This is a genomic window from Paenibacillus sp. J31R30 (assembly GCF_059692115.1).
The window spans coordinates 57,672-173,014 of the sequence record NZ_JCAUAV010000002.1 but is presented as its reverse complement, the minus strand read 5'-3'; the positions used below and the strand labels follow the sequence as shown (position 1 = coordinate 173,014).

The following is a 115,343-nucleotide window of genomic DNA, read 5'->3' as shown; positions in this document are numbered from 1 at the left end:
TATAGCTGTTCGGGAATATTAGCAAGACAATTAACTGAATTTTATTGAAAAATCCGAACATTAACAATAAAAACATGAAGAATGTCGGTATTTTTAGCTGTAAGTTATATTGACATAATTTTCTGAAAAATTTACAATATAAGAAAAACTTTATTTTTCCATTTTCATATGTCATTTAACCTAACAGTCAAAGAACTTAGATCAGAAAGGAGGCCTGGTTTCTGCTTCGGGCCATAGCTTACGTAGCTTCCGAAAGCATAATGATGAAACCAGGGAGCTGCGATGTCTAAACCTGAGAATCTGGTCACTACCCCTTATGATCCTCGCCCTTTTTTTGATGAGATGTTTATGAACGCATACTCGGTTCGCCCGCATTATCAAAGTACTTTTCTTCAATTTATGTCGATGAAAACAGGGAATTTAAACAAACGCCAAACCGCTACCATGAAACGGATGATGGAAGAAGGGATTACCTTCACCCTCTATAGTCCAGATCAGACGGAGGCTCTAGAGCGTACACTTCCCTTCGATCCTATTCCTAGGATTATCCCACAGGACGAATGGATCAAGCTCGAACGAGGGCTCAAGCAGCGTGTAAAAGCACTGAATCTGTTTCTCAAAGATATTTATCATGAGCAGTTCATCCTGAAGGATGGGATTATTCCAAGGAAGATGGTGCTGTCTAATTGTTACTTCCGACCTGAGATGATGCGCCTGTCCATTCCCAATGATGTCTACATCACAGCCTCTGGGATTGATTTAATTCGTGATGAGCAGGGTGAATATTTCGTTCTCGAGGATAATCTCCGTTCCCCTTCTGGCTTTTCTTACTTATATAAAAGCAGATCCATTATGACGCACTTATTCCCTGAACTCGTGTTCAGTCATTCGATTCAAGATATCGAGCATAGCTTAAATGTATTTCTAACCGCGCTCCGCAAGTTGAGTCCTTCTGGTAAACCAGATCCTGTTATCGGACTCTTGACTCCAGGCTGCTATAACTCCGCTTATTTCGAGCACACGTTCCTTGCTCAACAAATGGGGCTTGAGCTCGTTGAAGGGCACGATCTCGTCGTCATTGATCATAAAGTATATATTCGCGGAATCAAGGGACTTCGCCAAATCGATGTTCTGTACCGCCGAATTGATGATGATTTCTTGGATCCGCTCGCTTTCGATCCGAGCTCGATGCTTGGTGTCGCTGGCATTATGAACGCCTATCGCGCGGGTAATATCAACATTGTGAACGCACCAGGTACAGGTGTAGCCGATGACAAAGCCATCTATGCCTACGTGCCAGATATGATTCGTTACTACTTAAACGAGGAGCCTATTTTGAACAACGTACCCACGTACATTCTTTCGCGGCCTGATGAGCGAGAGTATGTCCTGCAGCATTTGCCTGAAATGGTTGTAAAAGAAACTTCACTATCAGGTGGCTATGGCATGTTGATTGGACCAACGGCTTCAGAGAGCGAAATCGCTGATTTCCGCCTCAAAATCGCAGCCAACCCTGATCGCTACATTGCACAACCTACCATTCAACTATCCAGAGCACCAGTCATGTTAGATGGCCAAATGGCAGCTAGACACATCGATTTGCGCGCTTTTGTGATTGCAGGCGAAGACATCCAAGTGATCCCAGGAGGACTCACGCGTGTAGCTTTGAAGGAAGGCTCGCTCGTCGTGAATTCTTCACAAGGCGGGGGATGTAAGGATACGTGGGTCATTCGTTAATTCCGACCTACAAATTGATTGGAGGCTAATTCATATGGTAATGATGGGACGAACTGCGGAAGCTTTATTCTGGATCGGTCGATATTCGGAAAGAACAGAGAATCACGCGAGGCTGATCGATGTGTACTATCATATCCGAGAGGATAAGGAAGGGAGCAGCAGCCAATCTTGGAGCCGACTTATCGATACGATTGGAGATCGCGCTGCTTTCATGGAGCAGTACGGCAGCTTCACCGAGCAGCACGTGCTTCAATACATTACATTGGACAAAAATAATGCTAATTCCCTACTCGCCTGCACGAATCATGCACGTGCTAATCTACGAAATATTCGGGAGAAAATGCCCTCCGAGCTGTGGGATATTTTGAATGGACTATATTTATGGCTAAAAGAAAAAGAAGTCCGCGATATCACGAATGATTCGCCTCATCTGTTCTATCGCTTTATCCGGGATACGCTGTCTATGTTTCAAGGCGCCGCTACGTCTGTTATGCCGCGACAGAACGAATGGCATTTCGTCGAAGCTGGACGCTATCTAGAACGTGCTGAGAATTTGCTGCGTTTGGTTCAATCCCTCTGTTCAGAGTATGCCAAGGAGGACTTTTCTTCCTATCCGCTCATGCTTGCGGTTTTGAAATCGGTAAGTGGATACGAATCGTATCGAAAAGAGTATGCGGATACGGTTAATTTGAACAGCATCATCAAATTTCTACTGTTAAATGAGACATTCCCTAGATCGGTCGCCTTCTCCGTTCAGTCTTTGGAGCGCTCGTTCAAGGGCATTCAATTGGATGATCCGGAACTCACCAACGCTGTGCATAAGCTAGCCAAACTAGCTGGGAAAGTGAAAGCGAATTTAGCCTGTATGGATGAGGAGGATTTGAGATCCGGGAAATTAGAAACCACATTACAAACACTTCTCGACTCCTGTAATGGGATGGGCGCTAGGATGTCGAAAGTCTTTTTTCCCTCTCGGGAGGAGGTTATCGCATGAAGAAGCTGGAGATCACACACATTACGCGCTATTCCTACACCGATTCCGCACAGGACAGTGTCAATGAGATTCGGCTCACCCCGTTAACGGACAATCGCCAGTCCTGTTATCACCATGCGATCACAACTGAACCGGTATCCGCCTTCTTCACGTATTCGGATTATTTTCATAATCGCGTACACGCGTTTACCGTCAATAAGCTCCATCGTGAGCTCACGATCAAAATGGTCTCAACCGTCGTCACGCATGAAAATGACAACAATCCTGTATCCGTCCCCTCACCCTACGAGGATAAAGCTTCGAGATTCGGAGATGATTTCCAGAATGAGTACGCTGAATATTTATTACCCACCATCTATACCGGGCTAACACCGGAGTTGAAAGCCTACTCTGACGCCATTATCGATGATGGGGTACCGTTATACGATCTCCTCCAAAACATCTACACCACGATCAATCGTGATTTCACCTATGACATTTCAGCAACCTCCGTACAGACGACTGTTGGCGAGATGTTGAAGCTGCGGCGTGGTGTTTGTCAGGACTACTCTCATTTCATGATCACCATTTGCCGGGAGAAAGGCATTCCAGCCAGATACGTGAGCGGTTACCACTTCGTCGGTGATTTGCAAGGAGGCAGTGCAGATTTCACGCAAGCCTCCCACGCATGGGTAGAATGTCTCATCCCTGGCTCAGGCTGGTTCGGGTATGATCCAACGAACAATTGTGAAGTCAATTGGCGCTATATCAAGCTAGGACATGGCCGAGATTACAACGATATCGTACCTGTCAAAGGCGTCTATCGCGGCTCGGGTACGCAGGATTTAGAAGTGATTGTGGATGTAAAGCTTGTGGAGTAACGGTTCGGTTACGGGAAGTGGGCTGTCTCAAAAGCCCACCATATGAAAGGGAACCAGGGCTCACTATTTGCCGATAAATAGGTGATATCGTCGTAGAAGGGGAACGACAGTTCCTTATTTTGCCGAATAGTGCTATAAGTCTCGGGATTAGCCAAAATAGATCACCCAAGTTCCCCTTCATCGAGGTCTCTGCAGACAAAGGAGCTAAACGCGTACAAGCCGCTTAGCTCCTTTTCATTTAAACAGTCAACTAGGTTGAATCTATCCTCATTTGGATATTAGTTACTTTTAGGAAAGCCTCTTATTCATGACTAAAAGAAATCCGTCAGATAAGTTGTTCGCTCAGGAATCAAACGTTCTAATCTCGCGATTTCAGCGGCGTCACCTTGCAAGCGGCCAATGCGGTGCAGGAATGAGGCTTGCTTGTAGCCCATCAGCAGTGCCGCTAACGTTTGGATATCGCACGAAATAACGTCCCTGTCCTCGATGTGCGACAGTTGCTCCTCGTCCAGCTTTTTGACGTCGTTCCCCTCACCATTTCCTAGTTGAACTCGGAAGGTCCCGTTATTCCATTCAGCCTGCCCATCGCGCAGCTGAAGATACAAAGCTGTCTCAGAGCCAGCCGCAACAGGATGGAATGGATACAACTGCAGGAAGGCTTCAGCATCGACAATCCGAGCCATAAAATAAGGAATAATCTCCTGCTTGATTCGCGGATCCGCCAGCATAAAAGGCAATGAGTCGCCTGCAGGAGCCTGGCATACGACTTTATCAATCATCGAGTCATGATTGGAGATTAAACGCCATATCGCCCGATTGGCATCCTCGCTTAGTGTAATCAGTTCATGGACGGTGAGCACCCTTTCCTTCACCTGATAAATGATATAACCCTCCGGCTCACCGGCAGGATTCAGATACAGGGTTACGATCCCTTTTTTTCTATCGAAAACTCTCCTACCCCACCATGCCTCGTTCCGAACAAGCATACCGTTAAACTGTTTCGCGTACGCCTCATAGATTGGATTCAGGATTGCCGCATCCGCTTCGATCCGTCGGAGTGTGCTGCCCTCTACAACCTCAGGCTTCGGCAGCTGGTGAGAAGCAATTTCATAACGAACGTATTCGCTATAAGACTCCCAGCCATATTTGCGATAAAAGGCAAAGGAAAACGGCGCAAGGAAGGATACGGTCTGCCCGGCTTCTTTCATCGATTTCAGCGATTGAGATAACAGCTGGCCAACCATTCCCTGGCGGCGATATTCAGGCCAAGTTGCAACACTTGCAATGCCTCCCATTTTAAATGCTTTCCCGTTAATCCAGATATTTAGGTTCAGTACCATTAATTTGGCTGCTAATTGATTCTCAACAAAAAATCCCCATATCGGCTCTGACTTCATAACAGCGAGACGTTGTTCCCGCTCCTCTGGCGACATCGTAAATTGAAAAGCAAACTCCGATAAGGCAAGATTGTCCTTCAATTCATCCTCTTTTAACAATCTAATCTGATCCATAGTGCCTCCCTTAAATCCTATTTGCTTCTATTTTAACATGTAAAATCCAACTCAACCCCGAATATTATCAATATTCTTAAAAAGTGATAACTCTGCTAACAGCCGTATGCGTAAGTATGGCTATTTTCCTTGCTTACGCCGCACCTAAAGTTAATACGTTGACTGACCTACGGGGATTACACCTTGCGAATTCCGCAGACTGATTAATAAAAGCTAACGAAGAATGAGGGAGCAATTACGCCTGGATGGCGCAGCTGCTCCCTCATTGCTTTCTACATTATAGATCTTTCGCGTACCTAGCATAGCTCTTCCAACTCTTATACCCTAGCTTTCCGTAGAAATCTACGAAAGGCGTCGTGTCGATGACCACGTTGCGTACGTCACGCTGCAACAGGTAATGAATCGCTGCTTGTACAATCGAGATCCCATACTTGTGTCCTCGAAAGCTCTCATCGATGCCTAGAGGGCCAATACCGCCAAGTTCCCCATCAAAGAGCGGCGACCAGTAAATGTTCTGAGCTAACAAAGGGGAATGGGTATCGTTCATCCTGCAAAACCCAATAATCGAGCCCTCTTTCTCTAACAGGACGAACTCTCTGCCCGTACCCCCGCGTTCCCAGTAGTCGCGATGCTGATAATCCCATGCGCCAGGAAAACAGCGGCTCATGAACGCTGTTAAGTCTTCTCGATCATGCCGATTTGCGACTCGGAATGTCGCCTCATGGGCAGCTGGCAAAGATAGGGTCTGATCGTCTTCGTACGTGTTCAGTAGATCGAAAGATTTCTCCAGGAAGGCGTAGTCCCTCTTCTCAAACCACGCTTTCGTTTCCTCAAGCTGATCCGGAATCCCCGGAAACAGTCGGCCGTGCAGATCATTACCCAGCATGATCCGCCGTGCTCCGGCATTCTGCAAAGCATCTTCGGCTTTGTACAGCAAATAACCCCCGATCCCCTTGTTCCTATGCTGCCTGTCAACCATCAGTGCCTGGATCCAGCCCATATCCCTGCGTATACCAAAAACCGCTGTAGCTTCACTCGCCATCTTGGCAATGACGACCCCCACAACACGCCCGGACTCTTGCTCTAGCGCTACCCAGGATCCTTCCCGCAACCAGAGGCGATCCTCTAGGATATTCTGCTGCAGCAATCTAAGTCTCATAGGAAATGAGTCCGATAACTCATTATTCCAAAGCGCTAAAAGTTCACTCAAGTGCGACGCTTCCAATTGTTCGTAAATTAAGCTCATCGTGCTCCTCCTTTTAGTATGATCCCTATATAATAAGAATCGCGATAAATGAAACCGTTATTTCAACATTGCAGTTACCGGTACTATTAGGATCTAGTACTATCCATCAATAAGGCCATCTCGGTATAATCAAATTAATAAATCACTGGAGGTTTTCTACTTGAACTGGTTATTTTATATGGCATTACTCTTTGTATTCATAGCTCTATATTTCGCTCTGCAAGGAGGGGAAGGGTTTGAGCCCATGTTAAATTTAATTTTTCTTGCTCTTCCTATCTTCATTCTTGCTATTTTCTTTTTCATTTTGTGGCAAAAATCAAATAAATCTCGTAAATAACATGAAACTCATGCAAAGAGTAGGCTATTTATTGCGATTAATTAACTTAATCATCTTTTTATTAAACTTAATAATCTTATTTCTACTATTTTACGGATTACCTGCTTTAGGAGCAGGTGTTGCACAAGGGACTGTATTTAGTAATCTTAAAGGAATGTTATTAGCGGAATATCCATATTACTTACTATTTCTCTTTTGTTTTACTAGCAATTCTGTAGCTATATTCTCGAATAAAAATAGAATGGCATTTAGCATAATTGGTGTAATTCCTATCCTTATTTTAATCGTATATATTACATTATTCACGATCTCTTCTCTTCAGTAAATCGGGCTTTTGCTTGCTCTCGCTTAAGGTGCATCCAAGTCGTTAGATAAACACCTTCGGGTATTTCAAAGGGGACTCTGCCAGTTACACCTTGTGATGTATAACTCGCCATAATCTTCGGATCAGCATTATCATGCATAACCATTCTTATATCTCAAAAAGCCCCCCCCCCGCTTCCATTGCGAGATCGGGGCTTGGCTATTCCTTGCTCATTCCGCATAATATGTGGATTCTGGCGGCGGCATTCCTCCATGACCCATAGCTGTCTGCGCACCTGTTGAGGCGTTATTTCCAGCTCCTTGCCTTCTGTCAAGGTATCATACAGCATGAGATACAGCTTCTCTGTCATATGCTCAAAAGCTGTCTTCCCGTCTGGAATGGAAACTTCCCAGCTTTCAGTTTGCCACGGCAGCGTCTCGCTGCAATAGGCAGGCTTTCCGTCTGCGTTGAATAACGGGTCTATGATCAGATCCAGGTCCTCATTAACTACCATATCCTCCCATGACGCATAGGCTTGGCAGCCATATTCTTTCGTCGCAAGCTCCTGACGTTCGGGTATGGAATCGGCAACCGCCGTAATCCGATAATGCTCTGTGAGCTGATCGAGCAAATTACCGTGGATATCGCGCCCACTGCGGCCCTGTCCAATAATACCTACCTTCACAATTTTCTTGGTCATCGCAACCACCTCTATCTTTCGTGGATTTAAGGTGTATGTCCAAATGTTTTCTTATATTCAGTAGGCGTGATGCCTGTTCGTTTTTTGAAGGTTCGGATGAAATGGCTGAGATGATGAAACCCAACCTGGAAGCCAATCTGGGTAATCGTATGCGAATTGCGCTGAATGAGCTCCATCGCTCTTTCAATTCGCACCTCGTTCACGTAATCTACGAAGTTCTGGCCCGTTTCTTTTTTGAAAATAGTACTGAAATAGGCAGGCGCCATATTCGCTAGGAACGCCCCTTGCTCCAGTGGGATATCCTGACTGAAATTGTCTTGTATGTAACGCTTCACTTCCTCAATCGGATGTTGGCTAGTCGCCGTTGAAGGCACACTTCGCGATCGCCTCGCTCTCCGATATTCACGGTCCATTAGGATAAGCAGCTTGACTAGGCTCGTGCAAATGGCATATTCATACCCTGCTTCGCGATGCTCGAATTCATCCTGTATATCTTGAAGCAACTGCTCCACCAGAAGCTGTTTCTGCTTAGAGATATGCAGCCACGGCTGCGGCAAGGAACTGTTTCCTAGCTCCGGCAACTCCTCCGAGTTAAGAAGAAAGGGATGCAACGTATCCGAGAAGGGCTTCAACTGATCTCTTACCAGATATGGCAGGAAATCAATTAACACCACCTCGAACGTATGTTCTTCAATCGCACTCAAACTGTGTTCCACTCCCGGTGATATGATGAACATATCCCCTCTGCTTACATTCAGCGACTTGCCTCGCAGCTGGTGGTTGCACATTCCCTTGAGCACATAGGCGATCTGCGTATAATCGTGGATATGCAAGGGCTGCTTCAGCGTGTGACTGGAGTAGCGGAATATTTTAAAAGGAAACTCCTTTTTCAGCGTTAATTTACTTTGAAAATAGGACATCCCCTTCTCCATGTTCATACGATTACCACCTGTCCGAAGCCATATTTCCTTCAAGCATATGCCAATTGGCGGAATAGAACAACCCTTGTATGCTAGGTCGCTTGACTTGCATCAAAGACGAGCTCGCCAGCTTTATAGGTCTGCCTTAACCGACTATGCGTGTCCTCCCTGTCGAGGAGGACGAAGTCCGCTGGTGCCCCTGCCGCCAGGCCCTTTGCGCCCGGCAAGCCCATCAGGCTCGCCGGCCGGGTCGAAGCCATTTCCCACGCTGTGGGGAAATCGGCTATGCCCCGTCTTTGCAGATGTGCGATGCCCCACAGCAGCATTTGGGCTGAGCCTGCAAGCAGCCGAGGATCAGCGGCGAGATGCAGCTTGCCTTCTGCCGTAAGTACAACGTCCCCGCCAATATGCGTCTTATAGACACCTGGCTCAAGGCCGCTGACTGCCACGGCATCGCTAACCAGCAGTGCCCGCTCCCCTTTCACTTTCAGCACGACATTCAACACCTGGTCCGGCAAATGAAAACCGTCCGCAATGACACAGCTCCATAACTCCTCCTGTGCCAACTGCTCCCAAATATAATTCGGATGCCGAGGCAGCATCAGATGCGCCCCGTTCCCTAGATGCGTCGACATCCGAGCTCCGGCAGCGACAGCCTCACGAATCTGCGCTGAATCCGCAGCGGTGTGGCCAATGGATACGGTCACGCCACTATTGGCGCAGCGCTCGATGAACGAGACACTGTCCGGCCATTCTGGCGACAGTGTTACGATCTTGATGCGGCCGCCAGCCGCTTCCTGCCAGCGGCAGAAGAGGTCCCAATCCGGCGGCCTTACAGCATCAAGACGATGGGCACCTCGCGCGCCGTCATCCGGTGAAATGAACGGGCCTTCCAAATGGATGCCCGCGATCCCTTCTTCCGTCGCCTGATCCGTCTCACAGGCGAGTGCAATACTGCCGAGCGCTTGCTGGATCGACTCGGGACTGTTTGTAATGACAGTGGGGTAACTGGAAGTGACCCCTTCTCTCCATAACATGCGGATTATCTGGCTAACCGTCTCCGCTTGTAACGGAAGCTGGTTAAAGTCGCAGCCTGCATAGCCATTGATCTGAAGATCCACCAATCCTGGGGCGGCAATCGGCAGGTTCGCTGCATCAAACGCTGTAAGCTCTTTTATTTCAGCAATCCGACCACCGCTGACAGTTATCTCAACAGGCTTTCCCGTTGCATAATGCCTTGCGTGAAAGACGTTCGTTTTATAGACCATAAGAATCCCGGTCCAAATAAAGTGTACAATCCGGGTGCCTGCGGAGAATCGTCGAAGGGCACTTAGTCGAAAGCGACTCGTTCAAGGTGCGCTCCACTGCCTGGTGCTTCGTTACACCCGGAACCGAGCAATAAAGATGCGCCCCCGACATCAACGCCGGAATTGTCAGCGTTAAGGCATGGGTGGGTACATCCTCGAAGGTGCCAAAACATCCATCATTCACCTGCTGCTGCCGGCAAACATCATCCAACTCCACACGCTTGACCAGCTCGGTATCTGCGAAATCCGCAACAGGCGGGTCATTGAAGGCGATGTGACCGTTCTCGCCAATGCCGAGACAGACGATATCAATCGGCGCTTCTTCAAGAAGAGCGCCATACCGTCTGCACTCGTCCTCAGCTTGGTTCAGACTATTAATGAGATGTACCGTGCCCGGCTTCACTTTATCAAACAACCGGTCACACAAAAAGCGTCCGAATTTCTGCGGAGCCTCCTCACCGAGACCGATATATTCATCCATGTGAAACACGGTGATTCGCGACCAATCGATGGCTTTATCCTGAGCCAGCGTTTCGAGCATTTCATTCTGCGAAGGCGCTGCCGCGAAAATGATACGGATACCCGCTTTCTCGGCAAGCAGCTCCTTGATTTTGTTCGCCGCATCTGCTCCAGCGGCTTGACCTAGTGCTTTCCGATCCTGATACACGTTAACCTTCAGCGAATCGATTAGTGCACTCCGGACTGGCTGTGCATGTAATTGTTGTTCACTCATTGGAACGTTCCTCCCTTTTTTTATGAAGTCAGCTGCCGTCCTTCGGCCGCACTCTTATAAATCAGTTCCACCAGCTGCACTGCCCGCAGCCCGGATTCCCCAGTAACCAGCGGTTCATCGCCCGCCTCAATCGAAGCTATGACATCCAGCAGCTGGCTTTGATGGAAGTCCGAGACGATACTGCGCGGATCGGTTATGCCGCCATAGGCACCCTCCTGCGCCCAAGTCGGCTCACTTCGACCTGGTACGGTCCAATGGACGATCGTCGAGCCTTCCAGCTTGATCGTGCCCTTCTCTCCGTACAAATGGATGGTTGCTGCGAAGCCCGGGCGAATGCTGGTCGAGGCCATGATCGTACCGAATGCACCATTCTTAAATTGCAGAATCGCCAGCCCTAAATCCTCGGCTTCCATCTCGTGTGTTTGGGTAGCGATTTTGCCGAAAACGGTATGAACGTCACCAGCAAACCACAGCAGCAGATCCAAACAATGGATCCCTTGATTCATCAAGGCTCCGCCATCCTCAGCTATCGTACCGCGCCATTCGGCGCTGTTGTAATACGACTGTGTTCGATGGAACGGCAGAGATACCTCAACCAACAGAAGCTTGCCTAGTGCACCTTCGTCCAAAACCCGCTTAATCGCTTGATTCTGAGCCTCGAAACGCCGCTGTGACATGACAGAAAGTGTGACATTCTTCGCTTTGGCCGCTTGCACTAGCCGCTCTGCGTCTTTCACATTCATAGCAATTGGCTTCTCGATAATCAGATGCTTACCTGCATTCACAACCTCTAATCCGATCGTCGCGTGGCTGCCGCTAGAAGTTGTGACACATACGATATCCACATCAGGTCTGGCAAGGAGTTCGCGATAATCTGACGTCCAAGCACAGCCTTCACGTTCGGCAACGGCTTGCGCTTTTGCCTCCGTACGGCTGGATACCACTAACAGGCTTGCTTCTTCAATCTGACGAATAGCTTCAATATGAAAATCAGCCACCGATCCGCAGCCTATGATGCCGAACCTCCAATTAGTCAACAACTAAACCTCCTCTAACAACGCGCGAAGCGCATCCAGTGTCATACGCGTACCGGTTCGCTGACTTCCACCCTCTGGAACAAAATGCGTTTCAATGGTATACAAACCCTTATAACCATCTGCTTCAAGCGCTTTAATCTGCGCTAATACGGGTACATTGCCAGAGCCGAGAGGCACGCATTTCGCTGTTCCATCTTCGCGAATGTAAGCATCTTTGAGATGAACGTGAGCCAAGGCGGTTTTCATTGCTTCGTAGCCTTTCGGGAATGCTTCCTTAGCGCCATACGCTTCATTGCCCGGATCCCACAGCCCTCTAACAGCTGGCGAATCGACTGCCGAAACAAGCGCTGCTACTTCCGCCGCAAAGCCCCCATTACAGGCTGGCTCATTCTCAAGGAGCAGGGTTACGCCCTCCTTCGCCGCGATGTCTCCAGCTCTTTTCAAATGATGAACAATCTCATCCTTGTGCTGCTGCGGCTCCACCTCTCTCCAAAATGAAAAAATCCGAATACGTGACGTCCTGAGCAACTTCGCAATCGCAATGACGCGATGCAGTTTAGTAAAATGTTCTTCCACACTCTGTTCCTTCTGTCTGAAGGTGTCCCCTGATTGAACCATCCGTGCTGGGTCGAGTGCACATTTAAACAATGGCGAAGCAATGGCAGATACATATAATCCGTGAGCTTCCACCACATTGCGGATGTTAACTGTCTGAGTATCCGTTAGCTCCGACACATTGACACCGTTCACAATTCTGACTTCGACATGCTTTAACCCCTGGTTAGCAGCCCATTTCACCGCCTCCTCGACATCGGGGGATACCTCATCCGACAATACGCCTAATCGATTCCAAATCAATGAACTTCCTCCGCCTTCACCTTGATGTGTGATGCTGTTTCTCCTATTACTTACTATAACAAGATCCTCTATTGCAAAGTTGACGTTTCTATTGAACTTAGTTTACATTTTTTTCGCTTTCAGCCGGGTGCAAGACATGTGTTCCTTCTTCGAAAAGAGATTCAGTAAATAAAAGGGATTTGAGTACAAATGTGGAATAGAAATATATAACAGATATGAGGCTCAGTGACTTGGTGATGAAGGTAATTGGTTAAATGAAGAAGGGGGCTAACGTATGAAATCAACGGGAATTGTAAGAAAAGTAGACGAGCTGGGGCGGATTGTTCTGCCAATTGAGCTACGACGGACACTCCATATTGAGATCGGTGACGCTATCGAGGTTTATGTGGATCCTGAACGGATTACGCTTAAAAAGTATATGCCTGCTTGTGTGTTCTGCGGTAATTTTGAGGACATGACCTATTTCAAAGGGAAGCTCGTTTGCAGCAATTGTATTGATGAGATTACTTAACTGTAAGCGTGTGCATGAACATTGGCTAGATGGCAATAAAGCTCACAGGGGATGTGGATATGACCCTGATGGGCTTTTTTGCGTGTAATCCGATTGTGCCTGCTTATTAGCAATCGTTGGTGGAGTTTCTTGCCCTCCCACTTTCACCGGCATGCCATCCCCCAACGCTCAAAAAAAACCCCCGAATGAGAATAGCTTCTCACTCAGGGGTCCATCTTTGCTACTTCACATCAACCTGAACCTGCTCAGGTCGATACACCGCCAACAACTCGCCGGCAGTATTCGCGGCGAACATCACCGTACGCTCGGCTTCCAGCTCGAATGCGTAGCTCCGGCCCGTTGCCGGATCAGTCACTTCGATCTGCGTGTCCACGCCGAACTCCGAGACGAAGATGAACAACGCGCCGGCATCGAAGCTCAGCTTCCGCCCATAAACGCCAGGCAGCTGCCCACCCTTCACCCAAGTTAACTCCGCCTCAACACCAGCTTGCTTCATCGCATAAGTGTACAGCTTCTCTAGTACATCGCTGCGCTCACCTAGTTCAACGGGTAGTGGACACCAGATCAGCTGGCCTTTGCCTAGCTCGTAGCTGCGAACAACACCATGCTGCGAGTTCCAGCCTCCATCATCGGAGAGCGTGACCTCTTTGTTCAGCTGAGCAATCCGTACTCCACCGAAGGACACAGGAACCATCTCCCCCTCCAACACCATCGCTTCTTCACGCACGATGTTGCTGAGCACCGTTTCACCTACGATATCCGTCAAACGTGCTACTGGTGCCCAGTACTCATTCAAACCAAGCGGCCCCGTAAACAACAGTGTTCCGCCGTTTTCACATACATGCGTCGTCAACTTCGAAAGCGCGGCATCACTGAAGTTATGTGCGCTCGGCACGATAATCAGCTTCGGCTGATCCGATTCCAGTGCCTCGAGATGATACTCACTCACACCGCGGAAAGGCACATTCATCCTATAAGCTAACGTACGAGTCAGTTTAGCTGTTGCGTCTCCGGCTACTTTTCGCGTAGAAAAATCATTCGAATACGGGAACACAGCCACGATATCCTCTAATTTGCGACCCACGAAGAGATCACGAATCTCACCCATGAATGCTCCAAAATCATAAGAAACATCCGCTTCTGGCTTCTCTGTACCGTCTGCACGAAGCGCTCCAATATGCGACTCATTGATGTTGTTCATATAGAAGTTAATATTCCAAATCCACTGAACGGCACCGGCTCCGCCTGTCGAGAAGGCATAGGCATATTTGCGCTCCAGAATATTACGCAGCTCATACTCCGAACGCTTCGCGCGCCCATCTGCCGTCTCTACATACATAATGCCTGTTTCTTGAATTAAACTCGGCTTCGTTGGCGCCTTAGAGAAAATTCCATCCCACACCAACTGATCCATCAACCACCACGTATGCACCGTCGTATAATCAACAGCTTCTGCGTAAAAGAATGGCGATGGCCGCTGCGCCCCTAATCCCTCATCTTGACCAACTGTAGCCAGTTGGGCTGGATTAATACTGCGAATCGTCGCGATCAATTCCTTCGCCCACCGATTATGCATGTCCATGGTGAACAGGGTGTAGTCCAGCCATGGGGAACCCTTTTTCTCCACCGTCTCCGTTGTACTCATGTTCACCTCGGAAGGATCCAGCAAACGAACACTAGCGAAACTCGGCAGCTCCGCTGGAGACATATTCCAACGTTCTTGCAGCTTGCGAATATCCCCATGACGCTCCACCAGCCAAGCAATATACGCCTCGCGCTCGAAAGCATCATGCGCAGACTGCGGCCCACGGAAAGGCTTACTCGGATTGAACATCGACGGCTCATTGATTAGATCCCAATGCACATTCGTCGTTTCCTTATGTCTGGACACCACCGAAGAAATAAACCGTTTCTGCGCCTCCACGCTGCGAGGATCCAAATACGGATTCACACCCTCCCACAGCTCTGGTGTAAAGGAGAAGAAATTGAACGTGACTTCAATCCCATGTCTTTTACATGTCAAAATGAAAGCATCAATGCTGCGCAGTACTTCCTCATAAGGATGCCCGTCCACGAACATGATTTGACGCCACGCCGACCATACGCCAGTACGCAGCAGGTTGATGCCCGCTTTAACCATTTGCGCAATATCCCGATCCCATACGGAAACGTTCGGCAAGAACAAAAATTTCCTCGCCACATCGCTCGTCATATACGTCATCCCAACGATCGGAAGCGGACGTCCGTCCTTCCAGAAGTAGTCGCGATCACAGGACATCGGTGTCCCCTCACGAAGCAATTCTGCGTCATATCCCCAGAAGCCTTGGTTAAATGTGCGCGTTTCCCCCGTATTAGCAACCGCTTTACATACCGCTGTATAATAACCCGCTTCAATATCGACAGGCATGTTTACCTTTTTAAAAGAGAGCTCTCGAGACGCGTTCATCGCGAATTCCGTCGTCCAGATCGGCGCTGCATGCCCGTCTTTCGTTACTTGGACTTGGAATGTCCATGACACATTCTCGGAATTAGCCCCCGTACGATCCGCCAGCGTCTGCAATTGAACCGTCAAAGCAGCACGGTCGCCCGGATCATAACAGGCATAGTTCGGCTTGAACCAAATTTCCGTAACGCCTCGCTTCGTATAAGCAGCCAACTCACCTACTAGCTCGGCTCCCCCGTTACCCCAGAAGGCTTCATCTGTGATCACATTGGCGAAAATCCAACGGCTACCCGCATAGGCTCCCTTCGTGTTCTCAAGTAGCACGATCGGTGCCGCGACCTCTCGTCCCTCTTTGGAAATCCCTTTCAACAAAGGGGTGAAATGAGCATCCATCGGACCGCTGGAACCGATCTGACCTGGGTGATCATCGGTCCGTGTAACATGGAGTGCGAATCCAACCGTCGGTTGAATGGCGAACAGCTCTTCTTTACCTGCCAGCAATGGTAACTCAGCATTTGCGGCATAGCGAGCAATCGGTGCGTCATCCACGGAAAGGATTTCATGAATTTGAAGCTGCTGATGATACGCAGTCTGCTCAATCTCCAGTTCCCAGCCCTCTGATCCTTGGTAAGCCGGAACTCGGAAGGGTGCGCTGCCTAGATGTACGAATCCTTTGCCCTTACGCGCATGAGCTAGGATGGCATGCCATGCTGACTTTGGAAAGTAACGTCCATGTAGATGGATGAAATTATCCGCCCCCTGCTGAAGCGCCTCTCCAAGCCCCTCGGCTCCAACCACCCTTCCTATTTCTCCAAGCTGTGCAACCGCTTTGTCGTCAGGCCGAATCCCTTCATATGGAAACGTTGGATCGTAAAATATGATCGTTGTAAGCATGCTCTCATCCTCCAAGTGGGTGTGTTTTCTAACATACATCTCAAGAATAATTTGTTATTTTTGTTAGGCTAACAACGTTTGATTATTAACATAATTTAATCATTATCTTGGATGAGGTCAATCTTTTTTTGAATAAACTCATGATATAAGCGAGCATTGACAATATCCATCTAATCAATAACAATAGATTTGTTAGGTTAGATGCGAAATTACGAAGTATTTTCAACATAAAAGGATGTTTATCATGAGTAAAAAAGTGTCCATGCAGCAAATTGCCGACCGACTTGGCATGTCCAAGTACACCGTCTCCCAAGCTTTATCAGGTAAATCAGGCGTTAGCGAAGAGAACCGGCTTCGGATTCAGGAGACAGCGAAAGCCATGGGCTATACGATCCAGCAGGCGCAGCGCTCACAGAAGAGCCTTCAAGCAGCCAACCAGCATGCCAAAGAAGGTCCGCACCATACAGACGAAACGACTCCCTATATCTTGGTGTGGATTCAGTCTACCTATTTGCAGGACAACCCTTTCTGGGGAAAGGTGCTCTCCGGCATTGCCACAGCCAGTAAAGAGTTAGGCTATGAGCATCTCATCGTTCCCATCTCACCACAGCACCAATCTGGACTTCAGATGCCTTCCTATCTCGATCCATCGCATTGCATTGGGCAATTGTTGGCTGGAACGTTTCCGGCGCAGTCCGTCATTTCTTTGAAGCAGAGTGGGATCCCGCTCGTCCTCATTGACCATCATGAACCGCTCGTCGAAGTGGACAGTGTGCTCAATAACAATTTGGATGCTGGCAAAATGGCCTGTCAACGCTTGCTCTCCGCTGGCGCGAAACGCGTGATATTCATTGGCGATGATCATTTCGCCGTTAGCTTCAAAGAGCGATGGTGGGGCTGCCGCATGGCGCTCGAGGATATATCCGGACCCGCTGAGCACTACCATTTGAAGAAATGGCAGATCGCTTACTCAGGGCCACACATGCTACACCAAATGGAACGCAAAGTGGCTGCATTATCCGAGGAGACGATGCCTGATGGTTTTGTTTGTGCCAATGATCACCTTGCATTAGCCCTACTGCCTATCTTAAGTCGTCACGGCCTCGACGTACCTAGTCAAGTTAAGGTCATTGGGCTGGACAATATCGAAGCGGCCGCCTACGCAACGCCCGCGCTTAGTACCATTGAGCTCGGCAAGGAAGCGCTCGGCATTCGAGCTGTAGAAACGCTGCTTTACCGGTTGCAACACCCTGGCAGGCAAGTGGAGAAGGTTGTGTTATCCGCCCGCTTCATCGCACGGGATTCCGGCTAACCGCCAACCAAAAAAAGCGTACAGCCCTCATCATGAACATGAGTAGCTATACGCTTTCTTTCATTTAACTATTTGATAAATAACTAAGCCCAATGGATACCAGCATCCCCGCAAGTGCAATCCAAAATAAGTAAGAGCGCCCGATTCGTTTCAAACTTTTATCTTGGCGATCCATGACATTTTTCTTCCGATTGCTGCTCGTTTTCGTCTCTTCCTCGAGCTCATCATTTACTTGTGATTTCCAATTCACGAATTGAAAGCCAACCCCGCTTATGACCACGGCTACCATCATTAAAATCAAAGAACCCATAAATACCTTGTCCGCAATGGACGCCATGCTGCAACCGACCTCACTATCTGACTGTAATTTAACCATTATACTTCAAATAGCGATCAGAATACAGGAAAGCCCCAACCGACATCATGTCGATTGGGGCTACATTATCTTAAAGTGTGCGATCGCCTGGTTTCCAGTTCGCTGGGCACAGTCCGCCTGCTTGCAGCGCTTGAAGCACGCGCAGCGTCTCGTCAACCGAGCGTCCTACATTCATGTCCGTGACCACTTGATAGCGCAGCACGCCTTCAGGGTCAATGATGAACAAGCCGCGGTGCGCAGCACCCGTTTCATCATCTAGGACGCCGTAGGCACGTGCTGTTTCTTTGGAGAAGTCACTGACCAAAGGAAACTTCACAGGGCCGATGCCGCTTTGATCGCGCGGCGTTTGTGTCCAAGCACGGTGCGTGTAGACACTATCTACAGACGCGCCTACAATGTCACAGTCGAGATCAAGGAACTGCTCGTAATGGTCGCTGAACGCCGTGATTTCCGTCGGACAGACGAAGGTGAAGTCGAACGGCCAGAAGAAGAACACGAGCCATCTGCCGCGGTAGTCCTCGAGCGAGATTTTTTCCTCGAGCGTCTCCATATTTTTCGTGGAAAGCAGCGAGAAGCTTGGTGCTGGCAGCCCAATTTTAGCAAAAGTAGGATGGGATTGAACGTTAAGTTGTTGTGTTGTCATGATGTAATCTCCTTTGTGGTTATGAATTAGCTAGCGATTTCGGCTAGTGCTTTTTTGAGTTTAGTGACGTTGAGACCTAGAATTTTGTGATCACCGATTACGGTGACTGGCAGGGACATTAAGCCCATATCGTGCAGCTCTTGTCCGAATTGATCATTCAAATCGATGTTTCTTTCTTCGAAACCGACTTGCTGTTCCGTTAAATATTTTTTCAGTTGGACACAATATGGGCAGTTGGAACTGGAATATACGATTACGTTAGACATGGTTGGTCATCTCCTAGTGGGTTTGGATTATTTGTATTGGGGGATCAATTGAGCCCGTTTATTAATAAATTTATCGACAGCCATGGCGGCAATCGCACCATCAGCAGCGGCAACAACAGCTTGTTTGACTGGGGTGCGTCTAACTTCACCTGCTCCAAAAACACCCGCAACAGGCGACTGCATCGAGCTGTCCAAGATCATGAAGCCCTCCTCATCGAGAGGAACTTGATCCTGCAAGAAATCCGTACCTGGCTTACTGCCAGATAGGAAAACGAAGACACCATCCACGTCCAGCACTTCCTCGCTGCCAGTGCTTGTACGAATTCTGAGACCTTGCACCTGCTTGTCTCCCATGACTTCAAGCGGCTTCGTTTTGTAGAGAATATTCGTGCCTTTTAATTCCGGAACGTGATGAACGCCTTGCAGCTCAGGACGCGGTACGACGAAATGGATGGATTTAGTGAACTTGCTCAACGCTTGTGCTTCTTCCAGCGCCTCTTCGGAATCACCGATCACAGCGACCGTCTTCCCCAAAAAAAAAGCTCCATCGCAAGTCGCACACGTGCTTACCCCGCGTCCCATCAGATTTTCCTCACCTGGCAGCATCCGATTGCGTCCCTTCGAGCCTGTTGCAATAATGATAGACTTGCCTTCATACATCCCATCAGCGGTAAATACATATTTCGTTTCGCCTTCCACATCCACATCCGTGATCGTCGTCTGGATGAACTCGGCTCCGAAGCCTTTTGCTTGCTCGCGCATTGTATCCAGCAGGTCCTTCCCCGACAATTCACCCATAACACCGGGATAATTCGCAATTTTGTGCGTAATGGCCAAAGCTCCTGTATTCGGTGCTTTATCGATAACTAATGTTTTCAAATTCCCTCTAGCTGTATAAATCGCCGCAGAAGCTCCAGCGGGACCAGCTCCAACAATAATGACATCATACATCGCGATGCACTCCTTCCGTACGACGTTTCAATTTAAATAATAATATATATCAGATAATAATTATTATAATTAAAAGAAAAAGAAAGTCAAGCTTATTTATAATAATTCTAAATAATAAAATAAAACAAAGAAGAGCTGCCTTGCAAGTAGGGATTTCCTACTCGAAGGCAGCTCTGATTTTAATGCAATGGCGATTACAAATCATCCTCTTCCCTTATCACAGGGTACGTCGGATATGGATATTGCTGATAGTATGGCGGGTATGGATAAGGATACGGATACGGGTAATAAGGCGGGTAGTACGGTTGTGTCGCCGCACCATATAGCAATGGAGCTACTACCCAAGGCAGTACATTGTTAAAGCCGCCGCCATGGTGTGGGAAGTGGCCTGGCCCCCCGGGAAAGTGACCAGGACCTCCTGGGAAACCGGGTCCACCAGGGAAGTGACCTGGGCCGCCAGGGCCTCCTGGGAAGTGTCCCGGACCTCCAGGGCCGCCAGGACCATGACCTATACCTCCGGGTCCATGTCCTATACCGCCTCCTATACCGCCGCCATGCCCTCCGAGCGGTGGACGAAATTCTTGATCTTCACGCTTTGTCATATCGGAATCACTCACATTCTCTGTATAGTTTGATTTTCTCCTATACTGTATGTGTGCGATTGCCTACTCGGTGAACGAAAGCCCAAAAATGGGCGGATTACCTGGAAAGGAGGGCTTCTTGTTCTGCTTTCTTTTGTTCATACTTTTCTCGATAGGTCGTGACAATCGCCGTATCATAACCATTCGTTGATAGCTTCGTTTCCGTGTCACTCATAATTTGACTAAATCGATTATCATATTCTGCAATCTTCGCTTTACCTTGCGCTTTTAAGCTTTCACTTGGTGCGGCCAAGTATTGAAGAAACAACGCTGTTAGCGTGGATTGAGCCTCCGACATTAAAGATGAAATTTTCCCATCTGCATCTGCCTTAATCGACTCAAATGATGGTTTCGTGATTCCGCCACCACCTCCACCACCAATTGGAGGCGTTGTAACAGGCTTTGTCGTCTCCGGTAGTTTCACTTCTGGATCCTTCTTCACTTCAGAAGTAACCGCGGACACCGTGTATGTTTCCGGATCCCAATTAATCGTCTTACCAACCGACTCAGATAAAAAACGAATCGGAACAAACAAACTTCCATCTACAATATACCCAGGCAATTGATCAGATGGGCTCTTTGCAACACCATCGAATAGGTAAGAAACTTTTTCCTTATAAACCTTCAATTTGCTTGGCGCTAACTTGGACTTATCGAACTTCTCAGTGCTTTTCGAATACACCTGCATATTTATTTTATATTCATTAATGTTAATTTTTTCTGCCGCTTTAGGCTCCGCAATCGATACCGTGTATGTATTCGGGTCCCAACTTACCGCTTTATCCAACGAATACGAAATGAAACGAATCGGGACATAAGTCGTGCCTTCGTAGATAAAACCTTGCTGACCTTCTGGCGGCGCATATTCCTTCCCATCAAAAGTGAAATGCATCGGAATCTGATACACATCCACATCCGTTGATGTTTGTGCTGCAGTTGCTTGCGCAGAAAACCCCATCATAACTGCTAGAGATAGACCCATTACTGCTTTAATACGTTTACTAGCTTTCACTTCCTGAACACCTCTTCTATTAATATTGGGATAAATCTCAAAATAACCCTATTGAATAAAACCTATTATAACTTTTTTTAGGCTAAAAGTCGCATTTTATCGAAAATCAAAACAAAAAAAGCACCATCCCGGTGCTTCATACTTAAAAATTAATTCAAACTTACTAATTCATCGACAAATTCCGACACACTTTTTAAAAGCAAACAGTTATATTCGAGTAAGCTATATCATACAAAGGAGGCGTAGCAAATGCCTAATTATTATTTTACAGAAGTATGGACACCTTTGAAATTAGCAGGCATTAAGCTATTCAAAGACGATGAAGATGCAATTTGGATAAAGGTTTGGGGATTTAAACGTAAAAAGCTTTCAAAAACTTGAAATTCAGTCTAGCTTGCGTCTCTGATCAGACGTCCGCTATTGTTACTATTCACCAACACTTAGTTAGTATAAACCAAGATATGACAAATGAAGAGGGACTAAAGACAGGGTCGATAGTCCTATTTATTAAAATAAAATGATTATGCCTTATGACAATAGGTGAAACAATCCATAAGCGAATGCATCGTTTCCTGCTGTGCACGAAGTAATTTGGACAGTTCCCATTGACCATTTTGTAGATCATGTTCGATTAAACCTAGCATCCAAAGCGAATGTACGATTGCATAGCGGTGATAATCTCTTATAAATGCTACCGCATCAACTTCCCAACCAAGTGCAACTCGATGATTCAGATACGCGTGCAATGCAGCTTGACGAGTGCTGGAGCTAATCATTTTAGGAAAATCGGGATGACTCATGTCTAATAAACCATACAAATCCCAGTACACGGAATTATGATGAACGAACTCCCAATCTAGAATGATAAACTCTGCGCCTTTCCGGCACACATTCCCCTGATGATAATCACCATGTGAAATAACAATTTCAGATTCAAAATTTCCGTCCAGCCGTGTGAGGAATTGCTTAATTGCTGTAATCTGAGCATCCTCTAATCCAAACTTAGTCAACCAAATTTTCACATCATCATACCTATCCATAACCTCTTGCATCAAATCAGACAGATCTCGTTTATCCCCTTTGAAATGCGAAGGGACTCGTTGGAGTGGAAGCCTATGCCACAAAGGGATACTCGCGGCTGCAATAACATAATCGTCTTCCTCCAAATGATGGGTCAGCTCACCCATATCTTCGTAGATCGTCCAATAACATTCTGGATCTTCATGCTCAGCAACGGCATAAAGCTTAGGAATTCTTACGGGTACTGAGGCAAGTAAATGTTCGTACATCCATCTCTCACGACCACACGTCGTTCCATTTGTTAATGGTTTGAAAATAAATGACTCCCTCTGTCCATTGATATCCACCCAGAATCGTTCAATCACCTTGCCATTTCTACCTGTATACAAATGCTGTCTGTCTATAAGCTTAGCTGTATTCAACATTCCATTGCTTGTAACTATACTTGAAAGTACATGCTCACGCTGTTCGTTCACCGCTGCATCACCTCCAGCTTTATCCCAGCTCTCCTATACCTATTCACTATCCACTTTCTGTATCCTCTTAAAATAAAATAAAAAAGCACCTGACATAGGTGCCTTCGTTAGATAAGATTTTCTACAAATCTAGCATTATGAAGCCATTACTTTCGGTTCGATACCGTCCATATTAAATACTGCCGCGGCCATCTCATCAGCACGTTTCGCTGCCGCGAACACGCTTAAATAAAATAAACAACCACTCAGCCATACTAGAAACAACGCGATCAGCCAAAACATTACAGATCTACCTCCTACGTATCGTTTCACATAAGAATAATCGGAGGTCCGTAATCGGCAGCTGGCTAACATATTAGATGACTCTAATTTAGTCCCTTTAGCTTTGCGTCATTGATTTTCATCAATTTTGCCATTATCCTACGAGTTATGTGATTAACAGTTATAGGTATATTTTAACAAAATCTATGATTCTTTCATCAACCTTTAGAATCATTGTTTCACCTTTCATCTAGTTCCTAAGACCTCTATTACACTTATTTAAGAAATGCTTGAGACAATTGATTAATTGCACTGCTCTGTGCAGATTGTTTCATAGAACTGTATGCCTGTTTCCAAGCATCCATATCCTTTAAGCTTATACCTGCTTTTTCTGCATCTGAGAGAATCCCATTAAAACTCGCATCACAGCGAGACTCAGCACTAGTGAATTTGCCCATAAACATGCTTTGAAGTGCGCTTAAATTCAAATTCTTGTCAGCCTTTTTAGCATTTACTACGCTTGTTATTAGATTGTTAATATCCCCCCGGCAGCTAGCTTCTAGAGAGTCCAACTTCGATTTATAACTTGCGACTACTGTAGAATCTGATGTTTTGGTTGGAGTGCTCTCAGTTGGAGACTTTTCTACAGTCGCTTGTTGATTCTTTGTTGGTTCAGGTTGCTTGTTTCCTAACTGTGATTGTTTTTTGGCCTGTAATTCTTTTTCAACGCGCTTTCTTTCTTCTGGATCATCGATGCCAATTAACTCTATTGGATAATTAGGATCAAGGATGAGTAGGCCTTTGCCATACTGCTTAGTAATCAAACGTAAAGCAGATATTTCATCTGAACTCAATTTCGAAAGTAAAAGATCACGAATTTTCTGCTTGTCCTCCGTTGACAGATCGCTTTTCGCTTCCCCAGTAAGGTAATATACCTCTTTCAAGGTTAAACCAGATTTTAATAGTAGCGCTGCTACATCAAGTGCATCCTGCGTCTTAATTGGCTTACTTGCAAACTCCTCAGCTTTTTCTACAGGGGAGCTAAGTATACTTGGGAGCTTGGTCTCATTTGAATCATTCTTGGCAACCACTGATGCGGCCTCTGTCCCTAGACGTTCTTCAATTGGTTGCTGGTGTCTTTGAACTATATCATCTACGTTAATCGAACGAATTTTATAATATAGGATACCGCCTCCAACTAACATTGCAAAAACAATAAAACTCAAACTACCTAGCAGCCATTTCTTCCATGATTTTTTAGGTTTCCTACTTCTCATTAAATAATCACCACCTTTACTTTACTAGAATCCAAAGGATCCCCCTAAAGATCGTCTTTGCGACAACCTTTAGGGGGAATGTACTCAATTTGAAAATTGTAAAATCTCTTCCCAGCTCATATAAAGCCGGATAATGTCTTCTTCAATAAGTTCACTGCCTGTTTGTACTTCGATAAACTCTAAATCCGTAATCCCTCTAATCGCGTGTCGAGAACGCATTGGAATTTGGATCACATCCCCAGCCTTGACTGGTATGAGTTTCTCATTCAATACCAGCTCACCCTCGCCAGCAATAAATGTCCAGGTCTCGCTGCGCTTATGGTGTAATTGATAACTTGAATTCTTGCCTGCACCAATACAAATTCGTTTGGTTAGGACGTGTTGATTTTCAGCAAGCTTACTATAATCTAATACTTTATACCAACCCCAGCGTCTTTCCTCATACATAGGCCTCAACTCGACATCTCGCATAATATCCTTGATCTTAGGGCTGGAAGCCTTATCTGAAACTAGAATACCATCTGGACTGGTCGCGACAACAATATTGGAAAGACCAATCACCGTGACAGGAACATCTAACTCATTAACGATATGCGTGTTCACAGAATCATGACTAATAATGCCATTCCCCATGAGATGGGAACTCATTTCTTCCGTCAATGTATTCCAGGTACCAAGGTCCTTCCAGTATCCATCATATGGCGCAACGACTACGTGACTGGCTTTTTCCACGACTTCATAATCAAAACTGATTTTCTCTAAACTCTCATATTGTTTCACGAGTTCCTCATACTGAATGGGAATACCTTTCTCAATCAGTAAATTGATGAGGTAATCTAATTTAAAAGCAAAAACCCCACAATTCCAAAGCGCGTCTTGCTCAATCAAGAGCTTCGCTTGGTCTTCATGGGGTTTCTCAGTAAAATGACTAACTTTATTATAGGGATCACTGCATATTTCTGGTTCAGGAACAATATAGCCATATTTTTCAGAAGGATAAGTTGGCTTTACGCCTATAAGTCCGATATCAGCACCTGATGATAGGACGATATTCTCTAACTCTTTGACTTTGTTGAAAAATCTATTCTCGACGTAAGGATCCACGGGTAAAACTGTTATAACCTCTTGTAGACTAACGCCTTCCATGGAGTATAAATACGTCGCAGCTAACGCAATCGCTGGGAACGTATCTCTACGCTCAGGCTCTACGATAATGGGAGCATCCGTTCCAAGTTGACTATAGATCATATCTAACTGCGCTTTGCCAGTCGCCACATAAGTGGAGTCGGATAGGCCGACATTCCCGATTTGCCGCCATACACGCTGGACCATCGATTCCATGTGCCCTTCTTCATCCTTTAGCACCTTCAGAAATTGCTTCGAACGTGAGTCATTGGATAATGGCCATAGACGTTTGCCGGAGCCTCCGGATAGTAGGATAAGTTTCATTTAGTTACCTCTCTTCGATGTATCTTTTTTAATTTTACGAACCTGTTATGAAGATATCTGAGTCAATAATTGCTTATATTTAGTGAGCGCCATATCTTTCGTTAGATTTAGGTCCAGATATTTCCTTCCATTCAGCCCCATATCCGATAAATGGCTGTGATTCATATAGAGGATCTCTTCAATTTTCTTAATAATTCCTGAATAGTCTCCAGGTTCAACCACAACTCCGCACCCACTCTTCATAATTAACCGATGAGCTTCACTACCACTCTCTAGTACACCTAAGACTGGCTTACCAGCTGCCATCACACCATATATCTTACTGGGAACAGAGACCCCTTTAATTCCCTTTTGATTCACAACCCAATGTATATCTGCTGCATTTAAGGAATACTTAATCGTATCTTTTGATTGAAACGGAAGAAAGTGAGTGTTTGTTAAGCCATTGTCATTGGCAAATTGTTTCATAGCCTTCTTTACAGCGCCATCTCCAATAAAAACAAATGCAACACTCGTATCGTCTTTAAAATGTTTAATTAATTTTATTATGTTTTCTAAATCATAATATAAGCCTAAATTCCCTGAGTACATGATAATACGCTTATTTAGCAAATCATACTTTCGTAGAAATTCTTGAACTTTTGGATGTTCCTTCTCTAAAGGAACAATATCTATTTCATCTGTCCAGTTATTAATGACTGAATTACTCGGAATAGACTTATTCTTCTTGCCAAAACGCTGAATAAGCGTTTCTTGCATATCAGTACCTACTGTTATTACATGATCAGCCAATTTACAGCTTAAATTGTCTATAAATCTTGCAATTCCAAATATAGCCTTCTTGTTTGTATATTTAACCGCTTCCGCTTGTTCTGGATTAAAGTCTTGAATATTATAGATATGTTTGGATCGCTTAAGTATCTTTCCAATAGTACCAATTAAACCACCTAAAACCGGCGGTGTTGAAATCGTATAAATAACATCCGTCTGCTTTTGCTTCAACAATGCGAATATTGCAAATAAAAAATAGGCTGTAATATATCTCAGCCTACTCACCTTATTGCTTTTATCTAATTTCGGTAATTTAATCCTTACAATCTCAATGTTTTCAAGTCTATCATGTATAAATCTCTTGCCACTCGATTGAGCATCAGTTCCCTCTGGTATTGCAGCAATGACGGTGATATCAAAGTCATGTTGTAAATATAAACATAATTCAGTCATTAACTGACCCGTTGACGCGAAGTCCGGATAAAAGTAGTTAACAACGAATACTATTTTCTTTTTCATGTGCTACCTCTTTCGAAAATCTTTCTTTTAAAAACTTAGCAGGCGAACCAATATGAATCTCATTACATGGAATATCTTTAATTACTGTGCTTCGTGCACCAGCAACCGCCATTTCATAAATCGTTACACCAGGATAAATAAATACATCGCTTGCAACCCATGCACCGTCTTTTATTCTAATTGGTCTGGTTATTAAACTAAATGTGATATCTTGAAGATCATGCGTCCCTGTACACAGGTAAGAATTTTGTGATATTACACAATGATTACCTATTTCTATACGATCAAGACTATACAACTGAACATAATCGCCGATCCAAGAATAATCCCCAATCTCAACTTTCCAAGGGTATGTAAATTTAGCAGTCGATCTAACCTGCACGTTCTTGCCTATCTTTGCACCGAATAGTCGTAGTAAAAATCTTCTCCATCCATACATGTTATGGATAGAGAAACGGAAAAAGGTTCCTTGGATGAGCCACCATAATAGAACAATTGCCCCGTTTCTACCTCTATAATAGTGAGATTGATTGTATAGATCTAGTCTAATTACATTTTTCATTTACCCAACAACTCCTCATAGACATCCGTTGTTTTGGCAACATAACTCGCTCTAGTAAAATGATTTAACACTAGGTTCTTTCCATTTTGACCCATTGTTATGTAATCCATATTTAATAGTTTGTCTAAAGCAGTTTTTATAGCAATTTCATTCTTAGGGGGTACTAACAAACCTGTATGTTCATTGACCATCTCTGGAACTCCCCCTACATCTGTAGCTATAATAGGCAATCCAGCACACATTGCTTCTAGAATTACTGTCGGAAATATATCATAAATAGAAGGAAGAACAAATACATCCGATTGGTGTAATAGTTGCGCCACATCTCTGCGAAGTCCTAAGAAGAATACATATTCCTCTAATTCATTGTCGGTAACTAGCCTCTGCAGCTCATTTTTATATGCTTGATCTGCATCGAAGGCAATATCTCCAACTATGACAAACTTCATATTTTTCTTTTCCTTCTTAAATAACTCTGCTGTCTTAATCAGGTATTCGATCCCTTTCATTGGGTTTAACCTTGCGACAGTAATCATTATCTTGTCATCTAAAGATAACCTTAATTCTTCACGTAAAGTTTTATGGACAGCCAAGGTTTTCTCATTCGATGTTGAGTAATCGATACCGTTGTAGATTTTAAGTAACTTATTAGATTGAAAAGGTCCCCAACGAAACATAGTTTTACTTCGATCACAAAGTACAATTACTTTATCATTAAACAGGTGGTTTAAATAGCCAACAAATTTATATGCAATTAATGGTCGTCTTGGCAATTCATGAACAGTTTGCACGGTCGGAATTCTTGCTATTTTACCAACAATATTACCACCAATAAGCTCCATTTTATGTGAGTGAATGATGTTTATCTGATGCTTTTTTACAATTCTTCGTATTGCTTTCATTGAAGAAAATAAATTTTTAAAGTTTCTCAAGTAATACCATTTGTCAGTCGGCTTTCCAAATACCGCTATTGTCCCAAATAATACTTCTGCTCCCGCTGCTTGATATTTCTCTACATACGGGCTAGGAGCAGGGAGCATGACATATGGTTTATATCTTGATTTCTCGAGTCCCTGTACTAACTGCAATAAGACAGTATCTACACCACCCACATGACTAGCATAAGGTTGTATATAAAGAATATTAATCATATGTCTTCCTCACATCATGGCTTTTTTTATTGCTAGTTTCACGGAGCGCGCATAGGAATATGGATGAATCTTTCTCCAGATATTGAAATTTAATTTCCAATTGTTTTGAAGGTATTCTTGGTTTGCACACACCCATGAGAATGACTCGACTAAATTGTGTTCATCCATTGGGTCAATCACAATTCCATTCATTTTTTCTACAATGATATCTCTTGTAGCTCCAGCATATTGTGACGCGATAACGAATGTTTTCGTCGCAAGTGCTTCATTAACTACTAACCCCCATACCTCTATTAGTGATGGGAAAACTAAACAATCTGCATCTATTAAGTAGGAAGTAAGTTCCTCTTTTTGCTTATATCCTTCAAAGCTTACATGATTACTCAATCCACATTCCTCAACTTGCTTCTTAATGGCTGCTTCTTCAGGGCCTGAACCCACAATTTTCAATTCCCAATTTACATACGGGACTTTTTGAAGAGCAAATATTACCTCTGTTAAACCTTTTCTTTGAATTAATTGACCGATATATAATAACTTAATTTTATCATGAGCAGTCTGTAACTTTAGCTTCTCTTTGTGATATTTACGATTGAAGTATTTAATATCTACCGTATTATAGCCTGTAATAATCCTTGCCTTGTTCACTCCATAATGTTGAAGGCACTGTGTTGCCGCGGAGCCATAGGTGATAAATGAATCTGCACGAGCAAAAAAGAATTTACGCACACCATTTACAAACTTATTTTTAATTCGGCTGCTCTCTAGGGTACTCCCCCACCAAACAATAAATTTTTTCCTGAATAGTTTCGCATAAATAAGTGCCGACCAATACCCAATTGCATCGTAGCCAGAAGTAATAATTACATCTGGATTAAGTTTTAATAATTTCTGAAAGAGCCCGTAATTAAGATGGACCCCCATATCCAATTGTTGAATATAGGTATGTATACCGGGGAGGCACTCATATTTATAATGAATTTCATTATGATTAATATTCCAGTTCCTGTTCTTCTCACGCTCTTCCAGATACCACACAGTAAGATTTATATTTTCATCTTCATTTAATTTATTAAATACAGGAATACGGTATGGAGCGATTGTATTCGTTAATATAAGAGTCTTTATCATTTGAAATCAGCTCCAGTGAATATGATCTAAGCTGCGAATAATAGATGGCCTTCCAATAGAGAAATAATCGATATTAGCTGATTCAGCATCTTTCAAGGAGAAACAGTTCCTCCCATCGAAAAAAGCTGGAGTTCTCATTAACCTTGCAGTTTTCATGAGATCCATCTGCTTGATTTGATCCCATTCCGTAACGATAAAGACACAGTCAGCATCAATCATTGCTTCTTCGATAGATGAACTGTATTGTACTGCAGGGTTAAGTACTTTCTTTGCCTTTGGAACTGCTATTGGGTCGTAGGCTACTACTTCAGCACCTTGTGAAATCAATTGATCAATGATAACTACTGAAGCGGCTTCCCTCATATCATCTGTATTCGGCTTAAAGGATAGACCAAGAATAGCCACTCTTTTATTCTTTAGATTCTCAAAATATGATTTAGCTTTATCAACTAGGCTAGATTGTTGAGTCGCGTTTACTTTAATAACAGACTGCAACAATTCGAAATCGTGCTGAACATTTCCAGCAATTTGAATCAAAGCTTTTGTATCTTTGGGAAAACATGAACCCCCGTATCCAATACCAGCCTTAAGGAATTGCTCACCGATTCTTTTATCTTTCCCCATCCCAACTGCGACATCTTCCACATTGGCTCCAACTTTTTCACAAATTGCAGCAATTTCGTTTATGAAACTGATTTTAGTAGCCAGAAAAGCATTTGCTGCATATTTAATCATTTCTGCACTTCGTCGATCTGTCAGATAGAATGGGATATGAAATGGTTCGTGCATTTTCTGAACAATCGCAGCAGCATTCTCACTATTTGTACCAATTACAATTCTATCACCATAAAATGTATCCTTAACCGCTGTACCTTCTCTTAGGAATTCAGGATTGGACACAACTTCGAATTCAACAGCTTTCTGCAAATGATTCGATATTAACTTCTCAATATGATCGTTTGTTCCAACTGGCACAGTACTTTTAATTACCACGATTGTATAACAACTAATGTGTTGCGCTATTCTCATAGCCGCCATTTCAATATAGGAAATATCAGCAGTACCATCCTCTTTACAAGGCGTCCCCACTGCGATAACAATAACTTCAGCATCTTGTAAACCAACAACGTAATCATCCGTAAATGACAAATTTCCAGATTCCAAATGTTGAACCATTAACTCTTCTAGTTCAGGTTCATAGATAGGAGACTTTCCCTCTTTCAGACTTTCCACCTTTTTGATGTCTATATCAATACAACTTACTTTGTGACCAATTGCTGCATAACAAACTCCACTTACTAGTCCAACATAGCCAGTTCCAATAATGGAGATTTTCATAGTAAATCTTCTCCTTCGTAAATCATATTACTTGTATATTAAGCTTTTATGTAAGGTCCTTATTGTTAAAAATTGATTAAAGATTTCATAGTGCCTTAGTGCCATATTTTCAATTTTGTATTGTTGAGCAATCCGAAAGCTACTATTCGAATATTTTTGTCTTAAACTCTCATTTTTAATTAATTCATTTAATTTCTCATATAGTTCTTCTGGATGATCACTGTTAACTATATATCCATTTTCATCTTCTGTAATTAAATCGTGTGCAGCTCCAGTTGTATATGTCGAAATGATGGGTAAACCAAACCATAGAGCCTCATTTAATACTAAGCCCCATATATCATACCTACTAGGCAATACAAAAAAATCTGCTACCTTGAAATATTCGATTAATTTATCTTTATGCATAAAATCTAAAATAGTAACATTAGATAATTCTAACGATTTAATCAATTCCCTATATTCTTCTTCCTTCTCTCCACCACCAATTATTAGCAGGCTGGCATTACAATCTTTCAACTTACTAAATGCATGTATGAGGACATCAAACCCTTTGCGATGAATAAATTGTCCGATAGTTAGCACTACAATGTCATTTAAGCCATGCGCAATTTTAATAATATCTTTTTTTTCTCGTGTTAATGGAGTTAATTCCTCTTCATTAAATTGGACTGAACTAAATGGATATTCACTAATAGCTTCCTTTTCCGCACCATAATAGCTTAAATACTCCGAACAATTCTTTCCTGAAGATAACCACATCGTTGCCGATGAAATTAGATATGTCTTAAACCATTTTTTAATTAACGATTCCTTTGCAGGAAAGCCACCATCCGAATTCAGTATGAATGGAATATTATGATACTTAAGCCAGTGTATGGCCATTATTTCAGTAGGCGAGCTATAACCTCCCAATACATATACATCAAATAGCTCTTTATTCAATTCACTTAGAATTGAAACATTGATATGCTTATCAAGTCCAAATGTCCGTCCTTTTAGAAATTTATATTTAAATCTTTCTCCAAGCCCTTCAAATTTCCATTTTCGATTGGATTCATTTTCAGCTTGAAACCAAACTGTAAGATCACAAAAAAACCCTAATTTGTTGAAAAAATCAACTCTGTACGGGGCTGGAATGTTAGTTATGAAAAGTACTTTCATGCTGAATTTAATCACCTCTTCAAATATTAGTCCTTTTCTAATCTAAAAAAGACTATTTTTTTTAAGATTTAGAAATTTATCTATAATTTTGGGAGTAAAATATAATGCTAGAATCGCTCCTACACCATAAGCAATTCCATTCATTAAATCACCTCTTAGTAAAAAAATTAAATAGAAAGTAAGGTAATAACCAAGAAAAGTGTAATATCCCCCTTTAATAAAGAAAACGCAAACTTTTTTTCCAAATAAAGATAATATATAAGCAAAAAATACTATTCCTAACAATCCAAAATTAATATATCCTTCAGATGGTAGTGGGTTTGAAAGATTATTAAACCACATTGAATAATTAGACATTAGGTAATTTCCTATTAATTGCCCTGTTGTTATAGGCTTATCTTCCCATATTTCCCTTGGAATAAAAAATAGTAATGATCCAGCCAGTTGGTTTCCGTATGTAATTCCATTTAGTTTAACGTATTCTATAGTTGCAGCAAAATTTGCCCACGCATCGTAATCCAGATCTGTAAATTCCTTGAAATAGTCTATTTCTTCAATGTACTGTGTTACACTCTCTTTACTGGCTAGTAAATCATCAATTCCAATTGCTTTGTGGGTAATAACACTAGAAATTGGAAAAAGAAAAATCAGAGTAATAAACAAAGTAATCAACAACTTGTTATTAGTGAACCTTTTAGTGAAAGTAAAACACATTATTGACAAATAAATAGGTCCAATGGCGTTTCTTTTTTCTAAAAATGGATTTTTCACAAGAAAAATTAGTAACAAGAATGGTATTAATAACACTGCATATTTCAGTTTTTTATTTTCTTTAAATTTCATTAATGTAAAAGAAAACAAAAAAAGAGGCAACAAAAAGACGTATTTGCTATAAATTAATGCTACTTGAGAAGATACATTATCAAATAATGCCTCTCTATAGATAATACCTCTAATGATTAAATCAAATTTTAGCATTATAATAATTATTGCAAAAATAGATATTACAAACATAGTAGACTTTGGATTTTCTAGAAAAGGTTTTTCCGTTTCAATAGACATGTTAATTTTTTTTGCTACCTTCGTAAACCGAAAAAATAAATATGAGGAGCAAAATACTGCTAAAAGCAAATTTGTTGAAATAATACTTTCTGAACTGATCAAAAAAGTATTAGGTAATCTTTCATATCTAATTTGAGATAATGGAGCAATTATAAAGAATAATATTGAGAAAACAATGAAACTCACTTCAAAAAATAAATATTTGAAACCGTGTAACATATAGATCATGGTACATATTGGAAAAATAATCGAAAAAAAAGAAAGAAAGACCATAAAATTATCAGTGAATGAATATGCCAAAATAATTAGTGCTGTAGCGACAGTCAGTGCTATAAATAATGATTTTACTTTACTTTTTTTTACAATTGATCCATTTTTAAGGTGATTCATTTCATTCCCCCGAGCAACAAAAAAATATCTAAAATAATCAATAAATGCATTTATTTATTGTAAAAATTGTTATAATAATATCCAATATGCTGGAAACAGTTCCACTTCTTCTAATCCCTTTATATTAATCCATTTTCGTGGTGCAATAACAACTTTATCTATATTCTCATTAAGATAAGCTCCCCACCAACTAAATGAACTATTGGCAATAATGTTGTGTTTACATGAGTTCATAAGCCACATGTCTTTATAACTATTATTGTTTCTATTGTGGTTAATATAGCAGGTGTTGCTGTCTGAAAGCCCCAGGTTTTTTTGAGCCCAAATAATATCATCTGAAAAAACATAAAATTTAGGATTTAATACCTTCTGTTTTATGAATTCGATTGATTTTGAATAATACTGTAAATTTGCAATATTCCCGAATTTTTTTTCAAACTTTTCATTTTGGTAATAATCCCCGCGTCTTACATGAATTGAAACCGAGTTTTCATTTTTTATTTTATTAATTAATTCTTCATTCGATTTATCTAAAGGTTCCCGGAAGGTAAATTCCTTTTTTAAATTAGATTCAATATCTTTAAAATAATTGTAATTTTGCCAGTATCCTTTTATATATTTTTTTTGTTTATGGAAGATATTTTGATCAAATACAAATTCTTTTTCTTCGTTATACATACTGTTTTTACTACCAAATATCTTTCTTCGAATACGTGACCGTAAATTAACTTCTAAATCTGAATATCTATTTATCATTACCTCACTGGCATGCTTTGGTGTAATATTAAAAACATTTTCCAACTCATATCCATTATGCTGATTTTTAAACATCTCATAATTTGTTCTTGTATCTAAATATACTTCTTCATCATCTAATAATAATTTCATATAAAGAGCATACTGAAACATTTGATTTCCTAATCCGCTACTAATTTGTACTATTTTCACTTATTTTCTCCTTATAATTATTATTTAAGTATCTACTAAATAGATTAATAAGGTCACTTAAAAATTTTCTTGTTGATTTAAAAGCACATAACATACTTAAAATAAATAAAACATACATAACTATTTCAACTATAAATTCTAAAAGAATATTTTTATTAATCCCAAAATTTAAAACAGATAATTTCGAGATAGTAAATGAAATGAAAATAATTATAATTATTGTAAAGTTCTCTTTACAAAATAATCTAATAATTTCACGTGAATAATAAAATTGTATAGATAATACTATTAGTTCTGTAATAACCCAAATAATAGCGGCAGCACTCACACCAAAAGATGGTGTTATTAAACTATTTAATAAAACACTAAAAAGTGCTCCAATTACTAGGGGATATGAATGAAGTTTATTTCTACCTAATGGCACCAAATACCATCCGCCAATTACTCCACCGATAATTTTGGTTATTAAGATTGGACTTAATATTGAAAACAACAATATTGCTCCATCGTACTCTTCACCTAAAAACAATTTTATAATTTCTTTTGAGGACAATAATATTGCGAAAACAAAAAAACAGCCTAGAATTATATATATGTTAAACCCATTACGAATAATAGATTCAGCCTGCTTATGTTTAGATGATGAACGTAATAAAGCTATTTTTTGTATTAAGACAGCTGAAGGAATCATTAGAACAGAATACAAAAATATAATGAGTCTTTGCACCTGTTGATAATTAGATAATCCAGTAATATCACCCATTTGCCCCAACAGAACTTTATCAAAGCTTGAAAAAATTAAAACTGTAATATTCGGTAAAAACAGTAAGAATGCTGCTTTAAAATGTGATCTTAGCCTTCCTTTATTAATTAATTTTATATATTTTAATAAGGATATAGTATTTGCAAACAGAATAAAATTCCCTAATAATTGACTACCATTCATTAAAATTAAATACACCCATAAATCCTCAGGGTTTCTCACAAATAAAAATACACTTGATGTTCCGATCAACTTAGCAATAATATTTCTACTTACAATTTTTTTAAAGTCCCCCTTTCCTTGATAATACCAACTGACGTCGAATAAGCTAACAATAATATTCAAACCCTGTAGAAAAAAAATCGTTACACTATAGCCTGTTGAATATTGCAGAATAAAAATTATATATAAGAATAGTCCAATTAATAAAAATAAGACTTGTAAGATGATTATCTCTATAAATGTGGTATTTTGAGATTTCCCTTTAGATTGGGCGATTGCATTCGCCCCATAAACAGAGAAACCTAATGAGAATATTACAACGAACAAATTTACTATTGTAAGAGAATAAGAATTGACACCATTTTGTTCAACCCCTAAAACTCTTGCTATATAAGGTATGGTTAGAAAAGGCAAGATTGTATTAATAAATTGCTGACCTGCTACATAAATAATGTTTTTAACTGTTTTATCCAATACTAACATTCCTCACGAGGTTAACTAATATTTTCACAACTGTCTTCAACTCTATCTTTACTTCATTTCCCATTAAAGTTCTCCGTAAACTAAAAATAGAACTTAAATCAGGTTTTTGTGTATGTATTCTTCTAATGTAAATATTAATAATCCAATCAAAAATTTCTTTTTGATCTAAACTACTATTTAAGTTCAGCTTCCTGATTTTCAGTAATTCAGGAAATATTTTATTTAAACTATGATAGCTGTTTTTTTTATTTAAAGCTCCCATAATTGATGTTTTTCTAATTCTATGAAAAACAACATTTTTTTCAAAATGCATAATCTTCGGGTTCAAAAATAATGTTTGAAAAAAATGAAGATCATCTTCAGCATGGATCAAGCCAGGATAGAATACTAAACTATTATCTATTAAGAACTTCTTTTTATAAATTCTTCGCCATACAACAGGTGAAAAATAATTTCTTCTTTTTATTATTTCTAAGTATTCATTACCTTGATAACAAAATGTTCGAATACCATTAATAACCTTTCCGGGCCTACCTTTTATCTTTTTTTCTATATAGTCCCTATCACTTTGAAGACCATTAGAAATATCTTCTTTAAAGATTTGAGCATCAAAAGTTAATATATCAACATCCCTCAGTTGAGATATAGAATTAACGAATTTTATATCTTCTGCCAATATATCATCAGAATCAAAAAAAAATATATACTCCCCTATTGAGTTTTCCAAACCAATATTTCTTGAAGTACTTGGTCCTTGGTTTTCTTGATCTATTACTTTCATATTTTTATTTCTTGATTTGTATTCCTCTAATATTTGCAAACTATTATCCGTTGAACCATCGTTGACAGCAACTAATTCAAAATTAACTAAGACTTTTCCGAATATTGAATCTAAGCATTCCCTTAAGTAAGGTTCGACATTATACACTGTTAACACGATTGTCAAATCCATTATCTAACCCCCTTACAATTTCCAAGTAAATTGAAAAAGCAATAGTTTTAAATACTCATTTATGTGTTCCCTTACAAAGGAAAACTTCTTTATTCTCTTCTTATCTTTTGTTAATGCACTATTAATGAATTACTTCATCTCTTTATTTACCCGTTTCAAATCCGAATCCACCATCATATGAATCAATTCCTCGAATCCAACCTCAAGCTCCCAGTCTAACTTCTCTTTCGCTTTCGTGCAATCCCCGAGCAGCAGATCAACCTCAGCTGGTCTAACAAAAGCCTGATCAATCACTACATAATCCTCATAATGCAATCCTACATACGAGAAGGCTACCTCCAACAGTTCCTTCACTGTATGCATTTCTCCAGTGGAAATTACAAAGTCATCTGGTTCTTCCTGCTGTAGCATCAACCACATGGCTTTTACATAGTCTCCAGCGAAACCCCAATCCCGAAGGGAATCTAGGTTGCCCATTCTAAGCTCGCTTTGTAAGCCAAGTTTAATTCTAGCCACAGCGTCAGTTACTTTGCGAGTTACGAACTCAATCCCGCGGCGTGGCGATTCGTGATTGAAGAGTATGCCTGAGCATGCAAACATATTAAAGCTCTCGCGATAGTTCACCGTAATCCAATGTCCATACAGTTTCGCTACCCCATATGGACTGCGAGGGTAGAATGGCGTCGTCTCTTTCTGTGGTGTTTCCACAACTTTCCCAAACATTTCACTGCTCGATGCTTGATAGAATTTGGCATCGGGCTTCATGATGCGAACAGCCTCTAGCATATTCGTTACGCTTAATGCTGTCATATGCCCCGTAGCCAAAGGCTGCGGCCATGATGCGGCTACATAAGATTGAGCTGCTAGATTATAAACTTCATCTGGTTGCGATGTTCTTACTGCTTCTATTAATGAGGCTAAGTCTGTTAAATCACCAGACAGCCATTCGATGCGATCTTTAATATGTTGGACATTCTCGTAATTCGGTGTGCTCGTACGTCGACGAAGGCCATACACTTTGTATCCTTTTTCTAATAGAAACTCTGCTAGATAGGAACCATCTTGTCCAGTTACACCTGTAATTAATGCTGTTTTCATTGTCAATTCCTCCACTTGAACATTCATCTATTTCGTAGCTACGATGTGATTATCAATAAACCATTGGTAAGCCGAACGGATTCCTTCTTCGAGTTCGATCTTTGCTTTCCAACCTAAGTTTGAAATTTTCGTTACATCAACAAGCTTCCTAGGAGTACCATCCGGTTTGGATGTGTTAAATACTAACTCCCCATCATAGCCAACAACTTTCTTAATCATCTCAGCCAATTCTTTAATAGAGATATCTTCACCAACACCGACATTAATAATGTCATTGCTCTCGTAGTTATCCATTAAGTACAAGCAAGCATTGGCCAAATCATCCGCATGGAGAAATTCCCGCTTCGGCGTACCCGTCCCCCAGATTTCAACCTGTGGTGCCTGATTCATTTTAGCTTCATAAATTTTACGCATTAGTGCTGGTAAAACATGTGATGTCTCCAAATCAAAGTTATCATTAGGTCCATACAAGTTGGTAGGCATCACGGAAATATATCTTGTACCATATTGGCGATTATAAGATTGACACATCTTAATGCCAGCAATTTTCGCTATGGCATAAGGTTCGTTCGTAGCCTCAAGTTCACCTGTTAATAAATATTCTTCTTTAAGTGGTTGAGGTGCAAGCTTCGGATAAATACAAGTGGAACCAAGGAATAATAACTTAGTAACGCCTGACTTATAGGCTGCATCAATAACATTGGTCTGAATAAGTAAATTATCTCGGATAAAATCAGCTGGATACTCATTATTAGCCACAATGCCACCAACTTTGGCGGCAGCCATGAATACATAGTCAATCTTTTCTACAGTAAAAAATGTTACAACATCATCGAATTTCTTCAAATCTAATTCTGCACTCGTGCGATAGACTAAATTTGTATAGCCTTTAGCTTGTAATTCTCTCAAAATAGCAGATCCTACTAATCCTCTATGCCCTGCAACATATATTTTAGCTCCAAGTTCCACGGAACACCTCTATTTCTATGTGATTTAATAGGCATCTTTCGATCCCAAAAGCACCTTACTAGTTTTCAAAATGATTTTCAAATCCATGGCAATACTTCTGTTTTTTATGTATTGCAAATCTAGCTCTACCATTTTTTCGAAGCTTACATTGTTCCTACCACTTATTTGCCACAAACCCGTGCACCCAGGAACTACGTGTAATCGTTGCTTATGATAGTCGCTATATTGCTCAACTTCTCTTAGTAATGGCGGTCTTGGGCCAACTAAGCTCATTTCACCTTTCAACACATTCCATAGCTGAGGAAGTTCGTCCATGCTTGTTTTCCGAATAAATTTACCTATTCTTGTGATTCGAGGATCTTCTTTCAATTTAAACATGTGACCTTCGATTTCATTTTTATCCAGTAAACTTTCCAACAACTCTTCAGCATTTGAGACCATCGATCTGAATTTGTACATTTTAAACTGCTTCTCATCTTTACCAACGCGCAGTTGATAGAAGAATACGGCTCCCTTTGGATCTTCAAGCTTTATCAAAATAGCCAAGATTAGAAATACAGGCAAGCAGAGGACTATACCAACAAGTGCTCCCAAGAAATCCACTACTCTTTTGATAACTAAATACGATGCTTTGCTCTTGTAAGCTGCCTTTACTTTCCTACTGGGATAGTACTTTTCTGTCTCTAATAACGGCGTCTCAGTGGAGATATTCCGCATCTGCTTGCCTCCTAGCCATATGTGAATTGTGAACGTTTCTCTCTCTCTAGAACATCTTGTAAGGCATGAAGCAAAGGAATTCGAAGTTCATCATTCTTCAATGCGAAATCAACTGATGTTAGAATAAAACCAAGCTTTTCTCCCACATCATAACGTTTCCCATCGAATTGAAAGGCAAAGACATCTTGAATTTCGTTTAATCGAGAAATCGCATCTGTTAATTGGATTTCTCCACCTGCACCTGTTTCCTGAAGTTCAAGAAAATCAAATATCTCAGGTGTTAGAATATAGCGTCCCATAATGGCTAGATTTGATGGTGCTGTGCCAAGAGACGGCTTTTCTACAAAGCTTCGGACCTTATACAAGTCCCCATTCTTACTAATTGGATCAACAATCCCATATCGTTTCGTGTCTTGATCGCTTACTGGTTGCACACCAATTACCGATGATTGGGTCAATTCAAATTGATTCATCAGTTGCTTCAAACACGGTGTTTCAGCACTTACGATATCATCTCCAAGTAAAACAGCGAAAGGCTCGTTACCAATAAATCGTCGAGCGCACCATACCGCATGTCCCAACCCTTTTGCCTCTTTTTGCCTAATGAAATGGATATCCACTTTAGCTGGCTTAAGGATCTCTTGCAGAAGCTCATGTTTCCCTTTTTCCATCAAATTGTACTCTAGCTCAAAAGCGCTATCGAAATGATCCTCAATCGCCCTTTTCCCTTTTCCTGTCACGATAATGATATCCTCAATACCGGATTCAATGGCTTCTTCAACAATATACTGAATAGTTGGTTTATCCACGATTGGAAGCATTTCTTTGGGCATTGCTTTTGTTGCAGGCAGAAATCGAGTGCCTAGGCCAGCAGCTGGAATAATTGCTTTTCTGATTTTCTTCTCCATAGTTTCTCCTGTATCTCCTCTGTAATTTCTATACAACAATCCTTATTTTTTTAAAAGTTTCTTTTAAAAAAACCAGTCATACCGTTTTATCAAAAAAACAGCATGACTCGTTCTTTTAATAAAAATATGGGGCATTTAACCCCACCTCACATCACACCATTGATGATACACATCTAAGGCGCCTTACGCCCACAGCATGACCGAGTATCTACATTGATAAAGGAATAGTAGACATTACCTTAATACGCAATAAATTTCTCCGAAATTGTAATATGAACTTACCTGTCCTTTATTGACTTTCACCATAATAATAGTAGTAGTAAGCATCTTTGCTCTTACGATCCACATTGTTAAGAATAACCCCTAGTATTCTCGCTCGTACGTTATCGAGATTTTGCTTCGCTTTAAGCACCGCATCTCTCTTCGTTTTTTCAGAATTGACGACCAAGATTACGCCATCTGTGCGAGAAGCGATGATCTGCGAATCGGTTACGGCAATGGCAGGCGGAGCATCGATAAGAATGACATCAAAACGTTGCTTTAATTCATCTATAGTTGTTAGCATCTTTTTAGAAGCAAGAATTTCTGATGGATTTGGTGGGATAGGTCCCGAAGTTATGACCTGTAAATTAGGTATAAATGTGTCTTGAAGTACCTCAGGAATTGTCAACTGATTCGTTAACAAATTAGTAAGTCCCCAACGATTAGATACACGTAAGGTATGGTGCATGGTTGGTTTTCTGAGATCCCCATCGATGACTAATACTTTCTTATCTGATTGGGCGTATGCTACAGCTAGATTAATCAACGTAGTTGATTTGCCTTCCCCTGGTCCTGCGGAAGTCACCATAATAACTCTCAATTCTTCATCGATTGAAGAGAATTGAATGTTTGTTCTTAGTGCTCTATAGGCTTCAGAAATTGGCGATTTGGGATTCTGATGGGTAATGATGGGCCTTTTATTGGTTGAGTTTGACATCTGATCGTCCCCCCACTCTTTGCTCATTGGTTTGTTTGCTATGATTATTCTGAAAATCTTCTGGTTTCATCTTCGTTATCATGGCTAAGGTTGGCAGTCCTAGGTATTGTTCGACTTCTTCCTCCGTCGTAAGTTGGTCGTTTAAATACTCCAACAAGAAGGCAATACCTAATGCGATCATGAGCGATACAACGAAGCTGATAGCCACATTTAACTTTTTATTTGGCTTTACTGGCACCGGTTGTTCAATGTCTTTGGCCTCATTCAGTAAAGAAATATTATCAACTTTCATAATCTTAGGAATTTCATCTTGAAATACGATCGACACCGCATTGGCAATGCTCGCTGCTCGCGTGTATGAAGGATCTTCAACAATAAGGGTCATTACTTGTGTATTGTTAACCGAACTAACTTTGACTGTATTGACTAGCTGCTCGGCACTAATGTTCAAATGTGGGTACTCGGCAACGACCTTATCCATAATTCTTGGCGTTCTAATAATTTCTTTATAGGTGTCAATGAGTCTGATGTTTAAATTGACTGTATTGATATCAACTTGGGATAAACCCACTTGATCACTTGACTTATTAACAATTAACTTTGTTGAAGCTTGATAGATCGGCTGCATAAAGAAATAACTGATAATACCTGTTGTGACTGTCGCTAGTACAACAATTGAGAGTATCATCCACACCCTTTTTCGTATTATTTTCAAGTAATCCTTTAAATCCAGTTCCATGCCATTCCCTCCGTCTACATGATGCCATGTCTCGTCTTGGTATGATTTCTCCGCTATTTTGCTTAGAAAAGATAAGGAATCCCTCTCTATCCGATAGAGATTAGGATTCCCCCTGATATATACGGTTTACTATTTATTCAACAAACGATAGATAACAACCGCAGCTTGGGCACGAGTAGAGTTGGCATTTGGATTAAATACATTGCCTTCTTCACCGATTACAATCCCTTCACTTGCTGCAAGTGCAACGCCATCTTTCAACGATGCGTTGATCGCACTAACGTCAGTGAAGCCTTTAAGTGCTTCTTCAACCTTCGCTGGGCTTAAGGAAATCCCCTTAAGTGCTAGCGCTCTGGATGACATCACTGCCATTTCAGCACGTGTAATATTGCCATTTGGATCGAACTTACCAGCTTCTTTCCCATTCACAATGCCATTCTTAACTGCTGAAGCGACATAGACTTTGAACCAGTCAGAATCATTGACATCTGTGAAGCTCTCGGTTGCTGTTACGCTTTCTAGGGAGAACGTTTTTACGATCATTTTCGCAAATTCAGCACGCGTTACAAGGCCATTTGGTTCGAAAGCTTTGTCAGCACGACCTTCTAAGATCCCTTTTGCTGCGGCTACTTGAATTTGTCTGCCAGCCCATGCTTTAACTGACGCTGTATCTCCGAAAGATACATTATTTTCTACGACGGTATAGGTTGAGAAACCAGTACGTTGGGCATTCAGAACCCCATCCTCATAGGTACCACCATAGAATTCCAATTTACCATCTACGATTTTGGCAAGGGATAACAACTCAGTATCATATTTGCTGCCATTAGGAACTGGAATCGTCACTTCAACAGGTGTTTTAAAGTTGCTAATATGGCTTCCACCTGATGTGAATTCAAATTCATATACACCTGCAGCCACAGGCAGCTGTGTTGCGTTTGTTGCTACTTTCGAATCTTGACTCGTCACCTTAAGCGTTGTATCTGCACTGAACTCGGATGGACTTACACCTAACGTAAGACCGTTCATTGAAATCGCTACTGTATCAACACCATTTGCAATCGCTGCATCAAGTAGTGCTTTGCCTAAAGGAATTTCCGTTGTTTTGGAGGAAATAGTACCAAAATCAAGTTTTAATTGAATCTTCTCAACCGTTGCATTCGGATTCAACTTCTTCAATTGGTCATTAAGTTCTTTTGCTTTCGCAGCAATTTCTTTCATCTTGTTGGCAAGCTCTGTTACGTTAAGCGTCGGTTTAGCTGTGTCGCCTTCTACCTTAATGAGTGCACTTAGATCTAATGTTGCTAGCTCTTGAATAGCATTCTTAACTGCTTCTTGAGCTTTTTGGAAAATTTCGTTTTTCTTTTCTTCAGAAGCGTCTTTCAGTTGGTCAGCAAGATTGTTAAGTTCTACTTTGATAGGATCTGGTGTAGGAAGAGGACCGCCACCGCCGCCACCTGATCCATTTGTCAATGAAATACTACCTGAAATGTAAAGTAGAAGACCAAATTTCGAATCCCGCGCTTGAATTACGCCACTACCGGAGTTAGCTCCATCGAGAACGAGTTTACCGTTTTCGAATTTAACACCTGTTCCACTTTGTTTGCTCCAAACTAGGTGACTATTAGCTGAAATACCAAGTACAGTTAGTCCTGGCTCAATGGATGTCGAAGATGTATTGACTGCAACATATTTAATCTTGTCATCTAATAGGTATCTCAGAATGGCAGATTCACTGGCAGTAATTGCATCTTCGGCTTGTTTTCCTTTGACCGAATCAATACCTGTCAAATATTCAGCAATTCTCACTTGAACCCCATTAAGATCACTAAGTGTAATTCCATACTCTAAAAGGAATTCACTGATGATTTGACTTTGGTTCAACACATTTGTAGCCAGAATAGAATCCATCGCTTGAAGGATCGGTTCGATGCTTTCTGTTAGGAAGGCTGTCGCTACACTCCCAGCTAAAGTTTCTTTGCTAGTTTGTAGTTTCAGGGCATCGAGCACAAGGGCTTGGAACTCTGAAACACTTTGTTTACTTAAACCATCTGGATCATCAATCCCCGGAAGACTAACATCTGTAAACAATTCATTTAGTGCATTGCGAGTGGTAGGATTTAATATTAATTCATCAATTGCAGCAGCTGAAGTGTTTGAGAAGGGATCTAAGTTGCTAATTAAAGCATATAATGGCCCTAACTCTACATCAGATTTATCTGTAATTTTCGTCCATACATTTCCAAGAAGTACCTTCATAGTATCAGCAGATATATTACTAGCATCGCTAGCAATAAACGCTCTTGTTGCATTTACATCCGCAAATCCTTGTGTATCTCTCGCAAGCTCAGCGCGCAACCGATCTAACTTATCCTGGGTAGTATCCGTAGAAGCAGAAGCCACCCCTGCCGTAATACCCAGTTTGTTAGCTAGACCTTGCTCGCTTAATGGAAGTCCAGCAATGGATGCAAACAGAATGCTTGCTGCCATTGTCGTTACAGTTAATTTCTTTTTCATCGTCATGCTAAAATTCACCTCTTCTAATTAGTTATCTTGCTTTATTTGGATTTCCAAAACTGAAACCATTTCGGCCTCGCCCAAACAGGGGATTGCGTCACAATCGGAAGGTTATGTATGATCCTGTTGGCATTGTTTTGAAAAGAACTCACAATAGGTTGTCCTAGCTCTGCACGTAACGCTTCATACCCTTCGACGAGTGCGAACCCACGATTAGTCGTGTTGTGCGCATCAGAAGATATAAAATGAGCCAAATGGTTCCTACATAAATCAAACGAGAAGGATTGAATAGATTTGCCGAAGTGACCTAGTAAGGAATGAGCCGTTACTTGGGTCAATGCGCCGAGCTGTACCAATTCGAGAAGTTTCGTAGGATCCTCTACAATCTCGCGATTACGCTCAGGATGTGCAATGATTGGCACAATGTCCATCAGCTGCAGCTCATGCATAAGATCATGGATACCCGTAGATATTCGGTCAGATGGGAATTCCAACAGCATGTAACGAGAGCCCTCTAACGTGGCAGTGCGCCCAGCTTCGACATCGTCAATTAATCCCCGATAAACGCGAATCTCTTGACCCGCATGAATATGAAGAGAAATATTCCGACTCATCAACTCCTCCTGAAACAATTTCACTTGATCAGCAACAAAGTCTGCGTCATTTGTAAATCTTCCATTTTCATGATGCGGAGTAGCAATAATAGTATGAATGCCTTGTTCCACGGCTGCCCTTGCCATGTGAACGGATTGCTCCAAATCGGACGACCCGTCATCCAAATCTGGTAGTATGTGACTATGTATATCAATCATAGGAAACCCCAATCACTGAGACTAACACTTAACTTTTCGACACAAAATAAGGATTTATGGCAATATTTGCATGAATCTATTACTCAAAGTGTATCATATATACGATGTGTTGCCTACCTTAAGCACTAGGATTAAAGCACTATTACAGCGAATTTTATGTAATTTTAATCAAATTTTCACCTTTGTAATAGTTCCGAATTTTATGTGCAATTAAGGCATAATAACTAATAATATCCCAAAATAGTGTAAAATCTCCCATTTACTCATCTCTTTCGACATACTTCTACAGGAAACCTTTTAAATTCGACATTATCCCCCTATTAAATAGATAGTTGAATTTTCTGTAAACTTAACCATACATTCGAGTTTTCAAGTAACAAAAAACAAGAAGCCTCTATGAAACTTTTTTTTAGAAGAGGCTTCTTTAACATTATTAATCTACCAACTATTTCCTATATTTCATCAAATCGCATAGGCCCACGAAGAAAACAACGATCGTTGTCAGCACGATGAATCTGAAATCCCAGGCGTTCGGAAACTCATTCATTTTGGTATTGGTAGCACGAAGAATGAGAACAAAAAATAATAAAAGCAAATCAAAAAACATGCAGTACGCCATTCTAGCTGATAGTTTATACAGTGGGAGTTTGTCTATCATTTTACCGAATCCAAATAAATCACTCCACTTCCCGGACTCAGACTTCGACTTCTGGGGGGTGTTGTCTTTATCCTCTTGCTTATCCTCGATCGGTTTTGGCTCGTTTGACATTCTCCGTGCCAACTCCTTGCAATGGTTCTACAGCATCCTGCCACATCAGTATCGCCCCAATGAAGCTTACACCTCCAATAAAAATCCCCCCCAAAGGTGACAACAGCTTGAGCTCCCATGTCAAGATGATAGCTAGAAAACATACTAGCATTAACAGATAAGCACCTATTATTTTCATTGAATTCCCTGCCATGTTCTTCTACACCTCCCTTATATATGAAGCTAAAGTAGTATATGAGAGATTCATAGATTACGTGTTAGGCACGAATCAGCATCCGATTCACGGTAAAAAAGACCTAAGGGGTCGTCACCCGCTCAGGTCTTTGGTTTCAAGCGTCTTCGCCTATCTGTTCAACAAGCTTCCAACATAACGCAGCAATTCGTTCGCACAAACTGGGCAATAACCATGCTCATCGATCAACTGCTTCGTCACATCGTTAATTTTCTTCAGCTGCTTCTCATCCGGTGTTTTCGTTGAGGTTGTAATTTTCACGATGTCCTTCAGATCAGCGAACAGCTTCTTCTCAATCGCTTCACGTAGCCGCTCGTGACTGCTATAGTCGAATCTTCTGCCTTTGCGTGAGTAGGAAGAGATGCGGATCAAAATTTCTTCGCGGAATGCTTTTTTCGCATTTTCCGAAATGCCAATCTGCTCTTCAATGGAACGCATGAGGCGCTCGTCTGGATCCATCTCCTCGCCGGTTAACGGATCCTTAATTTTCCCCCAGTTGCAGTAAGCCTCAATGTTATCCAAGTAGTTATCGAAAATTGTTCTGGCCGACTCTTCGAAGGAGTAGACGAACGCTTTCTGCACTTCCTTCTTGGCAATATCGTCATATTCCTTACGAGCAACGGAGATGAAATTGAGGAAGCGCTCACGCTCATCTTTGGTAATGGATGGATGCTGATCCAAACCGTCTTTCAGGGCACGCAGCACATCTAAGGCATTGATACATTGGAGATCCTGACGGATTAGGGCACTTGAAATTCGGTTGATGACATACCGCGGATCGATACCGCTCATGCCTTCTTCTTGGTATTCATTTTGCATTTCCTTCAGATCAGCTTCTTTGTAGCCTTCAACCACTTCACCGTCGTACATGCGCATTTTTTTGATCAGATCCATACCTTGCTTCTTCGTTTCCTTCAAACGTGTAAGGATCGAGAAGATCGCGGCTACACGCAGCGCATGCGGCGCAATATGAATGTGCGACATATCACTCTGTCCGATAAGCTTGTAGTAAATTTTTTCTTCATCGGATACACGCAAATTATAAGGGATCGGCATGACAATCATACGAGACTGCAAGGCCTCATTTTTCTTATTGGCGATAAAAGACTTATACTCGGTCTCATTGGTATGGGCAATGATGAGCTCATCCGCACTAATCAACGCGAAACGTCCGGCCTTGAAGTTGCCTTCTTGGGTAAGCGAGAGCAAATTCCACAGGAATTTCTCGTCACATTTCAGCATTTCCTGGAACTCCATGATACCTCTGTTCGCCTTGTTCAGCTCGCCATCGAAACGATACGCACGCGGATCAGACTCGGAACCAAACTCCGTAATCGTCGAGAAGTCAATACTTCCCGTTAAGTCTGCGATATCCTGGGATTTAGGATCAGATGGACTGAAAGTACCGATCCCGACACGACCTTCTTCTGAGACAAAAACACGCTCCACATGCACATCTTCAATACAACCGTTATACTCCGTTTTCAGACGCATTTGGCACGACGGACATAGGCTTCCTTCAATTTTCACATTCAGCTCGCGCTCGATCTCTGGTCGCAGCTCCATCGGAATCAAATGAAGCGGCTCTTCGTGCATCGGACACCCTTTGATCGCATAGACTGCCCCTAAATCCGTTTTGGCAAATTGCTCTAATCCGCGTTTCAGCATGGTCACAATTGTGGATTTCCCACCGCTTACAGGACCCATTAGCAACAAAATACGTTTACGAACATCCAATCGACGGGCTGCGGAATGGAAATATTCTTCCACCAGCTTCTCAACGGCACGATCCAGGCCAAAGATCTCTTGGTTGAAAAATTTGTAAGATTTGTGGCCAACTTGATCGTTGATCCCTTGCGAAGCAATCATGTCATAGACCCTTGAATGCGCAGTTCTCGCGAGTCCAGGATTACTGCGAAGCAATTCTATGTACTCCGCGAACGTACCGGTCCAGCTCAATGAATCCTTCTCCGTACGATGCTCTGAAATTCTTTTGAATATGTCCATGGGTACCTCCTTTCACTGCTGCCTTTACTGGCAATAGGTCAGCTCGTGATGGTGAATTGTGTACTACAATCCTATGCACCCAAGAAGGATAACTTGCCCGAAATTTTAAAATGTAACGGAATTCTCTCTTACCGATTTTTGAAAATGGAAATGACTAGGATTCCAAGTCAATCTTCCCTATTTTCTGAAAATCTCATACTTGCAACCCGCTTCGACTCGAAATTCGATAACCGCATGTTCCCTGTTCACTAGGATGTCTTCTCCTCCACAGCGCACCTGAACTGCTTCGCGTGTACGGACTCTGCATAAGCCAGACTTGGCTGCGCAGATCACCGCTTCCGATAATTTGCCCTCGGACCACTTAAGATCAATCACATATCCATTGCGCCCTCTCAAGCCGCTCACGGCCCCCTGTAACCACGCAGACGGCAGAGCAGGGAGCAAACTCAACTCTCCCGCATGCGATTGCAGCAGCATCTCCACGATACCAGCCACGGCTCCGAAATTACCGTCAATTTGAAAAGGGGGATGCGCATCAAACAGATTGGGATACGTTGATTTCCGCAGCATATGACTCAGATGCGCATACGACTGTTCGCCCTCCTCGAGTCTCGCGTACATATTAACGATCCACGCGCTGCTCCAGCCCGTATGCCCGCCTCCATTTTCCAATCTGCGCTGAAGGGTCGCGGCAGCGGCAGCAGCCAATTCAGGCGTGCGGTGCGGGCTTATTTGCGTTCCCGGGTGCAGGGCAAACAACTGTGAAATATGACGATGTCCTGGATCCTCCTCCGCATAGTCCTCCAACCATTCCATAATCTGACCGTGTCTGCCGATCTGAGGCTTAGGCAGCCGTTCTAGCAGCGCTGTAAGCTGATCTCGCAGCTCACCATCCACCTGCAGCTGATCGCAGCTCTGGATACAGGCCGTGAAAAGCTCATGGATGATCTGCGAATCCATAGAGGGCCCCATGGTCAATGCTCCTCTAGTTCCGTCAGCCAATACGTATACGTTTTCTGGTGAGACAGAAGGACCTGTCACAAGATGCCCATTCGGCGATTTCACCAAATAATCAACGAAAAAAGCCGCGGCTTCCTTCAAGATCGGATAGGCTCTATGCTGCAAGAATTCCTTATCTTCGGTAAACAGGAATTGCTCCCAAAGATGTAAGCTCAGCCATGCCGCTCCCATTGGCCAAATGACACATGTCGGAAACAAGCCCTCAGGCCGTGTTTCTCCCCATATGTTGGTGTTGTGATGTGCAACAAAGCCGGAGCATCCATACAACTCCCTTGCTGTTTGCCGGCCGCTCACTTGCATGCGTTCAATATGATCAAACAAAGGCTCATGGCATTCGGATAAACCGCATACCTCTGCTGGCCAATAATTCATTTGCGTATTGATATTAATCGTGTATTTGGACTCCCAAGGCGGAGTAAAGCTGTCATTCCAGATGCCCTGAAGATTAGCCGGTAAACAGCCAGGACGCGAACTGGCGATAAGTAAATACCGGCCATAATGAAAGTAAAGCTCCGTCAAGCCAATGTCCACATTGGATTGTGATTCTTGCAGCAGCTTCAATCGCTCGTCCGTTGCCAAACCGTCTAACGGATCATGTTCCGTCAATTGCAGACTTACCCGGTTGTACAACGTTTGATAATCCTGGATATGCCGGTTCTCCAGTTCATCAGCGTGATAAGCATCTGCGGCAGCAATATGCAGCTGGCATGCTGCCAATGGATCAGATTCACGAAATGTGCTTGCTGCAGCAAGCATCAAGGTAACGGAACTTGCTCCTTCCACAGACAGGAAATCGCCAATGACAGTGACAGAACCATCGTCGGCTTTCGCCTTCAACACACAGGCATATTCGACACCGTGCTTTCCACATTCGCCGCTCATCCAGATGCTGTCAGCCGATAACTTGCCGGTTTCCCCCTCGTAGGGTCTGCGGTTCAGATTCGCCGAGAAGTTCAACTGCCCAGGCTGATCGCACTCCAGTCGCAGGATGATCACTTGATCTGGGTTGCTGGCATACATCGTACGATGATAGGTAACTCCGCCTACCCTATAGCTCGTCCGAGCCACGGCATTCTTGATATCCAGTTCTCTCCGATACCCTTCAACTTCACCCTTTTGACCATGAAAATAAAGCCTCAGGTCTCCCAAAGGCTGATAGGGATTATAATATTTAGGCGTGGAGAAAAGGGCCATACGCGTTAATCGCGTGGCCTCCTCCACCTTCCCTTCAAAAAGCATCTCCCGAATTTCCTCCAAATGACGGGAACCATCGGGGTTGATCCCATCCTTAGGACCTCCGTACCAAATGGAATCTTCATTTAGCTGAATTCGCTCCTCCTGTACATGACCGAAGATCATTCCACCTAATCGACCGTTTCCGATCGGAAGCGCCTCCACCCACAACTTAGCAGGCTGCAGATACCAGAGTTTCTCACGATTGTTCAAGAATACGCCCCCTATACAATACTTGGTTTATCACCCTGTTTAGGCGATGCTGGCATTACCATAATCATTTTGGTTCCCTGCTCGGCCACACTTTCAATCCTCAGTCCATAGCTCTCCCCATAGACCATTTGAATGCGGCGATGGACGTTCAGCACACCAATGCCACCCTTTTTGCCCGCTTCATCTGTTTCGGCATCCGCCAGCCGGTTAGCGCTTAATTTCTCTTGGAGCTGCGTTAACTTCGCCTCCGACATCCCTGAGCCATTATCCTCAACGCTGATCCAGAAAATATCGTCGATGATGCCTCCATCAATGCGAACGAAGTGATAATCTTCCAACCCGTCAGGAAATGCGTGCTGAAACACGTTTTCGACTAAAGGTTGGAGGGTCAAACGAACCATGACATGAAGCAGATACTCCGGTTTGATCGCAACATCAATCTCGAAATCGCGGCCAATTCTATGTTTCAGAACAACAATATAATACAAAACATGCTTCAATTCGTTAGCAACTGTAATCTCCTCGAGATTGGTTTGGACCGAGTATCGCAGCATGTAGGCCAACGCCTTCACAATTTCAGATATCTCCTCTGATTCTTGGATCGTGGCATAGCAAACAATGGTCTCGAGTGTGTTGTACATAAAATGAGGATTGATCTGCAGCTGCAGGGACTGAAACTCTGCCCGCTGACGCTCCATGCGAATCTCTGAGTTGCTTAATTCGACCTGCACCACTCGGTCTACGGCTTCGGACAGCCGCTTAACCATCAGGTTGTAGCGGACCATAAGCTCAACAATCTCATCCTTGTGAGGGGGTAACGGAATCGTAGCCCAGTTCCCTTTCTCCGTCTCTCTCATTCCGCTTTTCAGCACTTGAATCGGCTTCGCAATCGACTTACCGAATCGGTATGCAAGTAAAATCGCCAGCACCAACGTAAATATACCGACAATCAGCGTTGTCGAACGAATGTTCGCCAACGGTTTGCGCAATTCGCGCAGCGGCATGGAAACGACGAGCTGCCAGTCCGAATAATCGGACTTCCGACTTACATACATGCGTTCGTCGCCCTCACTCGTGTCGATGAAGGAAGAAGAACCTGCCTTTTCAAGCTTCTCTACAAACTCTTTCGGCACATCCGATCCGACTTTTTTCCCATCCGGATGATAGACATATCGACCTTTATTATCAATGATAAACAGATAGCCGTATTTGCCTAAATCAATCCCTTTCCATAAGGCGGACAAATCAGCCGATCTCATCTCAATGGCGAGTAAGCCGCTTAATTCAGGCGAGGTGAAGCCACGAAAACGGCGAACTAGCGTAAGCATCTGATTCTCTTGACCTTCTATGATCGTATGGTTCAAAATACTTAATTTCCCATCTGGCGATGTATTCGCTAGGAAATATTGTCGCTGCTTTCTTTTATCCTCTGCATTGAAGGATTGTTCGCTCACACCGTTGTAGTAATAAACCGCATTCAGTTTATCGCTAATCACATAGACAGAAGCCAACTTAGGATTACGAATAAATAACGGATCGACACTCAGTTCGAGAATCGTTTTCCGAGCAATATAATAGTCATATTCCTCTCGATCGGCCTTTAAATCAATAAACTCCATGACCTGTCTGTTGGTCAAAAGAGAGACAATAGAGCGTTCATAGTCTTTCAAATATAGATCCGTATGATGAACCGCATTTCCGACGATCTGGTTCATTTGATTCTCAACCATTTCCGCTAACTCGCCGGAAGAAGTCATATAGGAGAAGATGCCAACACTGCTAAGAGAAAGAATGATAACAATCAAGAAATAAACGAATATCTTCTTCGTTAAGCCTCTAATTTTCATTTGATACCCAGTCCTGCACGATACTCAGAAGGAGATACGCCCACAATTTTTTTGAAGGTTTTTGTAAAATGCGGGTAATCGTCGTACCCAACATCTGCCGCTACATCTACGATTCGGACATAAGGAATAGCCAACATTTCCTTGGCCTTCATCATTCTTTTATTAATCCGGTACTGAACGAAGGTCTCATGTGTGACTTTTTTAAAAAGCGAGCTGAAATAAGTCGGTGTCAATCCGACCATGGCAGCAACTTGATCCAACGAAATGTCTTCCGATAGTCTGCTGTCAATATAACTTTTGGCCTCTTCCATCGGATCTTTAAAGCTACCGCTTCGAACAGCTTGCAGTCCCTTGGCCATTTGAATCAAACCTTTATTAAACGTGTCTAAGGCTTCCTTCACACTATCTGCCTGCATGTGAGCTAGAACGAAAGAAGGCGAGTAGTTTCGAGCTTGAAAGCGCTTGACTAGCATGGCATTGCAATCATCCAACAGCTCTTTAATCCCAGCCAACGAGAGATTCACGGATAGACAATAGTCACGCCAACGGACGATCAGACTGTCTAGCTCCTCCATTTGCAAAGCCCATATTTGCTGCTCCATCTGATCGATCCATTCAATATAACGGGAAGGCGGCATATAGCTGCGAGAAGGTTCTTTGATTAACTGATTCAACATGTCATGGACATCCGCTGTCGTGACTGGTTTCAACATATAATGACGAACACCATAATTCATACTTTTTTGCGCATATTCAAAATCACTGTAACCCGATATCACAACCGTTTTGATCTGAGGGAATTCCTCATGAATGATTCTGCAGAGCTCCAATCCGTCCATTTTCGGCATACGAACGTCCACCAACACAAGATCAGGCTCGCAGACACGAATCAGTTCCAACGCATCCACGCCATTCTCGGCTGTCTGAATTCGCGAGAAAGCAGGTTGGTACATTTCCGCCATCTTTACGATGCCTCTGCGAATGACAGGTTCATCGTCTACAATCAATACATGCATGTATAACCCTCCTTCCCATGTTTCAGAAACAATATCCAATTATGATAACTCACCGTGATTGGTTCTTCAACGGAAGGTGCTACAAACGAATTTGTGCGAAGCGCCACGTGACAGCGCTGTATGCTTGCGGCTTGTCAGTGGGTCCAGTAAGTTGCCCCTCGTAGGAGCCATCTGTATGTTGGGTAACCGCCGCCTTCCACATGCCGCATACACCTGCCTCATAGTCAAACGTTTCCCCATCATCGTCGTATAGATTCCCTTCACCAGCTGCATCACCGAAATGAATGATTTCAAGCGGGACCTGTGTACCCATCGATGGGACATGCGACAGCGCAGGCATCAACGGAATGACAGCTCCGTTCCTAACAAACACTGGAATTCGTTCCAAACCGCATTGAATCCGAATGATGCATCCACCTTCGTATCTTTCCCCTGTCTCTAATCCATACCAAATTCCCGAGGGGAGTAGGACTTCTCGCTCAAACTCTCCTTCGACAAGAGGGGCTACTAACAGGGCATCGCCAACCATGTATTGGTCATCCCATTCTCTCACTTTCTTCTTGCCATAGGCGCCATCTGTCGTGTTCAAGGTTTGTTCAGCTGCTTCAGCTTGGATCGCCTCGGCTGCAGCGATTTCTGCTGGGGACATCACGAATGGCATGGCACGGAAAGGAGGAATCCCCTTCTCTCGGTAAGCGGCGAATGTCGAATACAAGTAAGGCAGCAGTCTCATCCGCAGCTTGATGTAATGGCGTACGGTATCCTCAACCTCTGGGAAAGACCACGGTTTCGTTCCGTCTCCCCAAGCATTCAGCATCGCGAGCGGCGAAAAAACGACCGTTTGCATCCGTCTGACCCAATCTTCGGCATTTCTGGCTCTTCTCACTTCTGGCGTCCACAACAGTCCGCTGAAAGAAGCGCTGCATATCCCGCGAATAAATTGCTTGTGATCATACAGATCCGAATACAAGACATACGGCATGGAGGAAGCCGCGGCATTCGAAGCCCTGACAAGCCCATAAGTACGCCGATTTTTGCTGCGGAATAATTCTGTCGTCATTTTTTGGAACATTAACCCATACATTTGTCTCATTTGCTCTCCATCCAGACCGGATGGAAACTGAGCATGCCCCGGGAACATCCAGGAATTGTTGGTCAAATCACTGCCGTCACATTCATCCAATTTGTAACCCGCTACCCCGATTTTCACGTGCTGCTCTTCATGCTGCTTCTTATAAAGTGCTGCAGCTTCAGGCAGTGCATAATCAGGTGCAAGTCCTCCCCAGACCGAATGACTCCCCGATAGCGGCTTCAAATCTTCATACAACTCACTCTTCGGTGATACGAAGGGATGCTCCCACAGGTTCACACGAAATCCTTTTTGGTCCAATGTTTTCACGAATTTTTCAGGTTCAGGGAATCGGCTCTTTTCCCATTCGTAACTGACGGGATAGCTTTGGCTGTGCCAGCCAGGCTCAAGTCCAATCACATCACAGGGCATATCGTGCTGACGGAACTGCTCTGCTTCTTCGAGCACCTGCTGGTCCGTATACAGCGTCGGAACACGATGCCAGAAGCCAAGCCCCCATTTCGGAGGCAATGTGCCTCCACCGCAAAATAAATTATATCTAGCTACTACGTCCGAGAGAGTTGGGCCCCCAAACAAATAAACATCTGCACCTTCACTAGGGAGCTTGATCTCTACGCGCGATGCGACTAACGTGGCTTTCCATCCCTTGTCGGTGTTGCGATCACGAATATCCTCGCTCAGCGTTTCCTCTTGTCTCAGGGTAGAGCCGCAATACATCGTAACGATTCGCGAAGTATCTACCAACACACCATACCCGAGATCGCTGATGTAAAAAGGAACCGGCGCGTGCGTCTCCCCTGTATCCTGCTTGGGATCACTATTCACCCGCAAATAACGGTTCCTTCCCCGTTGATTCATTCTTAATAATTGAAGGCCTGTCCCGTACAGCTTTTCCGTACGATTAAGCGGTATAGATAGAATCCGATAGTCGCCTAAATCCTCAATTTCGATGTTTTCTCTTGAAAATGGAGGGTCCACCTGCGGAAGCTGCTGCAGCGCTTCTGTTTTAGGTAAGGCTCCCATCAAGGAGAGCGGCGTCATGCCCTGCGGTTCTCCTATCGTAAGACGCCAAACACCAGGCGCCGTTTGTTGCCAATTCGTTGTTTGCATCCTAATTTCCCCATTCATCTATAGTGTTGGAACCTCAATGGACATCGCGCTGCCGGATTCATTAGCCAGCTTCGTGTAATGAACCAATGCTTGGGTTTTCAGATAATCCCTGCCGCTCGTCTCTGCTTCACGTCCCTCACGGAGTGATGCCAGAAATTCAGCCAGCGTATCTTTTTCATCTACACCACTAATATCATCAACGACCGTAACTTTGCCATCCCGAATGAGGCGGATTTCTTTATCAATGACTTCCATAGCCCCTTCGCTTCCTTCGATTCGCCAATTGCCGCTCCATGGTGTCTCCGTCCCTCTGGCCGAGATGGATGCGTTGTAGGCTGCTGTAATGCCGCCCTCCATTTCAAAGAAAGCATAAGCATTGATAAGTGCTCCTTCCTCTTGCCAGGCGCCAATTGGATTGTACAGCTTCGATTGAACCGCCTTCCCTTCACTACCCGTGAAATAGCGGATCATATCTAAGTGATGCACCCCGATGTCATCCAGAATACTAACGGTATATCTCCGCTGAACATGATGGTATCTGTAGAACTGTATATCCATTGACGAAATACTACCGATGACGCCTTCGTCCAGAAGCTGTTTCATTTTACGAATATAAGGCATTCTGCGGTAATTTTCTGCGATCATAAAAGGGATCTTTTCCCTAGCAGCTCGAGCTACGATCTCGATGGATTCCTCATAATCAAAGGAGATCGGTTTCTCGCACAATACGGCCAACTTACGGTCAAATGCCGCATGGTTCACAGCCGTGTGCATCATAGGTGAAGTTACATTGACTAGAAAGTCAGCCTGTTCGTTCTGCAGCGCATCCTCTAATGAGGTGTAAAAAGGGAACGGATCGTCCAGCATCTTCTCTTTCATTGACAGATCGACCTCTACAACAGCTGCCAATAGTCCTTGATCTCTCAGTCTTTTATACCAGCTGAATCCAGCTGAACCTAAACCAACCAATATTGCTTTCATATGTCAAATACCCCCTAAGAATCCATGGAATTTTAGTTGCCTTCATTATAGGAGATTATCCACCTTAGAAAAACGTATTAACTTACGACAGCATGTGTTTTTTTACGATTTCTATATGCAAAAGACATCCCTCTGCAGAATACGCTGCAAGAAGGATGTCTCTATGGAAAAACGCTTATTTCGTGTCAATCATAATCGCGCCTTGCTTCTTGTTCCAACGCTCAGTTGCTTCCTTAATAATTTCGGTTCCGCCTTTGGCTTTATACTCTTCGATGACTTTCGGCCAATCGGAGATCGGCTCTTTGCCATAAATCATTTTGATCATGTGATCGACGATGATTTTCGGACCTACGTCTGGTTGCGGAGCTGCAAGATCCGGGAATTTAGCGAAGCTGCTCAAATCAGGATAGAATCCGATGCCCGGAAGACCTTCCTTCGAGAGAACCTCGTCGAATGCTTTCAACGTCGTTTTTCCGTCATCGTTTAGCTGCATTCTTGGTTTATTGTAAGTAGAGTCATGTACCGCCCAAAGCGTTCCGCTGCGGAACCCTTCTTCATCAATTTCTTCTTTGGTAACCGGGAATTTATAGTTAATCGCACCGCTGCTGTCCTTGGTATAGGTATCGCCTTCAATCCCGAAGGTGAAGAACGTTTCTGCATCCTTGGAAGTCATCATCCAATCGAACATTTTGATAATGCCGGCAGCTGTGTCTTGCTTCACGTTTTTATTAACATAGAACGTTCGTACGACAGGCGAATAGAGGAAGTAACCGCCTTTGCCTTCCGGCCCCTTCGGAGAAGGAATGATGTCCGCTTTAAAATCAGGGTTGAGCGCTCTTAGCTTCGTTTTGGACCCAGGTAAACCGGAAGCATTCTGCGACCAGATCCCCGCTTTCCCCGCATCTAAGCTTTTGTTGTAATCCGTAGCCGAAATGGTGGCAAATTCTTTCGGAATCAAGCCTTCATCATACATGGTTTTGTAAGCAGTAAGAGCTTTCTGTACATTCTCTGAATCAAAGAACTTCGGAACCACTTGACCGTCAACAAGTTCAAATTGATCCTTATAAGGCAATACATCGTAAGCTCCTAGAAGAACGTCCGCATACTTGAAGTTTTCCCTCATTTGATAAGGACTCTCGACGCCTAGCTTCTTAAACTCACGCAGAACATTCAGAAACTCCTCTACCGTTTTGGGAGCTTGAAGCCCCGTTTTAGCTAACAAATCTGTACGAATGTAAGTGGCACGACGGGAAGGATTGCTCAAATATTCGGGAATGCCATAAATCTTTCCATTGTAGGAGACACTCTCCCAGGCTGCTTTGGGTACCATTTTCATCAAATTCGGTCCATACTGCTTCAGCAGATCGTCCAGCGGCATAAAAACACCGTTCTCTACAGAACCCGACATCGACTTACTTCCTGGACCACCGATACTGCCAACCACATCAGGAATATCGTTACTTGCGAACATAACGCCGAATTTGGCATCCTCTACAACCCTGACATCCAAGTCCGTATTCGTTAATTCCTCCAGCTTCAATACCCACTTATCCTTGTTTAAATCAGGGATTCGGGTGTGATAGCCCGTACTGACTGTCGTTGGAAAAAGCAGCGAGAACTTAACAGGTGCTTTCTTCACATCAGCAGATGGCTGTGGGGAAGCATCCCCAGCTACTTTGCCATCCGAAGAACATGCGGTTAATGCGGTAGCTACCATCATGACGGCTAGACTAAGACTGATTGTTTTTTTCATTGAAAACCCCTTCTTCCCTTATTGTACTGAAAGCGATTGCATCGATCTGTGTTTATCATAACGATTCGTTGTTGATTACTGAATGTATAAATTTAAGACGCTATGTGATTTTATACGATTGAAGAAAGACCGCCAAACAGCTTGGCGGTCTGGGAATCAATCAGTTAATAAATTGTAGGGATTGCAGCATGCGCTTCAGCATCGTGGCCGCTTGTGCACGTGTTGCAGGCTCTGTCGGCGCGAAGATATTGTCCGACAAGCCTTGAATAAGACCGGCCGCCAGCGCCTGTGCGACGGCTGTCTTCGACCATTCGCCGATTTGCGAACGGTCGGCGAAGCGATCGATTGCAGCGATGCTGGCTGGGATTTCCTTGCCGCCTACTTTCATCGCGCGCATCATCATCGCCACCATTTGCTCGCGAGTAATGTTAGCGTTTGGCTTAAAGGTACCATCCTCAAAACCATTGATCAACCCGGCTTGATTCGCCGTGCTAACGGCTCCAGCGAACCAGTCGCTCGGGCTTACGTCACGGAATGCATCTATTGCCTTCTTCTCAACCAAGCCAAGCGAACGAACGAGCATAGCCGCAAACTCAGCACGAGTGACTTGCGCCTCTGGTGCAAACTGCTGATCCGTTACACCGTTAACAATCCATTTATTTGCCAACAGCTCAACGTCCGCTTTGGCCCAATGCCCCATTAGATCTGCAAACGAATGATTGGATTGGATGACCGTGTACGTACTGTTGTGCGGCGAACGAATCGTAATGTCAGACGACCCATTCTTCGTCGTAATCATGGCGGGTACGAAATGGATCTGATTGTTCGCATCGATCCACACGGCAGTTACCTTGCCAGGGTCACCTGTCCATGTATCCAAGCTAAGCGTACGGTTCACATAAATACCGCCAAAATCAGTCATTTCTTGTCCGTTGACCGTGATTGTAAATTCAATCGGGTTCGCAACGATTTGTTTAGCGTTCAACCTGTTTACCGCTGCGTTTACATCGTCTCCGACTTTACCGGAAACCTTAGAAATCACAACGCTTACGGTTGAATCCTTCGCGATATGTTTAAACAATTGAACTGGCAGCTCGTAAATGGCACCATTCGCTTTAATCTGAATCACCGTGTTGCTTTGCTTATTGATTGCGTTCAGGATCGCTTGGCCCGGCAGTTCCACATTTACGATGGATGCACTGTCCTTCACTTCAATAACGACAATTGGAATCGCTGATGCTTTCTCCAACTTATCCGCATCTACGGCAACTTTCGTAACTGTCTTTCCATCCGCCGTTGTTTCTTTGGTTACTTTCGCATCTTTTTCAAGATCGATGATTCCCGTGGTTCCTGAACTAGAACCATTAGAAGTACCTGTACCCGTTCCTATACTCGGCCCCGGATCTGACGTACGCTGTGTGACTGTTATCGTTGCTTCTGCCTTTATGGAGGTTCCTGCAACTGTTCCTGTCACTTTAAAGGTACCTGCCGACGCATATTGCGAAGCCTCTATGTTGCTCCAGACGACGCCCAGCTGTCTTGTAGTATTGTCGCTGTAAACCGCTGTGACGACCGATGGCAATACAGGTGCTGTTCCCACGCTAGTCGTAATATTGATTGGCGAATAACTAACAATAGCAGGTAGCGGAATGTCCACTGCTGTAACTGTAATATTGGCCAAAGCCTTATAAGTCACACCGGTAACGGTTCCTTGTACGCTAAAGCTCCCTGCGGAATCGTATTGGGAGGCGTCGATTGAGTCCCAAATTACCGGTCGCTGTCCCGTTGAGTTATCACTATAAACGGCTGTGATGACCGTCGGTAACACAGGTGCAATTCCCACGCTAGTTGTGATGCTGATCGGTGCAATCCCTACGATATCCGTTGCCATGTTAAGTAAGGTCGGTGCCGATATCATAAACTTGCGTGAATACGGGTCTGTTCCTTTGGACCTTACGGCCACTTTGGAGAAATCGGTCAAGTTACTCGGTAACAGATAGGTTGTTACGCCTGCTGGTAAATCAGCCAGTACCGTAGTCTCATTGTACACCGTGTAACCTTCGCTTAAAACATTTGCATCCCACTTCAATATATGACTTGAACCGCTAGTTTCAATCGTCAGATGCTGCGGAGGAAGCGGCGCATTGAATACTTGTACTTGGGTCAGGCGTGGAGGTCCAGTAAGATCTGTGCCTGCATTCCCGCCAGTTGCATTCTCTACCGTTACTTTGATATATCTGGCATGATAGGTCTTGCCCAGGTTAATAGGGTGCGAACTATCTGCTGAATCGATACCGCCATTGCTATTGCCTGTATCGTACGTATAACCTAGGGCTGTCTGCTTTTCTACTTGTTGAAAGGTCATATTGTTAAAATCAGCAGCCGATGAATGATCTCCGATATCATTGGAGACAAACACGGTTGCGCCCTTTAACCTCGTGGATTTGGCAAACAGTCTAATTTGGCTAAAATCCATCGCCTGGCCAAGGTCAATAACGAAGCTGCCTTTGCGCTCTCCGTCAGTACCCAGCCATGAATAATTGCCGATTTGATCCAAATTGGTAATGTTCGTTACCGTCCATTTGGTCGGGTCCTGCAATACACCATTGGTCAATTTGTTGGCATTTCCGTATACATTCGCCGTAGCAGATTGCATCTGAATCGGATTAGCACCAACTGTCGGTCCAACATTGTACGCCTTCTTATTAAGCGCAAGGTTGACAGATGACAATCCTGATGCCACCTTGCTTATGGTAATGTCGGATAGCCCGAGCTCAGCGTCATAGGCAGAGTTGGTGCCGTTAGCAGAGCTGCGGTAAATGCCCCACTTCGGACGCAAATATTGATCAAACGCTGCCGGATACTCGGTCTCAAAGCCGCCTGCTCTCTCGGGTCTTCGCCATAAGTCTTTGACCCCGTCGCCTGTCCCTTGATTACCGAACACTTGATAGACATCTGGACTGTCAAACGTATAGGCCTTGCCCGTTACTTGATCCGTAATCTTAATGGTGAGCCAGCCGCTGTCCGAAATGTGTGCTTTGAGCTCAACCTTAATCCAATGGCCATCGATTTCTCTTAATGGAATTCGCATCAGCGTCTTATCGCCGTCGTACCGGTTATGATTCACAACCAAATCTCGGTTCGTCGTTCCAGAAATGGACATCGCCAGAATATAGGCGCCGTTCTCACCACCGTTGTTGCCGCCAGGTAATGTATCAGGAGCTTGACGATTCGTAGCCTTCAACTGGAAGATATGCCTGAAGTTTGACTGATTCCACTGGATGCCGTCGGGGATATTCCACATCCACTCATAGGAAACCAAATCGCCTTCGTACGCTACAAAATCTTTATTCGAATCTTCACTTGGGCGAATCTCAATTCTTTGCCTGTCCGTGACAGCCGCACCATCAACAACATAGCCTAAGGTCTTATCAAAGACACCTTTATGACCATATTCGCCATCTCGAACCTTATCCAAAAATTCGTTATTCAAGCCTCTGCCATTAGCCGTGATCTTGAACACATTTTTTTGTAAGGTGCTATCCCAAACACTCCGAATATGATCGTCGGCAGCTGTTGCTTGAGGTTGACTGCCATAAAATTCATGATAGCCATCTCTTATTCTTTTCGTAATCCCTTCTACAGGTTCGTCGGTACCCATGGCCCCGCCAAATACATTGTAAGGAGATACACCTTCGATGGCGTTCATCTTAATCGTCTTATCATTCGCGCCATAACCCCGAGCAATGACATCTAAGGCAAATAGCGAAGGGGCACCGCTGTTGAAATGAAACATTACTTCATTCGTGCCAAGTGGTAATTTGGCAAGGTAGGGAGCTGTAAAAGTAACCTTATTGCCGGATAACGTGTAATCCGTATTTAGTAGAAGCGTCTTGTCACCCTTCGTGATGCTTGTCAGCATTTTTCCACTCAGGTTCATCGTAGTAGCTATTGGTTCAACCTGATCCCATGTACTATAGGTATCCTTAGCCGGTACTAGTGCCGTTGCATTCGTTACGACATCTTTGCCGTAAATCGTCAAGCCGGATAAACCCATCATTGAATTGGTATCATTCGCGCGCTTATCGCTAGGCCCCACCAGTACCGTGTTAATCATGACATAACGGGCTGTAAACGGGTATAAAAACGTCTTCGTATCATAGCCCCATTGCTGCCCGTTATACGTCACATAAGACCACAAACCTTCGGTCTCCGTACCACCAGCTAGCGTCCAGCCGTTTGCTTTCCAGTCATACTGCTGTGCCCCGTCAGAAGCCGTAGGCGCACTTGCCCAAGAATTCGGATCATTGGTGTAATAGACCTCAAATCTTGTAGCATTACTTTGAATATTGGCGATGGTATTAGGGATTTCAAGGTATAGCTTATCAATCGTTTTAGGAGCACCTAAATCAAGGCTTAATGCTAGTGAGGATGGCGAATAGTCACCCTTATAGGCACTAGGGCTTGCATTCCGCCAATACCCGCTGCCGCCCGATCGCAAAGCATCTATACCTGGATGATCATTTGTTTCTGAGCTTACCTTGAGATTGACACCAGCTTGCGGTGTAAAACGTGAAGGATCTAGCAGGTTAACAGATTCTCTAGGAATAACCGGAACATCCGTTGCCGAAGGTTCACCGAACACATTGAATACATTTGCTTTGATTCCGCCAGCACTATTATCTAATTGAACATCGGACACAAGCAAAATATATTGAGCTGCAATCGGTTCGGTCAACGTATGATTGGCCTTTTCATTATTTTCTAGTGCTGTCGTTTTCCCCACGCCAGCGATTGGTTGCCATAGGGCACCATTTGCCGTCTCGAGCGGTTTACGCGTTGCATCCGAAGTAGCAGATAGAGCATTACCCTCTTTGAGTTCATTAAATGCTGCTGCATCATTCGCGTAATACACCTGATAATTTTTCAAAAACTTACTATTACTCGTCCATTCAATTTGAATTTTACTCACATCTATTTTCTTTTCCAGTTGTACTGCAGCCCAGTACTGATAACCATCTGTCTTCGTAAGAGAACTGTTGGCCTGCCAAGCTGTCGTAGCATTATCATCAATAAAGTTATTTTTGCTGTTGCTGCTGCTAGACACGACCTTAAGCGCTGCCCCGGGAGTTACCGCCCAGTTTTTATAGCTGGAAAGATTCACTTCAACAATTGGCTGAATATGCGTTGAGTTCGTAATTCCTGGGCCGTTAAACTCACCAACAATTGTAGTAATCCCCGTATGATCAGGGTTATAGCCAGACGAGCTCCATGTTACATTCACTTGCTCTATTTTCCCCGTACTCAGGGTGACATCAAGCTTGGTAGGTAAAGTTAAACTGCCAAATGGCGTACCTTGGGAGGCTGAAATCGCTACTGGTCTTGCCCATGCAACAACATCCTTCGCTTGTGTATTGGGGTTCCAGCCGTCAGGGAAAACATAGCTGTCTTCATCCCTTTTAATTAAGTGTACGTCAGACAGATACATGGTAGCTGCTTGCCATTCATCGGCATAGGCTGCATCAGCCGGGCTGTTATATAATCCCCGGTATAGCCCCCATTTGGACCGGTTTTGTTGACCCGCTTCAACTGGTAAATCCGTTCTTTCAAGTCTGCCGGTAGTCGGATTGCTCACTTCAGGTCGTCTAGAGGTTTCGGCTGTCATCCCGCCTTCGAACAGCACATCCCCTGACTCCAGATCGACAAGTTTACCGTATACATAACCTTTATCTGCCGTTAAGATCGTTACTTCAAAATCAAGCCAGCGATCCGCGACCTCTTCAAATGGAATCGTGAACAATGGCTTAATGCGATCCGCATAGCTGCCATCTGGATTGTTTCTAAATTCAAGCTGCCCTTTGCCTTCACTGGAAACCAAGGTCAACGTAGTCACCGGCTGGCCGGCTGCATTGCCTGCTACCTCTTTCAGTTGGAAGATGTGCCAAAACCGGTGCGGATTAATAAAGTCACCAGTTTGATTATCACCAACATCCTTTTGAAATCTTAACGTCTCCGACGGGAGCATGAGCCTCCAGTGGTGGGTCATAATATCGCCGCCTACACTATTGGCGTCTATATTGGCTGCGCTGGTATTGCTCTTAATCTCCAATCGTTGCCTGTCACTGCCCACGGCTCCGCGATCACCATCGTCCCTGCTTACACCTTCTGGAGTAACAAAGGGTTCAAATTCGTGAAAACGCAAAATGTCAGAGTTGAGTTTGGACGTACCCGGCACATTCGCTATGTTATATTTCGTTAACGCATCCTGATCGTTTCGCCCGATCGTCTGCAAATACATGTTGTCTCCCAACCATGTTTCATTCACAGTCGAAGCCAATGGGTAGTCCCCTGAACGGTCATATACCGACTCCGTCCATGGTTTCCCGCTGTAGGAGGAGGGGCTGGTAGGTCCTTCGATGGAACCCGTACCGCTGCCATTGCCAATTTTGGAAGCACCCATAACGTCCCATGCGGATTCGCCTGCCTGAATATTTAGCGGCAAATATTTGTCGTTAGGTCCCATCTGGCCAGTAATAGGAGGCACTGCCGTATCTACCGTAACCGTTATGGTGTATTTTTTACTATTGCTGCTGTTATTGGTATCGGTTACTCCCAAGTAATACGTCGTGGTTCCACTTGTTGAAAATTGGTCCATTTTCGCATCACCTTTGTTGATGCCGCTGGCAGCAAAAGGGATCACCGTTGTTTCGTCACTTCTGTACAGAACTGCGTTTGCACCGTTTGTGGTAACATTCAACATTTGATAGATGGTGCCGTAGGGCAAGGATACGTCAATTGTTGCATCATCAAGATCAACAATTGCGCCCACTGGCTTATTCACATGTATGTCCAAAATGCCCAAGTTGTCTTCCGGCGCTGCATGAACCGTTTCTCCTGGATTCATCAACGTAAGGACAAGTGCTAATGAAAGCACTATGCTTACTGCCTTTTTAAGTACTTGTTGCTTCAACATCCTACTGAACATTCTAAAGCCTCCTTAGAGTCAGTTACACCTACTTGAAACAAAGGGTTATCGTTTATATTGCAATCGCTTCCATAACGAATGTTAGGCTCATCTCCTTCCTCCCCTACTTGAATGATTGTAAATCATAAACTTATTTCCATATATGGAAAAATTTACGATTGGGGTTGTTTTATTTATGATCTTGTTAGTCATTCGTTGGGTCAAAAAAACCACCCCGTTCACGATTACGGGGCGGTTGATATTCACTATTTTTGATCAAAGAAAAATTAAGATTTAACCGAACCGACCATCATACCTTGAATGAAGTGTTTTTGCAGAAACGGATATACACACAGGATTGGGATCGTAGCGACGACAATGACCGCCATCTTAATCCCTTCCGGGGAAAGGAGCTGCAGGAGTTCCGAAGATACATCCGATTGCCCCATCTGATCGGTAAATACAATTTCCCTCAGCCGCACTTGCAGGGGTATCCATTGACGATGGTCAATATAGAAGACGGCCTCGGCATAACGGTTCCAGTGACCCACGGCATACATAATGCCCATTGTAGCCATCGCAGGTTTGGACAGAGGCAAGACAATATTCCAAAGAATCCGGAACTCGCCACAGCCGTCCATTCGCGCTGAATCCAGCAGCTCTGATGGCAGGTTCAAGAAAAACGAACGCATAACGAATAAGTTAAAAGCGCTAATCGCCATTGGAAGCATGAGAGCCCATAACGTATTCAATAGCCCTAATTGCTTAATCAACAAATAGTTGGGAATTAACGGTGCGCTAAAAATTAAGGTGAACAGCACCAACAGCAGAATTGTTTTACGAAACAAATATTCAGGTCTGGATAACGGATAAGCAAGCGTTGTTGTCATAAACAAATTAATGAATGTGCCAAATACCGTTATAATGACACTATTCCGGAATCCCAGCCAGATCGTAGGATCCTGTAAAATTAGTTTATAGCTGCCCAGTGTGAAGCCAACAGGCCAAAATGATACGTCTCCTGCATTAATGGCCGTGTTATTACTTAAGGACTGAGCAATAATGTGAATAAGGGGCAGTACCATGCTCAATCCAAGTGCACCTAACAATACAAGGTTAAAAACATTAAAAATTTTATGGCCTTTAGTCATAATCATAGCAATTCACCTCCGGTCTCCTTCCGTATCAGTACAAGCCTTCGCCAGTCATTTTTTTACTAAACATATTACTGATCATAATCAACAGAAGACCTACAACCGACTTGAACAGTCCGATGGCCGTCGTGTAGCTGTATTGACGATCAACAAGCCCTGCCCGGTACACAAACGTATCAATAATCTCCCCATTCTCATTATTAAGCGGGTTAAGAAATACGAAGACGCGTTCGAAACCGAAATCGAGGAAATTACCAATTTGCAGTAAAAATAAAATGACAATGGTTGGTAAGATACATGGAATCGTGATGGAGAACACTTGTCGAATGCGACTGGCACCATCGATTTGTGCGGCTTCGTACAGATCAGGATTAATGCCTGCAATCGCAGCCAAATAGATGATCGTCCCCCAACCGCTATCCTTCCAAATACCAGAACTAATGAGAATGGTCCGAATATAGCTATTTTCCCCTAAGAAATAAATCGGTTCAACGCCAAACAAGGACAGTAAATGATTGACGATTCCCGTGGACGGTGACAATACCCCAACAACGATACCACCAACGATGACCCACGATAGGAAGTGCGGCATATAAACCACCGTTTGTACAATCCGTTTATAAGCCATGATTCGTACTTCATTAATGAGAAGAGCCAAGATGATTGGAATCGGAAAAGCGAAACAAATGTCATATATACCAATTAATATCGTATTTTTTAAAATGATAAGGAAATCGGTATAGGCGAACATGCGTTTGAAATGCTCTAATCCTACCCAGTCGCTCCCTTTAATCCCTTTGAAAATGTTATAGTTTTGAAACGCGATGACCGAACCGAATAAGGGGATATATTTAAAAAGCAAGAAATAAATAATTCCCGGTAATGAGATCACATAAATCGGCCAATGTTTTCGCATAAAAGCCCATTTCTGACTCTGCGATGTGAATTCGTACATGGTATGATCGGACGGCTGTATTTTACTGGCCATGTTTTCCTCCCCTTCTTGCATGCTGCATCTATTTGACATCTTCATCTTACTAGGGTTGTTCCGAGGTGACGATGGTGAAACTTATAGCGGTTTGTGTTTTTTTACGATTGGATCATCGATGGGAACAAAGGGGACAATGGGAACAATGACGATTGCAAAAACAGGATCAATGGGCGACCCCATACCGCTTCGCTGCACTGTGGTACAGCCAATTCTCTGCCACATAGATCGCCGTGTCGTAATCTATCCAGCCTGCCTCGATCTGACCCCATAGGAAGTCGCTCACGATTCGTTTAACCAGCATAATCTTGCCATAGCTCCACTCCATACATCTGGCATCGGATACAATGAGTGAGCTTTTGATGGCCGGAAGCGCTTCTAACCGGTACTGCATACTATCTCGATAGGTACTCGCTCGGAAGTTAAACCACCAATGCCCACCTACGTGAACATTCGGAAAATTCCATGCCGCTTGCACAATATCCAAATTGTTAAGCTCTGAGGCCACCACTAGCTCGAAGGTGCAGGTGTACGCTTCAAACAAGGCAGAAAGCTTAAGAATGCGAGCAGGGTCGTTGACCGGCGTGGCTGTTCCACACCAGGAACGTTCCACGCCGAGAAACAGCTGTATAAGAAGTCCCCTTTGCTCAGCTGCGGCTCCTAATTCATGCAGAAGCATCATTAATATCTCATCTTTGGTGCTGCCTTGCCCGACCACTACCTTACGATTTGCTCTGGCTTCATAGCTCGGCAATGTGGTCATAACGCCCGCGTAACCCGCTTCCTTATAGGTATCCATAAGCTGAGACAGTTTCTCACGCACTTGTGCGAATGCTCCTGCCGGGTTCTGGGATGACTCAATCTCTTTGACCCAACCGCCCAATTTACCATCAATACGCGGGATCAGGATAGCGTTCTCACGCATGCCTTCGAAATCTGCATGTTCGGGTATATTCACGACGAATCTGCTAACATTCAATCGGTCTGCCACCTCTTGCGCCCACGTTGCACTTCGCGCAGTCGCTTTAACGGCGGCGTCAGCCTCCTTTATCGAGGCGGCGTCACGGATGACAATGCCGTATAGGTTTTTAATAATTTGCGTCATTGCCATATTCATCATCGTATTTCTCGATCCATGGTAAGCTTCCAAGAAAGCAGCAATCCGTTCATCCTCCGGAAGCTCCATCGCGTTCGCTGGATAGCCCGCAGCCTGCAGTTCACGAAATAACCAGAAGTAATGGGCAATCTCCCAGAAGTCGCTGGCACAAAGTCGGTCCCCCACAAGGTGGGTGTGTGTATCCACAACGGGCAGCTGCATAATCTGCGCCTCAAAATCTTCCTTCCCCTGCTTCATCTGCCTATTCATTCCTCTTCCTCCTTTTACACGCCGTATGTACTGATGGTACATGGATTGGCTAATCTGTTACATGGGATAACTTCCAGTGGGTTGTGATTTTTTATGATCGTTGAAATGAAAAACACCCGTTGTTATCCTTGGCAAAGGGCTATTACTTACGACTAGCCCGGGTCGGATGACACCACCTGCTCCTATTAGTCCGAAATTGCAGAATTAATCTCACTTTCCACGTCATGACCACTTAATTAGTCCTAATTCTCCCACCTAAATCGCCCCAAACAGCCCTCACGCAAGGAAAATGAGTGATTAGTTCGGCAAAATCGGACTATTGGTCTTTTTTTATTAGTAATCCCTGTTTTAATTCGGAGATATCGGACTAAACGTAGCTCTGAAGCGATATCGCTGCACCACTCCGAAATTACGGAACGTAGTTCCCTTTCGCAGCACCGGTGCTCCACTGGAACGATCACCTCACGCCGCAGCTAAAAAAAGGGGTAAGCTTAGCTTACCCCAAACCCAAAACATATAAATTCTGGCGTGTTAAAAAAACACCGAATGGACGACAATATCCACTCAGTGTTCATATCTCATTTACTTAAAATGTGATCAATAAGATCCAATTCTTCCAGCGTGAAATTAGGCTGCTTCAACGCTGCCACATTATCATCCAACTGACTCACTTTGCTTGCGCCAATTAATGCAGAGGTCACATGTCCCTTGCGAAGAACCCAAGCTAAAGCCATTTGGGCAAGACTTTGCCCTCGCTCCTGGGCTAGAACATTCAAAAGACGAGACTTCGCAATCTTGTCCTCCGTAATATCCTCAGGTCTTAGGAACACACTGCCCCCTGCAGCACGGGAATCCGCCGGAATGTTCTCCAAATAACGATCCGTCAGGAGTCCCCTAGCGAGCGGACTGTAGGCGATAGATCCTACACCTTCTCTAGCCAAAATATCTTGCAGCCCCTGCTCCAACCGTCTTTCGAACATCGAATAGTGTACTTGATGGATGATGAACGGTGTACCAAGACCTTTCAATATCGCTGCAGCTTGCTCCGTTTGCTCCGCATTATAATTGGACACGCCTACATACAGCGCTTTGCCTTGTCGTACAGCCTGATCCAAGGCGCTCATCGTTTCTTCCAGAGGCGTCTCCGCATCAAAACGGTGTGAATAATAAATATCGACATAATCCATGCCTAGTCGCTTTAAGCTTTGATCAAGGCTAGCGAGCATGCTTTTGCGGGAACCACGCTCTCCATAAGGACCGTCCCACATGCGGTAGCCAGCTTTCGTTGCAATAATCAACTCATCACGATATGGAAGCAAATCCTTTTTCAATATTTGCCCGAACACTTCTTCTGCTGAGCCCGTAGGTGGACCATAATTATTCGCAAGATCAAAATGCGTAATCCCCAGATCAAAGGCATGACGCGCTAACGCTCTGCTATTTTCGAATAGGTCCACACCACCAAAATTATGCCACAATCCAAACGAAATCGGCGGCAGCTTTAAGCCGCTCTTCCCACTTTGATTGTACGGCATATCTGCATATCTTCCTTCATTTGCTGCATAGTTCATCGCTAATCCCCCTAAAAATGACTGCCGAATTTCTACTCCTTATCCAATGGAGATGGTAGCAAGCCCTGATGCCGGTATCGCCAGCTTATGAATACCTGTCTGCCATTCGACAGATCGCTCCTCCGTGATTTCTCCGCAGCAATTACGAATTGTCACGTTCGCTATCCCCATCTCACCCGTAACCTCTATATAAAGTCCGTCCTGCCTGCGGCCGTTCACAACGATCCATTGAGACACCGGCGCGTTGGCATCAATAGGGACAATTTGCTCCTGATATGCGACGATAATCCCTCGATCCTCATGAACCGCTCGGACTAGCGGATATAACAATTCCGGATTCATAGGCGCAATAGAGCCGTCTAGTAACAGCGTGCGGTTCTCTTTCCAGAAAGCAAGCCAGTAGGTTAGCATTTTCAAATGATCTGAAGGCAGCTTATCCAAGAGAACGGATACCTGTGGCACCGAGAACAAACAATTAATCAACTGTAAAGCGGCGCTTTCCACAGGCTCCTCTGGATGCCACATGATCATATCCGCGTGAGCTGCCGTATTTCCACAAATTAGCCTAAGATCCAGCGTTCGCACGCGATTCTGGATGCTGTCGTTCGGACAATCGGAAGCGCGGAACATGTTGCCGTATTTGCGCATCGCAGGACCGATGTACATTTGTCGGAACTCGATCATAATACTAGGGTTCAATTCTCTCAATCTACCGATAGAATCCGTCAGTAAACGATCAACAGCAGCAGGTATCGACTCATAATCCTTACCTTCCACTGTAGAAGGAAGCTGCAGCTCAGGCGAATAGAACGTATCAATGAAATCAAGCTTGAAGCCATCCAAGCCCCATTCCTTAACCGCTTTCTCATACGTATTGATGATATATTCCCGGACATCCGGATATCTCGGATCCAATACAGCTGCTCCGTGTCCTTCGTTATAGCGAAGAATTTTATTGCTAAATCGATCCCATGCCTTACTGTATTTGCCGATAAAAGGCACGGAGTACCAGAGGATAAACTTCATACCTAACGCATGAACGGCATCCACATGACGCTTCATATCGGGGAATTTGCCCTCATAGGTCTCCCAGTCCCCGCAATAGGCATATCCTCTGCGGTTATCTGCCGTCTGCCAGCCATCGTCCACGATGACAGCTTCCATCCCCAACCTTTTGGCGATACGGCACTGTTCTTCGATATGTGTATCTGTGACATTCTGATGCATGCTGTACCAAGTGGAATACATTGGTTCCTTGGCAGCCTCAGGAACGAATGACGGATGATATTCCGGCATTGTGCTCCACCACGATTGAACGCCATCCAGGCTTTCATAGTAAGGAACATCTCTCGTATCTACGAGAAGCTTCGCTTCATAAGATTGGAAAGGCGCAGTCGTCTCTGTAAATAGTTGGACGCAACAATGGAAATCTGCGGTTTCCTCACTAATGCCTCCCGAGTAATGCACGGTGTTAAGTGCATCCGAATAAGCAAATGTCATCCTATTGCGACCCATGCTATTAAACAAAGCATAGACAGGAGCCGACGCAGCAGCATTGGAACGTAATGTGCGCATCCAGTCGGCCTTGAAGCTCTTATTCCTGTCCTGAGCCGGATGCCAGCTCCCCTGAATGTCACAGGCAGGATGCGACCATCGAAGCGTAAAAACGGGAGGTGTTAGCGCCTCCTCTGCTTCCAATCGCAATGATACGAGATCAATGCCGTCCTGCAGCTTCTCCGTAAACAGCGTGACGGTAAATCCATGATCCTCACTCGATAATTGAAAAGAATGGGTATCCGTATTTATGATCTTGTTCACGATGCATCCTCCTGCTGTTGATTCTTATGACGATTCGGGCCTGCATGGCACCACACGGTGACAATCGGGTCGTCCTCGCTGGAATTGAGATGATGATCCTCTCCTGGTTCAATAATTACGATATCTCCCGTTGTAACCGGAATATGCTCCCCATTCATCTCCATCGTTCCTGTCCCCTGCAAAATAAGGAACGCTTCACAATCGCCATGAACATGATAGTCTCTTCCTTCAGGTCCATCATTCGTATGGCTGCGGTCGCCCCGTTTCGCGAAAGACAGACCGCCTGATGATAAAAAAGCACCCGGTAATACATCCTGCAAAATATGGCCGTGCCTCTTATCCTGCAAATCGCTCAAACGCAGCTTTTTCATCTTGTCTATTCCTCCATTTTCAAGCGGTAAAGGCGGCTTCGGAAATCGCCTTTCCAGATCGGCAAATTAAGACCAACGTGCATGAGCTCATCTCCACCAAATATTTCCACACGTTCACCCTGTTCTCCCGCATCATAAAGTGAATAATTGCTCTCTGGTGCAAGGCCCTTCAATCGCAATTTCCTGAGAGGTGCGTTCGGTTCCGACAACACTTGAAAAAAAGCAACCAAAGCTTCCTTCTTATCCTCGGAAACGAACATCCAAGCCGCGCTAGCATGTTCAAAAGGGCTGATCAGTCGGTAAAATTCACCGAACTGGATCAGGGGCCGCAAGTGTTTATACAGAGCGACTTGCTCCTTCACGGCTTCCTTGTCCGCATCTGTGAAAGTAGTCAAATCTAGCTCATAGCCGAAGTTACCCGACATCGCCACATGTCCGCGCATTTCAAGCGGCGTCATACGATGCACCTGATGGTTAGGGACGGCGGAAACATGAGCGCCCATCGTGCTGATTGGATACACGATACTCGTGCCATATTGAATTTTCAGCCGTTCAACGGCATCCGTATTATCACTCGTCCAAGTCTGTGGCATGTAGTGGAGCATCCCTGGATCGAACCGCCCGCCGCCGCCGGAACAACTTTCGAACAATACGTTCGGAAATGCAGAAGTTATCCGTTCCATCACATCGTAAAGCCCCAGCATATAACGATGTGCCGTTTCCCTCTGCCGCTCTGGCGGGAGCTGTGCAGAACCGATTTCCGTCATATTGCGGTTCATATCCCATTTCACATACGTGATAGGACTGTTAGCAAGAATATCGGTGATGACCTTCACGATGTAATCTCTGACATCTTGACGCGAATAGTCCAGAATCAACTGCTGCCTCGCTTCTGTCCTCCGCCGACCAGGCACATGCAGACACCAATCGGGGTGGGCTCGATACAGGTCACTGTCTGGGGACACCATTTCAGGCTCAAACCATAGACCGAACTCTAGCTCTTGCTGCTTCACACGGCTTACCAAGTCCGGCATGCCTTGCGGGAGCTTGTTTCGATCAACGAACCAATCGCCGAGCGAACTTTTATCATTGTCACGTTTGCCGAACCAACCATCGTCCAGCACAAGTAGCTCTAAACCGAGCTCCTTGCCTACTCGTGCAAGCTCTTCAATTTTATCCGCGTTAAAATTGAAATACGTGGCTTCCCAGTTGTTGATCAGAATCGGCCTGTGACGATCACGGAATTGTCCTCGGCATAACCGTGTGCGATACAGCTTGTGATAGGTGCGCGACATCCCGCCGATGCCTTCCGCAGAATACACGAGAACCGCTTCGGGTGTCTGGAAGGCTTCCCCAGGCTCCAAGAGCCATGAGAAATCAAACGAATTAATGCCCATCACGACACGGGTCGTTCCATAAGGGTCCACTTCGGCTTGAGCAACAAAATTCCCGCTGTAGACAAGGCTGAATCCATAGACTTCTCCGTGATCTTCATCCGCTGGTTTGGAAAGCAGCGCCATGAATGGGTTTAACGAATGGCTGCTGGACCCCCGACGGCTCTCAATCACAGATCCGCCTGTTACAAGGGGGCGTCGCTCGATATGACGCTCACGCGCCCATGTGCCAGATAAATGAAGCATATCGAAATCACTGCGTGAAATATCAATTCCGAAGCTCAATGCTCGCAGCAGCTTGATGGACTGATTCCCCTCATTGATGAACCGAACAGACCGGGTAATCGCATTCAAATCACGAAATACCGTATAGGTAAGAATGACTTTTAATCCGATGATCGGATCTGCCAAAACGATATCGAGACTCTCTGTTTCGCTATCATCCTCCGCATAAGTCGATGGCAGTCCCTCTAGCGGTGCTTTGCCCGCGTAAATCCGGTGGGACTCATAGACGAGTTCACTGACCGTTGTGCCGTTTTCCATTTGAACCTGATAGGCTGGAACTCGAAAATCACTCCCTCCATATCCCGGATATTCCTGCGGCAATGTGTCTAATGACAGGGATAGATCGTCCGGATCCGTGGATGGTGAGAAGGAACAGCGACGTCGCATAGCGAGCAATCCTCCCAGATTGCTGCCACGTACTTGGCGCCCCCAATGAACGTGGGCTACGTATTTGGATTTGATCAGCTGCATGATATAGCTCGATGACTTCCCTTGAAGATGGAAGGTTTGCGAATTCGAATCGTACACAATCCCCATTTTGACGCGTCCCCTTTGTGCGTATTAAACCTTGAGATGCTTCCAAGCCCCGCGTTTAAACCTCAAATAAATCAGATTCGATCGGAGAAATTGATCACTTGCAACTGCACTCCATAAACCGATCATGCCCCAGTGGAAGATATATACAAACAAATAACTTAGTACAACCCTGATTCCCCACACGCCAATGAATGTTGAAAATAAGGGATAACGGGTATCTCCAGCCCCTCGTAACGCGCCGCCAAGTACAAATTGCGATATTTGAGATACTTGGATAAAACCTACAATACGAAGAGCCCAAGCCCCTTCACGAATAATCCTTTCGTCATTCGTATACAGCGTTAGAATATGCGGAGCGAATAAAATAAAAAGCGCCCCCATAAAACCAGCCACGATCATGCCGTACTTCCGGACCTGCCACACATATCGTTCGGCGAGATCGGGTTTGTTTACACCAAGCGTTTGCCCAACTAGCGTTGAAGCTGCGATAGCAAAGGCAGCCCCCGGCATAAACGAGATGCCAATGATGCTCGTTACAATTTGCGATGCCGCCACGGCAACGGTACCCAATCCAGCGCAAATTTTCACAAACGTCATAATCCCTAATCGCATAATCAATTGCTCAAGACTGCTCGGAATACCAATCCGCAGCATACGGCTAATCATGGCTTTATCCAAACGGCTTATCTCTGACCAACCGATGCGGACCTTAAATCTTCCGCTGAACATGACAGCAATAAAACAAGTCATAGCTCCGGTCTGAACGACCAAAGTAGCGATTGCCGCACCCGTAATGCCCATTTGCGGTAAATCGAGATGACCATAAATCAGCACAAACCCGAGGACAACATTCACGCATCCTGTCAGCACATTGATTTTCATCGGTGTTCGTGTGTCTCCCGAACCTCGCAGAATAGCAGATAAAGCAGATGAGATTGAGGAAAAGCCAATGGAGAAAAACATGATCTTCGCATAAGGTAGTCCAACTTGAATGACCTCATCACTAGCGCCCATCAGTTGAAGCAGACTCTCCGCAAAGGTGACACCAAGCGCAACAATAAGGACAGACAGGACTGTGCCCAGCATAAGCGATTGCCCTGCCGCCAAATTCGCATCCCCCATCTTCCCCGCTCCGGTGGATCGGGCGACGATAACGGTTGTTCCTGTATTCAGCGCTGCAAAAAGAACAGTCAACAATAAATAAGGTTGGCTTGTTAAGCCAACAGCTGCAACGGCAACGGCCCCGAGGTGTCCAACTAGAATCATCATCACCATTTGGGTTGCGTTCATGAGCAGCATTTCCGTCAAAGACGGACCTGCCAGTTTGAAAATCATCCGGCGAATGGCTTTATCATCCTGTGGATCAATGGAGGCGGATTCGCTGACCAACGCTGCATCTGCACTCATGGCCTGCCCGCCATTAGATGTTCCATCCAGGCAAATAAGCTTTCGTATTGTGCAGCATCTGAGCGAACAATACTTCGGCATCGTGGATATCGATCGTCACAAGCGGATCGTTGATAAACGCTTTGAAGGCTAAGTCTTTGTCCTTTTGAAGAGCAGCCTTCAGAATAAGCTCCTGATTCATCGTATGCTGCAGGACTAGATTATTAACTTCCATCGGAAGCTCACCTGCATAAACCGGACGCAAGCTGTTCGCAGAGAATACGGCATTCGTTTCAACAACTGCTCCCATCGGAATACCTTTCATTTGTCCAACGTTAGGAACGTTAATATTGGTTACAAATTGTTCAAGTCCGATTAGACCTTTTAACTGTCTAACTTCTTCTTCGCCTGATGTCTTGAGCGGCAGTTTCTCCTCACCACTAAGCAATTTGCCGTAAAACAACTCCGTTGCAGCATGCTTCTCGACACGACTTTGGACCGTCGTTAAACCGAACTTCCAGGAACGAACCGTCTCCGGATCTTTCAAATACCAAGGAGGCATGAATTCCGCCAAGTGACGGTCACCTGCCGCTGCAATAACCCCATAACGCCGAAACAAATCAAATTTCACGCGATTGGCCGCTGTATACGTGTTCGTAACCCAGGCATCTTTGTTATGCTCGAAACCGGATTCGTAATATTTATCAACAAATTTTCGATACATCGGAAGTAAATCTATATTGTGATACGTCGCCTGATCGATCCAAGTAAAATGGTTAATACCCAGCACATTCACTTTCACTTGATCGCGGTGTACGCCTTCAATGCCTTCCATATCGCGCAGCATGCGAATTAATAACCCTTGCACACCGAATATTTCATGACAGCAGCCAATGGCTTTAATGTTGGGAAATACTTCGTAAAGCGTGCGCGTACAGAGCGTCATTGGGTTCGTGTAATTAAATACCCAGGCATCAGGGGAGTATCGTTCGATCGCTTGTGCAATTTCCACATACATCGGGATGGTGCGAAGTGCTCTGAGCAGCCCCCCTGGTCCAGTCGTATCCCCAACGGCTTGGTAAATGCCGTATTTCTCCGGCGCATGGACATCGGATTCCATTTCTTCGAATGTGCCTGGAAGAATCGAGATAAACACAAAATCGCATCCATTCAACGCCTCTTGAAGCGTCGGATACGCTTTGTATGTCCATTTGGATTTCGTCTCAGCATAATCAGAGACCGAGTTACCCAGCTTTTCATTATTTTTGGCTTTGCCGTAATCAAGATCATACAAACGAATCGTGCCCGATAATTGACCATCCAGCGCCAAATCGGCAATCAGATTTTTGGCCCAATACATCGAGCCGCCGCCAATATAAGCGATTTGAATATCGCTGACCTTCTCTTGAGCAAATTTCATGTTGTGCCTCCTCAGGGAATCGTTCTGCTTTAGCAATCAGTATAGAAAACAATTCCGCATTGCGGGATGGCAAAAATTAAGTAGGGTTGTGATTTTTTACACTTTTGTATGCAGAGAAAACAAAAAAACGCCGGCCCCCTCTAGAGGACTGGCGTTACATGACGGATGCAAGATTGGAAAGTGAGAAGGGAACGAGGATGCGCTATTGCGGCTAAATACGGTGAAATGAACAGCTCAAGGGAACTACAGTGCCTTATTTTGCCGAATAATGCCAAAAATCACGAAAATCGAATAAATAGCGTACCTACGTTCCGCTTGGTCCCAATATCAATCGATTTCGAATAAATAGCGCATCTAGGTTCCCTTTCAACCTTGTCATGTTACTATTCTCCCCATTGACTTCGAGCTTACAGCAGCCGCTGTAAGCGTAAAATCGTAAACCGGTTGCGCACGAACAGCGCATCCTGTAGCGACGCCTCCACCAGCGCTGGCTCCACGCCAAGCTGGTCCGGCGTCACCGGCCCCTGCACCGCCGCGAGCCACGCAGCAAGCAGCGAAGGCGCCGGAACCCCGCGGGCGATGTGCTGCACATCGCCCCAACAAGCTGCGATGCGCGCCTGCAGCGCACGCGCATCAACCCCCATCGCCGACGCATTCTCGGCGATGATCGCCTCAGCCATGGCCCCGTAGGCTGCCCGGATGCGTTCCGCATCCGTCTGCGCACTCGGGGCCTGCCGCCCCGCTAGGCGCGTAGCGGCCTCGTCGGCCGTGAGCGTGAGCAGCGCCTGATAGCGCTGCGCCATGAGCACGGTCGCGACGCCGACCTTCGCGCCGTGCAGCAGCGCCCGGCGGCGCTGCTGCAGAAGCACCATCTCCCAATAATGGGAGAGATGGTGCTCAGCCCCGGAGGCCGGCCGCGAGTGGCCGACCAAGAGCATGGAAAGGCCGGAGAGGATCAGGCCTTCCATTAATCGACGCATGCCCAGCTCGGTGCGCTGCGCAATCTCTTCCAGATGTGCGGTGCAGAGCTCCACCGCCTCCAAGGTCAGACGAGCGCTGAGCTCGCAGTAGTGCTCGTCCAGCAGCACGCGGCCGAGCGCCCAGTCCGCGAGGGAGGTGTGCTTGCCGAGCATATCGCCGACGCCGGCGGCAATCATCGCCTGCGGCGCCGAAGCGAGGATGCCCAAATCGGCGAAGATCGCCTCGGGCGCCGAGCAAGGAATCGTCTGCTTGAAGCCGCGAACGATGAGCGGCGCGCCCACAGAAGCAAACCCGTCAACGGACGGCGCTGTCGGCACGGAGAGAAAAGGGCGATTCGTTCGGTGACTAACGAATCGTACAATGTCATGAATCGTCCCCGTACCCACGGCGATCAATACTCGTGAAGTAGTCGACGTGTCCAGCATCAACTGAACAATAGCTTCCTCATCAGCAGCGACTTCCCCTATCCCGTTCTCGCGAATCACGCTCAAGCCAACGCTCACCTGCGCTTCTTCCAACAACGAGCGAAGCTTTTCTCCCGCCACTGCATACGTATTCGCGTCAGCAACAAGCGTTACTTCTTCATAGCTATTTTCTTTCACATAGCCGACAACATCACCCAACGCACCTCTTTCAATCACAATTCGGCGAATCGGAACTTCATGCTGCTGTCCACAGGCACATTTGAAGCTTTTGCCCAACCAGTCATTCAACAATTCACTCACATCTCTCAACTCCCCACATGTACATCTCCACCCCAATTCTAGCTCAACATATGCTATAATTAAAGCCATTCTGTCAGACTTTTTGCATGAAAAGAGGAGAATAGACCCTCATGCCGATCCAAACTGAAACCGAGCTCTATGCACCGATAAAACAGTTCTTCGAGCAGCGTGGCTATACCGTCCGCGGGGAAGTAAAGCACTGTGACTTAGTGGCCATTCGTGGCGATGAGCCTCCGGTTATCGTTGAATTGAAAAAAGGCTTTAATATCCCGCTTCTCGTTCAAGGCATTGAACGCTTGAAGCTTACGCAAGACGTATATGTCGCCTTCGAGCTTCCTAACAAGGGAAAAGCCCCCCACCGCTTACAATGGGAGGATATCCGTCGACTTTGTCGCATGCTGGGACTCGGTGTCCTAACTGTCCAATTCTACAAACGCAAAAAGCCCACAGTCGATCTCGTCTGTGAGCCTACACCTTATACACTGCGACCGAACAAACGGGCTTCTGGCAAGCTGATGACCGAATTCCATGAGCGCAGCGGCGACTATAATGTCGGCGGCAGCTCCCAGCAGAAGCTCATGACCGCGTACCGCGAGAAATCCCTGCATTGCGCCTATCTCATGCAGCATCTCGGTCCACTCAGTCCACGCAAGCTGCGTGAATTAACCCATAACATGAACGTCAGCTCGCTTCTACAGCAAAACTACTATCGTTGGTTTGTGAGACAAAGCCGCGGCATCTATCATCTTACGCCAGGCGGTGAGAAAGCCCTACAAGAGTATGCTCACGTAGTAACAGCTTTCCCGGCCGTGTCTAAGACCGAATAACAACCCGATGCACATTCGCTTCCTCATTCATCCGCAGCAGCGCTTTGTTCATCCAAATCGCCGCCTGTGATCCTTCCCCCATCGCGATTGTCACTTGCTCCGCATGAACGCCAACATCGCCTGCGGCCCAAACGAACGGGATACTCGTCATTTTACTCCGGGGATCGGTCATGATATGCCGATTCTCCATGCGTTCCGCGCCAAGCTGTCGCGCCAAATCTGACTTCACTTCATTTCCGCCGAAGGCAATGAAACCTCGCTCTGCTTGCAGCATCCAGCCATCATTCAGCAGGACCCCCTTGAATCGTCCAGGCGAATCCACCATGACCTCATTAAGATCTTCCGTCACATAGGTGATGCCCTTATTCTTCATTTCCAGCAGAAACTCGCTTTTCACAGCCCGATTTTGGTGATTTACATAGATCATCTTGTCCGTGCGGTGGCGAAGCTTAATCGCCATCGCTGCTCCTGCATCGCCCGAGCCCATCACGAGCGTACTTCTATCCTTTATCTCATACCCATCGCAATCCGGGCACACATATACCGTAAGTCCCAAGCATTCCTTCAAATTTGGCAATTCAGGCATACGGTCCATTAAGCCCGTTGCTAACAGAAGCGTCCTTGCCTCATAGCCGCGACCGCTTTTTCCCCATAGCTCGAAGCCATCACCGATTCTTCCCTTCGCGACAGCCTGTACAACTTCATCCTGGACAAAAGCAACACCTAACTTCTCAGCTTGCTGTCTGCCTAATCGCCGCAGTTCCTCACCCGATACCCCGTCTGGCCAACCTAGAATATTATGATAGCTTCTGCATAGGGTAGAGCGGCCATAACCAGCGTCAATTACAAGTACTTTATGCTCATATCTGCCTAGCTGAATCGCCGCTTGAAGTCCAGCAATGCCTCCTCCGACGATAATACTGTCTACTTTCTCCATTTGCTTAATGCCCCTCTTCTCCAATTCACTACCAACTAGGATAACCGAATTGAGGGACAATCATCCTTATAAAGGTTGTTCAAAAAGTCCACTTTTGATCACGAAGTAGTCCAAGAAGCATATTCGACATCGAATATTGAATTCAGCCGGAACTTCCGGTGCTCACGTAGCTTCCACTACGCTCCGCTCCTCACTTCCTAGCTTCTCGGTGCTGAAAACCGGACTTTTTGAACTCTCACTTACTTACCTATTGATTCTTGAGCGACCAGACGATACCAAACTGCGTTAGCGCGGCTATCAGCAATATCCAAGGAATGAGGCCGCCATCCAAGTCGCTGCCGAAGGTAATGAGCACTAGGATCGAAATGACCCGCCCCACATTCAAGAAAAATTCCCGAACGACTACGCTTTCTACTTTTAATTCACCTTTTAGTGGAAGCCTTGCGATCAAGCTATAATAGTAGCCCGTCATCGTATTCCCTTGAAGCGGTGCAAAGATCGAATACAGAATCATAAAGCCGACCACGGACCACACATTTAAACTTCCGATAATACAGGAAATTCCCACAAGATAGCCTACTGTCGATATCGTTAAATACAACCTCGCTCTGCCCGCGTTTGCATATTTGGAAATAAAGATCCCCATAACGATACTTAAACTCGAATACAGTACACCGAGATACCCGACCAAATCTTCACGCGGCAGCACCTTGAACAAAAGAATGTTGGGTAAAAACAACATCGTCCCCTGGAGTAATCCCATGCCGAAAAAGCCTAGCAGCGCTTTGGACCACTCTTGCTTTTTCTTCATGATGAGCCCAGTATATTTTAAATAGTACACGCGGTGATGACCGCCTAAAGCTTTTATTTTCATAGAAATGATCGCAGCCAGTAAGAACATGAAGAAAGCAATCGAGAAGACGATCGTATATCCGCTTAGACCTACTTTTAAACGAATAATGAAGCCAGCAAGTGCCGGTCCTGCAAGCGTAGCCGCTGTGAAAAACATCATATTATATGCGAGATAACGTATCCGATTCTGCTCGGTTGACACATCATACATAAGGGTTAAATAGCCCACCCAGTAGAAGCTGCCTGCGAGTCCATTAAAAATCGCAAACAGGACGTAATAATCAACAAGCCGCTCCCCAGCAATACTCACACATAAATAGAAGAGACCAATCAGGACAATACCAAGCCGGTACGCTACCATGCGATCCTTCTTCTTAATCATGTAGCCGCCAATAGCGAATCCAATCGGTGTTAGGATATAAACGATCATACTGTATGTACCATTCACGACAACACTATGCGTTAACCGCCATAGGTATAAATTAAGAAACACCCCTGACATGGAAGCTCCGAATTGAAAAATAGAATGAATAAGTAGGGAAATAACCGCTTCACGAGACAGCCTTTTCTCAAGTGGCATGGAATTGTCGCGGCTTTGTTGCCATGCTCTAATTTTTAGAATCATGATAGACCTCCAGTCCTCTTCATTGTAACAGCCATTGTCACATCTGTTAAACAGCAAAAAGCCTCAGCATTGGCGCTGAGGCTTTACGTACGTCTAGATTCGGGTTACTTCTTAAGGCTATCCCATGTTTTCTGGAATTCTTCCAACATTTGATCCTTCGTATACTTCTTCGCAACATATCCTTGCATAACATCTCCGAATTTCTTACTGGATGCTTCCCCACCTGGGAATTTGAACCAGTTCCAGCTCAATGTTTTACCAGCTTTGCTGTAAGTAATAATGTCTGCTGCTAATGGTCCAAGTACTTTCTCGTCAGCAGGAATCGTTTTGAAAGCAGGGATAAACTTAAACTCTTCCGTGATATATTTCTTACCGATATCGGAGCTAACCATCCAATTCAAGAATTTCTTAGCTTCGTCTTTAACTGCGGAGTTTTTGTTGACAACCCAGTTATTCGGTACGCCTACGAACAATTTGTCGTTCGCTGCTGCGTCATCGCTGATCGGCATTGGCAAGAAGCCAATTTTGATGTCTGGATTTGTTTTGGAAATTTGAACTTGTGTCCAGTTACCTTGTTGCGTCATAGCCGCTTTACCCGTAGCAAAATCCGTTACTTGTGTATTGTAGTCGGTTTGCAATGGGTTTTTGTTGCCGTATTGCAATTGCAGGTCAAACAATTTCACCCATTGGTTGAACACTTCGTTGCCTGTAATCTTCGATGTGCCTTTGTTCAAACCATCGATGAACGCATTTGGATCTTTTTGATATGCAAATGGAAGGTTTACGAAGTGGTTACCAAGTACCCACCACTCGGCATAGCCTGTTTCAAAAGGTGTGATCCCTGCATCTTTTAGCTTTTTAGCTGCTGCTTCTAATTGAGAGAACGTTTTTGGAAGCTCTGTGATGCCCGCTTTTGCAAAAAGGTCTTTATTATATTGGAAGCCATAACCTTCAAGGTTAAGCGGTTGACCGTATAGCTTTCCACCCTTAGTCATTGGCTCTTTTGCAACGTCTACAAGATCTTTCACCCAAGGTTGATCCGATAGATCTTCCAAGTTATCGATCCATTTATCTAGATCTGTGAAACCACCGTTGTTGAAAATATCCGGTTTGTCACCTGCGTTAAATTTCGCAAGAAGGGCTGCACCGTAATCAGCTCCACCGCCGACAGTGTCGACTTGAATTTTCACATTTGGATTCAGCTTCTGATATTCTTGCACCATTTTGCCAAGCTGATCTGCGATCTCTACTTTAAATTGGAAAATTTTAATAGTAACTGGCTTGCCGCCTGCAGCAGGCGTTGTTGTTGCTGTTGATGATCCTGAAGTTGGAGCAGGACTTGCTGTCTCGTCTTTTTTACCGCAACCAGCTGCGAGTACGGATAAGGACAATACAGCCGCCATTGAGACCATTGTTAATTTTTTCATTTAGGTAATGCCTCCCTTTATTATGCTTCCTCTTGTAAACTCTTCTTGCTTTGCTCTTTGCGTTGCTTCCTTACAAGATTCATTGTAAACACTTACATCGTGCCTTAACACCGAGTATATTGAACATAAAGGTGGAATATCTTGCACATATTTGCAATTTTGTCATCCCTTTACTGATCCTGCTGTAATCCCTTCAACAATGTGCTTTTGTAAGAACAAGAAGAAGATCACGATTGGCAACACACTTAATGTTAACCCCGCAAGAGCTAAATCCCACTGCTTCGTATATTGTCCGAAGAAGGAGAACGTGGCAAGCGGAATGGTTCGCAGCTCTGGATTGCCCAGTACTAGCGAAGGGAGCAAATAGTCATTCCAAATCCATAGGCTGTTTAGAATGATAATCGTAATCGACATCGGCTTGAGCAGCGGGAATACGATTTTCCAAAACACCCCATATGCTGAGCTGCCATCTACTTTGGCTGACTCCTCAATTTCCAGTGGAATGGACTTGACGAAGCCATGATACAAGAACACATTTAAGGAAACACCGAATCCGTAATAGCATGCAACCAATCCAAGCTTACTATCCATCAACCCTACTTGACTGGCTACCCGAACAAGTGGAATCATGATGGACTGGAACGGGATAACCATTGCAGCAACGAATGCCAAGAAAACAAGATTATTGAACTTCGTAGACTTTCTCACCATGCGATACGCCGCCATAGATGAAATGATTACGAGGCCCACATTAGCCAATACGGTAATGAACAGCGAGTTAAAGAACGCTTTCGGAAACTTCATGATACTCCATACTTTGGTGTAGTTATCCAGATAAAGCGAGCTAGGAAGCTTAGCCGTATTCGCTGCGAGTTCGGGAAAGGTCTTCAAGGAATTCGCGATCACGAAGTAAAACGGCACCAAGAACAGTAAAGCAACTAGAATGCCAAGTACTTCAAAGGCAAATAATCGACTTGTATATTTTTTGACGGAATCCATTAGATCTCAACCTCCTTGCGCTTGGTGTACATCACTTGGATGGTTGAAATGATGGCAACCACAATGAAGAATACGAGAGCTTTCGCCGTTCCTAAACCGTAGCGATTGTTACGGAAAGCTTCTTGATAAATATTAATTGAAACCGATTCGGTTGAATTGAAAGGTCCACCTTTTGTTAGGGAGAAGTTCAAATCAAAGATTTTGAATGACCACGATATCGTCAAGAACAAACAGACGGTGACAGCGGGCATAATGAGCGGTACGATGATACTGCGCAGTACTTGCAAGCGAGAAGCGCCATCAATGTACGCAGCTTCCAGCATATCCTTGGGCACATTGGATAGGGCTGCGATGTAGATGATCATAAGATAGCCTGCACCTTGCCAGACACTAACTATGACGATTGCCCAGAAAGCGGTTGATGAAGTCCCTAGCCACGGAAGCTCGAAAAATCCGATACCCGTTAGGCTCCCTACAGTTGCAAAGCCTTTGACGAAGATAAACTGCCAAATAAAACCGAGCAGCAAGCCTCCGATTACGTTAGGCATAAAAAAGATTGTGCGCAGCACATTCCTTGTTTTCAACGCCTGCGTTAGCAATAACGCTAATAAGAAACCTACAAGGTTCGTAAGAATCACATTCGTTACCGTCAAACGTGACGTGAAGCTGAAGGCGTTGCGATAATCCTTATCATGGAATAGGATTTGCTTGAAATTGTCCAACCCGTTGAAGGTTACATCTGTCGTTACACCATTCCATTCTGTGAATGAATAGTAGATACTCATCAGAAAAGGAACGAGAACAATGATACAAAAGAATAGCAATGCTGGGCCAATAAACACCCACTGCTGCAGCCATCCTGAAAGCATTTTTTTCGTTTTCACTGGGAAATCCCCCTTACCATTTTACTTCTATTCTTCAAGTATAGAGATCTGCCTTCACCTGAAACACTGACGATGGTGATGCATTAGGTGGAATTTGTTGACCTCTCCTGCTACAATGTAGGGGAAAATCCCATTATAGAAACCGAGCTGATGAAGCCTGATACGACACAGTATTCGTAATAAATTGATCTTATTTCTGCTAATTGCCACTCTTGTGCCTTTCCTTACCTCCCTTTTGGTCTCCTATTTCTTCACCAAACAGAAAGTGACAGAAGATACGCTAACCAACAATTCCGCCTTACTCTCACAAGGTAAAACGAATCTCGTGAACTATCTGGATGGTGTAGTTCAAGCTTCCTTAACGATTTACTCAGGGAGGAATCTTGATGAACTTGACCCCTTTTATGATATTCTTCAAATGCAACGCGAGATCGATTATATGAGTGATAAAGTAATTAGAAGCGGTCTGCAGGTCATGTCACACTCTGTAAAAGAAATCAAACAAATTTACCTGTATGCATCGGTCGGTAATCGTTCTTTTCTCTCTCAGAATGACATTCAAGTAAGCACGGTTGGTAAATATGAAGAGTTACAGCCGTTCCCTGCGGACAAACTTGTGTATTTCGAAACAACGCACCAGAGCAACTTATATGGCATGTCACTCTCTGCATATTCTAACCCAACCCCAGTTATTTCTATGCACCGCAACATCATGTACTCTCCCAGCAATCAATCAATCGGCGAGCTTGTCATTGATTTGAATTTGGACTTAGTCTCTGATATTGCCCAAGGCCTATTCACCCATAATCAAGAGGAGCTCTACATTTTAGATGAAACGGGACATATCGTATTCGGTCCAGATCCAAGTCAATGGGGACTTCCATTAAAGGACAATTGGGGCGATGAGGCTGTTCACAGTACCCTTGACAAAGGCAGCTATGAATGGTCGAAGGGTGCTTTTGCAGGGATTAATATGTATGAGAAAATGCGTACAGACTATCTGAACTGGACGATTGTCAAGCGTCTTCCCTATGAGCAGCTCACCAAGAACGCTCGGCAATTGACCTTCATTAACGCCCTTATTCTTTCCTTCTCTATGCTGATTGTCATGGCGGGGACGGTGTTTATTAGTATTCGTTTCACAGCTCCGATCAAGCAGCTGATTCGTTATATTACAAGAATTCAGACGGGGCAAGTTGGGCTTGGCGATCCTCATAGTGACATTGAGTTGGCGAGGGTCGATGAGATGGGCATTCTCGCGAATCGTTTCCATGGGCTTATGCAGGACTTGAATCAAATGGTAATGCGCGAATATCGGCTGGAGCTGGCGAATAAATCGAATCAGCTGATGGCACTGCAAGCGCAAATTAACCCGCATTTCCTGAATAATGCCTTGCAATCGATCGGAACGCTGGCTTTGCAGCATGAAGCACCTAAGATTTACGCGTTGATTAATTCGTTAGCCAAAATGATGCATTACAGCATGAATACCAACGAATCTGTCGTTCCCTTACGGAAAGAAATCGATCATATCAAGGCTTATTTGGAGCTGCAGAAGCAGCGTTTTGAACACCAATTTGATATTTTCTACGATATTGAAGATGGAACCCAAGCTTTCTCTGTGCCTAAAATGATCCTTCAACCGCTTGTCGAAAATTATTTCAAGCATGGGTTTAAACCAAGCCATTCGCAGGATGTGGGGATATTGCGCATCGCATCTGAGAGGCTGATCACCCCGGAGGGAGACTTCTTACAGCTCACCGTAGCAGATAATGGGATCGGGATGACAGATCAGCGTATGAGCGAGGTCCGCAATCGATTAAAAGCACCATCCGTCACAGATGATTCCTATATTGGACTCCGCAATGTCCTAACGCGCGTCCAGCTTTATTTCAATGATGATGCATCGCTGGAGATTGACCATGTGCATCCCCAAGGCCTGCGGATCGTCATCCTTATTCCGATGAAAAAGGGAGTTACCTGATATGAAAGTACTGCTAGTAGATGATGAGAAGCATGTTCGTGACGCGATTCGTTTACTCGTGAATTGGAAGCAGCATGGGATTGATACGATCTTAGAGGCGCCTGACGGTGAAGCTGCTATTGCGTTGATTCGCAGTGAGCATCCTGAGATTATTATGACCGATATGATGATGCCCCTCATGAACGGTGTCAAGCTGTTAGAGTGGCTGCATCGTTATGCGCCTGATTCCAAAACCATTGTCATCAGCGGCCACGACGACTTCTCTTTACTTCGACACACAGTGAAGTTTGGCGGAACGGATTATATTCTGAAACCGATTGATCCGGATCAGTTAAATGAAGCTTTGGATAAAGCGATACAGTCTTGGCACAAGGATGAAGAGCAAAGGCATGCCAACCGAGAACTAAATATCGAGGTGAATCAATTCAAACCGATTTACTGGGACAAGCTGCTTTCAGCGCTAATCACAGAACCCAGTACCTATGAACCGGTGGCTGACCAGCTGGAGCGCGAGCTTCATTTATCGAGAGGTCTTACATCGTGTCGTGTTGCCATTCTTTCCTTAGATACGATGGAAGCCAGTATTAAAAATAAATTCAGTCAAAATATCGATCTCCTTGCCTTCTCATTGATTAATATTTGCAATGAGTTTCTCGTCACGCAGAAGCGCGGCTTCGCATTTCGGCATTGGCATAATCCGAATGAAATCGTGCTTCTCCTATGGTCGTCCCCATCCATGGCAGAAGAGCTGCTGGCGACGATTAACGATGGCATTCGAACCGCGCTGCATACCCGTGTGGACTTTGGGATTGGGAGTGCACACAGTTTCCCCGCTCATTTGAAGCTAAGCTATCAGGAAGCGCGTGATGCGCTAAGGCACCGTAATTTGAAAGCCAAAGAAACGTGGATCCATAATACCTGGCATACTTCCAAAGGGTCACAAATTACACTAACTTTTCACCAATTTGAGGAGCAAATTCATCTGGCTCTGCGTAGTGGGAATGAGGAGCAGATCCAGGATATCGTTCAGCTATGGATCGATGCAATCCGAAGCTGTGAGATCATTACCCCTGAACAATTAGAACATTGGTGGGGAGAATATCGGGTGATGATGCGCCGCTGGATTCAGCAGCTCATACCGAATACCCGAGAAGAAGAGGTTCATCCATTGCTCGTTGAGGATAGTGCAGCTGCGATCATTACGCTCGACGAGCATGGCATCATATCCCTATCCCTCTGGCAGCAAGAGCTGACCCGCAGCCTCGTACAGGTATCCAAGCTTCACCTGGAGAGTCAGCACAAGGATAATAATGTGATTTTCGAAATCGCCAGCTTTCTGGAGAAGCATTATCATGAAGATATTTCCCTTGCGGATATTGCCAGCCGCTTCTATCTCAGCCGTGAGTATATTTCACGCAAGTTCAAGCAGGAATTTGAAGTCAATCTCTCTGATTACTTAGGTCAAATTCGGATGAGCAAGGCCAAGGTACTGCTCTGCAATCCGAATCTACGCATTTCACAGGTTGCTGAGATGGTTGGCTATCAGGATGAGAAATATTTCAGCAAAGTTTTCAAAAAAATGTCAGGCATGACCCCCAATGAATATCGAAAAACAACGAATTCTATCTAAACTTCCGAGAAAATATTGGAATATGCTATACTAGTAGTAAGAGGTGATTTTCATGAGTATGCCCATTGAGAATGTATCGGCGAATTCTTTTCCCCGCACATCAAAGGCAACCAGGGTCAAGAAGAAAACGTACGTCCTATTATTTGTGGGTTGGGCCATGCTGATCGCAGTCGGAGTAGCAGCTACGATGATGTACACCGAGCATCTGAGGCAACAAATATCGACCGATATCGCACAGCAAACCCAGCAGCAATTACAAGTCATTCAACAAGACTATCAGAAGCAAGTCTCTCAATTGAAGGATAGTGTAACTTCCGATATGAAGACTTTGCAAGCCAAAGTAGATTCATTGAATGAACTATTGGCTTTCACCAAAGATAGCGCTAACAGCAAGACCGATAATAGCAATCAACTGTATACGCAGCTAGCTGACGTCAAGAAGAAGCTAGATGAGCTGACCAAAAATCTGGATGTGTTGAAATAATGACAGCGAATTCGATTCAGCAAATCAATCGTGTCATGTTGCTAGCTTGCGCACCGTTTCTGGGAATGCTGATTTGGCTGCTCTTCGTCTCCTTACATATTTCCATTCCCTTAAAGGCTCCAGATGCTTTGGCACCGGTCAATTTTCATCAAGAAACGCTTGCGATGAACAACCTGCTTACCCAAGCGAATACAGATGCGGTCCAAACCAAAACCATTATTCAGCAGTATTTCCAGCTGTACGAGAAAAGCACCGCGGAAGTAACAGCTATGCTCCAGAGCGCGGCTTCACAAGTCGCCAAACCCGGACTTATCTACGATGCGCGTATTACAGGCAAGCTTGGCAGCCCAATCCGCCAAGCAACTTCAGGCAATATCGACATTCAGCTGTTTGCTTTGAATGAAAAACATTATTCAGGTTATGCTCTTAAAGTAAACCTGAAGAGCGATAAAGCCATTAAGCTCGTCTTGGGAAATGACAAACTCGGCTCCAGTGAAACAACGTTAGCCGCTGCTTCTCGCTATGGCGCCGTTGTTGGGATCAACGCTGGCGGCTTCGCGGACGACAATCGTGGAAGGCGCTATCCGCTTGATACCACCGTTATGAATGGGAAATATGTCAACGGCTTCTTTCCCACCAATAACGACACGGCCTTCATCGGCTTGAACAAAGACCGCAAGCTGATTGGCGGCAAGTTCAGCTCGCAGTCAGAGCTCGACAAGCTGAACCCTCTCATGGGTACGACCTTCGTCCCTGTGCTGATCAAAAATGGCAGCAAGCTGTCCATTCCATATCAATGGCAGAGCTCACCGGCTAGAGCAGCACGAACGGTAATGGCCAATTATAAGCATGACCAGCTGTTGTTCCTCGTCACGGACGGCTACGACGAAAGCGGGAATTCTGGCGCTACGTTGGCAGAGCTGCAAGACAAGCTGCAGCAATTAGGCGTCGTGGATGCTTATAATTTGGATGGAGGCGGCTCTACGACGTTAGTCTGGGGAGGAAGCGTGATCAACCGTCCTTCGGATGGCAGACTGCGACCACTAGCTACGAACCTTTTGTTTTTCAAATGACCCAAATTATTCACACAAAATTCGTTTCTTTTTTGGGGATGGTTGGGTATAATAAGCCTTAACTATGTGCAAAATGCTCTTTAACCCTATAGGAGGTGCAGCAATGTTCGGTTTATCCACAACATTTTGGCTCGTTAATGCCGTTTTTCTACTATTTCTCGTCGCAATGATGACGGCTTCCTATAACGAGGACAAAACAAAGGGCCTTTAATTGAAGAAAAAAAGCATCGCCTTCTCCATTCGGAGGTAGCGATGCTTTTTCTTTTCTAACTACTAGGCTCTCGCCTTAAGCAGGTTCATTTCAGTTATACAAACGCCGCAAATATAACGTTCTTTGAATTCACTGACACTTTCCATGCTACCGCAGAACACACATTTCGGACGATACCTCTCGAGAATGATATGGTCACCCTGTACTAGTATTTCGACAGGATCTCCTTCGTTCATTTGGTATCGCTTTCGTAGCGATTTAGGCAATACGATTCGTCCCAATTGATCGACTTTACGTACGACTCCAGCTGGCTTCATCATAGGACTTCACCTCTCTTTTCCCAGACGTTTTCTACGTTTCCGGCAATTTCACTTCGACCAACATAGCAATTCGAGCTTACCGATACTATTCGCCGTGTTTCACGAAATTCCTTCTGCTTAGGCCCAGAAAACTTTCTTTTCTTGTCAAAAATGTCGGTTCAGCCCTAAAAAATATAGGTCGTGAGAATCCCTACTCAAGACCTATAAACCCAGTCTGGCGCAATCCCTCATATAGGATAATAGCCGCAGAGTTGGAAAGATTTAACGATCTCACCGCATCGGACATTGGCAACCGAATTAGCGTTTCTGGATGCTGACGCAATAGCTCCTCCGGAAGCCCTTTGGTCTCCTTGCCAAACACGAAGAAATCGCCGTCTCGGAAGGTAAAGTCCGAGTAACGCTTGCTCGCTTTCGTCGATGCAAAGAAAAATCGATGCCCCTCGTACGCCGCCAAAACCTCATCGAATGAGTCGTGGTAGTCAATCTTTACAGAATGCCAATAATCAAGTCCAGCTCGCTTCAGCGTCTTATCATCGGTATCAAAACCAAGAGGGCGTACCAAATGAAGATGAGTGCCTGTTGCCGCACATGTTCGTGAAATATTGCCTGTGTTCGCAGGAATTTCGGGTTCTACTAATACAATATGAAAAGCCATCTCTGTTCATTCACCTCAATATCTATCCTATTATAATCAATGTTGGATTGCAATTTAACACAGCGTTAACTTTATCTTAATATCGCGATGATAGAGGTACGTCATAATAGAGTTATCCTTCATTAAAAGGAGTCTACCTAACGATGAAAAAGAAAATTCTTATTGTTGATGACGAGCCATCTATCTCAATGCTTATTGAATTCAACCTCAAGCTTGCCGGTTTCGAGGTACACTGTGTATTCGACGGGGAAGCTGTCTTCGGTGCGATTCAATCGTTCCGCCCCGATCTCATCGTCCTTGATCTCATGCTGCCCAAAATGGACGGCTTACAGGTATGCCGTAAACTTAGAAGCCAGAACAACCTTGTCCCCATCATTATGTTAACAGCCATGCAAGATCTTACCGATAAAATTGCCGGTTTAGACAACGGCGCAGATGATTACATGACAAAACCATTCTCACCGTTGGAACTCGTTTCTCGTATTCAAGCGATCCATCGTAGGATCCAGACTTTACCTTCCACCACGGAAGAAGCACCTATCTCGATTGGCCAAATCTCTGTCAAAGCAGAGCAACGCGAAGTGACGATGAATGGCGCGCCAATCGAGCTTACGCCGAAGGAGTTCGAGCTGCTTCTTTTCCTCTGCAAGCATCGCGGTAAAGTGCTTAGTCGACAACAGCTGCTTCATGGCGTCTGGGATTATCACTTCCTTGGCGATACGCGCATCGTTGATGTCCATATCTCACATCTGCGTGATAAGATTGAGCAAAATGCACGTCACCCTGAGTATATCATGACCATTCGAAACGTTGGCTACAAGCTGACGGAGCCTGTCATCAAAGAATCCTACGCTTAAGCCCCTTAAAGAGTTGGTTAACCACCTCTTTTCCATTAAAATAGCCTCAGCAAAGTAGAACTTCCTACTTCGCTGAGGCCTCTTTACTATATTAAGCTTTCAGTTCTGCTGCTGCTTGCTCAGCTTGTTTATGCTCCAACGATTCGCTTAAACGTTCTTTACTCATTAGAACCGCTGCTACGACAGCCAAGGCTGTTGGAATCAGTGCCCACATGAAGGTGTACGTAATCGAGGAAGATAACTCAGCCGTAATCTTGTCTAGAATAGGCGTAGGGATTTGGGCACGCATTTCTGGTGCTAGCAGAACCCTAGGATCACTGAATGCCGGATTATCCGACATGTTGCCCTGCCCACTCGCCGCGAAAATCTCTTTAAGCTTCGCTGTGAAATCATTCCGTTGAATGATCCCGAATAACGTAATCCCTAGCGTCATACCCAGGGAACGGACGAAGGATACTGTCGCGTTTACGGAACCTCGTTGCGACGGATCGAAGTGATGAATCGCCGAATTGGAAAGTACGGAGAAACTCGCACCAATACCAACCCCGACCACAATCATGCAAAGTGTCACAAACCAGCGGCTTGTATCCGGCTGAAGCTGCGTCAGCATGAACATACCTGCTGCTAGAATGACAACAAAGACCATCATAATGTTACGGTAAGGCATTTTGTTCATTAAGAAACCGCCACCCACGGCTGAGAACACGGAGCCTACCATCATGGGTAGTAGAACAAGTCCTGAATTGGTTGCTGTTCCGCCGAGCACACCTTGAATATAAATAGGGATATAGACGGATGCTGTGATAAAGCCCATACCACTCAATAAACCAAGCGCATTACTCGTCGTAAACAGGCGATTCTTAAACATTGGGAATGAAATAATCGGTTCAATGACTTTTCTTTCAATGAAAATAAAACAAATCGTAAGCACTGTAAAAGCTGCAAAAAGTCCGATAATAATGCTGGAATCCCACGCATATTCATTGCCGCCAAGCTCAAGAGCAAACATCATGCTGACAACGGCACCAACCAGCGTAACGGCACCCCACCAGTCAATCTTTTGTTTCGTATGGATCGGTGATTCTTTGTAGTAGATGGCAATAAAGATAAGCGCTAAGATACCAAGAGGAATATTCACATAGAAGACCCAATGCCAGTTAATATAATCCGTAATATACGCGCCAAGCAACGGCCCGAAAATACTGGATAAACCGAACACCGCACCGAACAAACCGCCTAGCTTCCCGCGTTGTTCAACAGGTACCGTATCAAACATGATCGTGAACGCAATTGGAATTAGCGCACCGCCACCGATCCCTTGCAGGGCACGGTAAATACTAAGCTGTACAATACTTTCTGCTGTGCCACACAGTATGGAGGCAACTAAGAAAACAATTAAGCCAAAAATAAAAAATCGTTTACGCCCGAACATATCGGACAGCTTTCCAAAGATCGGCATGCCCGCCATTTCAGCGACCATATAGGCGGATGTAACCCATACAAACTTATCGAGTCCGCCAAGATCTCCTACGATGGTTCCCATCGCAGTAGCAACAATGGTATTATCCATTGACGCCATCAACATTGCCAGAAGTAGACCTGCTAGTACAAAGCCTACTTTATTACCTTTATTCGTCATGCTTACACATTCCTTTACTTTTTGTTTTCGTTGTAACCCTTGAACTACAGACTTCCTACATCTTGCGGGATTCCATCACAATGGCACCCTTCTTCTTCTCAAGATGCACCTTGTATTCCACCAGATCAATTTCACAACCAGGACCAATGACGACTTGATTACCGCGAACAACCTTTGCTCTCGTATGCTCCAAGTAAATATCATCTCCTTCAATCACCGAAACCGTTACCGCGGCATGTGGCGAGGGTCTGAAGAAGAAGCTAAACGGGTGAAGCAAACTCGCTTTGCGGATTCTAATCTTCTCACCGCCGATTTCCTTCGCTGTGGAGTCTTGGAAAAGTCTAATATCGATCTCCCCAGCATTCAGTAGTCCTCCAACATCAAACATACCCTTCAGCTTAAAGACATCGACTTCGCAATCCCCTCCTGCAGCAATATGACCTTTTAGCGCGATCTGGGTGCCTTGCATATGGCCTTTGACTTCCACCATTCCTGAGCCAGTAAGCGAACCAATATCCGCATCACCGCTGATGCTCACCGTCCCCGAATTTTTCATTGTATCGCTTTGAACATTCCCCGTCAATGAAAATGTGCCCACAATGCCTGAATGGCCTGTCTGCAGATCACCTTCCATCTCTAAGGTGCCTATACATTTCATAAGACGACATTTCGTATCACCTTCAATGATGCCTTCTCCAACAATTTTCACACGATCATAGAGGCCTCCCGCCGCGGTCGAGCTGCCTGTAATGCTCAAATTACCAATTGTCGAACGTTTGTTTGTATCTATTCCCATTGTACATCATCCCCTCCTCTCTTTGCTACAATTTTTCGCTATGCTTCACTTTGGAGCGCTTATCTTGTTCGAGCTTCCCTGTGTATTCAATGAGTCCGATCTCACAGCCAGGTCCGATTGTAATATTTGCCCCTCTAACAACCTCAGCTGAAGTATACTCGAGGTAAATATGATCGCCTTCAATCGTTTGAGCCGTCAAATGATTGCCGATGGCCTTAGGCAGAATCTTCAACCAACGAACCAAATCAATCCCCGACTGCTTGCGAATTTGGATCCGTTCTCCGCCGATCTCCGCAATCTTGCAATGCCCATGCAGAGTAACAATGATGGTATCCGCATTGAGAGTGCCCATATGCAGCTTACCATTCGCTTTAAATTTCTCTGCCTCACAGCTGCCTGCTATTGTTGTCGCACCATTGATTTCAAGGCTTTCGCCGGCATAATTGCCATCGATCTTGACTCTGCCTTGAATTCGGGTACGCTCCGCCTTCAGATTGCCATGAATCGTCAGGATTCCATTCATCTCAGCTGTCTGAGACGAGATACTCCCATTCACTTCTGCTCGACCATGTAGAATAAAATCAGAGCAAGTAATATCACCTTCCAGACGTCCGATGCCATCTATTTTAACTGCACGAAAGCTCCCGCCGTTCGAAGAACCTAATCCGGAAATCAACAAATTACGTTTCGTGTCTGCCTGCATGGATGCCACCTCCTTACACCGTTGTTATTTTCAGCTTCAGCTCTTCTATTTTCTTTGCGATCTGTAAGCGCAGCACAACCTTGACACCATGCTCGAAATACAGCTCGCTGCCTGTCGTAACGAGTAAAAACACTGTTAAGCCCATTTTGCGGATAAAAATCAAATCACAGGGCTTGCCTTCAAATTTGGCATATTGCTCTTTCATCGTCAGGAGCAGGTGCTTTCCTTCATCTAAGTTCATTTCGCCAGATTGCAGGCAATCCTCTAATAGGAAGAGAAACAACGTTTCCTCAAAGCTAAATACCGCTGTAGCACTCAAAAATGGGGATGCATATTCAATCGTTTGCAGAGAAACAATGTTTCGTTTCACTAGCTCTAATTTGTCTATTTTTAAATCACTGGGAACGATCGAGAACACATCTGCTAATTCGTCCAACGATAAATCATCTTTCATATTAATAATTTTATCGATACGCGCAAGCATCTGCACCTTCGGGAAAAACGTTTCTTGACCTGTAAACGCTGATTTCCGAATAAACCATTCCTCAGGAACTAAGTTTTTCCGTTTCCATCGATATAACTGACCATAGGATATGCCGGTTAGCTCTAGCAGCTCTTTTTTCGAAATCAAATCCTCTTCCAATCTACACCCCTCCTTTGCCATTTCAATGTAACATAACATTGTTACGCTGTAAATCAGCCTTGAGACTGATCAAGAACACCCCCAGCAATCTTTAACTGTACATTCCTCCCTCCTATTCATCCTACCCCCACGTTTCCGTTATAACAGTCTCTATTTCACTCAGATTTTAGCTCGTTGCTGAGCCGAGCCTTACTCTATCCCCCCGACTCTCTCCAAATCCAGCGCAATCACTGCTCTTCTGAGCCTTGGGGATTGTGACCATAGACAATACTATCAGCACCATCCCGCTCCCTCAGGAACTAGCAAGCATTAGCAATCTGAGCCTTGGGGATAGTGGCATAGGAAGTCAACGCACAAAGAAACCCGCACTGCCAGATTCCCAAGAATCAGGTTGTACGGGTTATTCAAGTTATCTCATTTAAAATACAAAATCATCATCCGTCAAAGCCTCGACGTGAATCGTACGCACATAACCGTTTCCTTTTTTGGAGAAAAAGTCATGCTGCTTCGTCTTCGTGCTCAGTCCGTTCAGAACAATCGGGTTGATCTCCTCTTCCGGAAACATCGGCTCAACACCCAAATTCATAAACGCTTTATTCGCATTGTAGCGCAGGAATGCTTTCACTTCGTCCGCCAGACCCAGCGGTCCGTACAGACTGTCCGTGTAGCCTTCTTCATTCGCGTGAAGCTCCTTCAACAGCGCACACAATGTCGCGTATGCCTCATCTTGCTCAGCTGGGCTAAGCTCCGCGTAAACCTCTTGTGCCAGCACGCCGATGTATAACCCGTGGATGCTCTCATCGCGTAGAATCAAGTCAATGATTTCGCCGCTGCTCGTCATTTTACCTTGGCCAGCCAAATACAACGGATAGTAGAAACCGCTATAAAACAAATAGCTTTCCAGCAATACAGACGCAGCCATCGCTAGGTACAGCTCTTTGGTCGTATTAATATTTTCGTAATAATGGGAAATCTTATTCGCCTTAAACTGCAAGTGTGGATTCCGCTCCACCCATTGGAACAGCTCATTTATCTCTTCTGTCGTAGACAGCGTTGTGAAAATCGAGCTGTACGACTTCGCATGGATCTGCTCCATCATCCCCATGAAGCTGAGCACGGCTTTGCGTTGAAGTCCATCAACATGCTCAAGAATCTTCGGCATTCCAATGCCGCCTTGCATCGTGTCCAGCAAAGTCAGACCGCCAAGCACCTTCATATATAGTTCACGTTCAACGTTGCTGAGTGTAATCCAAGACATTTTATCATCAGACAATGGAATTTCTTCATCTGTCCAGAATTGCATGATATTTTGATTCCAGAACGTAATCGTAAAATCATCATCCGGCCGATTCCAATTCACCGCTTTTTTGACGATAGGTTTATTGATGGTTGGTGCACTTGTCATGAATGGTAATCCCCTTCCTAATTATACCGAGCAGCTTACACATTCCTCAACGGATAGCTGATTGGTTCGTGTGTAGTAGAGCGATTTAAGTCCTTTGTGTGCCGCATACAGGTATAATCTAGCAAGTTGTCTTGTTGAAACATCACTGTTTACGTGTAAAATTGTCGAGATCCCTTGATCCACATGCGTTTGAATCTCCGAAATAAGATCAAGAATCTTGAACTGATCCATTTGATAAGCGGATTTATAGTAGAAGAAATTGTCACGTGCCATGAATGGCATCGGATAATACGTTGTTGAGTTCGCGTATGTACGCGTCTCGATCGGTTCCACAATCGGCATAACACTGGATGTTGAATTTTGGATATAAGAGATGCTTTGTGTTGGCGCTACAGCCAAACGGTAGGCATGATACAGTCCGTGCTTCTGCACATCCGCTTGCAAAGCTTTCCAGTCGTCTGGCGATGGAATTGGCATGCCTTCGAATAATGCTTTCACTTTGTCCGACAGTGGACGGTAATCGATTTCGGTATAACGGGTAAAATAATTCCCATTCGCATATTCAGACAGCTCGAAGCCTTCGAAGGTTTGACCGGATTCTTTGGCAATCTCCATACTTTTCTCAATAGAATAGAAATTCATCGCAGCAAAGAAGGTGCGAACGAAATCCTTTGCCTCGGCACTCTCATAAGCAATTTTGTTCTTCGATAGGTAGCCGTGCAGGTTCATGACACCAAGACCGACAGAATGAAGCTCACGGTTCGCTTTGGCGACACCTGGCGCATTGTGAATCGTTGTCATATCACTAACCGAAGTTAGGGCAATCATGCCTTCGTGAACGGTTTCGCGCAGCTTTTTACGATCCATCACATTCGCAATGTTCATGGACGCTAGATTACAGCTGATATCGCGAAGAATGACATCTTCTTGACCGTAATCATTGATTTCGGACGTTTCCTGCAGTTGGAAAATCTCTGTACAGAGATTGGACATCTTGATCGTCCCGATCCCCTTCAGGGCATGATCCTTATTCGCATTCGTGCGGTTCATGATATATGGATAACCGGATTCCAGTTGAGTAGTCGCAATTTTGGTCAGCATATCACGTGCATTCATGACAGCTTTCTTCTTTACCTTTGGGTTCGCTAAGAGTTCATCGTACATCTCATCCAAATCAAGATCATCCAAATGCTTGCCATAGGCTTGGAGAACGGTATATGGTGCGAAAATATGTAGAGGCTTATTCTCCTCCGCCAGCTTATAAAACTTATTCGGAACAATAAGTCCAATCGAGAGAGTTTTCAAACGGGATTTCTCATCCGCATTAATTTTCTTACTATCCAGAAATTCCATGACGTCCCAGCCAAAAATGTTGTAATACGCTGCGCCTGAGCCCTTGCGTTGACCCATTTGATCCGCATAGGAGAATGCATCCTCCATCAGCTTAAGAACTGGAATAATCCCTTTCGCTGCACCCTCAACGCCTTTAATCGTTTCACCGCGCCCACGAAGCTTCGATAGATTCACGGCTACACCGCCGCCAATTTTGGAAAGCTGCATGCACGTTGCCAACACATAGTTGATGGAGTTTAAGGAATCATCCATTTCTAATAAGAAGCAAGATACCAATTCACCACGACGACTCTTGCCTGCGTTCAGGAATGTCGGTGTTGCTGGCTGCAAGCGCTGCTCCATCATGGATACAGCAAGCACTCGTGCTGTTTCCGCGTTTCCGCGACCCAAGTACAGGGCTACAATCGCTACGCGATCTGGGAAATGCTCCAGGTACAACGTTTTATCATCACTGCGTAAAGCGTAATCTGTATAAAATTTCGAAGCTGCCATGTAAGATGCGAACTCGAATTGATTGTCGTGAGCTACTTGATAAACGCTGTCAACTTCAGCTTCGGTGTATTTGTCATAAACATTCTCGTAGAAGTTATTATCGATCATGTAACGAACCTTCGAAGAGGTATCGGGGAATGTGAGGCTTCGGCTGTGGACTTCCTTCATAAACACTTCAACAGCTTCTTTATCCTTCTCTAATTGAAAAAAACCATCCGTACCGCGTTGCATTAATTCATTATTAAGTTCAATGTGCCGCAATTGCCTGTACCCCCTGAACAAATCGTTCTACATCATTTTTGGTGCCTGATAATTCAAACTTGGTTAATACGGGAACATCGTAAAGCGCTGAGATTGTATCTGCGCTTTTGGCGAAGCCGTCTCCCCAGTTGCGATTACCGCTAGCTGCTACGCCTTGAAGACGAGAGGAATTACTTTCTAGGAAAGAAGCCACCTTAGGAGGAATTTGGCCAAAACCAGTTGTATATGTCACGAGCACGAATGGCTCGTCCATTGTCATCGCTTCCTCTATTTGAACTGCGGGCATTTGGAGCTTCGCTATAAAACGGCGAACATTTCCAGTCTTCGAATCGTAAGCAATTAACATAGCTTCCGTCTCCTATCATTCTCAATTCTCTCTATCTTGTGCCTGCACTTGCGGGTAACCTATATGTAGTAAACATTCAAATTCTATCGTGTGTCTTACCTGAATGCAGCTTAACCTTAATCGACAGAATCTGCGTTTTCGTACCTGCTCCGTTAGCGCTCCAAAAAGCTCTAAACCTGCGGTTTTACTAGATTTCCGGCTCGTTATGAGCCTTCGTTCAGCAATCTCGCAATGCGCTTTTTATCACGACATCTAGTTGATAGATTCAAATTTATATCAATATATTGTGTTTGTCAACGAGCAAAACGACCTATTTACATTTCCAAAACACCTAATCCTAGACGGGGCGTGGCTCGATGGGTTTAGAAAAAATATTTTCAATTTTTGCTTGATTTTTTCGGATATGTCGAAATGACTAGGACAATTATCACCTACTAGATCTAGTTTCATCCCCTCTCTCAATTACCGTTTTTAAACCTTCTCAGAGACCCTCTACGGGCCCTCAAACCCTTCGAGCGATAACTCATGCCTCCAACAAAAAAAGCTATCCACGGACACACGAGGGTGCCATGAATAGCTTAATTCATTTTCTCAACTGTTGCGTTGTTGGAAGTCCGTCATGAAATCAGCGAGCGCTTTACATGAAGCGTAAGGTACTGCGTTATAGGTAGAAGCACGTAATCCACCTACACTGCGGTGACCTTTCAATCCAACAAAGCCTTGTTGTTCTGTTTCTTTGATGAACTTCTTCTCCAGCTCTTCATCTTGCAAGCGGAACGTAATATTCATTGTTGAACGGCTGCCTAGATCTACGGGTCCACGGTAGAAACCATTGCTGCTATCAATAGCGCTATAAATGAGGCCCGATTTTTCTACATTATTCTTCTCAATCACTGTTAATCCGCCTTGCTCTTCAATCCATTTCAAGACGAGATTCACCATGTAAATGGAATAAGCAGGTGGCGTATTGTAAAGGGAATTGTTTTTGCTATGCGTTTCATAACGCATCATGGTTGGGATTGTTTTTGGCAGATCAACGAGTAAATCGTCTTTAATAATCGCCACTGTCACACCAGATGGCCCAAGGTTCTTCTGTGCTCCCGCATAGATCATGCTGAACTTCGACACATCAACTGGGCGGCTCAGAATATCGCTGGACATATCGGCAATCAAAGGGACATTCCCTGTATCCGGGTAGCTTTGGAACTGCGCCCCTTCAATCGTTTCGTTGGAAGTCACATGTAGGTAAGCGGAATTCGGGTGAAGATTAATTTCACTCAAATCCGGGATTTTCATGAATTTCTGTTCCTTAGAGCTAGCTGCAAGCGATACTTCGCCAAACAGAGCAGCCTCTTGCACAGCCTTCTCAGCCCATGCGCCAGTAAGTACGTAACTGCCAACTTTACCAGGTTTCAAGAAATTCATCGGAATCATGGCAAACTGGGAGCTTGCCCCACCTTGCAAGAAGAGAATTTGATATCCAGCCGGAATCCCAAAAATTCGCTTCAACAATTCTTGTGTTTCATTATGTACTTGCTCATATTCCGCACTACGGTGAGAAATTTCCATGATGGACATGCCAATACCCTTAAAATCAACAAACTCCTCTTGCGCTCTTTGAAGTACTTCGAGCGGTAACGCCGCAGGCCCTGCGTTAAAGTTAAAGGCCCTGTTTCCCATGAGTGACCACACCTTTGCTTTTGTATTATGGCTATGATAGCAATATTCTGTTCAAGCATCAAGTAAAACCTCAAACAGGCTTTCCGAGAGCAAGAAGAATACCACTGTAAATCGCAACCATTTCCTCCAACTTCATCCGCACAAGTCCACTGGAAGATGGGCATACATAATCAATGACGCTGTCTACCATCGGATTCGGTTGTTCCCCCCATGCAATACCTCTGCGACCGCTATATTGCTCGTAAACGCCTTTACCTACGAAACAAACCACCTTAGGTCGGTAAGTCTCAATTTTCTTTTTTAAAATGCGTCTGCCCTCACTGTATTCCTCTGCCGTGATTTCCGCAGCTGTCAACGAGGGGCGTGACACGATATTCGTGAAGCCGTAGCCGATTTGCAACAGGTCCCCGTCTTCCTGTGGCTTATAGAGCCGAGGCGTTATTCCCGCTTGAAATAATATGCGATAAAATCGATTACTCGGATTCGCATAATGATGTCCAGTTTCTCCCGATCGGATACTAGGGTTATAGCCCACGAAGAGAATTTGCAAATTCTCCGCCATATGATCTGAAATTGCCGCTAGCTCCAACAGCGCACCTCTTTCTATTTAAATAAACTTTAAATTCTCATATGTTTTGCCTAGCACTGTCGCTGAATCCCCTTTTAACCATGAGTCAATTAACGTATGATACACAGATCTGAAATCCAACTCATATTTCAAATCATCATTGTCCAAATTACTCAAACTCGGGTAGGTGCCATACAGACCGCCTTTGACTTTGCCGCCAATGACGAACATCGGAGCAGCGGTTCCGTGGTCTGTGCCTCCGCTTCCATTCTCCTTAGCGCGACGTCCGAACTCGGAGAACACCATGATGGCAACCCGATCCTGCAGCCCTTGTGCCTGCAAATCCTGATAGAAAGCAGTCAGTCCTTCATCGACCTGCGTGAGCATTTGCGCGTGCTGCAGCTTCTCATCGGCATGATCATCAAATCCGCCCACTTCTACATTAAAGAGTCGCGTGCCTGACTTTCCTGCTAACAGCTTCGTTACAAGCTGTAAGTCTCTCGCAAAATTCGTATTCGGGTACTCAATTTTCTTCGTATAAGTAGCAGCAAGGGATTGGATCGCTTCAACACTCTTGTACGCTTCCGAGCCTCTAGCCGAGGCAACTCGCAGCTGATCCAACTGATTCGATGCCCCATACATATCCAAGAAGGCTTTGGTTATTCTATTCTTGTCCATGAGGGCCGTCTTAGGATCAAATACATGATAGGACTCCAGGGATTGAATCACTGGAAAACTTGATTTATCAGAGGCGAATGCTTTGCTGCCTGAACCGCCGATTTGAATCACTTTGAGCGGATTAGGATTACTCTGCAAGGAAGATTCCGCGTACCTTGCCAGCCAGCCGCTGCGGCTCATCTTGGCAGGCTCTGCTGTTTGCCAGATTTCCATGGATCGAAAGTGAGAACGATTGGGCTCTGGATATCCAACTCCTTGTATAATAGCCATTTTGCCTAACTTATACAACGCTGCCAAGCCTGTGAGACTCGGATGCAAGCCAACATGCTGATCGAGCGCCAGTATCTCCTTCTCCTGGTAAGCAAGCGTGGGCCGCGAATCATAGTAAATGCCCTGCCCATAAGGAATCAATGTGTTGATACCGTCATTACCACCGCTTAATTGTATAACCACCAGCACAGGATCATCCACGTCGGATTCCGAGCTTCCAGCCCATAGTGATTTCCCTGTATTTGTGAAAAGCGCACCACCAAGCCCAAGGGTTGCGAATAACGCCGTACCTTTAATTAGAAAGTCTCTTCTCGTTAATTTCACCTGGTTCCCCCCTATTTCATCTGAGCTTCAGGACTAATTAATACGAGCTGCAATAAGCCGCGCAAGCCTGTTGTTTTCTGTTTCGACTGATTCGTATGTACAATGGTGTCGTCTGCATAAGCGCTCAAGCTCATCTGTGTCTGCTCCGATAAGTCCGTTATGCCCAAGAGCTGTGCGCAGAACTTCACCCATGCTAGGGGAGACTCTGCTTGATCGGGCTTGAACTCAGCGGAAGCTAGCCGCCCCCCGTTCATCTGCTTCGCTATGCTCTCAGCAAATTGATACCTCGCCAACAAACAGTTCGTTGTAAGCCAAGAGGCGCCTCCTCGCCAGCCCGCAACATCAGGCGGTACGAATAGCTCCTGCCCCATCTTCCGCATCGCTTGTGCATGCCCCTTGGCGACAGAGAGCTTGCAGCATTTCAGAATCCCGGCCACATAATCTGCTGGTGTCTTAATGAGTGCCATCCTATATTTCTCCGCGTAGAACTCATCGGATAGGAAAAGCTCTTGCAGCACTTCTCCCACTGTATGCTTCTGCGTGATAAGCCCTGCTAGGGTCTGAATCCAACTATCCGATGGCGTATCGGTTGCAAAATAATTCAACAGCTTCTCTGCCAGAAAAGTTGGCAATGCTTTCTGACCAAATAAAATATCAATCACATCGTCTGCGTCTAGCTTGCCGCTTTCCCCCAGCAACGTCTTCGCGTCGTTATCGTGCTGCTTGGCATTATAGTTGACCTTATGTTCATTCTTATTGTACGACCAGCCAGTGAAAGCTCGCGCGGACTCCTTCACATCCATTTCGGTATAGTGCCCGATGCCAAGCGTGAATAGCTCCATTACCTCACGGGCATAATTCTCATTCGGCTTGCCCTTCTTATTCTGATTCACATCCAGCCAGATCATCATGGCAGGATCTTTACCGATTTCGGTTAGCAGCTCCTTGAAATTGCCCAGGGCATATGAACGAAAGAGTTCATTCTGCCCCACCATGAGTGCCGCATCCTTCACCTTGTAATTCGCCGTCGCAAAATGCCCATGCCAAAATAGCGTCATCTTCTCGATGAGCGGCGCCCCTGAGTTCACCATTCGATAGAGCCAGTACATCTGCTGATCCGCTAAGAGGAGTGGGTCCAAAGCTTTCTTCCCGTCCGCGTGGAATTGATCAAAGGAGACGAGCTTCGGGGCTTTCTCGATCAAATTTTCACCGGTAACTAAGCGTCGAACCGTTTCCTCTCTTCCTAGGGCCAAGCAAGCTGCAATTTCCTCTTTCGTTGAACCAAATCCTGCACGCAGTAAAAGATGAACAACTTCCTTGTTCGTCCACTGGACTCCCATGATCTCCCCACCGTTCATTTTTTTACCATACTGTACCATATAAATGTGTCAAAAGTGTGTAGAATCGCAAAAAAAACCAAGTCAGGTGACTTGGTTTTGCTGCTAGCTACATTTTGACTACTGCCTTTTACCCATGCGTTCGTCCCGAAAGCTGCTCAGCAAGCTGTAAGAAGGATCCAACGACGCGTCGAACTCGCTTGTCCACATCCGGGTGAATGTCTTCGAAGCCAACGTCTCCGCGGAAGCTCTTCCGTTGATCGCCGCCAATTGAAATCCATTCCGGGCAGTTAATGCCGTGTAGATTGCGGACCGTCGTCTGCATCTGAGTCAGCGAGCTGACAGCAACCGCCCCGCCGGAAGAGCTGATGGATAGCACAGCTTTATTCTTGAAATGATCCTGCCCAATATGATCGAGCGCATTCTTTAATACACCTGACATTCCGCTGTGATACTCAGGTGTTGCCAATACAATCGCATCAGCGGACAGCATCGCTTGTTTAAATGCTCCTAGCGCTTCGTGATTATCCCCCTCATCTTCAGGTGTATAGAACGGCAACGGTGTCCGATACAGGTCGAACAGCGTTACGTCGTGTTGCTCCTGCGTTGCCAAGTGCTGAATATAAGCAGCAAGTCGTGTACTTGTTGCTGCACCATGGTTGCTTCCTGCTACTATTGTAATTTTCATTATCTTTCATCCTTCCTAAGCTAATTAACTTACGATCATTATACTTGAGATTTTAGCTTTGTACACCACTATTTATAATTATTATCAAAAGATAATTATTATAGTATTATTCAAAAAGAAAACTGCACCTCCATAGCGTCCTATGAAGGGGCAGTTCCTATGATGATATCTAATAAGTGCTAAAGATTAGCAATCGAAGTAAAGGTTATACTCGTGCGGGTGAATACGGATTGCAACTTGTTTCGCTTCGCCACGTTTCAAGTCGATGTAGTTATCGATGAAATCTTGTGTGAATACGCCGCCTTCAAGCAAGAAGTCGGAATCTGCTGCAAGAGCATCCAAAGCTTCGTCTAATGAACCAGGAACGCTGCGGATTTCAGCTTTTTCGCTATCTGACATTTCATAAATGTTAGTATCGAAAGGACCGTATCCAAGAGCACGTGGATCGATTTTCTTCTTGATACCGTCAAGACCAGCCATCAACATTGCTGCGAAAGCAAGGTATGGGTTAGCTGTGCTGTCAGGTGTACGGAACTCAATACGACAACCTTTAGGTGTCACAGCCGCGATTGGAATACGAACAGCTGCGGAACGGTTACCTTTGGAGAATACAAGGTTTACCGGAGCTTCGTAACCAGGAACTAGACGTTTGAAGGAGTTTGTACTTGGGTTCGTGATCGCGATCAACGCTGGAGCGTGATACAGGATACCACCGATGTAGTTAATAGCCATTTCGGAAAGGTTCGCATATGCGCCTTTTTCGTAGAACAAAGGGTTACCTTCATTGAAGATGGACATATGAACGTGCATTCCGCTACCGTTGTCACCAAATAGTGGTTTCGGCATGAAAGTTGCAACTTTACCATATTCTCTCGCTGTGTTAGCAACGATATACTTGTATTTAAGCAGGTTGTCTGCTGTTTTAGTCAATGTGTCAAAACGGAAGTTGATTTCAGCTTGACCAGCTGTCGCTACTTCGTGGTGATGACGTTCAATGCGAAGACCTGCATCAGCAAGTTTATTACACATTTCGGAACGGATATCTTGTTGGGAATCCATAGGAGCTACTGGAACGTAACCGCCTTTAACTGGAACTTTGTAACCAAGGTTACCGCCTTCTTCTTTACGGCCTGTGTTCCAACCAGCTTCTTCGGAGTCAACTTCGAAGTAAGACTTGTTCATACCATTCTCGAAACGAACATCATCAAAGATGAAGAATTCGGATTCTGGAGCGAAGTATGCTGTTGTACCAACACCTGTCGTTTGCAAATATTCTTCAGCCTTTTGAGCGATGCTACGTGGATCACGGTCATAACGGTCGCCTTCAGGTGTATGGATGTTGCTCATAATTACTAGAGTTGGGTGTGCTGTGAAAGGATCCACATAAGCAGTTTCCGTATCTGGCATCATTACCATGTCAGATTGTTCAATACCACGGAATCCTGGGATGGATGAACCGTCAAAAGCAACGCCATTCACGAATGTTTCTTCATCTACTTCTGTTGCAGGCAAAGAGATATGCTGCGCTTTACCGGAAAGACCAACGAAACGAAAATCTACCCACTCAATATTTTTTTCCTTGATAAGGTTCAACACATTTTGAACTGACATTTTAAAAACCCTCCCATTTCCGTACATTCAACGTACTTTGCATGATTAATGTTCAACTTTTGCTTGTTTTCTTTCACATATTATATAGCGATTCCTCTAACACAGTCAATACTTATGTCAGGTATTTTTTAAAGGAGTGTAAGCTATTCTTACACTATTTATTCACATCTGCCATATATCCAAAAACAGGCATGGAATTTCTCCTAATAAGGAGAAACCCATGCCTGTGAAAACCGTATATTACGCCAAAATGGCTTCCTTCTTCGTATCGAACTTCTTGCCAAGCAACGGAGCAAGTTTCTCTAGATCAGACAGTAAATGCGCAAATTGGTCTGGGAACAAGGACTGTACGCCATCGCCTGTCATTGAATTGTCTGGATCTGTATGCATTTCGATGATTAAACCGTCTGCACCTGCTGCGACTGATGCCTTCGTCATTGGGACTACAAGCTCTCTGCGGCCCGTACCATGACTTGGATCTGAGATCACTGGCAAGTGGCTCAACTGTTTAAGCACAGGAATCGCTGATAAGTCTAACGTATTACGAGTATAAGTCTCGAATGTACGGATTCCGCGCTCGCAAAGCATAACGTTCGGATTGCCTCCAGCAAGAATGTACTCAGCTGCATTCAAGAACTCATCATACGTAGAGCTAAATCCACGTTTGAGCAAGACAGGCGTTTGAATCGTTCCCAATTTACGAAGGAGATCAAAGTTTTGCATATTACGCGTACCCACTTGGAGAATGTCCGCGTATTGTGCACATACATCAACGTACTCCGGTGTCATCACTTCAGTAATAGTAAGAAGACCATGCTTCTTCCCCGCTTCAGCCATCATAATCAATCCTTCAACGCCAACACCTTGGAAGCTGTAAGGACCTGTTCTTGGTTTAAAAGCACCGCCGCGCAGCACCTGTCCGCCAGCTGCTTTCACCAAGCGAGCAATCTCATCGATCTGCTCTGGTGTTTCAACCGCGCAAGGCCCGCCCATGACAACAAGCTGCTCGCCGCCAATTTCAACACCTTTAATAGAAATAACAGTATCGGCAGGATGGAAATCGCGGCTAGCTAGCTTGTAGGACTTCGAGATTTTCACGACTTGCTCAACACCTGACATTTGGCGAAGCTGTTCTGCTAATTTAGGATCCGCTTGACCAATGATGCCAATTACCGTACGGTCCTCGCCTTTGGAAACATGCGCTTGAACCCCTTTGCTCTCGATAAATTGCACGATTTCCTGAATACGCTCATCCGAAGTTTTGTTTGATGTAATTGCGATCATATGATCCACGCTCCTAATTGATTTATTATGGAATAAATTAATATAATTTCACATACATGCTTCAACGCTTGTTCGCTTCTACGCTTTTATGCTTTTAACCACTAAAGTAAATATACAACGCTTGACGAGAATTCGTCAAGCGCTAATTTATTTCACTATTCTTTTGTTTCCGCAGGAGCTAACTGATCTTTACGTATTCTGCGCTTCTCTTTGCGGCGGTTCGTGTGGTATTTAAGCAACAGCACAACAGGGAAGTAAGCAATGATTCCAAGGAAAAGACCAACGACCATGCCTCCGACAATTAAATCAAGCCCGCTTCTAATGATATTAGAAAGGAGATGCGGCAGATGATGGATCAGATAGATCTTAAAGTGCTTCGGTACTAGATATTCCCCGACTTGCTTATTGAGAATGGAAAAAGGGATATAGATGACTTTACCGAACACGAAACCAATCAAAGCCGCAGGCAGGTTCGCTCTCAGTAGATAAACTAATGGAAAGATGAGAACAAACGCTGTCCCTGCGGTCGGCAGCGTGAACATCTCAACGAATAACCCAATCGAAAAGCCTCTTCCTACTTTTGAAGGACCACCCTTGGCGCGTAAAAGCAGGATATATTTGTATTTAAACCAACGTTTAATACTCTTCCAATCGTAGCGAGATTTCATCATTTTCACCTTCTGAGTACTTTGCATGCTAGTTTCAATCCCGTCGAGTGGAATAAGCAGGAATTACACATTACTTACTGCTTTGGATTTAACAGTGGGTATAAGTTTCTTCATATTGATAGTACGTTTAATTTCCCAACTGGTTTCATCTTTCGCATCGTAGTTCTCCAAAAAGGTAATAACCTCTTTGGTTATCGGTGTTGGCGTTGAAGCCCCTGAGGTTACACCCACTTTACGAACATTGGCCAACCACTCAATTTTTAATTCGGAGACGTCTGAGATGCGGTACGCCATGACACCAGCGATCTCTTGAGAAACCTGCGCCAAACGGTTCGAATTGTTGCTTTTCGGATCACCAACAACAATCACAAGGTCAACTTCCTTCGCTTGCTCCGCCACAGCTTCTTGTCGAACTTGCGTAGCTAAGCAAATTTCATTATGAATTTCAGCTTTTGGGAAAAGATCCAATAACCGATTCATGATATGCTTAATATCCCATTGACTCATGGTTGTTTGATTCGTAATAATGATTCGGTTGGACCCCAGATTAAGCAGCTCAGCTTCCTCAAGCTTTTCAATAAGATGCACATGATCAGGAGCAACACCGATTGCGCCTTCTGGCTCTGGATGTCCCTTTTTGCCAATATAAATAATATCATAGCCGTCTGCGACTTTCTCACGAATCAAATCATGCGTCTTCGTCACATCTGGGCATGTAGCATCCACAACGGTTAATCCCTTGTCACGCGCTAAGCGTCTTACTTCAGGAGAAACCCCGTGTGCGGTAAAAATAACAGTCCCTTTTTCAACTTGCGATAAAATCTCGAGACGGTTCTCGCCATCCAGCGTAATAACGCCTTCTTCTTTGAAGAAATCCGTCACGTGCGCATTATGAACAATCATGCCTAAAATATATATAGGTCTGGGAAGATTTAAATTTTTAGCAGTTTGCATGGCGAGCGCCATGGCATCAACAACCCCATAACAGTAGCCTCTGGGGGATATTCGAACAACTTCCATTTCTTCCACCTGCCTAAGCCATCGTATTTCCTCTAATTATATCTGATTATATAGAATGAGGGAAGTTTGCCGGAAGCCATATTAAAAAGGTACTTCCTTCGTCCTTCCGCGTAGTGACTTCAACAGACCCATCATGCTCATCAATGATCCATTTGGCGATAGAAAGACCTAATCCTGTCCCTGTCGTAACCCCTCTTGATAAATCAGCGCGATAGAAGCGATCAAAAATATGAGGAATATCCTCTTTATCCATCCCTATGCCAGTATCCGAGATGCGTATGCCAATAAAGCTGTTCCTCCGAATTGCCTCTATAGTGACTGTCCCTGTTGGTGTATATTTAAAAGCATTTTCAATAAAGATAAACAACAATTGCTGCAAGTAATCACGGTTTCCTTGTACAATCGCATCTTCGAGATCTTCAAGATCGCCTATTTGCCACTCCGACGTATGTTCGAGCAGCTGTGCTCTCCTAACCACCTCTAGGACAAGCGGTTTAAACTCAATCGGTTGCTTTTCCATGAGTACACCCGCATCCGCCCTGGCAAGCGCGAGTAAATCATTGACTAATCGACTCATTCGCTGAGCCTCACCGGCAATATCGTGCATAGCCTCTAAAGACATCTGAACCTGCTCTGGCGTTGCCAGCGCCTGCGTCCCCGAGGTTTGCTTCCACATTTTCTCCAGCAAATCTACATTTCCACGAATCGTCGTCAGAGGTGTCCTGAGCTCATGTGAAGCATCGGATACGAATCGCCGCTGCGCGCGGTAAGCTTCATCTAATTCCACATACGTAATCTGTATACGCGACAGCATGCCATTAATCGTATTCGTCAGCCGTCCTATTTCATCCAACGGTCCATCATAGTGTATTCGCTTTTCTAGATCGTCGCCACTCTCGATTTGGTTGGCCGCATCAATCACACGCTCGATTGGCTTCAGTGCCTTACGCGCCAAGAACCAGCCCAACGAAGCTGCAACGATAATGGTTAAAATCGCCCAAATGATAAGCGTATATCGCAGTGTAACAGCCGTTCTCTCGTAACTCCCGATTGGTACAGCCGATTGCAGAATACCAATGAGCTTCGCTTGATTATCGGAGGTAATCCCTAAGTAATAGATAAGAAAGTCTTGATTAAGGATCTTCGTTTTCTCAAAAAAGCCAACCTCATCTTCCTGCTTATCCACCTGCCGCTGCAGCTTATCAATTGTTGATTGGTCAATGGGCAGCGTCTGATCATAATATTGTAAATTAGCTGATCGGTTAAAGCTCTTCAAAGCAATATTATATAATTGTAAAAAGGTATTCGTTGAATAGAAGTCTCTGCTCTCTAACTCAAGATCGACCACCAGCCCCTTCTGAGAAAGAGCGATGCTTTTTTGAATACGTGTGGAGCTGTTGACGGCTTCCCTTTTGACATCTTGCCGAATTTGATCATAAAGGAAATAGTTCAAGAAGAAGTAGAGAACAATTCCAAAAAGCAGCATCGTGATGGCTAATATGCCTGAATACCAAAGCGTTAGCCGCAGGCGAAGCGACATCTTAATTTTCCCCTCTCAATACGTAGCCTGCTCCTCGGACCGTTTGAATCAACCGTTTATGACCAAATTCTTCTGTCTTCTGACGCAATAATGCTATGTAAACCTCTAAGACATTGGACTCGCCGCTGTAATCGTAGCCCCATATCTTCTCCATAATGATATCCCTCGACAGAACCCGCTTAGGATTCTGCATAAATAAATGCAATAAATCAAACTCTTTCGTCGTTAATTCGATCAGCTTCTCGCCGCGGAAAACCTCACGTGTATCTAAATCCAGGATGGCGTCTTCAAAGCCCAGCCGATTGTTCGTCTGTTCGGTTCTTTCTGTTCTTCGACGAAGCAATACACGCACCCTAGCCAGCAGCTCTTCTAAAGCGAATGGCTTGACCAAATAATCGTCAGCCCCCAAATCCAGACCTTTCACGCGATCACTAATATCATCCTTCGCTGTCAGCATCAGAATCGGTACCTCGCTGCCGCTCTCACGAATCCGGCGAACGACTTCCCAGCCGTCGATATGCGGCATCATCACATCCAAAATAATTAGCTGCGGCTCTGTCACCAGCATTTGCTTGAGACCCTCTAAGCCATTAGCTGCTGTGGTAACCAAATACCCTTCGAAAGCTAGTCCCCGTCTAAGCATCGATGTGATCTTCTCATCATCGTCAATGACCATAATATTTTCTCTCATATGTCCGTCCCCCATTCTATTCTATATTGTAGCAAAATTACCGCTTAGCAAAAAGAAGCAGAGCCTGCAAGCTTGAGGCCGCGGACTCTACTTCCCTTTCATTGGGCATGCGCTTACTGAGCTGGTGTCTCAGCGAGCGTATTTTTATCTCCAACCGTTACGGGGACTTCCGTACGCTTACCATCACGAATAATGCCTAGCGTTACTTTGTCGCCAACCTTAGTTCCTTGGACCTTCGTAATCAACTCTTGCGAGTTTTTGATCTTCGTACCGTTCAAATCTACGATCACATCATATTGACGCAAGCCTGCTTGGAACGCTGGGCTCTTACGTTGAACACTGCCCACCAAAGCGCCGTCTGTGTTAGAAAGCTTCAATTCACTAACCCAATCTTTACCGATATCTTGCAGACCAACCCCTAGGTAAGGAACTGGTTCTTTCGGAATCGTCACATTGTTTTTCAAATTATCTAGAACGGAAGAGATTGTGCTTGTCGGAATCGCAAAACCAATACCTTGCGCCTGTGAGCTTACCGCTGTGTTGATCCCAATGACTTCACCGTTTAGGTTAAGCAGAGGGCCGCCCGAGTTACCAGGGTTAATGGAAGCATCTGTTTGCAATAGATGTTTATATTCACGAGTACCCTTTTCATCAGGAATACTAATTGGACGTTCCTTCGCGCTAAGTACACCAACCGTTACCGTATGGTCGAAGCCATATGGATTCCCGATTGCAACAACCCAATCACCTACGTTAACATCATCAGCTTTACCAAGAGGAAGGATTGGGAAATCCTTCGTGCCTTCAATTTTAAGAACCGCTAAGTCCAAATCGTAGGAGCTACCTTGTAATTTCGCTGTGAAAGGCTTGTCGTAGCCTTCTACGGTTACTTGAATTTCATCCGCACCGTCAACAACATGCTCGTTCGTTAGAATATAACCTGTTTTTTCGAAAATAAAGCCAGTTCCCATACCTGCTGGTTGGAGTTGACCGCTACCTGTGTCATTTTGACCACTCTTAGGCGTTGTTTGACCGCCACCATTATCGCCAAAAAATTGACGGAAGAAAGGATCATCAAA

General features: G+C 44.5%; 96 protein-coding genes and 1 riboswitch (1 of these 97 only partly in view). Of the genes, 13 read left to right on the top strand and 83 right to left on the bottom strand.

The window, feature by feature from the left end:
• The first annotated feature begins 282 nt into the window (after positions 1-282).
• Genes AC58QO_RS06730 through AC58QO_RS06720 form a run of 3 tightly spaced genes read left to right on the top strand, consistent with a single transcriptional unit; the run spans position 283 to position 3,591 of the window.
• Complete coding sequence (locus tag AC58QO_RS06730; RefSeq protein ID WP_497264534.1) at positions 283-1,737, top strand: circularly permuted type 2 ATP-grasp protein; 1,455 nt, start codon at positions 283-285, stop codon at positions 1,735-1,737.
• 34 nt (positions 1,738-1,771) lie between these two features.
• Complete coding sequence (locus AC58QO_RS06725; RefSeq protein ID WP_497264533.1) at positions 1,772-2,731, top strand: alpha-E domain-containing protein; 960 nt, start codon at positions 1,772-1,774, stop codon at positions 2,729-2,731.
• Positions 2,728-3,591 (top strand): transglutaminase family protein, encoded by an 864-nt coding sequence (locus AC58QO_RS06720; protein WP_497264532.1) that lies wholly within the window; start codon positions 2,728-2,730, stop codon positions 3,589-3,591. The genes AC58QO_RS06725 and AC58QO_RS06720 overlap by 4 nt, the downstream gene beginning before the upstream one ends.
• A 311-nt stretch (positions 3,592-3,902) precedes the next feature.
• Here AC58QO_RS06720 and AC58QO_RS06715 read toward each other — a convergent pair whose 3' ends face one another.
• Positions 3,903-5,102, bottom strand: a complete 1,200-nt coding sequence (locus tag AC58QO_RS06715; protein WP_497264531.1) for a GNAT family N-acetyltransferase — start codon at positions 5,100-5,102, stop codon at positions 3,903-3,905.
• 277 nt (positions 5,103-5,379) lie between these two features.
• Positions 5,380-6,348, bottom strand: coding sequence for a GNAT family N-acetyltransferase (locus tag AC58QO_RS06710; protein WP_497264530.1), 969 nt, complete (start codon positions 6,346-6,348; stop codon positions 5,380-5,382).
• Between the two features lie 160 nt (positions 6,349-6,508).
• Here AC58QO_RS06710 and AC58QO_RS06705 point away from each other — a divergent pair, with 160 nt between their 5' ends.
• Complete coding sequence (locus AC58QO_RS06705) at positions 6,509-6,685, top strand: hypothetical protein (protein ID WP_497264529.1); 177 nt, start codon at positions 6,509-6,511, stop codon at positions 6,683-6,685.
• Positions 6,686-7,164: 479 nt separating this feature from the next.
• Here the strand turns inward: AC58QO_RS06705 and AC58QO_RS06700 are convergent, their stop codons facing one another.
• The 6 genes from AC58QO_RS06700 to AC58QO_RS06675 all read right to left on the bottom strand — a co-directional run bounded on the left by AC58QO_RS06700 (position 7,165) and on the right by AC58QO_RS06675 (position 12,544).
• Positions 7,165-7,689 (bottom strand): Gfo/Idh/MocA family oxidoreductase, encoded by a 525-nt coding sequence (locus AC58QO_RS06700; protein WP_497264528.1) that lies wholly within the window; start codon positions 7,687-7,689, stop codon positions 7,165-7,167.
• Positions 7,690-7,715: 26 nt separating this feature from the next.
• Positions 7,716-8,627, bottom strand: coding sequence for a helix-turn-helix transcriptional regulator (locus AC58QO_RS06695; RefSeq protein ID WP_497264527.1), 912 nt, complete (start codon positions 8,625-8,627; stop codon positions 7,716-7,718).
• 74 nt (positions 8,628-8,701) lie between these two features.
• The gene (locus AC58QO_RS06690; protein WP_497264526.1) at positions 8,702-9,877 is read right to left on the bottom strand and encodes an N-acetylglucosamine-6-phosphate deacetylase; all 1,176 of its coding nucleotides are present in this window, start codon (positions 9,875-9,877) and stop codon (positions 8,702-8,704) included.
• Complete coding sequence (locus tag AC58QO_RS06685) at positions 9,867-10,649, bottom strand: glucosamine-6-phosphate deaminase (RefSeq protein ID WP_497264525.1); 783 nt, start codon at positions 10,647-10,649, stop codon at positions 9,867-9,869. Before AC58QO_RS06685 ends, AC58QO_RS06690 begins: the two co-directional genes overlap by 11 nt.
• A 20-nt stretch (positions 10,650-10,669) precedes the next feature.
• Positions 10,670-11,686, bottom strand: coding sequence for a Gfo/Idh/MocA family protein (locus AC58QO_RS06680; protein ID WP_497264524.1), 1,017 nt, complete (start codon positions 11,684-11,686; stop codon positions 10,670-10,672).
• A 3-nt stretch (positions 11,687-11,689) separates the two neighbouring features.
• Entirely contained in the window at positions 11,690-12,544 is an 855-nt protein-coding gene (locus AC58QO_RS06675) for a sugar phosphate isomerase/epimerase family protein (protein WP_497264523.1), read from the bottom strand.
• Positions 12,545-12,818: 274 nt separating this feature from the next.
• On the opposite strand from AC58QO_RS06675, the gene AC58QO_RS06670 reads away from it, so the two are divergent.
• Positions 12,819-13,055, top strand: a complete 237-nt coding sequence (locus tag AC58QO_RS06670; protein ID WP_171630232.1) for an AbrB/MazE/SpoVT family DNA-binding domain-containing protein — start codon at positions 12,819-12,821, stop codon at positions 13,053-13,055.
• 220 nt (positions 13,056-13,275) lie between these two features.
• Here AC58QO_RS06670 and AC58QO_RS06665 read toward each other — a convergent pair whose 3' ends face one another.
• A complete protein-coding gene (locus tag AC58QO_RS06665) occupies positions 13,276-16,392 on the bottom strand; it encodes a beta-galactosidase (protein WP_497264522.1) in 3,117 nt (1,038 codons plus the stop codon).
• A 244-nt stretch (positions 16,393-16,636) separates the two neighbouring features.
• Here AC58QO_RS06665 and AC58QO_RS06660 point away from each other — a divergent pair, with 244 nt between their 5' ends.
• Positions 16,637-17,704 carry a LacI family DNA-binding transcriptional regulator gene (locus AC58QO_RS06660; protein ID WP_497264521.1) on the top strand — a complete coding sequence of 356 codons (1,068 nt, stop codon included), beginning with the start codon at positions 16,637-16,639 and terminating at the stop codon, positions 17,702-17,704.
• 64 nt (positions 17,705-17,768) lie between these two features.
• Here AC58QO_RS06660 and AC58QO_RS06655 read toward each other — a convergent pair whose 3' ends face one another.
• From AC58QO_RS06655 to AC58QO_RS06630, 6 genes are all read right to left on the bottom strand, one after another.
• Positions 17,769-18,041, bottom strand: coding sequence for a hypothetical protein (locus AC58QO_RS06655; RefSeq protein ID WP_497264520.1), 273 nt, complete (start codon positions 18,039-18,041; stop codon positions 17,769-17,771).
• Between the two features lie 109 nt (positions 18,042-18,150).
• Positions 18,151-18,723 (bottom strand): peroxiredoxin, encoded by a 573-nt coding sequence (locus AC58QO_RS06650; RefSeq protein ID WP_497264519.1) that lies wholly within the window; start codon positions 18,721-18,723, stop codon positions 18,151-18,153.
• A gap of 26 nt (positions 18,724-18,749) precedes the next feature.
• Positions 18,750-18,989, bottom strand: a complete 240-nt coding sequence (locus AC58QO_RS06645) for a glutaredoxin family protein (protein WP_497264518.1) — start codon at positions 18,987-18,989, stop codon at positions 18,750-18,752.
• A 27-nt stretch (positions 18,990-19,016) separates the two neighbouring features.
• Positions 19,017-19,940, bottom strand: coding sequence for an NAD(P)/FAD-dependent oxidoreductase (locus AC58QO_RS06640; RefSeq protein ID WP_497264517.1), 924 nt, complete (start codon positions 19,938-19,940; stop codon positions 19,017-19,019).
• A gap of 194 nt (positions 19,941-20,134) precedes the next feature.
• On the bottom strand, positions 20,135-20,542 hold the full coding sequence (locus tag AC58QO_RS06635) for a hypothetical protein (RefSeq protein WP_497264516.1): 408 nt from the start codon (positions 20,540-20,542) through the stop codon (positions 20,135-20,137).
• Between the two features lie 97 nt (positions 20,543-20,639).
• Positions 20,640-21,593, bottom strand: coding sequence for a copper amine oxidase N-terminal domain-containing protein (locus AC58QO_RS06630; protein WP_497264515.1), 954 nt, complete (start codon positions 21,591-21,593; stop codon positions 20,640-20,642).
• Between the two features lie 249 nt (positions 21,594-21,842).
• Here AC58QO_RS06630 and AC58QO_RS06625 point away from each other — a divergent pair, with 249 nt between their 5' ends.
• Positions 21,843-21,974, top strand: a complete 132-nt coding sequence (locus AC58QO_RS06625) for a hypothetical protein (RefSeq protein ID WP_497264514.1) — start codon at positions 21,843-21,845, stop codon at positions 21,972-21,974.
• A gap of 140 nt (positions 21,975-22,114) precedes the next feature.
• Here AC58QO_RS06625 and AC58QO_RS06620 read toward each other — a convergent pair whose 3' ends face one another.
• From AC58QO_RS06620 to AC58QO_RS06415, 42 genes are all read right to left on the bottom strand, one after another.
• Positions 22,115-23,089, bottom strand: a complete 975-nt coding sequence (locus AC58QO_RS06620; protein ID WP_497264513.1) for a phosphotransferase — start codon at positions 23,087-23,089, stop codon at positions 22,115-22,117.
• Positions 23,090-23,224: 135 nt separating this feature from the next.
• Complete coding sequence (locus AC58QO_RS06615; RefSeq protein WP_497264512.1) at positions 23,225-23,371, bottom strand: hypothetical protein; 147 nt, start codon at positions 23,369-23,371, stop codon at positions 23,225-23,227.
• Between the two features lie 53 nt (positions 23,372-23,424).
• A riboswitch (cyclic di-GMP riboswitch) is annotated at positions 23,425-23,513 on the bottom strand.
• 112 nt (positions 23,514-23,625) lie between these two features.
• Positions 23,626-24,627 (bottom strand): hypothetical protein, encoded by a 1,002-nt coding sequence (locus AC58QO_RS06610; protein ID WP_497264511.1) that lies wholly within the window; start codon positions 24,625-24,627, stop codon positions 23,626-23,628.
• Positions 24,628-24,711: 84 nt separating this feature from the next.
• On the bottom strand, positions 24,712-26,076 hold the full coding sequence (locus AC58QO_RS06605; protein ID WP_497264510.1) for a sugar phosphate nucleotidyltransferase: 1,365 nt from the start codon (positions 26,074-26,076) through the stop codon (positions 24,712-24,714).
• Positions 26,077-26,121: 45 nt separating this feature from the next.
• Complete coding sequence (locus tag AC58QO_RS06600; protein WP_497264509.1) at positions 26,122-27,366, bottom strand: glycosyltransferase family 4 protein; 1,245 nt, start codon at positions 27,364-27,366, stop codon at positions 26,122-26,124.
• Complete coding sequence (locus AC58QO_RS06595; protein WP_497264508.1) at positions 27,338-27,928, bottom strand: putative colanic acid biosynthesis acetyltransferase; 591 nt, start codon at positions 27,926-27,928, stop codon at positions 27,338-27,340. Before AC58QO_RS06595 ends, AC58QO_RS06600 begins: the two co-directional genes overlap by 29 nt.
• Positions 27,925-29,079 (bottom strand): glycosyltransferase family 4 protein, encoded by a 1,155-nt coding sequence (locus tag AC58QO_RS06590; RefSeq protein WP_497264507.1) that lies wholly within the window; start codon positions 29,077-29,079, stop codon positions 27,925-27,927. The genes AC58QO_RS06595 and AC58QO_RS06590 overlap by 4 nt, the downstream gene beginning before the upstream one ends.
• 9 nt (positions 29,080-29,088) lie before the next feature.
• Positions 29,089-30,210, bottom strand: a complete 1,122-nt coding sequence (locus AC58QO_RS06585; RefSeq protein WP_497264506.1) for a glycosyltransferase family 4 protein — start codon at positions 30,208-30,210, stop codon at positions 29,089-29,091.
• A gap of 6 nt (positions 30,211-30,216) precedes the next feature.
• Positions 30,217-31,548 carry a UDP-glucose dehydrogenase family protein gene (locus tag AC58QO_RS06580; RefSeq protein WP_497264505.1) on the bottom strand — a complete coding sequence of 444 codons (1,332 nt, stop codon included), beginning with the start codon at positions 31,546-31,548 and terminating at the stop codon, positions 30,217-30,219.
• A 27-nt stretch (positions 31,549-31,575) separates the two neighbouring features.
• A complete protein-coding gene (locus AC58QO_RS06575) occupies positions 31,576-32,712 on the bottom strand; it encodes a glycosyltransferase family 4 protein (RefSeq protein WP_497264504.1) in 1,137 nt (378 codons plus the stop codon).
• 42 nt (positions 32,713-32,754) lie between these two features.
• Complete coding sequence (locus tag AC58QO_RS06570) at positions 32,755-34,164, bottom strand: hypothetical protein (RefSeq protein WP_497264503.1); 1,410 nt, start codon at positions 34,162-34,164, stop codon at positions 32,755-32,757.
• A gap of 69 nt (positions 34,165-34,233) precedes the next feature.
• Positions 34,234-35,112 carry an alpha-1,2-fucosyltransferase gene (locus tag AC58QO_RS06565; RefSeq protein WP_497264502.1) on the bottom strand — a complete coding sequence of 293 codons (879 nt, stop codon included), beginning with the start codon at positions 35,110-35,112 and terminating at the stop codon, positions 34,234-34,236.
• The gene (locus AC58QO_RS06560) at positions 35,093-36,571 is read right to left on the bottom strand and encodes a flippase (RefSeq protein WP_497264501.1); all 1,479 of its coding nucleotides are present in this window, start codon (positions 36,569-36,571) and stop codon (positions 35,093-35,095) included. Before AC58QO_RS06560 ends, AC58QO_RS06565 begins: the two co-directional genes overlap by 20 nt.
• Positions 36,564-37,532: a glycosyltransferase gene (locus AC58QO_RS06555; protein ID WP_497264500.1), complete on the bottom strand. Its 969-nt coding sequence runs from the start codon at positions 37,530-37,532 to the stop codon at positions 36,564-36,566. Before AC58QO_RS06555 ends, AC58QO_RS06560 begins: the two co-directional genes overlap by 8 nt.
• Positions 37,533-37,661: 129 nt before the next feature.
• Positions 37,662-38,630: a GDP-mannose 4,6-dehydratase gene (gmd, locus tag AC58QO_RS06550; RefSeq protein ID WP_497264499.1), complete on the bottom strand. Its 969-nt coding sequence runs from the start codon at positions 38,628-38,630 to the stop codon at positions 37,662-37,664.
• 27 nt (positions 38,631-38,657) lie between these two features.
• Positions 38,658-39,599, bottom strand: a complete 942-nt coding sequence (fcl, locus tag AC58QO_RS06545; RefSeq protein WP_497264498.1) for a GDP-L-fucose synthase — start codon at positions 39,597-39,599, stop codon at positions 38,658-38,660.
• Positions 39,600-39,623: 24 nt separating this feature from the next.
• Positions 39,624-40,316, bottom strand: a complete 693-nt coding sequence (locus AC58QO_RS06540) for a sugar transferase (RefSeq protein WP_497264497.1) — start codon at positions 40,314-40,316, stop codon at positions 39,624-39,626.
• 11 nt (positions 40,317-40,327) lie between these two features.
• Complete coding sequence (gene galU / locus AC58QO_RS06535; protein ID WP_497264496.1) at positions 40,328-41,224, bottom strand: UTP--glucose-1-phosphate uridylyltransferase GalU; 897 nt, start codon at positions 41,222-41,224, stop codon at positions 40,328-40,330.
• Positions 41,225-41,513: 289 nt separating this feature from the next.
• On the bottom strand, positions 41,514-42,203 hold the full coding sequence (locus tag AC58QO_RS06530; protein ID WP_497264495.1) for a CpsD/CapB family tyrosine-protein kinase: 690 nt from the start codon (positions 42,201-42,203) through the stop codon (positions 41,514-41,516).
• Positions 42,184-42,942 carry a YveK family protein gene (locus AC58QO_RS06525; RefSeq protein WP_497264494.1) on the bottom strand — a complete coding sequence of 253 codons (759 nt, stop codon included), beginning with the start codon at positions 42,940-42,942 and terminating at the stop codon, positions 42,184-42,186. Before AC58QO_RS06525 ends, AC58QO_RS06530 begins: the two co-directional genes overlap by 20 nt.
• Positions 42,943-43,071: 129 nt before the next feature.
• A complete protein-coding gene (locus tag AC58QO_RS06520; RefSeq protein ID WP_497264493.1) occupies positions 43,072-45,465 on the bottom strand; it encodes an S-layer homology domain-containing protein in 2,394 nt (797 codons plus the stop codon).
• A gap of 35 nt (positions 45,466-45,500) precedes the next feature.
• Positions 45,501-46,271, bottom strand: a complete 771-nt coding sequence (locus AC58QO_RS06515; RefSeq protein WP_497264492.1) for a tyrosine-protein phosphatase — start codon at positions 46,269-46,271, stop codon at positions 45,501-45,503.
• Positions 46,272-46,716: 445 nt separating this feature from the next.
• A complete protein-coding gene (locus tag AC58QO_RS06510) occupies positions 46,717-47,040 on the bottom strand; it encodes a hypothetical protein (protein WP_497264491.1) in 324 nt (107 codons plus the stop codon).
• Positions 47,009-47,233, bottom strand: coding sequence for a hypothetical protein (locus AC58QO_RS06505; protein ID WP_497264490.1), 225 nt, complete (start codon positions 47,231-47,233; stop codon positions 47,009-47,011). Before AC58QO_RS06505 ends, AC58QO_RS06510 begins: the two co-directional genes overlap by 32 nt.
• A 150-nt stretch (positions 47,234-47,383) precedes the next feature.
• Positions 47,384-49,279 carry a PrkA family serine protein kinase gene (locus AC58QO_RS06500; protein ID WP_056624593.1) on the bottom strand — a complete coding sequence of 632 codons (1,896 nt, stop codon included), beginning with the start codon at positions 49,277-49,279 and terminating at the stop codon, positions 47,384-47,386.
• A gap of 177 nt (positions 49,280-49,456) precedes the next feature.
• Positions 49,457-51,745: a glycoside hydrolase family 95 protein gene (locus tag AC58QO_RS06495; RefSeq protein WP_497264489.1), complete on the bottom strand. Its 2,289-nt coding sequence runs from the start codon at positions 51,743-51,745 to the stop codon at positions 49,457-49,459.
• Between the two features lie 11 nt (positions 51,746-51,756).
• On the bottom strand, positions 51,757-53,592 hold the full coding sequence (locus AC58QO_RS06490; RefSeq protein WP_497264488.1) for a cache domain-containing sensor histidine kinase: 1,836 nt from the start codon (positions 53,590-53,592) through the stop codon (positions 51,757-51,759).
• Positions 53,589-54,608 carry a response regulator transcription factor gene (locus AC58QO_RS06485; RefSeq protein WP_497264487.1) on the bottom strand — a complete coding sequence of 340 codons (1,020 nt, stop codon included), beginning with the start codon at positions 54,606-54,608 and terminating at the stop codon, positions 53,589-53,591. Before AC58QO_RS06485 ends, AC58QO_RS06490 begins: the two co-directional genes overlap by 4 nt.
• A 79-nt stretch (positions 54,609-54,687) precedes the next feature.
• A complete protein-coding gene (locus tag AC58QO_RS06480; protein WP_497264486.1) occupies positions 54,688-56,808 on the bottom strand; it encodes a TIM-barrel domain-containing protein in 2,121 nt (706 codons plus the stop codon).
• A gap of 18 nt (positions 56,809-56,826) precedes the next feature.
• A complete protein-coding gene (locus AC58QO_RS06475; protein ID WP_497264485.1) occupies positions 56,827-57,789 on the bottom strand; it encodes a Gfo/Idh/MocA family protein in 963 nt (320 codons plus the stop codon).
• A 175-nt stretch (positions 57,790-57,964) separates the two neighbouring features.
• Entirely contained in the window at positions 57,965-59,542 is a 1,578-nt protein-coding gene (locus AC58QO_RS06470) for an extracellular solute-binding protein (RefSeq protein WP_497264484.1), read from the bottom strand.
• A gap of 160 nt (positions 59,543-59,702) precedes the next feature.
• Positions 59,703-66,527 carry an Ig-like domain-containing protein gene (locus tag AC58QO_RS06465; protein ID WP_497264483.1) on the bottom strand — a complete coding sequence of 2,275 codons (6,825 nt, stop codon included), beginning with the start codon at positions 66,525-66,527 and terminating at the stop codon, positions 59,703-59,705.
• 266 nt (positions 66,528-66,793) lie between these two features.
• Positions 66,794-67,663: a carbohydrate ABC transporter permease gene (locus tag AC58QO_RS06460; protein WP_497264482.1), complete on the bottom strand. Its 870-nt coding sequence runs from the start codon at positions 67,661-67,663 to the stop codon at positions 66,794-66,796.
• A 28-nt stretch (positions 67,664-67,691) separates the two neighbouring features.
• The gene (locus AC58QO_RS06455) at positions 67,692-68,648 is read right to left on the bottom strand and encodes an ABC transporter permease (RefSeq protein WP_497264481.1); all 957 of its coding nucleotides are present in this window, start codon (positions 68,646-68,648) and stop codon (positions 67,692-67,694) included.
• Positions 68,649-68,814: 166 nt separating this feature from the next.
• Complete coding sequence (locus tag AC58QO_RS06450) at positions 68,815-70,014, bottom strand: glucuronate isomerase (protein ID WP_497264480.1); 1,200 nt, start codon at positions 70,012-70,014, stop codon at positions 68,815-68,817.
• 578 nt (positions 70,015-70,592) lie between these two features.
• Complete coding sequence (locus AC58QO_RS06445) at positions 70,593-71,585, bottom strand: aldo/keto reductase (RefSeq protein ID WP_497264479.1); 993 nt, start codon at positions 71,583-71,585, stop codon at positions 70,593-70,595.
• A gap of 39 nt (positions 71,586-71,624) precedes the next feature.
• Positions 71,625-73,403: a glycoside hydrolase family 36 protein gene (locus tag AC58QO_RS06440; RefSeq protein ID WP_497264478.1), complete on the bottom strand. Its 1,779-nt coding sequence runs from the start codon at positions 73,401-73,403 to the stop codon at positions 71,625-71,627.
• Positions 73,400-73,774, bottom strand: coding sequence for a cupin domain-containing protein (locus AC58QO_RS06435; RefSeq protein WP_497264477.1), 375 nt, complete (start codon positions 73,772-73,774; stop codon positions 73,400-73,402). Before AC58QO_RS06435 ends, AC58QO_RS06440 begins: the two co-directional genes overlap by 4 nt.
• A 5-nt stretch (positions 73,775-73,779) precedes the next feature.
• Positions 73,780-75,990: an alpha-galactosidase gene (locus tag AC58QO_RS06430; RefSeq protein ID WP_497264476.1), complete on the bottom strand. Its 2,211-nt coding sequence runs from the start codon at positions 75,988-75,990 to the stop codon at positions 73,780-73,782.
• Between the two features lie 24 nt (positions 75,991-76,014).
• The gene (locus AC58QO_RS06425; protein ID WP_497264475.1) at positions 76,015-77,397 is read right to left on the bottom strand and encodes an MATE family efflux transporter; all 1,383 of its coding nucleotides are present in this window, start codon (positions 77,395-77,397) and stop codon (positions 76,015-76,017) included.
• 13 nt (positions 77,398-77,410) lie between these two features.
• Entirely contained in the window at positions 77,411-78,796 is a 1,386-nt protein-coding gene (locus AC58QO_RS06420) for a family 4 glycosyl hydrolase (RefSeq protein ID WP_497264474.1), read from the bottom strand.
• Positions 78,797-79,203: 407 nt separating this feature from the next.
• Positions 79,204-80,502 (bottom strand): sn-glycerol-1-phosphate dehydrogenase, encoded by a 1,299-nt coding sequence (locus AC58QO_RS06415; protein WP_497264473.1) that lies wholly within the window; start codon positions 80,500-80,502, stop codon positions 79,204-79,206.
• Between the two features lie 110 nt (positions 80,503-80,612).
• On the opposite strand from AC58QO_RS06415, the gene AC58QO_RS06410 reads away from it, so the two are divergent.
• Positions 80,613-81,329 (top strand): DUF2161 domain-containing phosphodiesterase, encoded by a 717-nt coding sequence (locus AC58QO_RS06410; protein ID WP_497264472.1) that lies wholly within the window; start codon positions 80,613-80,615, stop codon positions 81,327-81,329.
• Here AC58QO_RS06410 and AC58QO_RS06405 read toward each other — a convergent pair.
• The 5 genes from AC58QO_RS06405 to AC58QO_RS06385 form a co-directional block, all read right to left on the bottom strand.
• On the bottom strand, positions 81,316-82,266 hold the full coding sequence (locus AC58QO_RS06405) for an NAD(P)/FAD-dependent oxidoreductase (RefSeq protein ID WP_497264471.1): 951 nt from the start codon (positions 82,264-82,266) through the stop codon (positions 81,316-81,318). The two genes, AC58QO_RS06410 and AC58QO_RS06405, sit on opposite strands and share 14 nt — an antisense overlap.
• A 247-nt stretch (positions 82,267-82,513) precedes the next feature.
• Positions 82,514-83,743 carry an MFS transporter gene (locus AC58QO_RS06400; RefSeq protein WP_497264470.1) on the bottom strand — a complete coding sequence of 410 codons (1,230 nt, stop codon included), beginning with the start codon at positions 83,741-83,743 and terminating at the stop codon, positions 82,514-82,516.
• A 104-nt stretch (positions 83,744-83,847) separates the two neighbouring features.
• Positions 83,848-85,170 carry an ABC transporter substrate-binding protein gene (locus tag AC58QO_RS06395; protein WP_497264469.1) on the bottom strand — a complete coding sequence of 441 codons (1,323 nt, stop codon included), beginning with the start codon at positions 85,168-85,170 and terminating at the stop codon, positions 83,848-83,850.
• A gap of 162 nt (positions 85,171-85,332) precedes the next feature.
• Positions 85,333-86,169 carry a carbohydrate ABC transporter permease gene (locus AC58QO_RS06390; protein ID WP_497264468.1) on the bottom strand — a complete coding sequence of 279 codons (837 nt, stop codon included), beginning with the start codon at positions 86,167-86,169 and terminating at the stop codon, positions 85,333-85,335.
• On the bottom strand, positions 86,169-87,038 hold the full coding sequence (locus AC58QO_RS06385) for a carbohydrate ABC transporter permease (RefSeq protein WP_497265433.1): 870 nt from the start codon (positions 87,036-87,038) through the stop codon (positions 86,169-86,171). The genes AC58QO_RS06390 and AC58QO_RS06385 overlap by 1 nt, the downstream gene beginning before the upstream one ends.
• Positions 87,039-87,237: 199 nt before the next feature.
• On the opposite strand from AC58QO_RS06385, the gene AC58QO_RS06380 reads away from it, so the two are divergent.
• Genes AC58QO_RS06380 through AC58QO_RS06365 form a run of 4 tightly spaced genes read left to right on the top strand, consistent with a single transcriptional unit; the run spans position 87,238 to position 92,224 of the window.
• Positions 87,238-89,037: a cache domain-containing sensor histidine kinase gene (locus AC58QO_RS06380; RefSeq protein ID WP_497264467.1), complete on the top strand. Its 1,800-nt coding sequence runs from the start codon at positions 87,238-87,240 to the stop codon at positions 89,035-89,037.
• Between the two features lies 1 nt (position 89,038).
• Entirely contained in the window at positions 89,039-90,667 is a 1,629-nt protein-coding gene (locus AC58QO_RS06375; protein WP_497264466.1) for a response regulator, read from the top strand.
• 52 nt (positions 90,668-90,719) lie between these two features.
• On the top strand, positions 90,720-91,151 hold the full coding sequence (locus AC58QO_RS06370; protein WP_497264465.1) for a hypothetical protein: 432 nt from the start codon (positions 90,720-90,722) through the stop codon (positions 91,149-91,151).
• The gene (locus AC58QO_RS06365; protein ID WP_497264463.1) at positions 91,151-92,224 is read left to right on the top strand and encodes a phosphodiester glycosidase family protein; all 1,074 of its coding nucleotides are present in this window, start codon (positions 91,151-91,153) and stop codon (positions 92,222-92,224) included. The genes AC58QO_RS06370 and AC58QO_RS06365 overlap by 1 nt, the downstream gene beginning before the upstream one ends.
• 273 nt (positions 92,225-92,497) lie before the next feature.
• Here the strand turns inward: AC58QO_RS06365 and AC58QO_RS06360 are convergent, their stop codons facing one another.
• Together AC58QO_RS06360 and trmL are read right to left on the bottom strand one after the other, a co-directional pair.
• Complete coding sequence (locus AC58QO_RS06360; protein WP_497252147.1) at positions 92,498-92,752, bottom strand: AbrB/MazE/SpoVT family DNA-binding domain-containing protein; 255 nt, start codon at positions 92,750-92,752, stop codon at positions 92,498-92,500.
• Between the two features lie 193 nt (positions 92,753-92,945).
• Positions 92,946-93,410 (bottom strand): tRNA (uridine(34)/cytosine(34)/5-carboxymethylaminomethyluridine(34)-2'-O)-methyltransferase TrmL, encoded by a 465-nt coding sequence (gene trmL / locus AC58QO_RS06355; RefSeq protein WP_497264462.1) that lies wholly within the window; start codon positions 93,408-93,410, stop codon positions 92,946-92,948.
• Positions 93,411-93,553: 143 nt separating this feature from the next.
• Between trmL and AC58QO_RS06350 the strand changes: the two genes are divergently transcribed.
• Positions 93,554-94,267 (top strand): response regulator transcription factor, encoded by a 714-nt coding sequence (locus AC58QO_RS06350; protein ID WP_497264461.1) that lies wholly within the window; start codon positions 93,554-93,556, stop codon positions 94,265-94,267.
• A gap of 91 nt (positions 94,268-94,358) precedes the next feature.
• On the opposite strand, the gene AC58QO_RS06345 is transcribed toward AC58QO_RS06350, so the two are convergent.
• From AC58QO_RS06345 to AC58QO_RS06255, 19 genes are all read right to left on the bottom strand, one after another.
• Complete coding sequence (locus AC58QO_RS06345) at positions 94,359-95,906, bottom strand: MDR family MFS transporter (RefSeq protein WP_497264460.1); 1,548 nt, start codon at positions 95,904-95,906, stop codon at positions 94,359-94,361.
• A 55-nt stretch (positions 95,907-95,961) separates the two neighbouring features.
• On the bottom strand, positions 95,962-96,702 hold the full coding sequence (locus AC58QO_RS06340; RefSeq protein WP_497264459.1) for a hypothetical protein: 741 nt from the start codon (positions 96,700-96,702) through the stop codon (positions 95,962-95,964).
• Positions 96,703-96,727: 25 nt separating this feature from the next.
• Entirely contained in the window at positions 96,728-97,405 is a 678-nt protein-coding gene (locus AC58QO_RS06335) for a polymer-forming cytoskeletal protein (protein WP_497264458.1), read from the bottom strand.
• 13 nt (positions 97,406-97,418) lie between these two features.
• Positions 97,419-98,048 (bottom strand): YhbD family protein, encoded by a 630-nt coding sequence (locus AC58QO_RS06330; protein ID WP_497264457.1) that lies wholly within the window; start codon positions 98,046-98,048, stop codon positions 97,419-97,421.
• Between the two features lie 418 nt (positions 98,049-98,466).
• The gene (gene nrdF, locus AC58QO_RS06325) at positions 98,467-99,453 is read right to left on the bottom strand and encodes a class 1b ribonucleoside-diphosphate reductase subunit beta (RefSeq protein WP_497264456.1); all 987 of its coding nucleotides are present in this window, start codon (positions 99,451-99,453) and stop codon (positions 98,467-98,469) included.
• Positions 99,454-99,474: 21 nt separating this feature from the next.
• Complete coding sequence (gene nrdE, locus AC58QO_RS06320) at positions 99,475-101,559, bottom strand: class 1b ribonucleoside-diphosphate reductase subunit alpha (protein ID WP_497264455.1); 2,085 nt, start codon at positions 101,557-101,559, stop codon at positions 99,475-99,477.
• The gene (gene nrdI, locus AC58QO_RS06315) at positions 101,546-101,905 is read right to left on the bottom strand and encodes a class Ib ribonucleoside-diphosphate reductase assembly flavoprotein NrdI (RefSeq protein WP_056609533.1); all 360 of its coding nucleotides are present in this window, start codon (positions 101,903-101,905) and stop codon (positions 101,546-101,548) included. Before nrdI ends, nrdE begins: the two co-directional genes overlap by 14 nt.
• Before the next feature lie 591 nt (positions 101,906-102,496).
• Complete coding sequence (serC, locus tag AC58QO_RS06310) at positions 102,497-103,585, bottom strand: 3-phosphoserine/phosphohydroxythreonine transaminase (protein ID WP_497264454.1); 1,089 nt, start codon at positions 103,583-103,585, stop codon at positions 102,497-102,499.
• Positions 103,586-103,655: 70 nt separating this feature from the next.
• On the bottom strand, positions 103,656-104,147 hold the full coding sequence (locus tag AC58QO_RS06305; RefSeq protein WP_497265432.1) for a mismatch-specific DNA-glycosylase: 492 nt from the start codon (positions 104,145-104,147) through the stop codon (positions 103,656-103,658).
• Between the two features lie 45 nt (positions 104,148-104,192).
• Positions 104,193-105,425, bottom strand: a complete 1,233-nt coding sequence (locus tag AC58QO_RS06300; protein ID WP_497264453.1) for a DUF1501 domain-containing protein — start codon at positions 105,423-105,425, stop codon at positions 104,193-104,195.
• An 11-nt stretch (positions 105,426-105,436) separates the two neighbouring features.
• Entirely contained in the window at positions 105,437-106,765 is a 1,329-nt protein-coding gene (locus AC58QO_RS06295; protein ID WP_497264452.1) for a DUF1800 domain-containing protein, read from the bottom strand.
• A 127-nt stretch (positions 106,766-106,892) separates the two neighbouring features.
• Positions 106,893-107,450: an NADPH-dependent FMN reductase gene (locus AC58QO_RS06290; RefSeq protein ID WP_497264451.1), complete on the bottom strand. Its 558-nt coding sequence runs from the start codon at positions 107,448-107,450 to the stop codon at positions 106,893-106,895.
• A 186-nt stretch (positions 107,451-107,636) separates the two neighbouring features.
• Entirely contained in the window at positions 107,637-109,061 is a 1,425-nt protein-coding gene (gene glnA / locus AC58QO_RS06285; RefSeq protein WP_497264450.1) for a type I glutamate--ammonia ligase, read from the bottom strand.
• Positions 109,062-109,301: 240 nt separating this feature from the next.
• Positions 109,302-110,345, bottom strand: coding sequence for a 3-deoxy-7-phosphoheptulonate synthase (aroF, locus tag AC58QO_RS06280; RefSeq protein ID WP_068666052.1), 1,044 nt, complete (start codon positions 110,343-110,345; stop codon positions 109,302-109,304).
• A 155-nt stretch (positions 110,346-110,500) separates the two neighbouring features.
• Positions 110,501-111,016, bottom strand: a complete 516-nt coding sequence (locus AC58QO_RS06275) for a DUF2062 domain-containing protein (RefSeq protein WP_497264449.1) — start codon at positions 111,014-111,016, stop codon at positions 110,501-110,503.
• Positions 111,017-111,076: 60 nt separating this feature from the next.
• Positions 111,077-112,033 carry a 4-hydroxy-3-methylbut-2-enyl diphosphate reductase gene (locus AC58QO_RS06270; protein ID WP_497264448.1) on the bottom strand — a complete coding sequence of 319 codons (957 nt, stop codon included), beginning with the start codon at positions 112,031-112,033 and terminating at the stop codon, positions 111,077-111,079.
• Positions 112,034-112,079: 46 nt separating this feature from the next.
• On the bottom strand, positions 112,080-113,573 hold the full coding sequence (locus AC58QO_RS06265; protein WP_497264447.1) for a sensor histidine kinase: 1,494 nt from the start codon (positions 113,571-113,573) through the stop codon (positions 112,080-112,082).
• A gap of 1 nt (position 113,574) precedes the next feature.
• The gene (locus AC58QO_RS06260; protein WP_497264446.1) at positions 113,575-114,264 is read right to left on the bottom strand and encodes a response regulator transcription factor; all 690 of its coding nucleotides are present in this window, start codon (positions 114,262-114,264) and stop codon (positions 113,575-113,577) included.
• 113 nt (positions 114,265-114,377) lie between these two features.
• A protein-coding gene (locus tag AC58QO_RS06255) for a S1C family serine protease (RefSeq protein WP_497264445.1) crosses the window boundary here: on the bottom strand, positions 114,378-115,343 show its 3' portion. Its footprint extends 627 nt past the window's final position; only the last 966 of its 1,593 coding nucleotides appear in the window; the start codon falls outside the window, past its right edge — the gene reads right to left on this strand; it ends in the stop codon at positions 114,378-114,380.

What these genes read in the sequence shown, in the direction of transcription:
- AC58QO_RS06730 (WP_497264534.1), top strand. Translation starts at nt 283, where the DNA reads ATGTCTAAACCTGAGAATCTGGTCACTACCCCTTATGATCCTCGCCCT.
- AC58QO_RS06725 (WP_497264533.1), top strand. Translation starts at nt 1,772, where the DNA reads ATGGTAATGATGGGACGAACTGCGGAAGCTTTATTCTGGATCGGTCGA.
- AC58QO_RS06720 (WP_497264532.1), top strand. Translation starts at nt 2,728, where the DNA reads ATGAAGAAGCTGGAGATCACACACATTACGCGCTATTCCTACACCGAT.
- AC58QO_RS06715 (WP_497264531.1), bottom strand. Translation starts at nt 5,102, where the DNA reads ATGGATCAGATTAGATTGTTAAAAGAGGATGAATTGAAGGACAATCTT.
- AC58QO_RS06710 (WP_497264530.1), bottom strand. Translation starts at nt 6,348, where the DNA reads ATGAGCTTAATTTACGAACAATTGGAAGCGTCGCACTTGAGTGAACTT.
- AC58QO_RS06700 (WP_497264528.1), bottom strand. Translation starts at nt 7,689, where the DNA reads ATGACCAAGAAAATTGTGAAGGTAGGTATTATTGGACAGGGCCGCAGT.
- AC58QO_RS06695 (WP_497264527.1), bottom strand. Translation starts at nt 8,627, where the DNA reads ATGAACATGGAGAAGGGGATGTCCTATTTTCAAAGTAAATTAACGCTG.
- AC58QO_RS06690 (WP_497264526.1), bottom strand. Translation starts at nt 9,877, where the DNA reads ATGGTCTATAAAACGAACGTCTTTCACGCAAGGCATTATGCAACGGGA.
- AC58QO_RS06685 (WP_497264525.1), bottom strand. Translation starts at nt 10,649, where the DNA reads ATGAGTGAACAACAATTACATGCACAGCCAGTCCGGAGTGCACTAATC.
- AC58QO_RS06670 (WP_171630232.1), top strand. Translation starts at nt 12,819, where the DNA reads ATGAAATCAACGGGAATTGTAAGAAAAGTAGACGAGCTGGGGCGGATT.
- AC58QO_RS06665 (WP_497264522.1), bottom strand. Translation starts at nt 16,392, where the DNA reads ATGCTTACAACGATCATATTTTACGATCCAACGTTTCCATATGAAGGG.
- AC58QO_RS06660 (WP_497264521.1), top strand. Translation starts at nt 16,637, where the DNA reads ATGAGTAAAAAAGTGTCCATGCAGCAAATTGCCGACCGACTTGGCATG.
- AC58QO_RS06655 (WP_497264520.1), bottom strand. Translation starts at nt 18,041, where the DNA reads ATGGCGTCCATTGCGGACAAGGTATTTATGGGTTCTTTGATTTTAATG.
- AC58QO_RS06650 (WP_497264519.1), bottom strand. Translation starts at nt 18,723, where the DNA reads ATGACAACACAACAACTTAACGTTCAATCCCATCCTACTTTTGCTAAA.
- AC58QO_RS06645 (WP_497264518.1), bottom strand. Translation starts at nt 18,989, where the DNA reads ATGTCTAACGTAATCGTATATTCCAGTTCCAACTGCCCATATTGTGTC.
- AC58QO_RS06640 (WP_497264517.1), bottom strand. Translation starts at nt 19,940, where the DNA reads ATGTATGATGTCATTATTGTTGGAGCTGGTCCCGCTGGAGCTTCTGCG.
- AC58QO_RS06635 (WP_497264516.1), bottom strand. Translation starts at nt 20,542, where the DNA reads ATGACAAAGCGTGAAGATCAAGAATTTCGTCCACCGCTCGGAGGGCAT.
- AC58QO_RS06625 (WP_497264514.1), top strand. Translation starts at nt 21,843, where the DNA reads ATGCCTAATTATTATTTTACAGAAGTATGGACACCTTTGAAATTAGCA.
- AC58QO_RS06615 (WP_497264512.1), bottom strand. Translation starts at nt 23,371, where the DNA reads ATGTTTTGGCTGATCGCGTTGTTTCTAGTATGGCTGAGTGGTTGTTTA.
- AC58QO_RS06610 (WP_497264511.1), bottom strand. Translation starts at nt 24,627, where the DNA reads ATGAGAAGTAGGAAACCTAAAAAATCATGGAAGAAATGGCTGCTAGGT.
- AC58QO_RS06605 (WP_497264510.1), bottom strand. Translation starts at nt 26,076, where the DNA reads ATGAAACTTATCCTACTATCCGGAGGCTCCGGCAAACGTCTATGGCCA.
- AC58QO_RS06600 (WP_497264509.1), bottom strand. Translation starts at nt 27,366, where the DNA reads ATGAAAAAGAAAATAGTATTCGTTGTTAACTACTTTTATCCGGACTTC.
- AC58QO_RS06595 (WP_497264508.1), bottom strand. Translation starts at nt 27,928, where the DNA reads ATGAAAAATGTAATTAGACTAGATCTATACAATCAATCTCACTATTAT.
- AC58QO_RS06590 (WP_497264507.1), bottom strand. Translation starts at nt 29,079, where the DNA reads ATGATTAATATTCTTTATATACAACCTTATGCTAGTCATGTGGGTGGT.
- AC58QO_RS06585 (WP_497264506.1), bottom strand. Translation starts at nt 30,210, where the DNA reads ATGATAAAGACTCTTATATTAACGAATACAATCGCTCCATACCGTATT.
- AC58QO_RS06580 (WP_497264505.1), bottom strand. Translation starts at nt 31,548, where the DNA reads ATGAAAATCTCCATTATTGGAACTGGCTATGTTGGACTAGTAAGTGGA.
- AC58QO_RS06575 (WP_497264504.1), bottom strand. Translation starts at nt 32,712, where the DNA reads ATGAAAGTACTTTTCATAACTAACATTCCAGCCCCGTACAGAGTTGAT.
- AC58QO_RS06570 (WP_497264503.1), bottom strand. Translation starts at nt 34,164, where the DNA reads ATGAATCACCTTAAAAATGGATCAATTGTAAAAAAAAGTAAAGTAAAA.
- AC58QO_RS06555 (WP_497264500.1), bottom strand. Translation starts at nt 37,532, where the DNA reads ATGGATTTGACAATCGTGTTAACAGTGTATAATGTCGAACCTTACTTA.
- gmd (WP_497264499.1), bottom strand. Translation starts at nt 38,630, where the DNA reads ATGAAAACAGCATTAATTACAGGTGTAACTGGACAAGATGGTTCCTAT.
- AC58QO_RS06540 (WP_497264497.1), bottom strand. Translation starts at nt 40,316, where the DNA reads ATGCGGAATATCTCCACTGAGACGCCGTTATTAGAGACAGAAAAGTAC.
- galU (WP_497264496.1), bottom strand. Translation starts at nt 41,224, where the DNA reads ATGGAGAAGAAAATCAGAAAAGCAATTATTCCAGCTGCTGGCCTAGGC.
- AC58QO_RS06530 (WP_497264495.1), bottom strand. Translation starts at nt 42,203, where the DNA reads ATGTCAAACTCAACCAATAAAAGGCCCATCATTACCCATCAGAATCCC.
- AC58QO_RS06525 (WP_497264494.1), bottom strand. Translation starts at nt 42,942, where the DNA reads ATGGAACTGGATTTAAAGGATTACTTGAAAATAATACGAAAAAGGGTG.
- AC58QO_RS06520 (WP_497264493.1), bottom strand. Translation starts at nt 45,465, where the DNA reads ATGACGATGAAAAAGAAATTAACTGTAACGACAATGGCAGCAAGCATT.
- AC58QO_RS06515 (WP_497264492.1), bottom strand. Translation starts at nt 46,271, where the DNA reads ATGATTGATATACATAGTCACATACTACCAGATTTGGATGACGGGTCG.
- AC58QO_RS06510 (WP_497264491.1), bottom strand. Translation starts at nt 47,040, where the DNA reads ATGTCAAACGAGCCAAAACCGATCGAGGATAAGCAAGAGGATAAAGAC.
- AC58QO_RS06505 (WP_497264490.1), bottom strand. Translation starts at nt 47,233, where the DNA reads ATGGCAGGGAATTCAATGAAAATAATAGGTGCTTATCTGTTAATGCTA.
- AC58QO_RS06500 (WP_056624593.1), bottom strand. Translation starts at nt 49,279, where the DNA reads ATGGACATATTCAAAAGAATTTCAGAGCATCGTACGGAGAAGGATTCA.
- AC58QO_RS06490 (WP_497264488.1), bottom strand. Translation starts at nt 53,592, where the DNA reads ATGAAAATTAGAGGCTTAACGAAGAAGATATTCGTTTATTTCTTGATT.
- AC58QO_RS06485 (WP_497264487.1), bottom strand. Translation starts at nt 54,608, where the DNA reads ATGCATGTATTGATTGTAGACGATGAACCTGTCATTCGCAGAGGCATC.
- AC58QO_RS06480 (WP_497264486.1), bottom strand. Translation starts at nt 56,808, where the DNA reads ATGCAAACAACGAATTGGCAACAAACGGCGCCTGGTGTTTGGCGTCTT.
- AC58QO_RS06475 (WP_497264485.1), bottom strand. Translation starts at nt 57,789, where the DNA reads ATGAAAGCAATATTGGTTGGTTTAGGTTCAGCTGGATTCAGCTGGTAT.
- AC58QO_RS06470 (WP_497264484.1), bottom strand. Translation starts at nt 59,542, where the DNA reads ATGAAAAAAACAATCAGTCTTAGTCTAGCCGTCATGATGGTAGCTACC.
- AC58QO_RS06465 (WP_497264483.1), bottom strand. Translation starts at nt 66,527, where the DNA reads ATGTTCAGTAGGATGTTGAAGCAACAAGTACTTAAAAAGGCAGTAAGC.
- AC58QO_RS06460 (WP_497264482.1), bottom strand. Translation starts at nt 67,663, where the DNA reads ATGATTATGACTAAAGGCCATAAAATTTTTAATGTTTTTAACCTTGTA.
- AC58QO_RS06455 (WP_497264481.1), bottom strand. Translation starts at nt 68,648, where the DNA reads ATGGCCAGTAAAATACAGCCGTCCGATCATACCATGTACGAATTCACA.
- AC58QO_RS06450 (WP_497264480.1), bottom strand. Translation starts at nt 70,014, where the DNA reads ATGAATAGGCAGATGAAGCAGGGGAAGGAAGATTTTGAGGCGCAGATT.
- AC58QO_RS06445 (WP_497264479.1), bottom strand. Translation starts at nt 71,585, where the DNA reads ATGAACTATGCAGCAAATGAAGGAAGATATGCAGATATGCCGTACAAT.
- AC58QO_RS06435 (WP_497264477.1), bottom strand. Translation starts at nt 73,774, where the DNA reads ATGAAAAAGCTGCGTTTGAGCGATTTGCAGGATAAGAGGCACGGCCAT.
- AC58QO_RS06430 (WP_497264476.1), bottom strand. Translation starts at nt 75,990, where the DNA reads ATGGGGATTGTGTACGATTCGAATTCGCAAACCTTCCATCTTCAAGGG.
- AC58QO_RS06425 (WP_497264475.1), bottom strand. Translation starts at nt 77,397, where the DNA reads ATGAGTGCAGATGCAGCGTTGGTCAGCGAATCCGCCTCCATTGATCCA.
- AC58QO_RS06420 (WP_497264474.1), bottom strand. Translation starts at nt 78,796, where the DNA reads ATGAAATTTGCTCAAGAGAAGGTCAGCGATATTCAAATCGCTTATATT.
- AC58QO_RS06410 (WP_497264472.1), top strand. Translation starts at nt 80,613, where the DNA reads ATGCCGATCCAAACTGAAACCGAGCTCTATGCACCGATAAAACAGTTC.
- AC58QO_RS06405 (WP_497264471.1), bottom strand. Translation starts at nt 82,266, where the DNA reads ATGGAGAAAGTAGACAGTATTATCGTCGGAGGAGGCATTGCTGGACTT.
- AC58QO_RS06400 (WP_497264470.1), bottom strand. Translation starts at nt 83,743, where the DNA reads ATGATTCTAAAAATTAGAGCATGGCAACAAAGCCGCGACAATTCCATG.
- AC58QO_RS06395 (WP_497264469.1), bottom strand. Translation starts at nt 85,170, where the DNA reads ATGAAAAAATTAACAATGGTCTCAATGGCGGCTGTATTGTCCTTATCC.
- AC58QO_RS06390 (WP_497264468.1), bottom strand. Translation starts at nt 86,169, where the DNA reads ATGGATTCCGTCAAAAAATATACAAGTCGATTATTTGCCTTTGAAGTA.
- AC58QO_RS06385 (WP_497265433.1), bottom strand. Translation starts at nt 87,038, where the DNA reads ATGCTTTCAGGATGGCTGCAGCAGTGGGTGTTTATTGGCCCAGCATTG.
- AC58QO_RS06375 (WP_497264466.1), top strand. Translation starts at nt 89,039, where the DNA reads ATGAAAGTACTGCTAGTAGATGATGAGAAGCATGTTCGTGACGCGATT.
- AC58QO_RS06370 (WP_497264465.1), top strand. Translation starts at nt 90,720, where the DNA reads ATGAGTATGCCCATTGAGAATGTATCGGCGAATTCTTTTCCCCGCACA.
- AC58QO_RS06365 (WP_497264463.1), top strand. Translation starts at nt 91,151, where the DNA reads ATGACAGCGAATTCGATTCAGCAAATCAATCGTGTCATGTTGCTAGCT.
- AC58QO_RS06360 (WP_497252147.1), bottom strand. Translation starts at nt 92,752, where the DNA reads ATGAAGCCAGCTGGAGTCGTACGTAAAGTCGATCAATTGGGACGAATC.
- trmL (WP_497264462.1), bottom strand. Translation starts at nt 93,410, where the DNA reads ATGGCTTTTCATATTGTATTAGTAGAACCCGAAATTCCTGCGAACACA.
- AC58QO_RS06350 (WP_497264461.1), top strand. Translation starts at nt 93,554, where the DNA reads ATGAAAAAGAAAATTCTTATTGTTGATGACGAGCCATCTATCTCAATG.
- AC58QO_RS06345 (WP_497264460.1), bottom strand. Translation starts at nt 95,906, where the DNA reads ATGACGAATAAAGGTAATAAAGTAGGCTTTGTACTAGCAGGTCTACTT.
- AC58QO_RS06340 (WP_497264459.1), bottom strand. Translation starts at nt 96,702, where the DNA reads ATGGGAATAGATACAAACAAACGTTCGACAATTGGTAATTTGAGCATT.
- AC58QO_RS06335 (WP_497264458.1), bottom strand. Translation starts at nt 97,405, where the DNA reads ATGCAGGCAGACACGAAACGTAATTTGTTGATTTCCGGATTAGGTTCT.
- nrdF (WP_497264456.1), bottom strand. Translation starts at nt 99,453, where the DNA reads ATGACAAGTGCACCAACCATCAATAAACCTATCGTCAAAAAAGCGGTG.
- nrdI (WP_056609533.1), bottom strand. Translation starts at nt 101,905, where the DNA reads ATGTTAATTGCTTACGATTCGAAGACTGGAAATGTTCGCCGTTTTATA.
- serC (WP_497264454.1), bottom strand. Translation starts at nt 103,585, where the DNA reads ATGGGAAACAGGGCCTTTAACTTTAACGCAGGGCCTGCGGCGTTACCG.
- AC58QO_RS06305 (WP_497265432.1), bottom strand. Translation starts at nt 104,147, where the DNA reads ATGGCGGAGAATTTGCAAATTCTCTTCGTGGGCTATAACCCTAGTATC.
- AC58QO_RS06295 (WP_497264452.1), bottom strand. Translation starts at nt 106,765, where the DNA reads ATGGGAGTCCAGTGGACGAACAAGGAAGTTGTTCATCTTTTACTGCGT.
- AC58QO_RS06290 (WP_497264451.1), bottom strand. Translation starts at nt 107,450, where the DNA reads ATGAAAATTACAATAGTAGCAGGAAGCAACCATGGTGCAGCAACAAGT.
- glnA (WP_497264450.1), bottom strand. Translation starts at nt 109,061, where the DNA reads ATGTCAGTTCAAAATGTGTTGAACCTTATCAAGGAAAAAAATATTGAG.
- aroF (WP_068666052.1), bottom strand. Translation starts at nt 110,345, where the DNA reads ATGATCGCAATTACATCAAACAAAACTTCGGATGAGCGTATTCAGGAA.
- AC58QO_RS06275 (WP_497264449.1), bottom strand. Translation starts at nt 111,016, where the DNA reads ATGATGAAATCTCGCTACGATTGGAAGAGTATTAAACGTTGGTTTAAA.
- AC58QO_RS06270 (WP_497264448.1), bottom strand. Translation starts at nt 112,033, where the DNA reads ATGGAAGTTGTTCGAATATCCCCCAGAGGCTACTGTTATGGGGTTGTT.
- AC58QO_RS06265 (WP_497264447.1), bottom strand. Translation starts at nt 113,573, where the DNA reads ATGTCGCTTCGCCTGCGGCTAACGCTTTGGTATTCAGGCATATTAGCC.
- AC58QO_RS06260 (WP_497264446.1), bottom strand. Translation starts at nt 114,264, where the DNA reads ATGAGAGAAAATATTATGGTCATTGACGATGATGAGAAGATCACATCG.